The organism is Streptomyces hokutonensis (assembly GCF_000376565.1).
GTDB lineage: Bacteria > Actinomycetota > Actinomycetes > Streptomycetales > Streptomycetaceae > Streptomyces > Streptomyces hokutonensis.
This window is the reverse complement of the sequence record NZ_BARG01000087.1, coordinates 1-99,579: the sequence shown is the minus strand read 5'-3', so window position 1 is coordinate 99,579 and position 99,579 is coordinate 1. Positions and strand designations below refer to the sequence as shown.

Sequence of the window (99,579 nt, the reverse complement as noted above, 5' to 3'; positions counted from 1 at the left end):
GCACCTGGAGCAGTCGGCTCGGTCTCCGGCGGCGTATTCGGAGCTGGCGGGAGAAGCATCCCGTCGCCTCTCGCGCCATCTCCTGGACCGTCACCGTGCTCGCCGCCGTCATCGTCTATGTCTGCCTGCAGATGCCGACGACCCTGAACAGCCTCAAGCCCGCCGAGTTCATGCGGTTGCCGGCGGAGGCGATCATGGGGGCCGTCGTCCTGATGAGCCTGCCGCGGCGGCCGCGGATCGTGCTGGCGGCGTTCTGCGGTGCGCTGACCGCGGTCGTGGCGATCCTGAACATGCTGGACATGGGCTTCAACGAATACCTGGGCCGGGGCTTCAACGTCGTTCTGGACTGGAGCCTGTTCGGCGACGCCCGCGGCTATCTCTCGGACACGCTCGGCGGGACGGTCACGTCCCTCCTCACGGTCGGTGTCGTCCTCTTCGTGCTGCTGCTGATCGTCCTGGTCGCGCTGGCCACGGTCCGGCTGAGCAACCTGCTGGCCGGCCACAAGGCGGAGGCGTCCCGGGGCGCGCTGATCGCAGGCACGGTCTGGATCACCTGCACGGCCTTCGGCCTCCAGTTCGCCGGTGTGCCGCTCGCCGCGGACCACACCGCCGCGATCGTCAAGCTCCGCGCGCAGGCGATCCGCAACACCCTGCGCGACGAGGCGGAGTTCGAGAAGGTCGCCAAGGTCGACGCCTTCGGCAACACCCCGGGCAGCCAGCTCGTCCCGGACCTGCGCGGCAAGGACATGATCTTCACCTTCATCGAGAGCTACGGCCGCAGCGCGATCGAGGACCCGATCATGGCGCCCGGTGTCGACGAGACCCTGGCCGCCGACACCAAGGCCCTGTCGAAGGCGGGCTTCGCGGCGAAGAGCGGCTGGCTGACGTCTGCGACCTACGGCGGCAGCAGCTGGCTCGGCCACTCGACGACCATGTCGGGGCTGTGGGTCAACAACCAGCAGCGCTACCGCACGGTGATGGCGAGCGATCACCTGAGCCTGACCGACGCCTTCAAGAAGACCGGCGACTTCGACACCATCGGCGTGATGCCGGGCGTGCAGAAGGGCTGGCCGGAGCAGAGCTTCTACGGCCTCGACAAGGTCTACAACGCCTTCCAACTGGGCTACAAGGGACCGAAGTTCAGCTGGTCGACGATGCCCGACCAGTACACCCTGGAGCAGTTCCAGAAGCGGGTGCACAGCAAGCCGCGTGCCGACGGCAAGTCGCTGATGTCGATGATCATCCTGACCTCGAGCCACCAGCCGTGGGCGCCGATCCCGAAGCTCGTCCCGTGGGACCAGCTGGGCAACGGTTCGATCTTCGACGCGATCGAGAAGGCCGGCAACAAGGCCTCCGACGTCATCGCCGACACCACCAAGTCTCGCCAGGAGTACGGCAAGTCGATCCAGTACTCGGTGAACTCCCTCACCCAGTGGCTGGAGCGCTACGGCAACGACAACACCGTGCTGGTCTTCCTCGGCGACCACCAGCCGATCGCCCGGGTCAGCGGCAACCACGCCAGCCGTGACGTCCCGATCTCGATCGTCGCCAAGGACGCCAAGGTCCTCGCGAAGATAGACAGTTGGAACTGGACGGACGGCCTGCGCCCCGCGCACGACGCCCCGGTCTGGAAGATGAGCGCCTTCCGCGACAAGTTCCTCACGGCGTACGGCTCTACGCCGCACCCGAAGACGAACTGAGCCGCAGCGGCCTCAGGACTCCCCCATCGCGACCCGCGCCGCTTCGACGAACCGCCCCAGGCAGGGAAGATAGGCCTCCTGCGCCTCGTCGAAGCGGGCGCGGGCATCGGCCTCTCCCAGCGAGAGCCGCCACAGCGCCCGGTTCACACGCTTCGCCGCCTCCAGGACGGCCTGCGCCGCGTCGGCGGTGTCGGGCGGCCCTTCGAGGACGACGACCCGGACGCTGTGCATGAACGGGTCGTAGGCCTCGCGCAGTTCTGTGCGCAGTTCGTCGATCCGGTTCAACAGCCGCTCCGGGTCGGCGAGTTGGACGAACGCGTCGATGACCCGCCGGTACAACTCGCCGGTGACATGCGCGTGCGCCATGAGATCCAGATAGGCGGCGCGCCGCAACTCCCGTACCCGGCCGCGCCATTGAGCCTCCGCGGACGCCTCCGCCTGTACCCTCGCCGCGCGCACGTTGCCCAGATTGGTCACCCAGCCGGCCAGCACCGCCGTACCGCCGGTGAAGGCCGCGACCCACACCGCGCTGTCCTCCATGGCGGCAAGTGTCGAGGAGCCCTCCGCCCCTGTCGAGATCGCCTCAGCCGCCTGACGTGTCCAGCTCCGCGTCCTCGCCGATCCCCGCGCAGTCGTACGGGTCCTTCAGCCAACCGTCGGGCAGCACCACCCTGTTGTTGCCCGACGTACGGCCGCGGGGCCCGTCGGCGCCGGCCGGCCAGGGCTGGTCTAGGTCCAACTCGTCGAGCCCGGACCGGAGCTCCTCCAGCGACGACGTGATCGCGAGGCGCTTGCGCATCTCGCTGCCGACCGCGAAGCCCTTGAGGTACCAGGCGACGTGCTTGCGGAAGTCGATGACTCCGCGGGCCTCGTCGCCGATCCACTCGCCGAGCAGCGTCGCGTGCCGCACCATGATGTCGGCGACCTCGCGCAACGAGGGCTTCAAGACGTCCTGTTCACGTCCTTCGAAGGCGGCCACGAGGTCGGCGAACAGCCACGGCCGCCCCAGGCAGCCGCGCCCGACCACGACCCCGTCGCACCCGGTCTCGCGCACCATCCGCACCGCGTCCTGCGCCGACCAGATGTCGCCGTTGCCGAGCACGGGGATCTCCGGCACATGCTCCTTCAGGCGCGCGATCGCATCCCAGTCCGCCGTACCGCCGTAGTGTTGCGCGGCCGTGCGGCCGTGGAGCGCGATGGACGTGACGCCCTCCTCGACGGCGATACGGCCGGCGTCGAGGAACGTGATGTGGTCGTCGTCGATGCCCTTGCGCATCTTCATGGTGACGGGCAGGTCGCCGGCCCCGCTGACGGCCTCGCGCAGGATCGCCCGCAGCAGGTTCCGCTTGTACGGCAGCGCGGAGCCGCCGCCCTTGCGGGTGACCTTCGGGACCGGGCAGCCGAAGTTGAGGTCGATGTGGTCGGCGAGGTCCTCCTCCGCGATCATGCGGACGGCCTTGCCGACGGTCGCCGGGTCCACGCCGTACAGCTGGATCGAGCGCGGCTTCTCGGTCGCGTCGAAGTGGACCAGCTGCATGGTCTTCTCGTTGCGCTCGACCAGGGCCCGCGTCGTGATCATCTCGCTGACGAACAGGCCCTTGCCCCCGCTGAACTCCCTGCACAGGGTGCGGAAGGGCGCGTTGGTGATCCCGGCCATGGGGGCCAGGACGACGGGCGGCGAGACGGTGTGCGGGCCGATCTGCAAGGGCGACACGGACAGGGGCGCGGGCGTGGACATTGCTCCATTGTGGCGTACGGCTGCCGGTGCCCGTATCCGGAGATCATGTAGCGGTCATTAGTTAGACGCACTATCGAGTTTGGCGTACGATGGTTCGCATGCCCGAGCTCAGCCACCGTCGCCGCATGCTGGTGCTCGCGATCTGCTGCATGAGTCTGCTGATCGTGAGCCTGGACGTCACCATCCTGAACGTCGCGCTGCCCGCGATGCAGACGGACCTGCACGCGTCGACCTCCGGCCTCCAGTGGACGATCGACGCCTACACCCTGGTCCTCGCCTCCCTGCTGATGCTGGCGGGCTCCACGGCCGACCGGATCGGCCGCAAACGGGTCTTCGTCGTCGGCCTGGTGGTCTTCAGCCTGGGCTCGCTGCTCTGCTCGCTCGCGCCCGACCTGAACGCGCTGATCTGGTTCCGCATGATCCAGGCGGTCGGCGGCTCGATGCTCAACCCGGTCGCCATGTCGATCATCACCAACACCTTCACCGAGCCCCGCGAGCGTGCCCGCGCGATCGGGGTGTGGGGTGCGGTCGTCGGCATATCGATGGCCGCCGGACCGCTGATCGGCGGGCTGCTCGTGGACTCGGTCGGCTGGCGCTCGATCTTCTGGATCAACCTGCCGGTGGGCGTGGCCGCGCTGCTGCTCACGCTGAGGTTCATCCCCGAGTCACGCGCACCGAAGGCCCGCCGTGCCGACCCGGTCGGCCAGCTCCTGGTGATCGCGCTGTTCGGCTCGCTGACGTACGCGATCATCGAGGCGCCGGACTCCGGGTTCACCGCGATCCTGCCGTTCGCGGCGCTCGCGCTGGTCGCCCTCGTCGCCCTCGTCTGGTACGAGCCGCGGCGCGACGAACCCCTCATCGACCTGCGCTTCTTCCGCTCCGCGCCGTTCAGCGGGGCCACGGTGATCGCGATCAGCGCGTTCTCGGCGCTGGGCGGCTTCCTGTTCCTGTCCACGCTGTATCTGCAGAACGTGGTCGGTCTGGACGCGCTGCACGCCGGCCTGTGGATGCTGCCGATGGCGGTGCCGACGTTCCTGTGCGCGCCGATCTCCGGGCGGCTGGTCGGCAGTCGCGGACCCCGAATACCCCTCCTGATCGCGGGCTCCGCGATGACCGTGAGCGCGCTGCTGTTCGCCGGGTTCGAGGCGGAGACGTCCAACGTGTCGCGCTTCATCGGCTACTTGCTCTTCGGCATCGGCTTCGGCTTCGTGAACGCGCCGATCACCAACACGGCGGTCTCCGGAATGCCGCGCGCCCAGGCGGGAGTCGCGGCGGCCGTCGCCTCCACGAGCCGCCAGCTGGGCCAGACCCTCGGCGTCGCGGTGGTCGGCGCGGTACTGGCCTCCGGGGTCGGATCGTCGTCGTACAAGGACACGTTCGTCTCGGCGGCGCGCCCCGGCTGGTGGATTCTTGTGGCCTGCGGCCTGGCCGTCCTGATACTGGGCGCGCTGACCAGCGGCGCCTGGGCCCGCCGAACCGCCGAACGCACGGCCGAGAAGCTGTCGTCCGTCGAGGTGCGCGAGGCGGCCGGAATCACCGCGTAGCCCTCGGGGACGGCCGAACACCCCTCAGGCATCGCCTAGTTGATCCGCCAGATCCGTCAAGTCCTCGGCGTAGAGGTCAAAGGCGTCAGTGGCGGTCGGCGGGTCACCGACAGGGCGGGCGACGTACGCGGTGCGTAGGCCGAGGCGTTGCGCTCCTCGTAGGTCCCAGGCGTGGGCCGCGACCATCAGGAGTCGCTCCGGGGGGTGTCCGGAGACAGTGACGGCCAGTTGGTAGACCGCGGGGTGCGGCTTGTAGGTGCGGGCGTCCTCGGCGGACAGTGCCTGGTGCCAGCGCAGTCCGGCGTGGGCGTTGAGTCCCAGCAGCACTGTCCGGCTCGCGTTGGAGAGCCCGATCAGGGGGAACCGCTCGGCGATGCGGGCGAGCCCGGCGACGGTGTCGGGCCACGGCGGGAGTTTGCGCGCCGACAGCGCCAGTGCCGTCACGGCTGCCGGGTCGACGACTCCGGTGTCGGCGGCGACGAGTCGGGCGGCCTCCAGATCGAGGACGTCGCTGGTGACGTAGGGCCGGGTGCCGTCGAGCACGCGCCGTTGCTCACGCTCGATGTGCCGCTGCCACAGCGACAGGAGCCGCTCGGCCTCGGGAGGGTCGAGTGGCGGGGCCAGTGCGCGGAGGCCGGCGCGGAGGCCGGCGGGTTCGTCGACGAGCGTGCCGAGCACGTCGAACACGACGGCGTCGATCTCGGCCCCCTTCGTCACGTCGCCCTCACTTCTCCAGCGCGATCGCGTGCAGCCGCTCCAGCCGGTGCCGCGACTCCTCGTCCGCCGGGGCGTACGTCACCATGCGCGGGCCTCTCGAAGGACCCAGCCACAGGTCGGTGTGGTCGACGGTGAGGCGGCCGACGCGGGCGTTGCGGAACTCCTTGCGGCGGGGGCTGGCGCCCATCACCTCGTGGCGGTCCCAGACCTCGCGGAACTCGGGGGACGTGTGCAGCCGCTTGAGCAGGGTCTTCCAGGTGGGGTCGGCGAGATGGTCGGCCATCGAGCCCCGGAAGCGGGCGGCCATGAGCCGCTGGGTCTTCTCCAGGTGCACGATCGAGGACCGCCACTCCTGGTGCGTGTAGGAGAGGATCATGCAGTTGCGGTCCTCGGGCGGCACCGCGTCCATGTCGCAGAGCAGCATCCCGTAGGTGCGGTTGTAGGCGAGGATGTCGTAGCGGGCGTTCTGGAGGCAGGCCGGGATGGGGTCGAGCTGGTCCAGCATCGCCTGGAGGGCGGGCGTGACGACCGGGCAGACCGTGGCCGGCTGCGGATCGGTCGCGTCGGCCAGCTGGAAGAGGTGGCTGCGCTCGCTGCGGTCGAGCAGCAGGGTGCGGGCGAGTGCGTCGAGGACCTGTACGGAGACCTGGATGTCCCGGGCCTGTTCGAGCCACGTGTACCAGGTGACCCCGACCGCGGCGAGCTGCGCGACCTCCTCGCGGCGCAGCCCGGGCGTACGGCGCCGGGTGCCGCGCGGCAGGCCGACCTGCTCGGGGGCGATGTGCTCGCGGCGGTGGCGCAGGAACGCGGCGAGTTCATGGCGCCGGACCGTCGAAGCGGTCTGTTGTGCCGCCGGTCGCGCCGCCCCTGTCGCTGTCGCCGTTTCCTGTGCCATGGTCGTCATCACCCCAGTCTGCCGCCGCGCGGACCCTGTTTCCAGGTAGTCCTGCTACCAGGATAAGGACACTCTGGTACCAGTCTGGCGGGAGGCGCAGGCTCGTCGGCGTGACCGAAACCATCACTTCCCGCACCGTCCGATCTCCGGCGGCGCCACCCGTGCTCGGCAGCCTCGGACTGTTCACGGTGCTGCTGGCCGCGGCGCTGCCCCTCATCGACTTCTTCATCGTCAACGTGGCCCTGCCGACCATCGGCAAGGACCTCTCGGCGAGCGAGGCCGTCCTCGAACTCGTCGTCGCCGGCTACGGAGTCTCGTACGCCGTGCTGCTCGTCCTCGGCGGCCGGCTCGGCGACCTGTTCGGGCGCCGCCGGCTCTTCCTGGGCGGGATGGCCGCCTTCGGCGTGACCTCGCTGGCCTGCGGCCTCGCGCCCACCGCCTGGACGCTGGTCGCCGCGCGGATCGCGCAGGGCGCGGCCTCCGCGGCGATGCTCCCGCAGGTCCTCGCCACCATCCAGTCCGCGACCCAGGGCGCGCGCCGCGCCAAGGCGATGGGCCTGTACGGCGCGACGGCCGGCCTCGCCATGGTGGCCGGGCAGATCCTCGGCGGGGTCCTGGTCGCCGCCGACATCTGGGGCACCGGCTGGCGCGCGGTGTTCCTGGTGAACGTGCCGGTGGTCGTCGTCGGCCTGGTCCTGGCCGCCAGGGTCGTACCGGAGACGCACTCGCCGCACCCCGAGCCGGTGGACGTGCCCGGCACCTTCCTGCTGGCCGCGTCGCTGCTGGCGCTGCTGGTGCCGCTGACGGAGGGCCGGGCGGCGGGCTGGCCGCTGTGGACGTGGCTGTCGCTGGCCGCGTTCCCGGGGATCGTGTCGGCGTTCTACGCGGTGGAGCGCCGGGCGGACCGGCAGGGCCGTACGCCGCTGGTGCCGCCGAGTCTGCTGGCGCTGACCTCGCTGCGGCGCGGGCTGATGATCGTCCTGCCGCTGTCGATCGGCTTCAGCGGTTTCATGTTCGTGATCGCGGTGGCGCTGCAGCGCGGCGCGGACCTGGGCCCGGTCGCGGCGGGTCTGGCGCTCGCCCCGATGGCGGTGGCGTTCTTCCTGGTCTCGCTCGCCGGGCCGCGCCTGGTGACCCGGTACGGCACGCGGGTGGTGGCGGCGGGTTCGGTCGTGCAGGGGCTGGGCGTCGCGCTGATCGTGCTGGCCGCGTGGCGCTCCTGGCCGGACCTCGGCTTCGTCGAACTGCTGCCGGGGATGGCGGTCGCGGGCGTCGGTCAGGCGCTCCAACTGCCCATCATCTTCCGGATCATCCTGTCGGAGGTGCCGCCGGCCCGGGCCGGTGTGGGCGCGGGCGTGATGGTGACCACCCAGCAGTCGGCGCTGGCGCTGGGCGTGGCCACGCTCGGCACGCTGTTCCTGTCGCTGATCCCGGGCATGGGCATGCGGGACGCGCTGGTGACCACGCTGCTGGTGCAGCTGGCGGGTGTGGTGCTGACCGGGCTGCTCAGCCTGCGGCTGCCGCGCGCGATCGGCTGAAAGCCGGACGAACCGCCGGATGACATGTTCACAGCTTGGACAACTCGCCGTGAATTGCGCCCCGTTGATGTTGGTCTTGCTGCACACTCCTTGCCGGAGACTCCTGAGCGGAGGCGAGGCGCATGTTGCAGATCAACACGAGCAAGGTGAGCCGCTGGGACCAGCACGGGCGCGAACATGTCGTCCGCGTGCAGCGCAAGGGCGCGCAGCGCACGATCGTGTGCGACACCTGCGGCTGGAAGAAGAGCGCGCAGTTCCTGCCCTGGCTGAAGGCGGAGGAACATCTGGCCGAGGAGCACCAGGCGACGGTGGACCCGTCCGACGGCTGACCGGGGAGCGATGAGTTCGTGAGGCGGGGAGAGTCGTATCCGGCGAATCCGATACGACTCTCCGAACCGGAAGGCCGACCGATGAGCTCTCTCCACGACCTCCTGCGGCAACGCGTCGACGACGGCACCGTGCCGGGGGCGGTGGGCCTGGTGGCCCGCGGCGACGACGTCGAGGTGGTGGCCGCGGGCTCCGCCGACGTCGAGGGCACCGCGCCGATGGCCCGCGACTCGATCTTCCGGATCGCGTCGATCACCAAGCCGATCACGGCGGCGGCGCTGCTGACGCTGGTGGACGAGGGCCGGATCGGGCTCGACGACCCGGTGGCCGAGTGGCTCCCGGAGCTGGCGAAGCCGATGGTGGTCCGCACGCCCACGAGTCCCGTGGACGACGTCGTACCGGCCGAACGCCCCATCACCGTCGAGGACCTGCTCAGCTTCCGCACCGGCTGGGGCCTCCCCTCCGACTTCGAACTGCCCGCCGCGCAGGCCTTGTTCGCGATCCAGGACCACAGCCGCCCCTTCGGCGACTGGCCGGACCCCGACACCTGGCTGGGCCAGCTCGCCCAGGTGCCGATGCTCCATCAGCCGGGCGAGGCCTGGCTCTACGGCACCTCGTCCGCCCTCCAGGGCATCCTGGCCGCCCGGGTGTCGGGCCGCGCCTTTCCCGACCTCCTGGCGGAGCGGATCTTCGAACCGCTGGGCATGCGGGACACCGGCTTCGAGGTACCGGAGTCGAAGCGGCACCGCTTCACCTCGTCCTACGCCCCGGCCGGGGACGGCACCCTGCGCCTGACGGACACCCCGGACGGCGACTACAGCCGCCTGCCGCGCTTCCCCTCGGGCGGCGGGGCCCTGGTCTCCACGGCCGACGACTGGCTGGCGTTCGCCCGCATGCTGCTGGCCGGCGGCCAGGGAGTCCTCACCCCCACCTCGGTGAGCCGCATGACGACGAACCACCTCACCGCCGCCCAGCGCGAGGCCGCGACCCTGTTCCTGGAGGGCCAGGGCTGGGGCTACGGCGGTCAGGTCGACGTGGACCCGATCGACCCGTGGAACGTCCCCGGCCGCTACGGCTGGATCGGCGGCACCGGCACCACGGCCCACATCGTCCCGCCGACGGACACGGTCACGATCCTGCTGACCCAGGTGGCGATGACGGGCCCGACACCGATGCGGCTGATGCGGGAGTTCTGGGAGTCCACGGCCTGAAGGCCGTCAGCCGCGCAGCCCGCGCAGCAGCAGGTCCACCATCGCCTCGAACTCCGCTTCCACGCCCGGTTTCTGCCACTCCCGCGCGTAGGACGGGTCGTGGAAGCGGCCGGTGGCCTGGAAGAGGGCGCGGGCGGCGACGGCCGGGTCGGAGACCGTGAAGACACCGGCGTCGACGCCCGCCCGGACGATCTCGGTGAGCTGGCCGGTCAGTTCGTCGATGTGCGCGCCGACGACGTCGCCCGCGTCCTCCGCGAGCACCGAGTACGTGGCGAACAGCTCGGGATCGCCGCCCGCCTTCTTCCGCTTGGCCTCGAACAGGCCCGCCAGCCAGTCCCGCACCCGGTCCTCCGGGCCGCGGTCCTCCGTCACGAAACGCGCCAGCGTCGACGCCGTACGGTCCAGCCAGCGCTTGGTGACCGCCTCGCGCAGCACCGCCTTCGTCCCGAAGTGCCGGTAGACGGTGCCATGGCTGACGCCGAGCGCGCGGGCCACGTCGACCACGGTCGCCTTCGCGGGGCCGTGGCGGCGCAGCACCTCCTCGGTCGCTTCGAGGATGCGCTCGGCGGTCAGGGCTTCGCTGGTCGGAGGCATGCCTAGACGGTACCCGGCACCGCGATCAGCGCTCGCTGTCGAGCATGGTCATCTGGGCGGGGGCGTACCGCTCGCCGGCCGCCGCGTCCGCCGGTACGGCCGCCTCGACGGCGGCGAGGTCGGCCGCGTCCAGGGTCACGTCCAGCGCGCCCAGCGCCTCGCCGAGCCGCTCACGGGTGCGGGCGCCGACCAGCGGCACGATGTCCGTGTTGTGCCGCGGGCCCTGGGCGAGCACCCAGGCGATGACGATCTGTGCGACGGAGACGCCCTTCTGCTCGGCGACCTTGCGCAGGGACTCGACCAGGGTGAGGTTGTGCTGGAGGTTGTCGCCCTGGAAGCGGGGCGTGTGGGCGCGGAAGTCGTTCGCGGCGAAGCCCTGGCCGGGCGTGACATGGCCGGAGATCAGCCCGCGGGAGAGCACGCCGTACGCGGTGACGGCGATGCCCAACTCGCTCAGGGTGGGCAGGATTTCCCGCTCGGGGCCGCGTGAGATGAGCGAGTACTCGATCTGGAGGTCGGCGATGGGTGCGGTGGCGGCGGCCCGGCGGATGGTCTCCGCGCCGACCTCGCTCAGGCCGATGTGGCGGACGTACCCCTTCTCGACGAGTTCCGCGATCGCGCCGACGGTCTCCTCGATCGGCACGTCCGGGTCGAGCCGGGCGGGGCGGTAGACGTCGATGTGGTCGACGCCGAGGCGCTGGAGGGAGTACGCGGCCCAGGTCTTCACGGCGTTCGGGCGCGCGTCGTAGCCGAGCCAGGCGCCGTCCGGGCCGCGGTGGGCGCCGAACTTCACGCTGGTCAGCGCGTTCTCACGCAGGGCGGCCGGGGCGGTGCGCAGGGCCTCGCTGATCAGCAGCTCGTTGTGACCCATGCCGTAGAAGTCGCCGGTGTCGAGCAGGGTCACGCCGGCTTCAAGGGCGGCGTGGATGGTGGCGATGGACTCGGCGCGGTCCGCGTCGCCGTACATGCCGGACATGCCCATGCAGCCGAGGCCGAGGGCGGAGACCTGGGGGCCGGTGGTTCCGAGGGAGCGTGTGGAGATCTCGGGAAGTGTCATGCGAACCACCTTGGCATGACAGCTGACAGATTTCAATATCTGTCATTCCAACTCCCATCGGAGTGGTCCATACCTCTTGACGAAAGGTCTGGACCACGCGCACTCTCATGCCAGCACTGTCATGCCTACGACACCTCACCGCACCCCCACCGGGAGGCCCCGTATGCTCCGCCGCCTGCTCGCCGCCGCCCTCACCGCGGCCGCCCTCGTCGTCCCCCTCGGGATCGCCACCGCCCCCACCGCCTCGGCGGCCGACACCTGCGCGGTCAAGTCCCGCCCGGCCGGCAAGGTCCTCCAGGGCTACTGGGAGAACTGGGACGGCTCCGCCAACGGCGTCCACCCGCCCTTCGGCTGGACCCCGATCACCAACTCCGCGATCGCCACGCACGGTTACAACGTGATCAACGCGGCCTTCCCGGTCATCCGCTCCGACGGAACGGCCCTCTGGGAGGACGGCATGGACGCGGGCGTGAAGGTGGCCACGCCCGCCGAGATGTGCGCGGCGAAGGCGTCGGGCCAGACGATCCTGATGTCGATCGGCGGCGCGGCCGCGGGCATCGACCTCAGCTCGTCCACCGTGGCCGACAAGTTCGTCTCGACGATCGTCCCGATCCTGAAGAAGTACAACTTCGACGGCATCGACATAGACATCGAGACGGGCCTGGTCGGCAGCGGAAACATCGCCCAACTCTCCACGTCCCAGGCCAACTTGATCCGCATCATCGACGGCATCCTCGCCCAGATGCCGTCCAACTTCGGCCTGACGATGGCCCCGGAGACCGCCTACGTCACCGGCGGCAGCATCACGTACGGCTCGATCTGGGGCGCGTACCTCCCGATCGTCAAGAAGTACGCGGACAACGGCCGCCTGTGGTGGCTCAACATGCAGTACTACAACGGCAGCATGTACGGCTGCTCCGGCGACTCCTACTCGGCCGGCACGGTCGCGGGCTTCACCGCCCAGACCGACTGCCTCAACAAGGGCCTGGTCGTCCAGGGCACGACGATCAAGGTCCCCTACGACAAGCAGGTCCCGGGCCTGCCCGCCCAATCGGGCGCGGGCGGCGGTTACATGACCCCGTCCCTGGTCTCCCAGGCCTGGCGGCACTACGGCACGTCCCTCAAGGGCCTGATGACCTGGTCGATCAACTGGGACGGCTCGAAGAACTGGACGTTCGGCGACAACGTGAAGGCCCTGCAAGGGCGTTGAGACCCCATGCGAAAGGCCGGACGAGCCACTGGGCCCGTCCGGCCTTTCGTTTGTGCGGAGTTGAGGCTAGGCGCCGACGAGACGCCCGGCGAGGTAGCTCTCGATCTGGTCGAGCGACACCCGCTCCTGCTTCATGGAGTCGCGCTCGCGGACCGTCACCGCGTTGTCCTCGAGGGTGTCGAAGTCGACCGTCACGCAGTACGGCGTGCCGATCTCGTCCTGGCGGCGGTAGCGGCGGCCGATGGCGCCGGCGTCGTCGAACTCGATGTTCCAGTTCTGCCGGAGGGCGGCCGCGAGGCCCTTGGCCTTCGGGGACAGCTCGGGGTTGCGGGACAGCGGGAGCACCGCGACCTTCACCGGGGCCAGGCGGTGGTCGAGGCGCAGTACCGTGCGCTTCTCCAACTTGCCCTTGGCGTTGGGCGCTTCGTCCTCGACGTACGCGTCGAGCAGGAACGCCAGCATCGCGCGGCCGACACCGGCGGCCGGCTCGATGACGTACGGCGTCCAGCGCTCCTGGGCCTCCTGGTCGAAGAAGTGGAGGTCCTGGCCGGAGGCCTTGGAGTGCGCGGTGAGGTCGTAGTCGGTGCGGTTGGCGACGCCCTCCAGCTCACCCCACTCGTTGCCGCCGAACTGGAAGCGGTACTCGATGTCTGCGGTGCGCTTGGAGTAGTGGGAGAGCTTCTCCTTGGGGTGGTCGTACCACCGCATGTTCTCCTCGCGCAGGCCCAGGCCGGTGTACCAGTTCCAGCGCTCCTGCATCCAGTACTCCTGCCACTTCTCGTCCTCGCCCGGCTTGACGAAGAACTCCATCTCCATCTGCTCGAACTCGCGGGTGCGGAAGATGAAGTTGCCGGGCGTGATCTCGTTGCGGAAGGACTTGCCCATCTGCGCGATGCCGAACGGCGGCTTCTTGCGCGAAGTGGTCTGCACCTGGCCGAAGTTGGTGAAGATGCCCTGGGCGGTCTCGGGGCGCAGATAGGCGACGGAGCCGGTGTCCTGCGTCGGGCCCAGGTGGGTGGAGAGCAGACCCGAGAACTCCTTGGGCTCCGTGAACTGGCCCTTGTTGCCGCAGTTGGGGCAGTTGATGTCGGCCAGGCCGTTCTGGGGGGCGCGGCCGTGCTTGGCCTCGTACGCCTCCTCCAGGTGGTCCGCGCGGAACCGCTTGTGGCAGGAGGTGCACTCGGTCAGCGGGTCCGAGAAGGTGGCGACATGGCCGGAGGCGACCCACACCTCGGGGGCCAGGATCACGGACGAGTCGATACCGACCACGTCCTCGCGCGACGTCACCATGTAGCGCCACCACTGGCGCTTCAGGTTCTCCTTGAGCTCGACACCCAGCGGCCCGTAGTCCCAAGCGGCGCGCTGGCCGCCGTAGATCTCACTGCTGGGGAATACGAAGCCACGGCGCTTGCTCAGGCTGACGATGGTGTCGATCTTGTCGGCGGCCACGATGCTCTCTTCATGACGAATGGACGGCGGCGAATGACTTAGGTTACCGGCGTCTCCTGCCCTCGTATCAAATCGGTTCCCTGACCACGGCTTGTTGACAACGGTTTCCATCTCAGTTGAAAATGACTGTCATGAACGTACGACGACGCCACATATCCGGGATCGCCATAGCCGCGGCCACCGCCCTCGGGCTCGGGACCCTCTCCGCGTGCTCCGACAGCGCGGCGGCAGCCCAGACCGACAAGTTCGACGTCGTCGCGTCGTTCTATCCGCTCCAGTACCTCGCCGAGCAGATCGGCGGGAGTCACGTCCACGTCACCAGCCTCACCAAGCCCGGCCAGGAGCCGCACGACCTGGAGATCAGCGCGCAGCAGATCGTCGCGCTCCAGGAGTCCGACGCGGTGCTCTACCTCAAGAACCTCCAGCCCGCCGTCGACAAGGCGGTCGACCAGTCCGAGATCAAGACGAAGATCGACGCCGCGGACCTGACCACGCTGGAGAAGCACGGCAACGAGGTCGGCGGCCACGCGGCCTCCCACGACAGCTCCGAGAACGAGGAACTGGCCGGCCTCGACCCGCACATCTGGCTCGACCCGGTGCGCTACGCCCAGGTCGCCCAGGGTGTCGGCAAGACCTTCGAGAAGGCCGACCCGAAGAACGCGGCCGACTACCGGACGCGCACCGCGGCCCTGGTCAAGAAGCTCGACGCGCTCAACACGGAGTTCAAGACCGGGCTGGCGAACACGAAGACCAAGGTGTTCATCACCACCCACGCCGCCTTCGGCTACCTCGCCGAGCGCTACGGCCTCACCGAGGAGGCCATCAACGGCCTCGACCCCGAGTCGGAGCCCAGTGCCGAGCGCGTGAAGGACCTTGAGAAGATGGCCGAGGCCGACGGCGTCACCACCGTGTTCTACGAGACGCTCGTCAGCGACAAGACCGCGAAGACCATCGCCGCCGACGCGAGCCTCAGGACCGACGTCCTCGACCCCATCGAGGGCATCACGAAGAAGTCCCGCGGCACGGACTACTTCTCGGTCCAGCGGGCCAACCTCAAGGCGCTGCAGACCGCGCTGGGAACCAAGTGACCGTTACGGAGGACGTCATGGGCGAGCCCGTCATATCGCTGCGCGGAGTCCGCGCCGAGCTGGGCTCGCGCCCCGTCCTGCGCGGCATCGACCTCACCGTGCACCGCGGTGAGGTCGTCGCGCTGCTCGGCGCCAACGGCTCCGGCAAGTCGACCGCGATCCGCACGATCATCGGCCAAGTCCCGGTCAGCGAGGGCGAGATCGAGCTCTTCGGCACCGACCGGGCCCGCTTCCGGGACTGGCGGCGCGTGGGATACGTACCGCAGCGCACCACGGCCGCCGGCGGAGTGCCCGCCACGGTGACCGAGATCGTCACCTCCGGCCGCCTCTCCCGCACCCGCTTCGGCCTGCTGCGCAAGGCGGACCACGCGGCCGTACGGCACGCCCTGGAGCTGGTCGGCATGGCGGACCGCGCCAAGGACTCGGTCAACGCGCTGTCCGGCGGCCAGCACCAGCGGGTGCTGATCGCCCGCGCGCTCGCCGCCGAACCCGAACTGCTGATCATGGACGAGCCGATGGCCGGCGTCGACCTGGCCAGCCAGCAGGTCCTCGCGGACACCCTGTCCCGCCAAGTCGCCGAGGGCACAACGGTGTTGCTCGTCCTGCACGAACTCGGCCCGCTGGAGCCCCTGATCGACCGCGCGGTCGTCCTGCGCGACGGCTGCGTCCAGCACGACGGCCCGCCGCCGCGCGCCCTGGGCCAGCACGCGCTGCCCGGCCACGACCACGTACACCCGCACGAGCCGCTTCACACAGGACTGCTGAGCTGATGGACTTCCTGAACTACGCCTTCATGCAGCGGGCCCTGCTCGCCGCCGTCCTGGTCGGCATCACCGCCCCCGCCGTCGGCATCTACCTCGTCATGCGCCGCCAGGCCCTCATGGGCGACGGCATCGGCCACGTCGCCATGACGGGCGTGGGCCTCGGCTTCCTCCTGAACACCTCCCCCGTCTGGATGGCCACCGGAGTCTCCGTCCTCGGCGCGATCCTCATGGAACTGATCCGCTGGTACGGCAAGACCCGCGGCGACATCGCCCTCGCGATGCTCTTCTACGGCGGTATGGCCGGCGGCGTGATGTTCATCAACCTCGCGCCCACGGGCTCCAACGCGAACCTCACGTCGTACCTCTTCGGATCCCTGTCGACGGTCTCGCAGTCCGACGTGACGGCGATCTGTCTGCTCGCGGCCTTCGTGGTGGTGGTCACGCTGGGGCTGCGCAGGCAGTTGTTCGCGGTCAGCCAGGACGAGGAGTTCGCGCGGGTCACCGGGCTGCCGGTGCGCGCGCTGAACCTGCTGACGGCGGTCACGGCGGCCGTCACGGTGACCGTCGCGATGCGGGTCGTCGGGCTGCTGCTGGTGTCGGCGCTGATGGTGGTCCCGGTGGCCGCCGCCCAGCAGCTGAGCCGGAGCTTCACCGCGACCTTCGTGATCGCGGTGGCGATCGGTGTGAGCGTGACCATCGGCGGCACGGTCACCTCGTACTACCAGAACGTCCCGCCCGGCGCGACGATCGTGCTCCTGACCATCGGCGCGTTCATCGCGCTCACCGCCCTCGCGACTCCGCTCGCCCGTCGCCGGGCCCGGGCGGCGGCCGCCGCGCGGCCCGCCGGGGACCCGGTGGAATGCGTGATTCCAGCCACCCGGGGGGCCGCCGACGAGGTCGGCGTCTGACCAAGCACAGCCTGGGCTGGCACAATGGCCCGGCAAAGTGCAGATGTGAGGAGGCAACGGTGACGACGGCCGGCCCGCCCGTAAAGGGACGATCCACCCGCCAGCGTGCCGCCGTGTCGGCGGCGCTCAACGAGGTCGACGAGTTCCGCAGCGCCCAGGAACTGCACGACATGCTCAAGCACAAAGGCGACTCGGTCGGCCTGACCACGGTCTACCGCACCCTCCAGTCCCTCGCCGACGCCGGCGAGGTGGACGTCCTGCGCACCGACGACGGCGAGTCCGTCTACCGCCGCTGCTCCAGCGGCGACCACCACCACCACCTCGTCTGCCGCGTCTGCGGCAAGGCGGTCGAGGTCGAGGGCCCGGCCGTCGAGAAGTGGGCGGAGGCGATCGCTGCGGAACACGGCTATGTGAACGTGGCACACACGGTGGAGATCTTCGGGACCTGCGCGGAGTGCGCGGCGGCCGGTTAGGTTCTAGACCCGGCTGAGGTGGGCGTCGAGGATCGCCCGCAGCCGGTCGGCGTCGGCGGGGTCCCGCAGGCCGCGCTTGGGCAGCACCGTGAAGTTGGCGGCGTTCTTCTCGGGGCTGAACATGTAGAAGCCTTCCGCCGTTTCCCGGTAGCGGGGCTGCACGGACCACTGGAGCGAGGTGGACGAGTCGTCGGTGGCCACCGTCACCCCGGCGTCCGTCACGGTCACCCGGATCACGCCCCGCCGCTCCGCGAGGCGCTGGAACTGGTGGCCCACGAGCCAGGGCTGGAGCACCAGCAGAAACGCGAAGACGCACATACCGATGAGCATGGGAAACGGCGGCATCTCACCGTCTGCCAGATCGCTCGCGACCACGAAGACGCAGCAACAGGCCGCGAGGCCGAGCAGCCACACCTGTCTTCGCATCGCCCGGCTGACCCGTCTGCGCGCTCTCAGCGCCGACACGAAGTCCTTGGCGACCGGCCGGTACTCCAGCTCGACCACTCGCCCCGTCACGTCATCCCGCCCCATGTCCATGAGGCGGGATGTTAGCCGCCGGGGTCAGCCCTCCTCGGGCCGCCCCCGCATGTCCGCCTCCATCGCGAGGAGCTTCTCGTTCGGTACCGCGCCGCCGAACCGCCGGTCCCGCTGGGCGAATTCGACGCAGGCGCGCCACAGGTCGCGGCGGTCGAAGTCCGGCCAGAGCACGTCCTGGAAGACCAGCTCGGCGTAAGCGCTCTGCCAGAGAAGGAAGTTGGAGGTGCGCTGCTCACCGCTGGGGCGCAGGAACAGGTCCACGTCCGGCATGTCCGGGTAGTACAGGTACTTCGCGAGGGTCTTCTCGTTGACCTTCGACGGGTCGAGCCTGCCGGCCTTCACGTCCTCCGCCAACGCCCGTGCCGCGTCGCCGATTTCGGCCTGGCCGCCGTAGTTCATGCAGAAGTACAGCGTGAGCGCGTCGTTGTTCTTGGTCTGCTCCTGGGCGATCTGGAGCTCCTTGGCGACCGACCGCCACAGCTTGGGCATCCGGCCCACCCACCGCACCCGGATGCCGAGTTCGTCGAGGGTGTCGCGGGTCTTGCGGATGAAGTCGCGGTTGAAGTTCATCAGGAAGCGCACCTCGTCGGGCGAGCGCTTCCAGTTCTCGGTGGAGAAGGCGTACAGCGAGATCGCGCCGACGCCCATCTCGACGCCGCCCTGCAGCACGTCCAACACCCGCTCGGCGCCGACCTTGTGGCCCTCCGTGCGCGGCAGCCCGCGCTGCTTCGCCCACCGCCCGTTCCCGTCCATGACGATCGCCACGTGCTTCGGGATCAGCTCGCCGGGCAGCTTCGGCGCACGGGCCCCGGACGGGTGCGGCTCCGGCGCCTTGTACTCGCGCCGCTGGCGCCCCAGGATCCCGCGTACGGCCATGTGCTTCTCGTCTCCTCTTTCTGTGACCTGCTACGACTTTTCCACGTACCGCAGTGAGCGCAGCCCGCGTTCCAGATGCCAGTGCAGATAGGCGGACACCAGCCCGCTCCCCTCCCGCACATGGCGCGCCTCGCACGCGTCCGCAGTCTCCCAGTCTCCCGTGAGCAGCGCACCGAGCAGTTCGAGGGCCTGCGGTGAGGGTACGACGCTCCCGGCCACCCGGCAGTCCGCGCAGACGACTCCGCCGGACGCCACGGAGAAGAACCGGTTGGGTCCGGCCATCCCGCACTTGGCACAGTCCCCGAAGCTCGGGGCGTACCCGTTGACGGCGAGCGACCGCAGCAGGAACGCGTCGAGAATCAGATGCGGCGCGTGCTCCCCGCCGGCCAGCGTCCGCAACCCGCCCACCAGCAGCAGATACTGCTGTACGGCGGGCTCGCCCTCGTGGTCGGTGAACCGCTCGGCGGTCTCCAGCATGGCCGTACCGGCAGTGTACCGGGCGTAGTCGCTCACGATCCCGCCACCGTACGGAGCGATGGTCTCACTCTGGGTGCACAACGGCAGTCCGCGGCCGACGAGTTCGCTCCCCCGCGCGAAGAACTGCACGTCCACATGCGAGAAGGGCTCCAGCCTGGCCCCGAACTTCGACTTGGTCCGCCGCACCCCGCGCGCCACCGCACGCACCCGCCCGTGCCCCCGCGTGAGCAGCGTGATGATCCGGTCCGCCTCACCGAGTTTCTGGGTGCGCAGGACAACGCCGTCGTCCCGGAAGAGACTCATCGGGCACCCTCGCGGGTTTTCTGCTGGGGGTACGGGGGTCGTCCCCCGGGAGACCGCGGCATGATCCGGTCCGCCTCACCCAGCTTCTGGGTGCGCAGCACGATGCCGTCGTCGCGGAACAGACTCATGGGGCCCATTGTCCCCTACGGCCCGGTGGCCCTACGACGTTCCCGGGCACCGGCGCCTCAAGGCACCTCGCCCCGGCTGCGGGCGTTCGCGTAGGCGGTCGCCGCGCTCAGCCGCTCGGCCGGGGTCGCGTCGCGCACGGCGGCCGGTTCGGCGTCCCACTCCCGTCCGCCGCCGTACGGCCGCAGCTGGACGTAGGGTCCCTCGTGCCCCATGACGATGCCCACTCTCCCGGTCCGGGTGTCCACGGCGACCGATCCGACAGTCGGCTTCATCGCACTCCTCGCACCCGAACAACTCCGGCGACCAACGGCACCGACCACGATTCCCTCAAGGTGTCCTCCGCCTCCGAGCAGTGTGCCCACACCTGGCTCCCCTCCCCTTCCGGGTTTCACGCTTCTCCTCTCCGGGGCACCCCGCTCCGCCTACACTCAGCAGGAGTCTGTCGACCGCACGACGGCCACAAGTCCGGTGCGCACAAAGGGCGTTGGCCAAGGCCAACTGTTCGAGCGGAAGGGCGCCGGCTAACCGACGGACACAAGTCCCGCCTCATGGGCGAGGATCACCACCTGGACCCGGTCATGGGTGTTCCCGGTCCGCGATGCCCTCAACTCGCGGCGGGCGCGGGCCCGTTCGGGGCGGGACGCGGCGAAGTGCCCGAGGCGGCGCCGGGCCACGCCCGGGGCGATCAGGGCGTCCCCGGCGGCCACCACCCGTACCGCGCCGATGATGTCGTCCAGGGCCATGCCCTTGACCAGGAACCCGGACGCGCCGGCGCGCAGCGCGCCGTAGACGTGATCGTCGTCGTCGAAGGTGGTGATGACGAGGACCCGGGCCGACGCCGAACTCCCCGACGGATCCGTGGTGATGCCGCGCGTGGCCTCGATGCCGTCCACCCCGGGTATGCAGATGTCCATCACCACGACGTCCGGGGCGAGTTCCGCCGTCAGCCGCACCGCCGTACGGATGAGCTGCCGGTCGTCGGCGAGGAGCACGCGGACGGGGCCGCTCACCGGGCCACCGTCGCCGGTGCCGGAAGGCGGCACCGCGACCCGGAAGCCGCCCGGGACGCGGTGCCGCCGTGGAACAGGCCCAGGGTCAGCCCGTTCAGCCCCGGCGTCACGGCGTACGTGCCCGCTAGGAGCAGACCGAACCCGGACAGCGGGCGCGGGCGCAGCAGCAGGCAGCCGGACAGCGCGAGGACGCTGCCCGACACGATGAGCGCCCAGCCGTAGGGCGTGGGCGGGCGTGGTCATGCGCCCGGAGGCGTACGACCACGGTCGACTGCGCCCGTCGGGCCCGAGGCCGACGGGCTCATCACGTCACGGTTGTTGTTGTCGTTGGCCGGCGGGATGGGTGACCGCTCTCGCCTCGTCCGGCTCCGGGTTTCGTTGTGGTTCCGTCGCCTCCCACAGGACGTTGAAGCGGTTGACGCGTTCCGCCACGTGTTCGTGGGTCAGCTTCAGGGTCGTCTTGGCCGGCATGACGCGGATGTCGGGCTCGGTCTCGTAGCAGAGTTCGCCGTCGAAGACGATGAAGTCGTTCAGCGAGTTCATCTGGGCGGTCGGCTCCAGCTGGGACCGGACCGCGATACGCGCGTCGATCCCGAACTTGCGGTGCCTCTCGCAGAGTTGGCTGAGGCTGCCGGTGACCTCCGCCTCGTCGTCGACGAGGAACACCCGCCGGATCTCCACCCGCCGTGTCTTGATCGCCGTCTCCTGGGCGACGAGATAGCGCCGCGCGGGCTCGCTCGACCAGAAGTCGCGGTCCACGGACGTACTGGTGGCGTAGAGCGTCCGCTTGACGCACTTGGTGAGGTCGATCAGCCACTCGTGGTTCTCGCCGGGGCAGTCCGCCGTGCCGTTGCCGAGGTTCTCCATGAGGAGGGCGAGCCGGCCCAACTCCTCCTCGGCGAAGGCCTTCACGATGTCCGCCCCCTGCTCGCCCACTTTTGTGTAGCCCAGCACCAGCCGGGTCACCTCGTCGGAGCGCAGCACCGAGCCGTCGACCTTGCTGTACAGCTCCGTCGCGGCGTTGATCTTGGCGAAGCTCTCGTCGACCGCCGCCCGCATCTCCGCGTGATGGCTGGTCAGGCTGTCCTTCATGTCCCGGATGCGCCGCTTCTGGCTCTCCTGGACGGCCTCCAGCCGTTCACCGAAGTCCACCAGCAGTTGCACGATCAGCGTCGCGCAGCCGAGGACGATGGACATCGTCCACTGCCACAGGGCGCCGTTGTCCTCGTTCAGGACGTTGGTCACGAAGAAGGCGACGCCTCCCGCTAAGATCGCGAACAGCGTCTTGAGGAACAGCTTTGATCTGGGCTGGGCCTGGTCCTGTCGCGGTGCGGACCGCAGACCGTCTGCCCCTGTTGTCGTCGCTCCGTTCATGTCGAGCCTCCCCCGTCGGGTGATGCGGTTCGTGCCGCCCCGTCAGCGCGTGCTCAGTGCCTGGTGCAGCAACGGAATGGCCTGTATGGCCAGTTGGTCGCGAATACGCTGGCGGAGGTTCTCCCATTGACGGCTGAAGCCCGGATCCCGCTCCAGTACGTCCCACAGGTGCCCCAGCGTGCGGTCCACGTGTGCGCGCGGCATCCACAGATGCAGCAGGTGGTCCACGGCCGGGCGCAGTGCCAGGACCGCCGTGGGCCCGTCCGCCGCGCCGAGCCGGCTGTTCTCCAGCATGTGCACCACCGTCGTCAAAAGCCAGTCGTGCAGCGCCAGGTCCTCGCAGAGCCCCGCGACCGCCGTGGCCGGGACGCTCTCCGGCACGCTCAACTCGACGGTCCGCAGCCCGTCCGGTGCCAGCGTGAAGCGGTCGAGCGTCGGCTCCTCTCCCCCGGGTGTCCGCCGCGCGGCCCAACGCAGGTGTGTACGGCGGGACTTGAACGGCGCCTTGTGATCGAGGAGCGGATGGCGCACCAGCTGCGCCAGCAGCCCCTCGGCGATCATCCCCAGGTCCAGCTCGCCGCGTCCGCCGCCGCGCAACACCCCTTCGGCGGTGGCCCGTTGGGGCAGTTTCCCGAACGGCTCGACCACCCCGGGCCGGACGAGGTAGTGCCCCCAGGGACGGCGCGTGTCCGGGCCGTCGGCCGGGGCGCTGAAGTAGGCGGTGGACTGGAGGACCCGGCCCTCGGTGAGCGCCGCGCGGGTGGCGACCGTACCCACGGCCCGGACCTTGGCACCGTTCGACGTGGGCAGCCGGCAGTCCACGCCGGTGAGGACCTCGGGCGAGAGGGCGTACAGGTTGGGCCGCTCGGAGACCTTGACGTGTTCGTCGGCGCGCAGCCTGAGCAGTTGGGCGGCGGCCCGGCCGTCCAGTGCCTGGAAGGACGGCAGCAGACAGGTGCGCACCTCGCCGCAGGCGAGGACCGAACGCGCGGACCGTCCGGGGGTCGCCATCTCACGTCCCGCCCTGCGCGACGGAGTTGGGCGGCTCCTCGTAGAAGACGTAGGTGGCGCGCTGCGCCACCGCCTCCGGCACCGCGACGCCTTCGCCCGCGGACCGCTTGGCGACCTGTTCGAGCGCGTCGGAGTCGACGTCCACCTGGTCGAGGATGAGCCGTACGGCGTCCTCGACGGCCAGGAAGCGGTTCGCCATCAGCGTGCAGGTGCGGTACGCGCTGAAGGCGACCCGGGACTCGTTGAGTTTGAGCAGCGGCGGCAGCCGGTCCCAGTCGCGCGGGAACTCCCCGCCGGTCCAGGGCTTCGGGACCAGCACGGGCTCGCCCAGGTGCCGCAGCAGACCGAGGCGGGCCAACTGCCATACGGCGGCCAGGAACGGGCAGGACCACAGGCGGCCCTTGTCCGTCTCGGACCACAGCTCGACGTCCATGAAGACCGAGTGGTTGCGGGCCGCGGTCTCCTGGGGCGGCTGCCAGGCGATGATCTCGGCGAGGGCGCTGCGGGTGGGGGCGGTGCGCTGCCCGTTGGCGAGCCAGCCGGTCTGGCTGACCGGCGGCCGGGAGCCGTGGCTGCCCGGCGGCGGCGACTCCACCAGGCGGTGCATGACGGACTCGGCCAGCTCGATCCGGTCGGCGACTGCACAACCCGACTCGCGGGCGAGGTAGTCGATGACGACACCGGCCTTCTCGGCCTCTTCGAGGACCAGCGGGACGAGTTCGGCGGGGGTGGAGAAGCGGGTGAAGTAGTCGTCGATCAGGAAACAGGTGCTGATCCGGGGGCGTTTGCCGCCGATCCGGCGGGCGGCGGAGGCGCGTACCGCGTCCACCCAGATCCGCACCTCCTCGAAGTGCGCGCGCAGCCGCTCGGGACCCGCCTCGAAGTCCTCCATGTACAAGTGGCCCAGCTCCAGCGAGAGATGGGCCAGCGGAACGGACTGGGTGCCCGGGTCGGCGGTGGTCTCCCGGAAGACGGCCTCCGTCATGCCTCCTCCCAGTACTTGTCGTCGGTGACCCGCGCGGCCAGGTCGTTCAGCGCCTGCCAGGTCTCCATGGTGGCGATCTGGCTGTCCAACACGTCCTCGTCGGTGATGAGTTGCTCACGCCACTGGAGGACCGGCTCGAGGGGCACCTGGCCGAGCACCTGGCTGTACCCGATGCCGTGGTGCGAGGCGAGCTGCTTCAACTCGCTGTCGCAGCGCTCCATCCACGCCGACTGGGTGGGCGTGGCCTGCGACCACAGCGCCGAGTCCGGATCGGGTACGGCGGCCCGTACGAAGCGGATGGCGCGGCGCAGCGCGTCCTCGTCGTGCCCGCGGGCGACGCCGTGCGCGAGGATGCCGCGCTTGCCGTGGACGAGGCTCGCGGCGGCCTCCACGTGCTGGCGGGTCCAGCGGTGGAAGACCAGCCAGCGGGCCTGGACGCCGCTCATCGACGGCTCCGCGGTGGCGGCCAGTGCCATGTCGACGGCGTAGCTGCGGCCGGCGCTGAGGTCGACGACGATCAGGTCGAACTCGCTGTTGAGGCGCAGCAGCAGGTCCACGCAGCGGCGCAGATTGTCGCCGGTGGTGGCGAACTCGCCGCCGCTGAGGTCACCGGGCATCAGGATCAGCCGGCCGGCGCCGGGCGGCTGGTTGCGCAGGACCCGGTGTTCGGTGTCGGCCCAGACGTCGATCCTGACCGGTTCGCCGACCTCGCCTATCAGGTAGGAGTGCAGTCCCCGGTCCTCGGCGGCCTGGCGGGCGTCGGGCACGTCGAAGACGGCCGAGGCGGTGGGCGAGCCGAAGTCGAAGTCCAGGTAGCAGACGTCGTCCCCGGTCAGCGCCCGCTGGTAGGCGAGGTTGGCGCTGGTCACGGAGCGGCCCGTGCCTCCCTTGTCGGAGGCGGCGAAGATCAGCACGGCTCACACTCCCTGGACCGCGGCGGCTTCGCGGGCCCGGGCGAGTGCGTCCAGCTGGCCTAACACGTCGAGTGTCAACGAGTAGGCGGTGCCCGGCTGTTCGTCCACCAGGGCGCGGGCGCGGCGCAACTTGACCTCGATTCCCCTCAGTTGCATGCCGCGTTGTCCGTCGGAGTTCGGCGCGGGCGCCATCTGCTCGTTGCCCAGGAGGTGGGTGGACTCGCTGAGCAACGCCCTTGCCAGTTCGGTGAGTTCGAGGCTGCGGATCGGTGGCTGCGCGTACATGTTGTGGACCTGGACCATCACCTCGGTGACGCGCTCGGTGATGCTCCAGGACACCGGTCCCTCGGTGAGGGCGGTCTCCGGGTAGATGGCGTGCACGTTGTCCCACAGGCCGACGCCCTCGCCCTCGCCCATGCGGCGCCGCCACACATGCCCGAAGATGTCCTCGGCCAGCCTGAGCAGCCGGTCGTGCGCGTTGAGGTTGCGGGAGAGCGTGCACAACTGCACGGTCCGCTTGAGGAGTTGGGCCGAGAAGTCGCTCATCGTCCAGTCCATCGGCGGCCCGATGGTGCCGCCGCCCTGGAGCGGCAGGGTGACGCCCGGGTTGTGCAGCTGGATCATGGGGTCGTCGCGGGTCATCCGGCTGGTGATACGGCCGCGTTCGGCGAGGCGCTCCATGACGCGCACGGTGCGGGTCAGGTCGTCGTCGGTGGCCCGGCGGCGCATCAGGTCGTGCACGAGGATGGCGGCCACGGAGAGGGAGAAGTACTCGGACTCCAGCCGCTGTCCCGTCGTACGCCAGGGGATGTCCTCCAGCGGCCAGCGGTCGCGGTCGAAGCGGGCGATGCGCGACCAGTACTGCTGGGTGATCTCCCACCGCAGCCGCAGTGCCTCGGCGAGCTTCTGCTGCTCGGTGTTGAGCAGGCCGAGGGTCAGGGTGCGGTCCGAGAACAGGTCCTGGATACCGTCGAGCGCGACCACGGTGAAATAGAGATACGGCACCGGGTTGGCGACGCCGGAGGGCTGCGGCCCGATGGGGTCCTCGGTCTGCACCTCGGGCGCGTCCCGCACCAGGCTCCAGGCCCAGCCGCACTCGAAGAGCTGGCTCTCGTCCTTGAGCGCCTCCTGGACGTCGAGGCCGAGGATGAAGCTCTCGATGATCGCGGCGCGCAGCGGCCGGAACCGGCGCTGGAACTTCTCAAGGACCTGACGGGTCGACAACTGCCCCTGGCCGAGCAGCTCGCAGAGCGCCTGGCCCTGGGAGGAGTCGGTGTCGTAGACGCTGACCGTGAACGAGCGCAGCAGGCTCACCATGGCGGCGGTGAGACGGTTGCTGGTCGCGGTCCTCAGTTCCCTGATCGTCTCCTGCATGTCGCCGCGGCGGGTCTTCGACTCGTAGACCTTGAGGAAGCCGAGCAGGGCCAGGCAGAGGGTGATGGACATGGAGAACGAGTCCGTGACGCCGAGTTGACGCTGCTCCTCGGTGAGGTCCTGCTCCTTGTCCCGGGACTGGAAGTAGTAACCGCCCGCGAACGTGGGCCTCTTGTCGTCGGTGTGGGTGCGCATGAACTCGACGGCGGCCGTGACGAGGTTGGCCGGAATCTCCAGCCGTCCGCCCGCCCGCTTCAGCGTCTGCTGGACATCGGTGAGGGTGGTGTCGGGGTCGTCCAGCCGGAACGCGGGCAGCTCGGTCGCCGGGTACAGCAGGCAGAGGAGGCGCTCGGCGTCGGCGACACTGCTCTGCCCGCCCCATTTGCCCCAGGCCCACTCACCGCCTTCGAACGAGTGACGGGCGACCGCCTGCCAGATGTCCAGCAGATGCTGCCGCGGCTTGATCTCCATTCCATGCCCCTCACACAGACCGCACTGCCCTCAGCCGAGGAATATCCCTCTTCTGTTGTGAAGACTCACCGATCGACCCCGATCAGCGGATCGGAACGGGTGCGTCCGAATTACCGCGCCAGCCATAGGAGAGGATGATTCCGGAATAACCTTCCCGCAGCCCGGCCTCGCTTTTGAGCCGGTGGACCTTGAACTCGTCGGCGAATGGCTCAAGACTCTCCCGCACCTCGTTCTCCCCCACGTCGCAGGCGGGGAAGAACTGCTCACCCGTGTGATAACCCTGAGAGTGTTCCATGAAAGCGGCGGCAAAGGGAGCACCTGGGGCCAGGGTACGCATGAAGCGCTCCACACCGAGGGTGAACTCCTGGTGGGAGGAGGTCATCGACTCGGCGACGAAGAACATCGTCCCCACGGACCACCGGCCGCCGAGCCGTTCGAGATCGAAAATGTCGCCCTGCCTGACCTTGACGACCTTGCCGAATCTCTCGCGGGGGTCGGCACAGGAGATCGCGTAGTCCTCGTTCCCGCACAGGGCGGCCCAGAACTGGTCCCAGTTCTCCGCGTACGAGTCGACCTGGCTCTCCAGGTACGCGACATTCGCGGGCGAGCGCTCGAAGAGAGTGATCTCGTCGCACCACGGCAGCATGGACAGCGCGGGATACAGATTGGCACCGGCGCCCACGTCAATGCCGTAAACCGGGCCGACGCCCCGCTTCCGGAAATGATCGGCGAAATGATCCCGGACAATGTGCAGGATCTCCGCGTCCTCCGCCTGCAGATCACGGTAGTTATGATCTACATAAGCGATCGAATCGAACGCGCTCCAGGCGGCTTCCGCATTTTTCACCCGCCCAACGCTACCGCAACACCAGGGCGCGACCTATACCTACCGTCAATTCGTAGGGCAATCTACGCCATGTCACAGCCGCCGGCGGGGCGCACAGGGGGCGCATCGCGGCGAAAGCATTCATGCGACCTAATTCGGCCTTGAACTGCCGGATTGCCCCACTCAAGATGGGTGGAACCCTGCCGAACACACCAGAAAGGCAGGACACTCGCGTCTCGCCCGTACCACCCGTACGAGTGGCATCGCGCCATTGACTTCCTCTCCTCAGGGGGCAGCATGACAGCTTTTCCGGAGGAACGTTTCCCTTATCTGGGGCGCCGCGCTGACCAGGCGTTCTTCGCCGACCGCAACGAACGGCCATTGACCTTGAGGGGCGTCACCGTGGCCGATCTGCCGGAGCTGCTCCGGGTGGACAGGGAGGCTTTCCCCGAAGAGCCGTACACACAGGTCGTTCTCAGACAACTGGTCGATATTCATGGCGATCGCATACTCGTCCTGGACGACGGCGAGGGACTGCTCGGTTACGTACTGTTCGTCAACACCTCGGACGGCTATGTAAGTTGGATCATGAGCCTCGCCGTCATCCCGCACCAGCAGGGCCGCGGTCTGGGCCGGCGTCTGATGGTCGAGGCGCTGCGCCGGCTGCGCACGGAGCATGTCCACCAGGTCCGGCTGACGGTGGAACCGACGAACGCCGCCGCGATCATGCTCTACCGCTCGCTGGGCTTCTCCTCGGAAGAAGGGGTGGAGAAGGACTACTTCGGCCCCGGGGAGGACCGGCTGATCATGACGCTGGCGATGTGAGACGGCTGACCAGCCGCTACGGACGGCCGGTTCGGGCGTACCGTCGCGCCACCGCGCGAAACGCCTCCTTCGGTTCCCAGTGCCACGGTGAAGTCGGGTCGAACGGGCGGTCCTCGACCGTTTTGGTGAGGGCGTAGCTCGCCATGTCGAGGTCGTGGCGCGGGTCGTGGGCGCGGTGCGGGGCGTCCGGGGTGACGAACTCGAAGGCCATCGCGCCGTACAGGCCCATCGACTCGAAGACCTCCAACAGGTCGGCCACATAGGCGGCTTGGGTGTGTTCGCTGCGGACCAGGTGGCCCTTGATCTCCTCCGGGTTCTTGCTGCGGTCCACGACGTTCCAGCCCATGCCGGCCGTCTTCTCGGCGCCCTTGTACGCGCAGGTGCCGAACTCGGTGATGGCGACGGGTTTGCCCCAGCGCTGGTAGCGGCGCAACTCCCGTATGTAGGAGGCCGGTTGGGGGAAGTACGAGTAGTAGTCGATGCCCACTATGTCGAAGAGGTTCCAGTCGACCACGTCGTCCTGCGCGGCGGCGTAGCCGAGCCTGCCGTGGAAGACCGAACGGCCCAGCGCCGCCGCCTTCTTGGTGAAGGCGTCCAGCCTGCGCTGCATCCTGACCGGGTCGAAGGTGCCGTTCAGCAGGTTCTGTACACGGTCCAGGACGGTCGCGCCCGGCACCATCCCGGGGACGAACAGCCAGAACTCGCAGCCGACGCTGAAGTCGACGCTCGCGCCCTGCCGGCGCAGACGTTCCGCGAAGCGGCCGGTCTCCGCGAGGTGTTCGAGGATGTCCCGCTCGGGGACGTCGGCGAGAGTGGGCTGGAGCCAGATGTGCAGGCCGAGTTCGGCGGCCCGGGCGGCGGTTGCGGTGAGGCGGTCGACGCCGTCGCCGGTGACCTCGACCGTGTCGGCGTGCAACTCGTCGCGGATGGCGCGGAGGTCGGCACGCATCCGGCGCGGGCTCCAGGCGGTGGCGGGGGTGCCGCCCTCGCCGACGGTGTAGACGACGCCGTGGCGGCGCATGCCGTGGCGGCCGCTCGCCCTTGTCCGCTCCTTCGCCGCCGTCTGCTCCTTCGCCGTTGTCCGCGTCTTGGCTGTCGCCTGTCCCGACGGCAGTAGCGCGCCCGCTGTGCCCAGTGCCAGCGCCCCTGTCAGGAACTGCTTCCTGTCGATCCCCGTGGTGTTCGCCATGCATCCACTGTGCCGAGCCCGGCCCCGGCCCGGCATCGACCGATGGTCTACGGCGAGGCAACCAAGGTATGAGCTCTCGCGTCGGTCACTGGAGAGATCGTCGACGGAAACCGACCGATCGTCGACGCCGACCGAACAAAGGAGAGCGTGATCCCAGGCTCCGAACAGTCCTCCAGGCCCGCTACGACCAGCCGCCGTACGCTCCTCGTCGCCGGTGCCGTCACCACCGCGGCCCTCCTCACCGGCGCCACCCCCGCGCAGGCGGCCACCGACACCGGCGTATCCGCGCGTCTGGCCGCCCTCGAAGAGCAGCACACCGCCCGCGTGGGTGTGTTCGCGCACCATCTCGGCACGCGGAAGACCGTCGTGCACCGGGCCGACGAGCTCTTCCCGATGTGCTCGGTGTTCAAGACCCTCGCCGCCGCGGCCGTCCTGCGCGACCTGGACCGGCACGGCGAGGTCCTCTACCGGGTCGTGCACTACACGGAGGCCGATCTCGTCGACGGTTCGGACCGGACGCGGGCGCACCTCGCCGACGGTATGACGGTCGAGCAGCTCGCCGACGTGGCGATCCGCTACAGCGACAACACCGCGGGCAATCTGCTCCTGCGCGCACTCGGCGGCCCCACCGCGATCACCCGCTTCGCCCGCTCCCTCGGCGACCCGGTCACCCGCCTCGACCGCTGGGAGACCGAACTCAACTCGGCCGAGCCGGACCGGATCACCGACACCACCAGCCCGCGCGCGATCGCCGGACTGTACGGCAGGCTGGTCCTCGGCGACGCCCTGCGCCGCCCCGACCGCGACCGGCTCACCGCCTGGCTGCTCAACAACACGACGAGCACAGCCCGTTTCCGCGCCGGACTCCCCGCGACCTGGACGATCGCCGACAAGACGGGCAGCGGCGACTACGGCACCGCCAACGACGTCGGCATCGCCTGGACGGAGGCCGGTGACCCGGTCGTCCTCGCGGTCCTGACCACGAAGCCGACGCAGCCCGACGCGCCGTACGACAACCAACTGGTGGCCGAAACAGCCGAGTTGGTGGCCGGGGCGCTCGGCTAGCGCGGGAAGTACTGCCTCGGCGTCACCCCCACCACCCGGTGGAACGCCGCCGTGAAGGAGCTCGCCGACGCGTACCCCACCCGCCGTGCCACGGCCTCCACCGGCAGCCCCTCGACCAGGTACGGCAACGCGGCCTGCATCCGCAGCCGTTCGCGCCACTGGCCGAAGGCGAGGCCCGTCTCCGCGACGAAGAGCCGCGCCAACGTCCGTGCGCTGGCGCCGACTTGACCGCCGTACGCGGCGAGGGCCCGTCCGTCCGCCGGGCGGGCCCGCAGCGCCTCGGCCACCGCGCGCGCCCGGGGATCGCGCGGTTCGGGCACGGCCACGCTGGTCACCGGCACCGGACGCAGTTCGTCCAGCAGCACCGGTTCGGCACGTGAACGGGCCTGCGGTGTCAGGTCGGTTCGGTCCAGGTGCACGACGAGCGCGTGGAGAAGAGGGGTGACCGCGACGACCGTGGGGTCCCGCCAGCCGATGTGCGGGCAGCTCCCCGGGTCGACGAACACGCCGCGCATGACGGCGTCCCCCTCGGACTCCGTGGCGTGCGGAACGTGCGCGGGGATCCACAGGGCCAGCGACGGCGGCAGCAGCCACGTCCCGTGCTCGCTGCGGATGCGCAGCAACCCCCGTTCGGAAAGGAGGAGTTGGTGGTCGGGATGCCAGTGCTCGGCGAAGGCGGTACCGCGCGGCATGACGAACTGGCCGACAAGGATGGCCGTACCGAACCGAAGACCCCGCTCCTGTCCGTTCCGCGACATGACACGGCAGCCTAGCCCGTGGCGGACAACCACCGGCCGCGCCTAGCGTCGACGTATGCCGATGAACCGAGCCCATCGCAAAATATGCAGCTCAGAGGAGTGGGCGCAGACCACGAAGGACCGCATCCTGCCCTGGGCCCTCGAACACGTCGAACTCGGCGCGGACGTACTGGAGATCGGGCCCGGCTACGGCGCGAACCTCCGCGTTCTCGTCGAGCGGGTCGACCACCTCACCGCCGCCGAGATCGACGCCGACAGCGCCCGGATGCTCCAGTCCAAGTGGGGTGACCGGGCAGATGTGCTGCACGCCGACGGCGCCGAACTTCCCCTGCCCGACGGGTCGTTCGACTCCGTCGTCTGCTTCACGATGCTGCACCACGTGCCCACGGCCGCACACCAGGACCGTATCTTCGCCGAGGCGTTCCGCGTGCTGCGACCCGGCGGCACCTTCGCGGGCAGCGACAGTCAACCGAGCTTCCGATTCCGGCTGTTGCACTTCCGGGACACCATGAACACCCTCGATCCGGCGACGCTCCCGGCCCGGCTGGAGCGGACCGGCTTCACGGACGTGGCGGTGGACCTGGAACCGGAGAGCCGCCGCCTACGCTTCCGGGCGCGACGGGCCTGACGAGGCCCCGAACCGCAGCACGTACCGCCGCTGCCACGGCGTCTCCACCGCGTGCCGGTCGTAGTGGGCGCGGACGTAGGAGACCGCCTCCCCGGGCGGTACCCCGTCGAGGACCGCGAGGCAGGCGAGGGCCGTTCCGGTGCGGCCCCGGCCGCCGCCGCAGGCGAGTTCGACGCGCTCGGTGAGCGACCGGTGCCAGGCCTCGGTGAGGACCGTGTGCGCCTCGGCGCGATCGGCGGGCAGCCGGAAGTCCGGCCAGCGCAACCACCGCGTCTGCCAAGGGACTTGGGGCGGTGGCTTGCCGAGCAGATAGACGCCGTACGTCGGGACCGGGTCGTCGGCCGGGAGGGGTCGGCGCAGGCCGCGGCCCCGGACCAGACGGCCGGAGGGCAGCCGTAGGACACCCGTGTCCCGCTCGTCCCACGCCACTGTCATCTCACTCGCCTCTCACGCGTCCGGCGCCTCGCGCACCGCCTTCTCCAGGAGTGCGCTCGCCGCCCATCGCATCACGTCCCGCGCCTCCTCGGGGTCGAGTCCGCAGGCGTCACGGGCCGCGATCAGGGCCTCGACGCCGTAGACGAGGGTGACGGCCATGGTCAGGCGGCGGTGGAGTTCGGGCGGGAGGGTGTCGGCGAGGGGTTCGAGGGCGGTGCGGGTGTAGCCGAGGCGGGTCTGGTTGCGGGTGGGAATCTCCGGCTCGCCGCCCTCGTGCCCGTGCTCGTGCTGGGCGAACCAGCGTTCGAGGCTGGCCCGCACCAGCGTCCGCCACATGGCCTCGTCGCCGAGCTGGAACTCGGCGACGCGGGAGATCAGCGTGTCGAGGCGCTCGGCCGGGTCGGCGGGGAGATCGGCGGTGAAGTCGGGGGTGCGGACCAGGAGTCGGGTCTCCTGGAGCAGCTCCTGCGGGCTGGAGAAGTATCGATACGCCGTGGCCAGGGACACGTCGGCCGCCTCCGCCGCCTCCGCGATCGTGACCGTCCGGCCCTCGCGGATCAGGGCGACCGCGGCCTCGGTCAGGGCGCGGCGGGTGCGCAACTTCTGTCTGCTGCGGCCTTCCGACATGCGAATACCTTCTTGTCGTGAGAAAATTTTCTTATTACAGTATATCCGTCTCACCAAACGGGGGTCGCGGCCCGACCGGCACGCGGCACGACGAGAGGAGGAGCCCATGGGCTCCATCACACCGGCGGAAATGGAAGTACTGATCGGCACGCACATGCTCGCCGAGGAGCACGGCGACCCGGCGGCGGCGGTGTCCGTCTACACCGAGGACATCGAGCACGACGCCGTCGGCTGGCCGGGCGGCCCCGCGGTCGGCATCGCCGCCGCGCAGGAGCGCTACGAGCAGTTGGTGCAGGACCTGCGCACCGAGAAGTCCGAGCGCACCCACACCTACTACTCGGAGAACGCGGCGACCGTCGAGGACCTGATCACCTGCACGGTCCCCGGCTCACTGCTGGGCGTCCCGGGCAACAACCGCCGGATCACCTTCCGGATGCTGCACGTCTTCGAGTTCACGGACGGCAAGATCTCCCGTGAGAACGTGTGGCTGGACGGCGCGTCGATCGTGGCCCAACTCACCGCTCCCTGACCGCAGTTCACCCCACTCCGCGGGACTCCTGCGCCGCGCGCGCCTCGATACCGCGGAAGTGGTCCGCCATCGCGCGCTGCGCGCCCTCGACATCGCGGGCGCGCAGCGCTGTGACGATGTCGCGGTGGCGTCGGACCGTGACGCCGGGGGTCGGGTCGGCGGTCCAGCCGCGGGCTCCGGCGACCCGGTGGAACACCGTCCAGAAGGCGCCGAGGAGTTGCGGGACGAGTTCGTTGCCGAGCGAGGCGTAGAGCAACTCGTGGAATTCGCGGTCGAGTTCGGGGAAGGGCCGGCCGGCCCGGCCCGCCTCCTCCATCCGGTTCACCACCGCCTCCAGGCGGTCCAGCTCCGGTTCGGTGAGGATGGCGGAGACCCGATGAATCAGGCCTTCCTCCAGTACCTCGCGCACCTGGAGGATCTCGGCCAGGGCATCCGCGTCGTCCTCGTGCCGGGTGAGGGTGCGGAAGGTCAGGCCGTCGGCGAGGGGGGTCAGCGAGGCCCGGCCGACGTAGGTGCCGTAGCCGTGCCGGATCTCCACGATGTCGAGGGCCTGGAGCGCCTTGAGGGCCTCGCGGACGGAGTTTCTGCTGATCCCGAGGTCTTCCATCAGCTCGGCCTCGGTGGGCAGGGGCGCACCGGGCTGGAGCTTGCGGTCGAGGATCAGCTGGACGACCTCGCGCTGTATCCGACTGTTCCTTGGCTCCCCGGACATGCGCCGCATCGTACGCGCACCGGAGGTCCCACGTCCCATGTCCCGGCTCGGGCGCTCCTGAAAAGGCATCAACTTCCGCCATTTCAAACCGCCATTGGTCCGACCTCTGACGGCTACGCCATTCGTGTGTGATGCCTTGACCGCCCCCACGGGCGCTCTTATGGTCGCGCTGACCGCAGGACGTAGGACGTCGTACCTCCTGGAGGAACCGTGCGCGAAGACGTGACCTGGAACGTGCCCGCGCTGCACCGCCGGGCGTTCCTGAAGTACTCCGGCGCGCTGGGCGCGGCGGCGGCGATCTCCTCGTCCCTGACGGCCTGTTCGTCGGGGCCGCAGTCGACGAACGACACCGGCGGCGGGGGCACCGGCAAGAACCGCACCCTGACCGCGGTGATCGGCTACGGCAACGACGGCAGCTGGGACCCGACGCAGACCGCGTCGGCGTTCTGCATGGCCGGCAACAACCACATCTACGAGGGTCTGATCGACACCGACCCGATCACCCGCGCGCCCTACCCGGCGCTGGCGACCGCGGTGCCGAAGGACACGAGCGGCACCTCGTGGAAGTTCACGCTGCGGGCGGGCGCGAAGTTCCACGACGGGCAGCCGGTCACCGCCGACGACGTCGTGTTCGTCTTCGACCGCATCCTCGACCCGAAGACGACGACTCTCGCGCAGGGCTTCTTCGTGAGCTGGCTGAAGGAGGCCCGGAAGATCGACGCGCAGAACGTCGAACTGGTCCTCAAGTTCCCCTTCCCCGAAGGGATTTCACGCCTCACCCTCGCGAAGATCATGCCGAAGCACATCTTCTCGCAGCCGGGTGCCTGGGACGACGCGATCAAGGGCAAGGCGATCGGCTCGGGTCCGTACCGGCAGACCGCGCACCACCCGAAGTCCAACACCACCTTCGCCGCGTTCACCGGCTACAACGGCCCGCGCCCGCCCGCCTTCAAGACGATGAACTGGCTGACGATCGTGGACGCGGCACCCCGCGTCGCCAAGATCTCCGGCTCCAGCGCGGGCGCGCAGATCGCCGACAACATCCCCTACGCCAACATCCAGCAGCTGCGCGGCGGCGGGCTGACGGTCGCGGGCGGGGCCGGGATGAACAACCTGTTCCTGATGTTCAACACCCAGCACAAACCCTTCGACGACGTACGGGTCCGCCAGGCGCTGCACTACGCCATCGACACCGGCAAGATGGTCCAACTCGCCCTGCGCGGCCACGGAAAGCCGTCCTCGTCCTTCCTCAACGAGGGCAACCCGGCCTACCGGCGCGCGAAGACGGTCTACGACTACGACCCCGACAAGGCGAAGGCGCTGCTGAAGGCGGCCGGGGTCAGCGGACTGAGCGTCAACCTCATGTCGGTGAACGTGAGTTGGATCGTCGACTGCCTGCCCACCATCAAGGCGTCCTGGGACGCGATCGGCGTGAAGACCACCCTCTCCCCGCAGGAGACCACGGCCGTCTTCACCAAGATGGACCAGAAGCAGGACTACCAGATCGTCGCCGCCGCCTTGAACCCCAACCAGTTCGGCCTCGACGCCGACCTGATCATGCACTACAACTACGGCCCCCAGAACCTCTGGATGGGCTACGCCCGTTGGGCCGGAAACTCCGTCGCCAAGCAGCTCTTCAAGGACATGGACCGGGCGACGCGGGAGCCGGACGCGGCGAAGAAGAAGACGATGATCCAGGACTACATCGACATCGTCGCCGAACAGGCCGTGCTCTACCCGGTCGTCCACAACGAGCTGATGACCGCCTGGGACCCGAGGAAGCTGACGGGGATAAGGGCACAGCCCTACCCCGGCATAAACGTCCTCCAGGCCAAGTGGGTCTAGCCGCACAGGAGTTGGCCCATGGTCACCGTCATCAGGATTCTGGCCCGTCGTATCGTCCTGCTCGTGCCGCTGATGCTCGGCATCGTGCTGTTCGTGTTCGTGGTGATGCGCTTCTCGGACGTCGACCCGGCGTCCGCGTTCTTCCAGGGCGCCAACCCGACCCCGCAGCAACTGCACGACTTCCGCGAGCGGAACGGGCTGCTGGATCCGCTCCCCCTCCGCTACGTCCATTTCGTGGGCGCGCTCCTCCACGGCGACCTGGGCACCAGCGCGCTGACCCGGGCACCGGTCGTCCAGCAGGTCACCACCGCGCTGCCGCTCACCCTCCAACTCACCTTCCTGGGACTGGCGATCGCGGTCGTGCTGTCTCTGCTCGGCGGGGTGACGGCGGCCATCTACCGGGACCGGCTGCCCGACCAGATCATCCGGGTCGTGTCGCTCACCGGAGTCGCGGCACCCGGCTTCTGGCTGGCGCTGCTGATGATCCAGTACCTGGCGGTGGACCGGGGCTGGTTCCCGACCGGCGGCTACATCAACCCGGCGGACTCCCTCACCGGCTGGCTCAGGACGATGGCCCTGCCGGCACTCGCGCTGTCGCTGCCGGTGGCGGCCCAACTCACGCGCATCGTACGGACGTCGGTGGTCGAGGAACTGGACAAGGACTACGTCCGGACGGCGATCGGCAGCGGACTGCCGCCGCGGGTCGTGGTCGGCCGCAACGTGCTCCGCAACGCCCTCATGAACCCACTGACCGTGCTGGGCCTGCGCGTTGGATACCTGCTCGGCGGTGCGGTCGTCATCGAGACCATCTTCTCCCTGCCCGGGATGGGCAAGTTGATGATCGACGCCGTGCAGAACGGCGACCCGGCCGTCGTCCAGGGCGTGGTGCTCACGACGGCGACCGGGTTCGTCGTGGTGAACCTGGTCATCGACATCCTCTATCTGCTGGTCAACCCGCGCCTGAGGGATGCCTCCTGATGTTCACTCAGTTCCCCCGGTTCTCCCGCAAGGGCCTCGCCGGGACCCTGTCCCGGCCCGGTATCCGGCTGCGCGGCTGGCGCCGGCTGCCGCTCGCGTCGAAGGTCGCGGTGTGCTTCCTGGCGGTCGTGGTGCTGGTGGCGCTGTTCGCGCCGCTCCTCGCCCCGCACGATCCGCTCGACCAGCAACTCCCCGTCGACGGCACCGGGCACCCCTCCGCGGACCACTGGATGGGCCAGGACAGCCTGGGCCGGGACATCCTCAGCCGCCTTATGTACGGCGCCCGTTGGTCCCTCGCGATCGGGCTCGGGGCGACCGCGCTGGCCCTCGTCGTCGGCGCGCTGATCGGCGCGATCGCCGCGACGGCCCGCAAGGGTGTCGACGAGACGCTGATGCGCTGCCTGGACGTGGTGATGGCGTTCCCCGGCATCGCGCTCGCGGCCGTCCTGGTCGCCGTGTTCGGCGGCGGGATCACCGTGCTGATCTGCGCGATCGCGTTCCTGTTCACCCCGCCGGTGGCAAGGGTCGTACGGGCCAACGTACTTGACCAGTACGGCGAGGACTACGTCACCGCCGAGCGGGTGATCGGCGCCCGCACCCCGCACATCGTGACCAAGCACGTGGCCGTCAACTGTGCCGCCCCGATCCTGGTGTTCTGCACCGTGCAGGTCGCCGAGGCGATCGTCTTCGAGGCGTCGCTGTCGTTCATCGGCGCGGGCGTACGGCCCCCGGACCCGTCGTGGGGCAGTGTCATCGCGGACGGCAAGAACATGGTGCTGACCGGGGGTTGGTGGGCGACGGTCTTCCCCGGCCTGCTGATGCTGATCACCGTACTGTCCCTGAACATACTGTCCGAGGGAGTCTCGGACGCGTGGGCGGCACCGGCCCCGCGCGAGGTGGACGTACGCCCCGACGAGGACCCGCTCGACGCGCCGGAGCCAGGCACCGGCGAGGTCCTCCCGCTCCCCGGCCTCACGGAGGCTGCGCTGCGACTCCGGTCCCGCGCGCGGCCGTTGCCCGACCCCGACGGTCAACCGGTCCTGGCGGTCGAGAACTTGGCCATCGGCTTCGAGGGCCGCCACCACGGCGTGGACATCGTCGACGGCATCAGCTTCGAGGTGCGGGCGGGTGAAGTCCTGGGCCTGGTGGGCGAGTCGGGCTGCGGGAAGTCGCTGACGGCGCTCGCGGTGATGGGCCTGGAACCGAAGGGCGCGCGGGTGCGCGGCCATGTCCGTTTCAACCAGCGCCAGTTGGTGGGCGAACCGATGCGGGTCCGCCGCAAGCTGCTGGGCCACGAGATGGCGATGGTGTACCAGGACGCCCTGTCGTCGTTGAATCCCGCGATGACGATCCGCGCCCAGCTCAAGCAGGTGATACGGCGCGGAGGCCGCCGGGGGGCGGGCGAGTTGCTGACGATGGTCGGCCTCGACCCGGAGCGCACCCTGCGCAGCTATCCGCACGAACTCTCCGGCGGCCAGCGCCAACGCGTCCTGATCGCCATGGCGTTGTCCCGCGACCCCCGACTGATCGTCGCCGACGAACCCACGACCGCCCTCGACGTCACCGTGCAGGCGCAGGTCATAGAGCTACTGCTGCGCCTGCGCGAGGAGTTGGGCTTCGCGCTCGTCCTCGTCTCGCACGACCTCGCGCTGATCGCCGACGTCACCGACCGGGTGGTGGTGATGTACGGCGGGCAGATCGTGGAGACGGGCGTGACCGCCGACCTGGTGGAGTCACCGGCCCACCACTACACGCGCGGCCTGCTCGGCAGCGTGCTGTCACTGGAGTCGGCGGCCGAACGCATGACCCAGATCAAGGGGGTCGTCCCCTCCCCCGCCGACTTCCCGGCCGGCTGCCGCTTCGCCGACCGCTGCCCGATGGCCAGCGACATCTGCCGTACGACCGCACCGGACCTGGTCGGACCGCGCACGCACACGGCGGCCTGCCACCACCCGGCGATCGACCTGGTGACGACGGAGAGCGAGACGGTGTCATGAGTGGCGCGGAGGTCGAACCGGAGACGGCCCGCGGTCAACTGGGCGGCCCTCTGGTCGAGTTGACCGGCGCCCATGTCGTGCACAAGGCGCGCAGCGGCGGTCTGTTCAGCCGCGACCGGGTCTACGCCCTGACCGGCGCCGATCTCACCATCGCGCCCGGCGAGACGGTCGGCGTGGTCGGCGAGTCCGGCTGCGGCAAGTCCACGCTGGCGAAGGTGTTGGTGGGCGTACAGCGGCCGACGTCCGGCACGGTGTCCTTCCGGGACCGGGACCTGTGGTCGATGCCGGACGGCGAACGCCGGGCCGCCGTGGGCACGGGCATCGGCATGATCTTCCAGGACCCGTCGACCGCGCTGAACCGCCGGCTGACGATCCGCCAGATACTGCGGGACCCGCTGGATGTGCACGGCCGGGGCGACCGGAGCCAACGGGACGAACGGGTACGGGAGTTGATGTCGCTGGTGGGCCTTCCGCGCGCGCTCGCGGACGGCCTCCCGGGCCAGCTCTCCGGCGGCCAGCGCCAACGCGTCGCGATCGCGCGGGCGTTGGCGCTGGACCCCGACCTGGTGGTGGCCGACGAACCGACCAGCGCCCTGGACGTCTCGGTCCGCGCCCAGATCCTGAATCTCCTGCTGGACCTGAAGGAACGGCTGGGCCTGGCCCTGGTGTTCGTGTCCCACGACATCCAGACGGTGCGGCGGATGAGCGACCGCGTGATCACCATGTACCTGGGCCGGATCGTCGAGGAGACCCCGGCCGACCAGGTCACCGACCGGGCGAGGCACCCGTACACCCGGGCCCTGTTCTCGGCGACGCCGGGCCTGCTCCACCCCATCGACCCGATTCCGCTGATCGGGCCGGTGCCGTCGGCGACGCGTCCGCCGAGCGGGTGCCCGTTCCGTACCCGCTGCTGGAAGGCGGACGAGGTGTGCGCGTCCGTCATGCCGGACTTTTCACCCGCGTCGACACCGGGACATCGCTACCGCTGCCACCATCCTGTGGAGGAGGACCTTTCCACCCGCGACCTGGTTCGCCAGAGCCTCCCAAGGGAGCCTTCATGACCTTCCCCGCCCCGCTGACCGGTGTCGTACCGCCCGTCTGCACGCCCCTGACACCGGACAGCGAGGTGGACATCCGTTCACTGCTCAGGCTCGTCGATCATCTGGTCGGGGCCGGGGTGCACGGGCTGTTCCTGCTCGGCTCGACCTCGGAGGCGGCGTATCTGACGGACCGGCAGCGCAGGTATGTCGTCGAGTCGGTCGTGGCTCATGTGGGGAGCCAACTCCCCGTACTGGCAGGGGCGATCGACATGACGACGCCCCGGGTTCTGGACCATGTGGCGGCGGTGGCGGACGCCGGTGCGGAGGCGGTCGTGGTGACCGCGCCCTTCTACACGCGCACCCACCCGGCGGAGATCGCCCGCCACTACCGTCTGATCGCCGCCGCGTCGCCGGTCCCGGTGGTGGCCTACGACCTTCCCGCCTCCGTCCACACCAAGCTGCCCGCCGACCTCGTCCTCGAACTCGCCGCCGAGGGTGTTCTGGCCGGCCTCAAGGACTCCAGCGGTGACCTCGGCGGCTTCCGTACGGTCGTCACCGGCGCGCGGGTCCATCCCGACATCGTGGGGTTCAGCGTGCTGACCGGTTCCGAGCTGTTCGTCGACTCGGCGCTGGCGCTGGGCGCGGACGGGGCGGTGCCTGGCCTCGCCAACGTCGACCCGCACGGGTATGTCCGGCTCGACGCGCTGTGCCGGGCCGGGGACTGGTCGCGGGCGCGGGCCGAACAGGAGCGGTTGTGCTCGTTGTTCGGGTTGGTGGGGGTCGGTGACCCGGCGCGGATGGGGGGCAGTTCGTCGGCCCTCGGGGCGTTCAAGGCGGCACTGCAGCTGCGGGGCGTGATCGAGTGCGCGGCGACTGCGGAGCCGCAGGTCGCATTGTCGGCGGATGAGGTGGGGCAGGTCGGGAAGTTCCTGGCGGCGGCGGGGCTGCTGTGACCGCCTGGGGGCTCCGCCCCCAGGGACGGTCACCCACCACTCAGCTCAGCCACGCCCACTCGCCGGAACTCGATCGTGTCGTACGTCCCCGTCACCCCCGTCTCGTACAACACCCCCACCGTGTCCGCCCCCACCCGCACCAGATCCGAGTACCCCGCCCGCTGTCCCGACAGCACGACCGCCTTCACGAAGGTCCCCCCACCGTCCCCGCTCCGCCAAATCGCCATCCCCTGGCGGACGTTGGGCACGGAAGGCGCCGAGAACAGCAACGCCCCGCCGGCTCCGGGGAGTTGGAGCACGCTGCCCTCCACCACCGGGACGTCGTCCAGCGTGTGCTGCACGGCGTAGGGCCGGTCAAGCGTCTCGCCCCCGTCGCTGGAGTACGTGTCGAGCCGGTTGCCCGGGCTCGTGCCCAGCTGGTCGCGGGAGCTGAAGTACAGCCGCCCGTCGGGGAGTTCGGCCGCCGAGGACTCGTTCGCGTTGTCGACGCCGTTGTACGTGGAGTCCACGAAGCCCAGCCGCCATGTCTCGCCCCCGTCGTCGCTGTACAGGTCGTGGCCGCCGTAGTACCTGGCCTCCTGCCCGGTGTCGGCCGAGCCGGCGGGCGGCGCGGCCGAGTGGTTCGCAGGGATCACCAACCGCCCCGCATGCGCACCCCGCGTCAGCGCGACCGCGTGCCCGGGACCTGTCGCGTACCAGCGCCAGGTCGGGAGTTTCACCTCCCCCGTGATGTCCCGCGGAGGCGTAAAAGTGCGCCCGTCGTCCCAGCTGCGCTGCACGAACACCCGGCGGCTCTGCTCGGCCGTGACCTCGCCGCGCATGATCTGGCCCTCGGTCACGGCACCGCTGTTGTAGGAGGTGACCAGCACGATCGCGCCGGTACGGGGGTCGACCACGGGGGCCGGGTTGCCCCGGGTGTCGCCGTCGCCGGCGGCCACGACGGACAGGGGGCCCCAGGTGCAGCCGCCGTCGCTGGAGCGCCGTAGGACGACGTCGATGTTGCCGGTGTCGCCCGCGTCGTTGTGGCGCCCTTCGGCGAAGGCGAGGACCGTGCCCTGGTCGGTGGTGACGGTCGCGGGGATGCGGTAGGTGTCGTAGCCGCCGTCTCCGGAGACGTAGGGGACGGAGGACGTGCAGCCGGAGCGCGCGGACGCGTGGGCGGCGAAGGTGATGGGGGCGGCCAGTACTGCGGCTACGAGAAGCGTGCGGCTCAGGATGGTCATCGCGCTCCCTTGCGGAGGTCGCCCCGCGCGGGGCGACGCCGACCTGTCCGTCACAGCCTCCCCGGTGTCACCATCCCGGACTCGTACGCCACGATCACCAGCTGGGCCCGGTCCCGCGCCCCGAGTTTGCCCATGATGCGGCTGACGTGCGTCTTCGCGGTGAGCGGACTCAGGCCCAACGCTTCGGCCACCTCGGTGTTGTTGAGGCCGCGCGCGACCAGGGCGAGCACTCCGCGTTCCCGCGCGGAGAGGCATTCGGGGCCGCCGGTGGCGGGCGCGACGGGGCTGCGCAGGAAACGGGCGATGAGCCGGGCCGTCGGACCGGGCGACAGAAGCGCCTCTCCGGCGGCCACCGTGCGGATCGCGTCGAGGAGTTCGGCCGGACGGGTGTCCTTGACCAGGAATCCGGAGGCGCCGGCGCGCAGCGCGTCGACCACGTTCTCGTCGGTGTCGTAGGTGGTCAGGACGAGGACCTTGACCCCGGCGAGGTCCTCGTCGGCGGCGATGAGGCGGGTGGCCTCGATGCCGTCGAGGTCGGGCATGCGGATGTCCATGAGGACGAGGTCGGCGCGTGACGTGCGGGCAAGCGCTACGGCCTCGCGACCGGTGGCGGCCTGTCCGACGACCTCCATGTCCTTGGCCGATTCGACGAGCATGGCGAACGCGGCCCGTACGAGGGTCTGGTCGTCGGCGAGGAGAACGCGGATGGCGGTCACCGTGCTCCCTCGCTGTGTGCCCGCAGGGGCAGTACGGCGTTCACGGCGAAGCCCGCCGCGTCCAGCGGCCCGGCGCTCAGCGTGCCGCCGACGCTGCGGACCCGTTCGCGCATGCCGACAAGACCGAAGCCGGGCGGAGCGGAGCCGCTGCCGAGTCCGTCGTCGGTGACGTCCACGTGCAGGGCGCCGTCCCAGTCGTGCGTGACGTCGCCAGCTCCGACGCGAACGGCGCGGCCAGCGCGAGCACCCCGATCCAGAACGCGAGCACCCCCCAGGGGATGGCTCGTCGCCGTGTGCTGCTCTTCTCTCTTCCTCTGTTCGGCCCCCGTGACTCCTCCCCGGCGTAAAAGCCGGGGCTTCTCGCTATGCCGGTTGGGCGTCGCGACGGACCAGCCCGGCCCGTAGAACGTTCAGGGCGCCCACCGCGTCAGCGTGCGCGCTGTGGCCGCACGAGACGCAGTGGAACTTCTCCTGGGTGGGCCGGTTCTCCGCTGAGACGTGCCCGCAGGTGGGGCAGGTCCGGGAGGTGTTGCGGGGGTCCACGGCGATCACTTCTCGTCCGGCGCTTTCAGCCTTGGCGTGCAGGATCGTCAGGAACACCCCCCATCCGGCATCCGAGATCGAGTGGTTCAACCCGGCTTTGGCGGCAGCCCCGTTGGACAGGAAGCCGCCTGGCTGGTCAGGGTCCGACTTCGGGGTGGGGGCCTTGACCATATTGCGGATCTTGAGGTCTTCGTGCGCGATGAAGTCGTGTTTGCGGACCAGATCGAGGGCTGTCTTGTGCGCGTGGTCGAGCCGCTGGAGACGTACCTTGCGGTGGAGTTGGACGACCTGGTCCGCGGCACGCTGGTGGTTGGCTGTGCGCTTGTCCCGCCGAACCCGGGGAAAGCGGGACAGCGCCTGCTGTGCGGCTTCGAGCTTCGCGGCGGCGCGCCGTCCGTGGCGGGGATTCGGCACGAACTCACCGCCCGAGTCAGCGAGGAAGTTGGCTATGCCCATGTCGATACCGACCGCGCTGCCGGTCTGCGGCAGCGGCTTGGGCTGTTCCTGTTCGGCGGTCAGCACGACGTACCAGCGCCCGCCCTCGCGCTTGACGCTGACGGTCTTGACCGTGCCGGCCACCGGACGGTGCTGGTTGACCTTGACGTGCCCGACACCCTGGAAACGGACGCGGGTCACGGGGTCGTGTGGCGTGGAGTCCCAACGGCAGCCGTCGCCGTCCCTGGGGAAGTCCACCGTGTCGAACCAGTTCACCCCACGAAAACGCGGATACCCGGGCATCACCGGACTTGACCCGGCGGAAGAACGCCGCGAACCCTTTGTCCAGACGGCGCAAGGTGGCCTGCTGCGAAGAGAACGACCACCGACCCTGACGCTCCGGGTCAAACGCCCGGATCTCCTTGAGCTGCGCGGACTGCGTCCTGTACTTGATGCTCGTCTTCGAGCCGTGGCCGTAGGCGTCGCGCCGTTCCTGCAAGGCTCCGTTGTAGAGGGAGCAGTGATCCCGCAGCATCTCGACGAGCGCGGCCTGCTGGCCCACTTGGTGTTCATCACCAAGTATCGGCGTGAGGTCTTCAACGACGAGATGCTGACGCGCTGCGAGGCGATCATGCGGGACGTGTGCGAGAGCTTCGGCGCGGAGTTGGCCGAGTTCAACGGCGAAGGCGATCACACTCACCTGCTGGTGCACTACCCACCGAAGATCGCCCTGTCGAAGCTGGTCAACAGCCTCAAAGGAGTCAGCTCCCGCTACCTGCGCGCCGAGTACACCGGGCGGATCAACCGCGTCGGCACGGGGTCGGTGTTCTGGGCACACTCGCCCTTCGTGGGGTCGTGCGGCGGCGCACCACTGAGCATCGTCAAGGACTACATCGAGAATCAGAAGCGCCCCGCCTGATCACCACCGCCGAAACACAGAGAACTCCGGCGCTGCGCACCTCCGGGCCGAGGATCGCATTCCCGCCCTGCCTGAAGATCGGGATTCCCTGCGAAGACCAAGGGGTGGAACGGCCCCATCCGACGCGGATGTCTGGCTGCGATCTCCAGACTTCCGGAGCGGGAGGGCCGCGTCGTCGCACGGGAGGGCGACTTCCGGCGTACTGCCGGGGGTGGCCGGGGCAGCCGTATTACTCCCCCGGGAGTAGCGGGCGGATCGGGGTTACGAGGGTGTCCGCGCCGCCGCCAGCAGCCGTGTCACGTCGTCCGAGCAGATGGTGAGGGCCGCGCCCACGGTGGCGAGGGCGTCGCGTTCGGCGGGGGTGTAGGGGCCGTCGGCCAGGGCGATGCGGGCGCCCTGGAGCAGGATCGATTCGCGGCCTGCGGGGGCGAGGTGCGGGGCGAGCGGGTCGAGGGCCTCGTGGAGCTCTATGGCGAGGCCGGCGCCGCTGGGTTCGCCGAAGACGCGGCCGGTGTCGGCGGCCAGGGCCTCGACGAGGGCGCCGAGCTGGTCCTCGGTGCAGTCCTGGAAGCCGGCGGCGCGTACGGTGCCCGCGGCGGCCTCCAGGGACGTACGGGCGCAGGTGCCGCCGGCCGCGAGGACCGCGAGGGCGACCGTGTGGACGGCGTCGCGGAGCATCGCGGAGAAGCGGCTCGTGGTGGGGTGGTCGAGGACGTCGGTGCCGTAGTGGCCCTGGCAGGCGGCGCACTCGACGACCGGTCCGGTGTCGCCGCGCGGCAGCACCGGCAGGCCGAGCAGGGTGAAGCGGCGGCGTCCGGTGAGCCGCTGGTAGTTGCGGTCGCCCCCGCAGCCCGGGCAGAAGAACTCGCCGTCTCCGACGCTGGTCCACGCGGTACGGATGCCCAGCACGCGCGCTGCACGGCCCTCATGGACAACTCGGCCGTTTCGTCCCCGTTCTGGCAGCACGTCGCACCTCCGTAACGCCGCGGCAACATCGCCGCGCTGGCGTGATGTTAGCCACATTGTTGAGCTGGAGTCAGTACCCAGGACGAGACCTGCTCGTGACCTGCACATCGAATGGCCGGGAAACGACGGGGCCCCGCCCGCCGGAGAGCGGCGTGCGGGGCCCTTGAGCGACGGGTAAACCGCCGGTCAGGATGGTTCAGCGGGTAGCGCGGTTGACGGCCGAGACGACCGCCTTCAGTGAGGCACGTGTCGTATTCGCGTCGATCCCGATTCCCCACAGAACCTTGTCGTCGATCGCGCATTCGATGTACGAGGCGGCCTGCGCGGAGGCGCCCTCGCTCATCGTGTGCTCCTGGTAGTCCAGCAGGCGTACGTCGATGCCGACGGACTGCAGGGCGTCGAAGAAGGCGGAGATCGGGCCGTTGCCGGAGCCGGTCAGGACGGTGTCGACGCCGTCGACGCTCGCCTCCACCTTGAGCGTGTCCACGCCGTCGGTGTCGGTGGTCGACTGGCCGGTCTTGACCTGGATACGGCCCCAGGCGTTGTCCGGGTTCGGCAGGTACTCGTCCTCGAAGGTCGCCCAGATCTCCTTCGGGGTGACCTCGCCGCCCTCGGCGTCCGTCTTGGCCTGGATCAGCTTGGAGAACTCGATCTGCATCCGGCGCGGCAGGTCCAGCTTGTGGTCGTTCTTCAGGACGTACGCGATTCCGCCCTTGCCGGACTGCGAGTTGACCCGGATGACGGCCTCGTAGGAGCGGCCGACGTCCTTCGGGTCGATCGGCAGGTACGGGACCGCCCACTCGATGTCGTCGACCGTGACGCCCTTGGCCTTGGCGTCGGCCTCCATGGCGTCGAAGCCCTTCTTGATGGCGTCCTGGTGGGAGCCGGAGAAGGACGTGTAGACCAGGTCGCCCACGTACGGGTGGCGCGGGTGGACCTCCATCTGGTTGCAGTACTCCCACGTACGACGGATCTCGTCGATGTCGGAGAAGTCGATCTGCGGGTCGACGCCCTGGGAGAACAGGTTCATGCCCAGGGTGACCAGGTCGACGTTGCCGGTGCGCTCGCCCTGCCCGAACAGGCAGCCCTCGACGCGGTCGGCGCCGGCCATCAGCGCCAGCTCGGCGGCGGCGACGGCCGTACCGCGGTCGTTGTGCGGGTGGATCGACAGCACCACGTGCTCGCGGCGGGACAGGTTGCGGTGCATCCACTCGAAGCGGTCCGCGTGCGTGGACGGGGTCGAACGCTCAACGGTGGCGGGCAGGTTGAGGATGATCTCGCGGCCCGGGCCGGGCTGCCAGACGTCCATGACCGCCTCGCAGACCTCCAGCGCGAAGTCCAGCTCGGTGTCCGTGAAGATCTCGGGGCTGTACTGGTAGCCGAACTCGGTCTCGGGGCCCAGCAGTACGTCGGCGTACTTCATCACCAGGCGGGTGCCGTCGACGGCGATCTGCTTGATGTCGTCCTTGGAGCCGCGGAAGACCACGCGGCGGAAGACGGGCGCGGTCGCGTTGTACAGGTGCAGGGTGGCGCGCTTGGCGCCCTGCAGGGACTCCACGGTCCGCTCGATCAGGTCCTCGCGGGCCTGGGTCAGTACGGAGATCGTGACGTCGTCCGGGATCGCGCCCTCTTCCTCGATGATGGAGCGCACGAAGTCGAAGTCGGTCTGGCCGGAGGCCGGGAAGCCGACCTCGATCTCCTTGTAGCCCATCTTGACCAGCAGGTCGAACATCGCGCGCTTGCGCACGGGCGACATGGGGTCGATCAGGGCCTGGTTGCCGTCACGCAGGTCGGTGGAGAGCCAGCGGGGGGCGACGGTGATCCGCCGGTCGGGCCAGGTGCGGTCGGGGATGTCGACCTGCTCGTACTGGCCGTACTTGTGGATCGGCATGGAACTGGGCTGCTGGCGATTGGCGCTCTGGGCCATGATGCGTGGGCTCCTCGTGGTGTCCTGAAGGACGGCCGACGCGCAACGCGAAGCTCCGCGGGGAGGGAGTCGACCTGGACTACAGGCCCTCGCCGCGGCAGCTAAGGAGAAGCAGCCCGTAACGCATGATGTCCAGCAGACTAGCCGAGACGTGCGCCGTGCGGGGGGCCGTATCACTATGCGGGACATCCCCGGCCGTATACCACTCTCTGCTACGAGACTGTGATGATTGTCCCCGTATTTCACCAATCATGGTTGCCGGTAGTGACAGGCGCATGACTCAGTGCCAAGGTGCCGGGCATGACGACTCACGGGGGCTTCGAGCCCGTCTTCTGCACGATCGTCCCACCGCATGTCCTCGACAAGCTCGCCCAGCACGAGGACCCCGCGCTCGCCGGTCCCGCCCGCGAGACCCTGCAGCGCGACGCCTACGAGCGCACCCACCGTCGGCTGACCACCGTGCTCGGCGCACCGACGCTCGCCGCGCCCACCGAGACGGACAAGCCGCGGCGCACGATCTACGACGCCAAGCACAAGCAGGACCTGCCCGGAAAGAAGGTCCGCGCCGAGGGCTCCGACCCCGGCAAGGACGCGACCGTCAACCGCGCCTACGCGGGCCTCGGCGCCACCTTCGAGCTCTACCTCAACGCCTTCAACCGGCACTCCATCGACGGTGAGGGCCTGCCGCTCAACGCCTCCGTCCACTACGACGTGAACTACGACAACGCGTTCTGGAACGGCGAACAGATGGTGTTCGGCGACGGCGACGGCGAGCTGTTCCTCGACTTCACCATCCCGGTCGACGTCATCGGTCACGAACTCACCCACGGCGTCACGCAGTACACCGCGAACCTGACCTACTTCGGCCAGTCCGGCGCCCTGAACGAGTCGATCTCCGACGTCTTCGGCTCGCTCATCAAGCAGTACTCGCTCGGCCAGACCGCCGCCGAGGCCGACTGGCTGATCGGCGCCGGCCTGCTCGCCCCGCGCGTCACCGGCGTCGCCCTGCGCTCCATGAAGGCCCCGGGCACGGCCTACGACGACGACGCCCTCGGCAAGGACCCGCAGCCCGCGACGATGGACGGCTTCATCAAGACCGGGCGCGACAACGGCGGTGTGCACCTCAACTCCGGCATCCCCAACCACGCCTTCTACCTGGTCGCCGACGCGCTCGGCGGCCACGCCTGGGAGAAGGCGGGACAGATCTGGTACGACGTGCTGACCGGCGGCGAACTCAAGAAGGACGCCCTGTTCACCGACTTCGCCACGCTCACCGTGGCCGCCGCGAAGACCCGGTTCGGGGACGGCGGCGAGGAACTGCAGGCCGTGCAGAAGGCGTGGGAACAGGTCGGCGTGCCGACCTCGTAGTCGCGCGGCACCCGTATCCGTACTAGACAGGACCCATGCGTATTCAGGTACGGCGCACGGGTGGGTTCGGTGGCATCGAGCGCCGCGGCGAGGTCGACACCTCGGCGCGGCCCGACGCCCATGAGTGGCACGCGCTGGCCGAGCGGGTGGTCGCCGACGGCCGGCGCACGCCGAAGTCCGGTGTCCCGGACGGCTTCCACTACGAGATCACGGTGGACGGGAAGACCGTGTACACGGCCGACCCCAGTCTTACGGAGGAGCAACGGACGCTGATCCAGAGGGTGTTGAAGGAAGGTGCGTAACTGCTTGTTCACGCCCGCCCGTTGACACCCGTTACCACCGGTACGGATGATCCGGCGCATGGCGACTGATGCAGGCAACCCGATACCTCGGTTCCCGGCCGATTTCCTCTGGGGCGTCTCGACCTCGGCCCACCAGATCGAGGGCGCGGCCGACGAGCGCGAGCCCTCCGTCTGGGACGTGTTCGAGGCCGAGCCGGGCCGGATCAAGGACGGTTCGACGGCGGCGGTGGCCTGCGACCACTTCCACCGCCACCGCGAGGACGTGGCCCTCCTGGCCGGCCTCGGCGTGGACGCGTACCGCTTCTCGATCTCCTGGCCGCGGGTGAACTCCCCCGGCGGCCTCGACTTCTACGACCGTCTCGTCGACGACCTGATCGCGGCGGGCGTCCGACCCGTCCCGACCCTGTTCCACTGGGACCTCCCGGCCGGGCTTGACTGGCTGGAGCGGGACACGGCCTCGCGGTTCGCGGAGTACGTGTCGGTGGTCGCCGACCGCCTGGGCGACCGGGTGAAGAAGTGGATCACCCTCAACGAGCCCGCGGAACACACCCTGTTGGGGCACGCGCTGGGCGCCCACGCCCCGGGGAAGACCCTGCTCTTCGACGCGCTCCCGGTCGCCCACCACCAGCTCCTCGCCCACGGCCTGGCGGTAAGGGCCCTGCGCGCGGCCGGTGCCGGCGACATCGGGATCGCCAACTCCCACGGCCCGACCTGGCCGGCCTCGCAGGAGCCGGAGGACATCGAGGCGGCGAACTTCTACGACCTGCTCCTGAACCGCCTGTTCGCCGACCCCCTGATCCTCGGCGAATACCCCTCCGGTCTGGGCGAGTTGATGCCGGGCGACGTGGAGTCCGACCTGAAGGTGATCGCCGAGCCGATCGACTGGTACGGCGTCAACTACTACGCACCGAGCCGGGTCGGCGCACCCCAGGGCGCGGAGATCGAGTTCGGCGGACTCACCCTCCCCGCCGAACTCCCCTTCTCCGTAAGGGACATCGAGGGGGTCCCGGTCACCGACTTCGGCTGGCCGGTGGTCCCCGAGGGCCTCACCGAACTCCTCACCACCTTCCGCGACCGCTACGGCGACCGCCTCCCGCCCGTCGTCATCACCGAGAACGGCTGCTCCTACGACGGCCTCGACGACCAGGACCGGATCGCCTACCTCGACGGCCATGTCCGGGCGCTGCACGGGGCGTTGGAGGCGGGCGTGGACGTCCGCGGCTACTTCGTGTGGTCGCTCCTCGACAACTTCGAGTGGGCGGAGGGCTACGAGCGCCGCTTCGGCCTCGTCCACGTCGACTACGAGACGCTGGCGCGCACCCCGAAGACGTCGTACGGCTGGTTCCAGGGCCTGCTGCGGGCCCAGAGAGAACGGGTACAGGGATGACCACGGCCGACGCGGCGGACGCGCTCTCCGCGCCCAGCGCCCTCGCCGAGCCCGTCGAACGCGTCGGCCGGGGCTGGACGTCCGCGCTCTCGCTCGCCAACGGCGCGATCTGGGTGGGCTGGTACGGCCCGCTGCAGATCCTGCTGGCCTCCCAGGCGAAGGACTTCGCGCCGGGCACCGGCATGTCTAAGGAGACGATGCTGGCGTGGGTGACCGGCGCGGGCGCGCTGGTGTCCCTGGTCGCCAATCCGCTCTTCGGCGCGCTGTCCGACCGTACGACGTCCAGGTGGGGCCGCCGTACGCCGTGGATAGTGGCCGGGGCGGCGGGCGGGGCGCTGTCGTTGCTGCTGCTCGCGGGCGCGGGCGGGGTGTGGACGATGGCGGCCGGCTGGTGCCTGGTCCAACTCACCCTGAACGCGGCCTTCGCGGCGGTCACGGCGGCCGTCCCCGACCGCGTGCCGCGCCTCCAACGGGGCTCTGTGGGCGGCTGGTTGGGCGCCGCGCAGATCCTGGGCGTGGTCGGCGGAACGGGGCTTGCGACGGCGGCCGGGGGCATCGGGGCGGGCTATGTGGCGTGCGCGGTGTTCACGGCGGTGGGCGTACTGCCGTACGTGCTGCGCTACAAGGACCTGCAACTCCGCCCGGCGGACCGGCCGTTGTGGTCCTGGCGGGGTTTTGTGAAGGGCTTCTGGCTGAGCCCGCGCCGCTATCCCGACCTCGGCTGGGCATGGCTGACCCGCTTCCTGATCAACCTGAGCAACGCGCTGGTGCTGCTGTATCTGCTGTATTACCTGCGCGACCGCCTGCACTACCACGACCCCGACCAGGGCGTCCTGATCCTGACGGCGGTGAACGGCCTGACACTCCTGGCCACGGTCGTGGTCGGTGGGGTCTGGTCCGACCGGGTCGGCCGCCGCAAGCCGTTCGTGATCTGGTCGGGTGTGCTCATGGCGGTGGCGACGGCGGTTCTCGCGGGCTGGCAGACCTGGCCCGGCGCGGTGGCCTCGGCGGCCCTCCTGGGCATCGGCTTCGGCGTCTTCACGTCGGTGGACTTCGCCCTGATGACGGACGTTCTCCCGAAGGCCCTGGACCGCGGCAAGGACCTCGGCGTCATCAACGTCGCCAACGCCCTTCCCCAGGTCGCGGCCCCCGCCCTCGCCGCACCGATCGTCACCTATCTGGGCGGGTACCGGGTGCTGTATCTGGTGTCGGCGGTGATCGGGATGGCGGGGGCGTTGCTGGTGCGGCGGATTCGGGGGGTGGACTGAGGCGGGTCAGAGGGCGCCGGCGTCCCGGGCCGCCCAGACGGACGGGTACAGCGGGCGGTAGCCCAGCTCTCGTTTGATCCGCTCGGTGGACATGATCCCGAACCACGGGTCGGGATCCGTGTGCTCGTGGAGTGCGGCGGGCACCTCGACGCCGTTGAGGTGGTGCAGCTCGACCGCCGTCACCGGGGCGTCGTCGGCGATGTTGTAGATCCGGCCGGCGACTCCCGGCGCGTACAGCAGCCGCAGCAGGCCCTGGGCGACGTCCGCGTGGTGGCCCATGTGGAGGCGCTGGGCCGCTGCCCAATTGCTCGCCCACATGAGGGAGTTGGCGAGGTGGGGGTCGCCCTCGCCGTAGACGAAGGGGAGGCGGGCGACGCGGACGTCCATGGTGTCGAGAGCGAGGAGCTCGCGTTCGGCGGCCACCTTCGACTCGTTGTAGGCGCCCCATATCTTGCCGCCGGGCCGGCTCTCGTCCTCCTCGGTCAGCGGGCGCCCGCGTCCCACGCCGTACACCATTCCGGTGCTCACCTGCACGAAGCGCCGTACGCCCGAGGCCAGCGCGGCCTTCCCCAGGGCGACCGCCGCCTCGTGGTTGACGGCCCAGGCCTCCTCGTCCGGTACGCCGCGGAAGGACGCGGCGACGTTCACGACCGCGTCGACGCCGGAGACCGCCTTGCCGAGGGCGTCGGTGTCGCGCAGATCACCTACGACGACCTCGGCGCCCAGTTCCGCAAAGCGCTCGGCGCGGGCCGCGTCCCGCACGGTCACCCGCACCTGCTCCCCTGCCCTCGCCTGCGCCAGCAGCCTCGGTACGAAGCGGCGGCCGACCTGTCCCGTCGCGCCTGTCACCAGTGTCAGCATCATGTGCTCCTCTCGTCCCGACCAGCCTTGGGCAGCCGGGCCGCGGCCGGGAGAGACCTTCCGATCAGGGGATCGGCAGTCCCTGGATAAGCCGGGCGGGCTGCCGCACGCTGGAAGCGTGAACCGAGCCGAACTCGCCGACTTCCTGCGCCGGGGCCGGGCCCGCCTCGACCCCTCCGACGTGGGCCTCACGGCAGGCGCCCGCCGCCGTACGCCCGGTCTGCGCCGCGAGGAGGTGGCGCAGCTCGCCGGGATGTCCGTGGACTACTACACGCGCCTCGAACAGTCCCGTGGCCCGCGCCCGTCCCGCCAGATGCTCACGGCACTGGCCCGCGCGCTGCGGCTCACGGACGACGAACGCGACCACCTCTTCCACCTCACGGGCGAGGAACCGCCGCGCCGGGGCGGCGGGACCGCGCACCTGCGGCCGGCCCTCCTGCTGGTCCTGGACCGGCTGCACGACACCCCGGCGCACGTGTCCAGCGACTGCGGCGAGGTGATCGCGCAGAACGCGATGGCACGGGCCCTGTCGGGCGATGCGTTCGCCCGCCCGCCCCGGGAGCGCAACATGCTCCGCCGCTTCTTCCTGGACCCCGCCTCACGGGAACTGTTCCCACCGGAGGACATCCCGGAGCACGCCCGCGCCCACGTGGCGAACCTCCGGGCCGTGGCCGCGGCCCGCCCCGACGACCCGGAACCGGCCGCGCTCGTCGCCGAACTACGGGCGGGCAGCGAGGAGTTCGCCCACCTGTGGGACCAGCACGAGGTGGCCGTACGACGACAGTCCACGAAGCGCTTCCGCCACCCCCTGGTCGGCCTCCTGGAACTGGACTGCGAGGTCCTCCTCAACCAGGACGCCCACCACCTCCTGATCATCCACACGGCCCGCCCGGGAACGGAGTCCTACGAACGGCTCCAACTGCTGCGGGTGATAGGCGTGCAGGACATGTCGGAAATCAGCCCCTCCGGCGTCTGAGGAGCGGGGGCTGGGGCGGAGCCCCAGAGGGACGGGCCGGGTAGGGGCGGCGGGGGCGAGAGACTCTCAGAACCCCAGCTTCCGCAGCTGCCGAGGATCCCGCTGCCAGTCCTTCGCCACCTTCACGTGCAGGTCCAGGAACACCGGCGTCCCCAGCAACGCCTCGATCTGCTTGCGCGACTTGATCCCGACCTGCTTCAGCCGCGCCCCCTTCGGCCCGATGATGATGCCCTTCTGGCTGGGCCGCTCGATGTAGACGAAGGCGTGGATGTCGAGGAGGGGCTTGTCGGCGGGCCGGTCCTCGCGGGGCAGCATCTCCTCGACGACGACGGCGATGGAGTGCGGGAGTTCGTCCCGCACACCCTCCAGTGCCGCCTCCCGGATCAGTTCCGCGATCATGACCTGCTCGGGCTCGTCGGTGAGGTCACCCTCGGGGTAGAGCGCCGGCCCCTCCGGCAGCAGCGGGACAAGCAGGTCCGCCAGCAGATCCACCTGCTGGTCCGCGACCGCCGACACCGGCACGATCTCCGCCCACTCGAACCCCAGCTCCTTGCCGAGCTGGTCGATGGCGATGAGCTGCTCGGCGAGGGTCTTGGAGTCGACGAGGTCGGTCTTCGTGACGATCGCGATCTTCGGCGTCTTCTTGATGGACGCCAGTTCCTTCGCGATGAAACGGTCGCCCGGGCCGAGCTTCTCGTTCGCCGGCAGGCAGAAGCCGATGACGTCGACCTCGGCCCACGTCGTGCGGACGATGTCGTTGAGCCGCTGCCCGAGCAGTGTGCGCGGCTTGTGCAGGCCAGGGGTGTCGACCAGGATCAGCTGCGCGTCCGGCCGGTGGACGATGCCGCGGACCGTGTGCCGCGTGGTCTGCGGCTGGTTGGCGGTGATCGCCACCTTCTGGCCGACCAGAGCATTCGTAAGGGTGGACTTGCCCGCGTTGGGGCGGCCCACGAAGCAGGCGAAGCCGGCGCGGTGAGGAGCCTCGGACGGCTTGGATGACGGGGTACGAACGCTCATGGCGCCCATTGTCCCTGATCCACAGGCCCGCGCCGCACAACAGTCCACCGGAGCCTCACACGGTGAGCTTTCGGTAACCCCGACGCAATGAAACGTCACGGAAACACGGACGTGCACAACCGGAAACCCGGGCCGGTGACCCTCTGACGAGCCCCCACACCGTTGGAGACGACCGTGACGACCGTGACCCCCGCCGCCGCACTCGCCGCCGGGCGCATCGACACCGGCGACACCGCCTGGCTGCTCGCCGCCACCGCCCTGGTCCTGCTGATGACCCCGGGCCTGGCCCTCTTCTACGGCGGCATGGTCCGCACGAAGAGCGTCCTCAACATGCTGATGATGAGTTTCGTGTCGATCGCCCTGGTCACGGTGGTGTGGCTGGCGGCCGGTTACTCGCTCGCCTTCGGCGACGACCTCGGCGGCGGGCTCATCGGCGGCCTCAAGCACGCCGGCATGGCGGGCCTCGGCCCGGACTCCGTCCACGGCACCGTCCCCACCCTCCTCTTCGCCACCTTCCAGCTCACCTTCGCGATCATCACGGCCGCGCTGATCAGCGGCGCGGTCGCGGACCGCGTGCGGTTCGGGGCGTGGCTGGTGTTCGTGCCCGTGTGGGCGCTGCTCGTATACGTTCCCGTCGCGCACTGGGTGTGGGGCCCGGGCGGCTGGATCGCGGCGCACCTCGGCGCCCTGGACTTCGCGGGCGGCCTCCCGGTCGAGATCACCTCGGGCGCCTCGGGCCTGGCCCTGTGCCTGGTGGTCGGCCCCCGCCTCGGCTTCAAGAAAGATGCCATGCGGCCGCACAACCTCCCCATGGTCATGCTGGGCGCGGGCCTGCTCTGGTTCGGCTGGTTCGGCTTCAACGCGGGCTCCGCGCTCGGCGCCAACGGCCTCGCCGCCGCGGCCTTCCTCAACACCCTCGCCGCCGGCTGCACCGGCCTGCTCGGCTGGCTCTTCGTCGAGCAGAAGCGCGACGGCCACCCCACCACCCTGGGCGCGGCCTCCGGCGCGGTCGCGGGCCTGGTCGCGATCACCCCGTCCTGCGGCTCGGTCTCACTGCTGGGCGCGCTGGTCGTCGGCCTCGCCGCCGGTGCCGTCTGCTCGTACGCGGTCGGCTGGAAGTTCAGGCTCAACTACGACGACTCGCTCGACGTCGTCGGCGTCCACCTGGTCGGCGGCGTCATCGGCACCCTCCTGATCGGCGTCTTCGCGGTCACCTCGATGACCGGCGGCCCGGAAGGTCTTCTCTACGGCGGCGGGCTCGCCCAGCTCGGCAAGCAGCTGGTGGCCGTGGTCGCCGTAGGGGCGTACGCGTTCCTCGTGACGTACGGGATCGGGAAGCTGCTCGACCGGGTGATGGGGCTGCGGGCGAGTGAAGAGGAGGAGCGGACGGGTCTGGACCTTACGGTGCACGCCGAGACCGCATACGATCACGGCGTCCTGGGGCACGGAGCCCCGGTCAGCCCGTCCGTCCCCTCCCTCCAGAAGGTCACGTCCCAGGCATGAAGCTCATCACCGCGATCGTCAAGCCGTACCGCCTCGACGAGGTCAAGACGGCGCTCCAGGAGCTCGGCGTGCACGGCCTGACCGTCACCGAGGCCAGCGGCTACGGCCGGCAGCGCGGCCACACCGAGGTGTACCGGGGCGCCGAGTACCGCGTCGACCTCGTGCCGAAGGTGCGGATCGAGGTCGTCGTCGACGACGCGGACTCGGAGGCCGTGATCGACGCGGTCGTCAAGGCCGCGCAGACGGGGAAGATCGGGGACGGGAAGGTGTGGTCGATTCCGGTGGAGACGGTCGTACGGGTACGGACGGGCGAGCGCGGCCCCGACGCGCTCTGACCGCCAGCACTCCCCCGACGAACCCGACCGCGAGCAGCAGCGCCGCCGCGAGCCAGGGAAGCGCGAAGAACGACGCGCTCGCCGACTGCTTCGTACCCGTCGCGCTCGCGGTCAACGTGATGTCGCCCCAGTCGAGTTGGGGCGCGCCCTTCCACGGCTCGGTCAGCTTCACGCTCTGCCCGGGCAGCAACTCGGCCGGGATACGGGTGAGTCCGCGCGAGAGCAGCGTCCGGCCGAACAGGCCCTGCGCCTTCAGCGTCACCTTCGGGTCGAGGGTGACGTTGCCGGTGTTGTGCAGCGTGTAGGAGATCGTCGCGTCGCTGCTCCCCAACCCCGGTACCAGCGGCTGGTGATGGGAGATGTGGACGTGCTCGACGGCGAGCGCGGGGAGCGTCGGACCGCTGACCCGGAGGTAGACACGGGCGCCGACGGCCCGCTGCACGCCGAGCGCGAGTGATCCGTCGCCCTTGTCGACGCGTTCGTCAAGAGCCACCAATGCGCCCGGGTGGTCGCCGGGTTCGGCCCCTTCGGGCACGTGCAGGGTGAACGGCACGGTAACTGTCTTGTGGGCGGGCACAGTTACCCGGGACTTCGCGGGCTTCGCCCATGCGCCGACGCCCCGCATCCTCTCCTTCACCGTCCGCACGGCGAACCCGCCGTCGCGCGCGGTGTTGTAGGCGTCGGCCGCGTACAGCCGGAAGGTGAGGGGCTGCGCGGTCTTGTTGGCGACGACCACCTTGTCCTGGATGGTCTGGCCGGGATCGGCGGAGAGATAGAAGTACGGCCGCGCGGCGATCTGCGAGGCGGCCGGGTACACGGACCAACTGCCGTTGTCCGCCGCGTAGGTGGAGGGCGCGGCGAGCATACCGAGGCAGAGGCTCAGGAGGAGGACGTACAGCTTGCGCATGGGTGCGGACCCCCACGGACGTGGTGTGTGGCGGTCGGGCGGGTGCGGGCGCCCGGCCACCGGAGGTGAGTTCGGACGGTCAGGTGAGCGTGAGCGTCAGAACGCCGGAGTACGAGCCCGGAGGCGTGAACGCCGGTACGTTCAGGGAGAGTCCGGCGTCGACGGTGAACTGGCCGCCGGTGACCGTACCGTCGGGCGTGGACGCGAGCGTCGCTCCCGAACCGCCCACCGTGCCCGCCGAACCGGCGACGCAGGTGCTCGGGCTGCCCGCCTTGGTGGCGCAGGCGGGTGTCCAACTCAGCGCCCCGGCATCGATCTTGGCGCCGGGACCGGTGAAGTCGGTGACCTTGCCGGTCAGGGACCAGCCCGCGGGTCCGCCGCGGAAGTCCTGGACCGTCACCGTGTTCAGGGCGCCCGTGGAGGCACCGCCCTTGCCGAAGTCGACGGCGGAGAGGCCCACGGCGTCCCCGGCCTGCGACATCGACAGAGTGCCCGCCTTGACGGTGGTCGTCAGCTTCTGACTCCCCGGCGGCACGGGCGTGGTGTCGTTGACGACATAGGCGGCCGGACCGGCACCCAGATCGGCACTCCACGCACTGCCCTCGTACGCCACGATCCCGGTCGTCGTCTTGTCGTTGACGGTGAGCGAACCGCTGATGGTGCCGGCGCTGGTGGCCGTGACGGTCGCCGTGTCCGCGGTCTGCGCGCTGCCGGAGCGCCCGGCCAGGGTCACGGTGGCACCCGGGGTGAAGTTGCTGCCGGTGACGGTGACGCTGTCACCGGCGTTGCCGGAGGCCGAACTCAGGCTGATCGCACGGGTGTTGACCGGGACGGTGGCGGTCGCGGTGACCGTCTCCGAGACCGGCGCCGGCGGGTTCGTCACCGTGCAGGGGGTGTCCAGCTCCAGGATGTAGCTGGTGTGGATGTTGTAGTCGCCGGGCGAGAGGGTGATCGCGCCCGGAGTGGTGACCGTGAAGGTGCCGGTCATGGAGAACGACGGGAAGGCGCCGTTGCCCGGCACCGGGTCGTTCTTCTTGGGCCCGGCGACCGTGACACTGCCGGTCTGGGCACCGCCGAGGGTGACCTTCCCGGTCGGCGTCATGATGTCGGCCGGCAGGGCGATCGCGGTCGGGTTGCTGGCGGCCGGCTTGACCACCGTGTACGTCACGGTGACCGTGTCGCCGACCTTGGGCGCGGCGTTGTCCACCGTGATCGCGGCGGTCGTGGTGCCGTCGATCGGCGGGATGCCCGCGACCGCCGGCGGGATGCAGTGCGTGGCGAAGTCCACGTTCGTCGACGCGCCGGCCGGACAGGCCAGCGCGCCGCCCGTGGCGACCGCGAGCGCGGTCACCCCGAGCAACGACGCCCAACGGCGTCTTCGGGATGTCGTAGCCATGGCTGTGCCCCCTCCTGAGGACGGTGGGCACAGCGGCTCGTCCGCGCCCACAGGGGGCATTGATGTGGGGATCGCGTGAGAAGTCAATGGAGACGGACAAATAAACTGATGGGCCGTCAGCTCCCGCCCCAACGGCAGGAGTTGACGGCCCAGTTGAGCCCGTGGGGGGAATTGTCGGGCGACTTCTCAGTCGAACACGAACGGACCCGGCGACTGCGCCGCGGTGGCCGTACAGGTCACCGCGATACCGAAGATGGTCATCTTCAGCGAGCCGCCGTACGCCTCCAGGCTGTCACCGGAGGCGACGGTGCCACTGAGCGGACCGACGGTGACGGCGTCGCCGGTCGCCATGGCCGGGTTCACCGTCCCGCTGAAGACGGTCGTGCCGCCGCTCGCGTTCACGAAGGTGAAGGTGGAGGCGATCGAGTCCTGCGCCAGGGCCAGCGGGGCGGTGATGGACGAGTTGACGGTGATGGTGGCCGCCGTCCCGTCCTGCGTGGCCGTGAGCGTGGCCGCGCCGCCGCCGAAGATGCCGCAGTCCGCGGTGATCGTCGCCGTCTGGGGAGTGACGGCGAGCGCGCTGGGCGCGAACGCCAGCGAGGTGGCCGCGAGGACCCCCGTCACCAGTGCCGCACCCGTTCCGATTCGCTTGCTTCTCAGCTTGCCTTTCATGGATCCGGTTCCCTTCCCGAGTCTGGGAATGCCATGTGGGGATGGACGGGAGAAACACCTCAGCTCCCCTCACGGACGCGGTGCGGTGCGCCACGCGAGCAGAATCTGACGGTCCGTCGGAACTTACGGTTCCATTGATGCGCGGGAGACGGGGGGAGAGCAAGGGCGAAATCTGGACGGCAACTTTTTGGACATGGGTGTGGATCAGCCCGTTGGGGGTGCCCCCTCTGGGGGAGTTTGAGGACGAGGCCCCTTCAGGGCCGATCGGGGGTCCGGGGGCGGAGCCCCCGGCACCACCTCAGCCCGCGGCGACCGTCAGCCGAACATTCCCGTCCGGCGAAGCCACGTGCACGGGCGTCTCCGGCCCGCCCAGATCCCGTACCGCCGCCCGGTCCTCCGCCGAAACGCCGTCGGCACCCGTCACGACCGCCGCCGCCTCCAGCGACTTCGCCCCGGACGCCACCGCCATCGCCACCGCCGTCTGCAGCGCGCTCAGCTTCAGCGACTCGAGAGCGACCGTCCCGGCGACATACGTACGCCCGGTCTCGTCCCGTACGGCCGCCCCCTCGGGCACACCATTGCGGGCCCGGGCCGAACGGGCCAGGGTGACGATCTTGCGGTCCTCGGGGTCAAGCGCGCTGCTGTCGGTCATGAACAGAGCATACGAAGGACCGGTCCCGCGCGTCCCTCAGGGCCGGTCGAGGCGGAGCCGTTCCGCACGCGGCAGCCCGGCCACGACCAGGTCGTACGAGTCCTCGATCAGCTCCTTGAGGACCCGGTCCGGAAGGTCCCCGTCCACCGTCACCGTGTTCCAGTGCCGCTTGTTCATGTGGTACCCGGGGACGATCAGCCCCTCGTACTCCTCCCGGAGCCGGATCGCGTCCTCCGGGTCGCACTTGAGGTTGACCGTGAGGGGCCGCCCGTCCAGCCGGGTCAGGGCGAAGAGCTTGCCCAGGACCTTGAAGACGGACATCTCGGGAGAGAAGGGGAAGTCCTCCACCGCCGCGTTGAAGGAGAGGCAGAAGTCGCGCAGTTCGCCGGGGGTCATACGGTCGTCTCCTCACCGGTCGCCGGGCGGCCGTGGGCGCAGTCGATCTCGCCGCCGTGGAGCTCGGTCACATGTCCGTGGTCGCTGCCGTACGGCTCCACGATCAACTCCAGCATGGCCGTACCGCTGTTGACCACCCGCATCCGGGCCACCGGTCCCCCGTCGGCTTCCTTCACCCGCGTCACTCCTCCGCTTTCTCCTCGGTGTCGCCCGATCCCACCGGCTCCACCAGCACCGTCACGATCTTGTTCCGACGGCCGGCCGAGGCCTCCGCCGTGAGGCGTAGTCCGCGGCCGTCGGGCAGCTCCACGACGGAGGAGGCACCGGCGATCGGGACGCGGCCCAGGGCCTTGGCGAGCAGTCCGCCGACCGTCTCCACGTCCTCGTCGTCGTAGGCCTCGAAGCCGTACAGCTCGCCCAGGTCGCCGATGTCGAGGCGGGCGGTGACCCGGTAGCGGTCGTCGCCCAGCTTCTCCACCGGAGGGAGCTCGCGGTCGTACTCGTCGGTGATCTCGCCGACGATCTCCTCGAGGATGTCCTCGATGGTGACGATGCCGGCCGTACCGCCGTACTCGTCGATGACGACCGCGACGTGATTGCGCTCCTGCTGCATCTCGCGCAGCAGATCACCGGCGTTCTTCGTGTCCGGCACGAAACTCGCGGGCCGCATGGCCGTCGAGACCAGCTCGGACTCGGCGTCCCGGCTGATGTGCGTCTTGCGGACCAGGTCCTTCAGATACACGATCCCGACGATGTCGTCCTCGCTCTCCCCGGTCACCGGGATCCGCGAGAAGCCGGAGCGGAGCGCGAGGGTCAGGGCCTGACGGATCGTCTTGTAGCGCTCGATGACCACCAAGTCCGTGCGGGGGACCATGACTTCACGCACGAGGGTGTCGCCGAGCTCGAAGACCGAGTGCACCATCCGGCGCTCCTCGTCCTCGATCAGCGACTCCTTCTCGGCGAGATCCACCAGCGCGCGCAGTTCCGCCTCGGACGCGAACGGACCGCGCCGGAAACCCTTGCCGGGCGTGAGCGCGTTGCCGATGAGGATCAGGAGATACGGGATCGGGCCCATGATCCGCGCGAGCGGCAGCAGCACGTACGCCGCCGCCGTGGCCGTGTTCAGCGGATGCTGCCGCCCGATCGTGCGCGGGGACACCCCCACCGCGACGTACGACACGAGGACCATGACGCCGATCGCGGCGAGCAGCGCGGGCGCGGTGCCGTGGATCACCTGGAGACACTCGTAGGTGACCAGCGCGGCGGCGGCCATCTCGCAGGCCACCCTGACCAGCAGGGCGACATTGAGATAGCGGGTCGGGTCGGCGGCGACCTGCGCGAGCTTCGCGCTGCCGCGCCGGCCGGACCGTACGGCCTCCTCGGCGCGGAAGCTGGAGACGCGCGCGAGGCCCGCCTCCGCGCAGGCGGCGAGCCAGGCGACCACGACCAGGGCGATGGCGCCGACGACGATCTGAGGACTCATGAGAGACGGTGCCCCGGTGCCCTAGGAGACCGTCGGCGCCGGGGAGGGGCCGTCGTGGCCCCTCTCCGCGCGCCAGCCGTCCACGATGGCGGCCTGCAGACCGAACATCTCGGCCTTCTCGTCGGGCTCCTCGTGGTCGTACCCGAGGAGGTGCAACACACCGTGGACGGTGAGGAGTTGGAGCTCCTCGTCCATGGTGTGCTGCGTCTCCGCCTCGGCCCCCTGCTTCGCGGCGACCTCCGGGCACAGCACGATGTCACCGAGGAGCCCCTGCGGAGGCTCCTCGTCGTCCTTGCTCGGCGGACGCAGCTCGTCCATCGGGAAGGACATGACATCGGTCGGCCCGGGCAGGTCCATCCACTGGATGTGGAGCTGCTCCATGGCGTTCTCGTCCACGACGATCACCGACAGTTCGGAGAGCGGGTGGATGCGCATCCGCGCGAGCGCGTAGCGGGCGATGTCGAGGATCGCCTGCTCGTCGACCTCGGTTCCGGACTCGTTGTTGACGTCGATCGACATGGTCGTGCTGGTCTACTTCCGCTTGTCACGGGCACCCTTGTGGGTGCCGTTCTCCGTACCGTTCTCGCTGTCGTACTTCTCGTACGCGTCGACGATACGGCCGACCAGCTTGTGCCGTACGACGTCCGCCGACGACAGGCGGGAGAAGTGCACGTCGTCGACCCCCTCCAGGATGTCCTGCACCTGCCGCAGCCCCGACTTCGTCCCGCTCGGCAGGTCCACCTGCGTCACGTCACCGGTGATCACGATCTTCGACTCGAAGCCGAGCCGGGTGAGGAACATCTTCATCTGCTCGGGGCTCGTGTTCTGGGCCTCGTCCAGGATGATGAAGGCGTCATTCAAAGTGCGACCACGCATGTATGCCAGCGGCGCCACCTCGATCGTCCCCGCCGCCATCAGCTTCGGGATCGAGTCCGGGTCCAGCATGTCGTGCAGCGCGTCGTAGAGGGGGCGCAGGTACGGGTCGATCTTCTCGTAGAGCGTGCCCGGGAGGAATCCCAGCCGCTCGCCCGCCTCGACCGCCGGGCGGGTCAGGATGATGCGGTCGACCTGCTTCGCCTGGAGGGCCTGGACGGCCTTGGCCATGGCGAGGTAGGTCTTGCCGGTGCCGGCGGGGCCGATGCCGAAGACGATCGTGTTCTTGTCGATCGCGTCGACGTAGCGCTTCTGGTTGAGGGTCTTGGGGCGGATCGTGCGGCCTCGCGAGGACAGGATGTTCTGGGTGAGCACCTCGGCCGGTGTCTCCTCAGGGCCATCCCCGTTCTCGCTCGCCCTGAGCATGGCGATCGAGCGTTCCACTGCGTCCTCCGTCATCGGCTGCCCGGTGCGGAGCACCAGCATCATCTCGTCGAACAGGCGCTGGATGAGGGCGACTTCACGGGCATCGCCGACCGCGCTGATCTCATTGCCCCGGACGTGGATGTCGGCCGCCGGGAAGGCCTTCTCGATCACCCGCAGGAGAGCGTCGCCGGATCCCAGGAGGGTCACCATGGCGTGCTGGGCGGGGACGGTGAACTCTGCTCTCGCCTGTCCCTGCGCGGGGGTGTGAGCTGTGGGTGTCTGAGTCATGGGCCGGCTCTGTAGGCCTTGCTCGTCCTCCTCGAAACGACTCGCCCGCCACAAGGGCGGCCTGGTGATTTCCAGGGTACGCCGGGCCACTGACAACGCCGTAGGGCTTTTCGGTGACCGTCGGGCCACGAAATACGGGGGCGCCGCGCGTGTTCCGGCTGGCGTGCCCGGCGCAGGGAGCGTGCAGAGGGTGACGCCGTGAGCCCTGTTCGCGCCCCCTCGTATGTACGGACAATGCGCTATGTCCGTCAGGTGAGCCATGCAGGGAAAGCAGGTCGGCCGCTGTGTTCGTGCGTCTGCCCACGTCCGTGTCCGAAGCGCAGGAGTGTCTGGCCGAGGGGGCGGTGCCCGTCGGTGGGGCGACCCTTGTGTGGGCGTCCTGGCAACGGGACGGGTTCCCGGAGCAGGCGGTGTCGCTGCGGGAGGTGCCGGAGGCGAGGGTTGTCGGCGACGGGGCGCTGGGCGCGGCCGTACTGCTGCACGAGATCGACGCGCGCGTGCCGGAGGTGCTGCGGCGGGCGGCGGCCGGGGTGGGGACCGGTGCGGTGCGCCGGACCGCGACGGTCGGCGGGAACATAGTGGGCAGCACGCTGCGCTGTCTGCTGCCGCCCGCGCTGGTGCTGGACGCCTGCGCGGTCGTCCTGGAACCGGACGGTCCCGTCGAGACCGACCTCGCCGAGCTGCTGGCCAAGCGCCCGCTGCTGCTGAGTCTGCGCTGGCGGGAGCCGGTGGCCACCGGTTATCGCAAGCTGACCGGTGTGCTGCGGGGTGAGGTTCCGTTCGTGGTCGCGGTCGCCGTGACGGGGGCGGAGCGGCCCGTTCTGCGGGTCGCCGTGCGTGACGGCTACGACGTGCTGAGCGAGGCCGTCCCCTACGACACCGATGTCCGCCGGATTCTCGGCGCCCTGGCCCTCACACCGCTCGGCACGCTGCCGGAGGCGGTCTTCGAGGCCGTACGGGAAGAGGTCGTCGGGGTGGTGGAGCGGGCGGGGGCCTGCTGATCCGAACAGCGCAGGAACGTTACCCTCCCGACGCGGTCGACGGGTCGGGAGTGTGGCTGTGTACGTCCGCCTACGACCCGGGCTCGTGCAGTTTCCCGGCCACCTGGAGCAGTGCCGTCGCCGGTGCGCTCAGCGGGTGTCCCTCGGGCACGGCCGGCGCGAAGGCCGCGTCGGTAGCGAGGCGGTTGCCCCGGCTCACCGGTGTCTCGACGAACGGCTCGGCCACGAGTTCGGCCGGCTCGACGCGAGCGCGCCGCGGACCTGGCCGCCGAGTACGCCAGCACGACGCGCTCACCGCGATCCACGAGACGGTGACCGAGCTGGGCCGACGGGTGCTCTGAACTCCCTCGGTCCGCCCTAGGCCGACCGCCCGAACCCGATCGTCGGCACCGCCCGCCGCAGCGGCCAGGGACTGGCCCCGCCCTGTTCCTCCGGGACGAGTCCGGCCAGGAACGCGTACCGGTTCAGGGCCGTCGGGTCCTGGCCCTCGACCGACTGGACCTTGCGCCACCAGGCGCCGATCTCGGACCAGCCGGGGGCGGAGAGGGAGCCGCCGAACTCCTGGACGGAGAGGGCGGCGGTGAGGCCGGCGAAGGCGAGGCGGTCGGCGAGGGGCCAGCCGGCCAGGGTGCCGGTGACGAAGCCGGCCACGAAGACGTCGCCCGCGCCGGTGGGGTCGAGGGCCTCGACGGCGATGGCCGGGACCGAGGCGGATTCTCCGGTGCGGCGGTCCACGGCGTAGGCGCCGTCCGCGCCGAGGGTGACGACGGCGAGGGGTACGTGTTCGGTGAGGGCGTGGGCGGCGGCGCGGGGGCAGTCGGCGCCGGTGTAGCGCATGGCTTCCTCGGCGTTCGGCAGGAAGGCCTCGCAGTGCGCGAGGTCGGCGAGTCCGGCGAGGTCCCAGGCTCCGGTCTCGTCCCAGCCGACGTCGGCGAAGATCCGGGTGCCCTCGCTCGCGGCCTGGGCGACCCAGGGGGCCTGCTTGCCGGGGGTGAGGGAGGCGATCGCGGCACGCGCGCGGGGCGGGCAGTCGGGGGCGCCGCCCTCGCTGAACTCGGTCTCCGGGGGCGGCTCGTGGCCGTGGGAGACCATCGTGCGTTCGCCCTCGTAGGCCATCGACACGGTGACCGGGGAGTGCCAGCCGCGTACCGAGCGGGAGGCGGAGAGGTCGATGCCCTCGCCCTGTTCCAGCGCGTCCCAGCAGTACTCGCCGTAGTGGTCGTCGCCGAAGGCCGCGGCGAGGGAGGTGCGCAGGCCGAGGCGGGCCAGGGCCGTGGCCATGTTCGCCACGCCACCCGGGCTCGACCCCATCCCGCGGGCCCAGGACTCGGTGCCGCGCACGGGGGCGGATTCGAGGCCGGTGAAGATGATGTCGAGGAAGACGGTGCCGGTGAGGTACACGTCCCAGGGCGGGTCGTCCGGCGCGCGCAGTGCGGACAGGGGGTCGACCTGGGCCGGACAGGATCTCCTCTCCCGGTCGGCCGACGATCCCTTTCCGTTGGACGCGGTGGACGCGGTCACGGTGCGCTCCCTGACGTGATGCGGATCAGGCCAGTGTGCACCACCACGCACGTGTGGGCGCGACTCCCGCTCCGGACCCGCCCGTCGCGCCGGTGTCGGGCAACCGCAGGTCCGGGCCGTACGGTGCGGACCGGGTGCCCCCCTCGGCTGCGCATGACGGGGGCGTCCGGATCCGGTCACCCGGTTCCTACCAGCGTGGCATCGCGGGGGTGACCCACTCCGGGTCGGTGATCCGCATCGCCGCCGCGTCGTCGCGCTCGCGCAGCGCGCCGTCGTCGTCGAGCCACCGCCGGTGCAGCAACTCCAGCTTGGCGCGGTCGAGTTCGACGCCGAGACCGGGCGCGTCGGAGACGGCGACCTTGGCGTCGGTGAAGGTGAGGCGTTCGGTGAGGACGTCCTCGGACTGCCAGGGGTAGTGGGAGTCGCAGGCGTGGTGGAGGTTGGGCACGGTCGAGGCGACGTGGGTCATCGCGGCGAGGCTGATGCCGAGGTGGGTGTTGGAGTGCATGGAGATGCCGACGCCGAACGTGCGGCAGATGGCGGCGAGTTGCTGGGTGTTGCGCAGTCCGCCCCAGTAGTGGTGGTCGGAGAGCACGACCTGTACGGCATCGCGCGTGAACGCCTCCTTGATCTCGGCGAAGGTCGTCACGCACATGTTGGTGGCGAGCGGCACGTCGGTCCCGGCGGACACCTCGGCCATGGCAGGGGTGCCGAGCGCGGGGTCCTCGAGGTATTCGAGGACGTCCCCGAGTTCCTTCGCGACCTTCAGCGAAGTCTCCACGGACCAGGCGCCGTTGGGGTCGAGGCGCAGGGGGTGGTCGGGGAAGGCCGCGGCCAACGCCCTTACGGCGGCGATCTCTTCGTCGGGCGGGAAGACTCCGCCCTTGAGCTTGAAGGAGGTGAAGCCGTAGCGCTCCTTGAACTTCCGTGCCTGCTCGACGACTCCGGCCGGGTCGATCGCCGCACCCCAGTCGTCCTTCTCGCTCGCCACGCCCTCGGGGTGGTCGGCCCACTTGTAGAACAGGTAGGCGCTGTACTCCACCGCGTCCCGTACCTTGCCGCCGAGCAGCGCGTGCACGGGAAGGCCAAGTGCCTTGCCCAGGGCGTCGAGACAGGCGACCTCGAAGGCGGAGACGACGGACAGCCGCAGCTTGTCGGCCGTCTGGACGCCGCGCAGTCCGCCGACGTCGACCTGCGCGGAGGTCCGGGAACTGTCGACCGCGACCTCGTCGGCGACGGTGAACAGGCCGTTCAGGTCGGAGACTTGACGACCGATCAGCTTCTCGGCGTACGGCCGGGCCAGTTCCAGGTACTTGGTGTCGCCGTAGGTCTCGCCGAGGCCGGTGATCCCGTCGGCGGTCTCGATCTCGACGATCAGGCGCGGGGTGTACGGCTGGTGGACGCCCTGGGTGTTGAGCAGCGGCGGGTCGGCGACCAGGATCGGGGTGAGCCGGACGTCGGCGATGGTGAGGTTCACAGCGCGGCTCCTACGAGGTCGAGTCCGGTGGTGAGCAGGGCGGTGAGGTCGGCCAGGTCGGCGGCCGTGGGGTCGGTGAGCGGGGCGCGCACGGGGCCCACCGGACGGCCGCGCAGCCGGGCCGCCGCCTTGACGAGGGAGACCGCGTATCCCGGGACCCGGTCGCGGAGTTCGACGAACGGGACGTAGAACTCGCGCAGCAGTTTCTCGACCGTCTTGTCGTCGCCGTCCCGCAGCGCGGCGAAGAACGCGTTGGCGATCTCGGGGGCGAAGGCGTGGACGGCGGAGGAGTAGGCGGGGACGCCGACGGTGGCGTAGGCGCGGGCCTGGATCTCGGCGGTGGAGGCGCCGTTGAAGAAGAGGAAGCCCTCGGGGGCGGCGAGCGTGAGGCGTTGCAGCCGGTCGAGGTCGCTGTGGCCGTCCTTGAGGCCGATGACGCCGGGGATGCGTGCGATGCGCTTCAACGAGCTTGCGGTGAAGGCGACTTGGCCGCGCTGGTAGGCGATGAGCGGGAGCCGGGTGCGGGCGGCGAGTTGCTCGAGCTGGGCCACCAGGCCGTCCTGCGGGGCGGCGACGAGGTAGTGCGGGAGGACCAGGAGCGCGTCGGCGCCGGCCTCCTCGGCGATGCGGGCGAAGCGTGCGGCCTGCGCCCAGCCGTAGCCGACACCGGCGACGACGGGGACGCGGCCGGCCGCCTCCTCCACCGCGATGGTGACGACCGTGCGGTACTCGTCCTCGTCCAGCGAGAAGAACTCGCCGGTGCCGCAGGCCGGGAAGATCGCGCCGGGGCCGGTGGCGGTCTGGGCGGCGACATGCGCGCGGAAGCCGTCGGGGTCGAGGGAGCCGTCGTCGTGGAAGGAGGTGAGCGGGAAGGAGAGCACTCCGCCCGCCATCCCGTCCCGCAGCCTGCGCACCACGGTCGCCGTTTCGCCGTTCACCTGGGCCATCTCCGGGCCATCTCCCTATGTAGACGCTATCTACGTATGAAGACAGAGGTTAGATACACGAACAGCAGCCGTCAATGGGGCGCACCCGCTCGCTACCATCACCCCATGTCAGAGCCCGGTGGCGTCCGCGAGGTGAAGTCCGCCGCCCGCACGGTCGAGCTGCTCGAACTGCTCGCCGCGCGCGGCGACCGTCCCGCGCGCCTCCAGGAACTCGCCGACGAGCTGGGCGTACCGCGCAGCTCGATGTACGCCCTCCTCCAGACCCTGATCGCGCACGGCTGGGTCCGCACCGACAGCACCGGCTCGCTCTACGGCATCGGCATCCACGCCCTGCTCACCGGCACCAGCTATCTGGACTCCGACCCGCGGGTGCGGACCGTGCGGCCGTATCTCGACGAGGCGTCCCAGGCGCTCGGCGAGACGATCCACCTGGGCCGGCTGGACGGGCGGGACGTCGCCTATCTCGCGACGCGGGAGTCCCACGAGTACCTGCGCACCATCAGCCGGGTGGGGCGGCGGCTGCCCGCGCATGTCGGCGCCCTCGGCAAGGCACTGCTCGCGGAACGGGCCGACGCGGAGCTGCCCGACGGGCCGTATGAAGCGGCTACGCCCAACACCCACACCACGCGTGAGGCGTTGGCCGCCGACCTCGCGGCGATCCGCGCGCGCGGCTACTCGGTCGACCGCGAGGAGGGCGTCCTCGGGATCGTCGGCTTCGGCTTCGCGCTGCGCTACGACAACCCGCCGCTGGACGCGATCAGTTGCTCGGTCCCGGTGGTCCGGCTGACGCCGGAGCACGAGGGGGAGATCGTCTCCGTGATGCGCGAGGTCAGGGCCAAGATCGAGACGGCGGCGCGGGCGGCCGGCGGGGCGGTCCACTGGCGCTAGCGCCGGAAATTCGCCGGGCAACCCCGCGATGCGGGCGCTCGTCTACCCGGCACTCCCCACCCCAAACGAAACGTGCCCCACATCACACCCCCCGCCCTTCTTTCCCGAACCGCGTGCTTGATACAAATTGCCCGCGCGTTCCTGTCCGTCGACGGTCGTCGCCCAATCCCCTTTTTGAGCCGCTTCTTTCGCATGCCCTGGGAACGCCCGTGTCCGCCCGCAGCACCACCACGCCCTGGCCCCTCGTCGCCCTTTTCACGGCCGGGTATCTCGCCCCCTACCTCCTGCCCACCACCGTCGGCCGCCTCGACGCCGGGCTCCCGCTGTCCGCCACGCAGGCCGGTGCCGTAGGCAGTACGCTGCTGCTGAGTTCGGCGGCGGCGGGCTTCATGCTCGCCTCACGCGTCGACCGGGTCGGCCCGCGCACCCTCGCCCGGATCGGCCTCGCGCTGGCCGTCCTCGGCTACGGCTCGGCCGCCCTCACGCACGCCGTACCGGCGGTCGTCGCGGGCGCGATCGTCGGGGGCTTCGGATCGGGTACGGCCACCACGGTCGCCGCGTCCGGAATCGCCGCCGAGCGGGACCCCCACCGCGCCTCCACGCTCGGCCTGCTGTGCGTGTCCGCGCTCGCTGGCGCCGTCTACCTCACGGTCCCGCACCTCGGCGCGGGCCACGGCCAGCCGCTCGCCGCGATCGCGCTGACCGCACTGGCCGTATGGCCGCTGACCGCACGCCTCCCGGTCCGTACGGCGACGGGGCACGCGCGCGTGGAGACCGCGGGCCTCCCCCACCGCCGCGCCGGACTCGTCCTCGCCGGCACCCTGCTGTGCTGGTCCCTCGCGCAGAACTCCCTCTGGGGCGTCAGCGGACGCATCGGCCTCACCCAGGCCCACCTGTCCGAGGTCACCGTCGGCGCGGTCTTCGCGATCGCGCTCGGCACCGGCCTCGTCGGGGTGATCGGCGCGGGCGCGCTCGGCTCCCGGCTGGGCCGCGCGGTGCCGATCGGCGCGGGCACGGCGCTCATCGCGGGCTGCATCGTGCTCAGCGCGTCCGCGCACGACCTGAGGACGTTCGCGACCGGCGAGATCGCCTGGAACACCGTCTACCCGATCGTCCTGTCGTACATCCTCGGCCTCGCCGCCTCCCTCGACCCGCGCGGCCGTTGGGCGGTCCTGGTCGGCTCGGCCTCGTCACTGGGGACGGCTGCGGGGCCGCTGGCGGGGAGTGTGCTGTCGGCGGGGGCGGGGTTCCCGGCGATGGGGGCGATTCTGGCGGCGGGGCTGATCGTGGTGGCGGTACCGATGACGGCGGTAGCGGTGCACTCCGGCCGGCAACGCGTGCTGCCATCGATCGTCGAGATCTCTGTCGAGGCCCGACCCCTTAGGGGCGCGGGGAACTGCGCGACCAGCCCCCACCGGCCCGCAGTGTCAACACCCACCTATGAGAACTCGTACGCCTCCACCTCGGCCAAATAACGAGCCCGCAGCTCCTCGTCGTCCTCCAGGAACGACGCGACGAAGGAGTTCCGCGCCAACTCCCGCAACCGGTCCTCGCTCAGGCCCAGCGCCGAGCGCACCGCGTCGAAGTTGTCGCCCACGTACCCGCCGAAGTAGGCCGGGTCGTCGGAGTTGACCGTGCACAGCAGACCCGCGTCCAGCATGGCGGGCAGCGGGTGCTCGGCGAGAACGTCCACCGCGCGCAGCCGGACGTTGGAGAGCGGGCAGAGGGTGAGCGGGATGCGGTCGCGGACCAGGCGGGCGACCAGCTCCGCGTCCTCCACGCAGCGCAGCCCGTGGTCGACGCGCTCGACGCCGAGGACGTCCAGCGCCTCGGTGATGTAGGCGGGCGGGCCCTCCTCACCGGCGTGCGCGACCCGTCGCAGCCCCAGCGCGGCGGCGGCCTCGTAGACCTCGCGGAACTTCACCGGCGGGTGGCCGACCTCGGCCGAGTCGAGGCCGATGCCGGTGATCCGGTGGAGGTACGGCTTGGCCGCCTCCAGGGTCTCCATGGCCGAGTCGGCGGACTCGTCGCGCAGGAAGCACATGATGAGCCGGGTCGAGATGCCGTGGTTGGTCCCGCTGTCGCCGAGCGCCCGCCACAGGCCCTCCACCACCGTGCCCATGTCCACGCCCCGCGCGATGTGGGCCTGCGGGTCGAAGAAGATCTCCGCGTGCCGTACGCCCTGCGCGGCGGCGCGGGCGAGATAGGCGTTGGCGAGGTCCTCGAAGTCACGCTCGGTGCGCAGGACGGCCATCAGCTCGTAGTAGAGGTTCAGGAAGGACTGCAGGTCCTCGAAGAGGTACGCCTTGCGGAGCGCCTCGGTGTCCGCGTACGGCAGCGTCACGCCGTTGCGGGCGGCGAGGGCGAACGCCAGCTCGGGTTCGAGGGTGCCTTCGATGTGGAGGTGCAGTTCGGCTTTGGGAATGGGCATCGAAGTATCGTACGGGTGTTTTACAACCGTTTCGGAACCGGCACCCTGAGTAGATCGTGCGCCACGGTCAGCTCCCCCTCGAACCCGGCCGCCCGCGCCTGCCGCTCGAACTCCTCCGGCTCGGAGTAGCGCTGGCTGAAGTGGGTGAGGACGAGGTGGCGGACGCCGGCGTCCCGGGCCACGCGGGCCGCCTGTCCGGCGGTCAAGTGGCCGTGGTCCACGGCCAGTTGCTCGTCCTCGTCCAGGAACGTCGACTCGATCGCCAGCAGGTCGCAGCCCTCCGCGAGGGCGTGCACTCCGTCGCAGAGGCGGGTGTCCATGACGAACGCGAACCGCTGCCCGCGCCGCACCTCGCTGACGTCGTCCAGCAAGACGCCGTCCACGACTCCCTCGCGCTGGATGCGGCCCACGTCCGGGCCCTTGATGCCGTGCGCGGCGAGGCGGTCGGGGAGCATGCGGCGGCCGTCGGGTTCGGTGAGGCGGTAGCCGTAGGACTCGACGGGGTGGGAGAGCTTGCGGGTCTCCAGGGTGTAGTTCCCCGTGGTGGCGATCACTCCGTCCGCCGACACCGGGGACTCGGTGATGCCGACCGTCTCGCGGTACGCCGTGGCGTAGCGCAGGCGGTCGAAGAAGTGCTGACCCGAGCGCGGGTAGTGCGCGGTGATCTCGTGCGGGACGCGGTCCAGGTTGATGCGCTGGATGACGCCCGCGAGGCCGAGGGAGTGGTCGCCGTGGAAGTGGGTGACGCAGATCCGGTTGAGGTCGTGCGCGGCGACCCCGGCGCGCAGCATCTGGCGCTGGGTGCCCTCGCCCGGGTCGAAGAGGATGCCCTCGCCGTCCCAGCGCAGGAGGTAGCCGTTGTGGTTGCGGTGGCGGGTGGGGACCTGGCTGGCGGTGCCGAGGATCACCAATTCACGTACGGACACGGTGAGTTATCCGGGCGGCCACTGCATGCCGCGGCCGCCCATCACGTGGGCGTGGGCGTGGAAGACGGTCTGGCCCACGCCGGTACCCGTGTTGAACACCACGCGGTAGCTTTCGAGCTTCTCGTCCGCCGCGACCTCGCCCGCCTCGCGCAGGACGTCGGCGGCGATCGTCGGTTCGGCGGCGGCGAGGGAGGCGGCGTCGGGGTAGTGGACGCGGGGGATCACCAGGACGTGGGTCGGGGCCTGGGGGTTGATGTCACGGAACGCGACGGTGGTGTCTGTTTCGCGGACGATCGTCGCCGGGATGTGGCCCTCGACGATCTTGCAGAACAGGCAGTCGTTCTGCGGTTCCCCTGACATTTGGGATCCCTCCGAGGCGTGGGCTGTGCTTTACGCGGGGCATCGTATCGTCGTTGAGTGCGGGTGCGTGGGGGCTGGTCGCGCCCACGCGGCGGAGCCGCAAATCGATACAGCCCCGCGCCCCTTTAGGTGGGCAGAGTGGGCGGAGTTTTGGCCGGACTGGTCTCCAGTGCTTCCAACGCCAGGCGGATTGCTTCGTCCAGCTGGGTGTCCCTGCCCGCCGCGTAGTCCTGTGGCCGCTGCACCACCTCCACGTCGGGATCCACCCCGTGGTTCTCCACCCCCCAGCCGTAACCCTCAAGCCAGAACGCGTACTTGGGCTGAGTGACCAGCGTGCCGTCGACCAGGCGGTAGCGGCTGTCGATGCCGATCACCCCGCCCCACGTGCGCGTGCCGACCACCGGGCCGATGCCCAGTGCCTTGATCGCCGCGTTGACGATGTCGCCGTCGGAGCCGGAGAACTCGTTGGCCACGGCTACGACCGGGCCGCGAGGGGCGTCCTCGGGGTAGCTGTACGGGCGCATGCCTCGGGGGAGGTCCCAGCCGACGATGCGGCGGGCCAGCTTCTCCACGACCAACTGCGAGGTGTGGCCGCCCCGGTTGTAGCGGACGTCCACGACCAGGCCCTCGCGGGCCACCTCCACGCGGAGGTCGCGGTGGATCTGGGCCCAGCCGGGGGCCTGCATGTCGGGGACGTGGAGGTAGCCGAGGCGGCCGCCGGACTTCTCGTGGACGTAGGCGCGGCGGTCGGCGACCCAGGCGTGGTAGTAGAGGGGTTCCTCGTCGGCGAGGGGGACGACGACCGCGTGGCGGGGGTCTCCGCCGCCTGCCGGGGAGATGGTCAGCTCGATGGGTTTGCCGGCCGTGCCGACGAGGAGGGGGGCGGGTCCGGTGATCGGGTCGACCGGCTGGCCGGCTACGGCGAGGATCGCGTCGCCCGGGCGGACGGCGACACCGGGTGCGGCGAGAGGGGCGCGGGCTGCCGGGTCGGAGGTCTCGGAGGGCAGGATGCGGTCGATGCGCCAACTGCCGTCCTCGTGACGGGAGATGTCGGCGCCGAGCAGGCCCTGTCGTTCGCCGGTGCCGTAGCCGCCGCGCGGGGTGACGTAGGCGTGCGAGGTGCCGAGTTCGCCGTGCACCTCCCAGAGGAGGTCGACGAGGTCGTCGTGGGTGGCTACGCGGTCGAGGATCGGGCGGTAGCGGTCGAGGACGCCGCTCCAGTCGACGCCGCTCATGTCGGGGCGCCAGAAGTTGTCGCGCATGATGCGGCCGGTCTCGTCGAACATCTGGCGCCATTCGGCGGCCGGGTCGACGGTCTGGCGGATGCGGGAGAGGTCGACGTTGATGTTCGAGTCGCTGTCGTCGTCCTCTGAGGCGGCGCGGCGGTCGCTCGGGACGACCCGCAGTTTGTGGTCGGTGCGCAGCAGGACGCGTTTGCCGTCGCCGCTGACCTCGAAGTGCTCGGCGTCCCCGGCGAGGTGCTCGATGCGCTGCTGGGCGAGGTCGTAGCGCTCCAACTCGGTTTTGGGGTCCGGGTCTTCGGGGGTCGCGCGGGTGGCGCCGAGGACGCCCTGCACGGGGTGGCGCAGCCACAGGACGCCGTCCTTGGCGGCGCGCAGGTTGGAGTAGCGGCCGGCCTCGACGGGGAACGGGACGATGCGGTCGGCGAGGCCCTCGAGGTCGATACGGGTGGTGGGGCGGCCCTCGCTGTCGGGGGTCTCGTCCTTGTCGGGGGCCTCGAAGGGGCGGCCGTGGCGCTGCGGTCCGAAGGGGGACGGGGTGGTCGCGGCGAGGGTGATCAGGTGCGGGCGGTCGCCGACCACGAAGGCGAGGTCGAAGACGTGTTCGTCGTAGACCGGGTCGAAGGAGCGGGTCGAGAGGAAGACCAGGTGCTTGCCGTCGAGGGTGAAGGCGGGGGCGTAGTCCTGGAAGCGGAGCGGGGTCGCCTCGGTGACCGACAGGTCGGTGGTGTTGGCGAGCTTGAGCTGGCGCAGCGGGCGCGGGCCGGGGTGCGACCAGGCGAGCCAGGCGGAGTCGGGCGAGAAGGAGAGGCCGGAGGCGTCGCCGTCCTCGCTGCGGTCGACCTCGCGGACCTCGCCGGTCTCGCGCTCGATGAGGAGGACGCGGCCGTCGTGCGAGGCGACGGCGACGCGGCCGCCGTCGGGGGCGACGGTGAGCGCGAGGACGCGGCCGAGCTGTCCGGCGGCGATGCGGCGCGGGGTGGCGCCGGGGGCGAGGCCGGTGGCGGGGGCGAACTCCAGGGCGTCGTCGCCCTCGGCGTCCGTCACCCACACCACCCATTCCTCGCCGTCGACACGGAAGGTGTGGGGCAGCCGGGCCCGTACGCCGGGGGTGGCCGCGAGGGCGCGGGCGGGGCCGGCGCGGTGGGTGATCCAGTGGACGGTGCCGCGGACGGCGACGGCGCTGCCGCGCGCGGTGTGGTCGGGCGACGCGGAGGCGAACCAGCGGGCCGCGGACACCGGGAAGGGCTGCTGGTCGGTGCGCTGTCCGCCGAGCCGGATGTCGAGGCGGCGCGGTTCGGCGCCGTCCAGGTCGTCGAGGAGCCAGAGTTCACCGGCGGAGGAGTAGATGATCCGGGTGCCGTCGCCGGCCGCGTGCCGGGCGTAGAAACCGTCGAGCGGGGTGTGGCGGCGCAGGTCGGTGCCGTCGGCGAGGGAGGAGTAGACGGCGCCGGTGCCCTCGTGGTCGGAGAGGAACGCGATCCTCTCCCCCGCCCACACCGGGTACTCGAGGTTGCCGTCCAACTCCTCGTGCAGGCGCGTGAATTCGCCGACACCCTCCCCGTCGCGGACGTCCCGGTCGATCCACAACTTGCCCGCCGTGCCGCCCCGGTAGCGCTTCCACCAGGCGGCCTCGCGGCCCATGGGCGCGGAGAGCAGGACGGTGGCGGCGGGGCCGATGGCGACATCGCCGACGGGCCCGTACGGCAGGGTGGTTGCGGGTCCGCCGTCCAGCGGGATGGTGCGGGCCCAGCTGCGGCGGAGGTTCGCCTGGCCGTGGGTGCTGATGGCGAGGACCTGGCCGTCCGCCGTCCAGCCGCGCACCTGGGTGCGTGAACTCCCCCAGTGGGTGAGGCGTTTGGCGGGTCCGCCGTCGACGGGGGCGATGTGCACCTCGGGGGCGCCGTCCCGGGTGGAGGTCCAGGCGACGGTGGTGCCGTCGGGCGAGATGCGCGGGTGGGTCACCGGCACGTTCTCGGCGCTGACCCGCCAGGCCCGGCCGCCGTCGAGGGGGGCCAGCCACACGTCGTCCTCGGCGGTGAAGGCGATCAACTCGCCGTGCAGGTGCGGGAAGCGGAGATAGGCCTGGAGACCGGCCTGGGCTGCGGACGCTGAGGGCTGAGTCACCTGATCAGCGTATGCAGCGGCGGCCTGTGAAGACAGCGGTTTGGATCACTTGCCCGCTATGGACGGGTGATCACTTGCCCTCCACGGGCCAGCAGGTCGGGTCGCCCTTGCACCAGATGGTCTTGGTGACCGTGACGGTGACGGTCGGTCCGGGGCCGTAGGTGAGGCTCGGGTTCGGGTTGCCCACGGACGAGGGTGTCGCCGCGTTGCAGTCGCCGAGCCCGGTCACGTGGAACACCTGCTTGCCGCCCACCTTGCCGACCAGGTCGCCGCGCACACAGGCGCCGTCGACGGCCCGGGTGACCTTGCCGGTGACGGTGATGTCCCGGTTGTCGTTCGTCTGCCCCTGGCAGTCCACGGAGACGACCGTGGACTCGGTCGGCGAGGGCGTCTTCCCTGGCGTGTAGGCCTTGTTGCCGCTGCCGTAGTTGCCCGTGCAGGTCAGATAGCGGACGCTCACATGGTCCCGCTTGAGCTCGGCGGTCGCCGTCTTGTCGGTGGTGTACGCGACGGTCGCCGCGCTGAGATCACCGGGCTGGCACGCGACGACCCCGCCCACGGACACCATCGCGAGCCCCGCCACAGCGGCCACCCGCCGTCCGCGGGGCCGACGCCAGTTCTGCCTCAACGCCCCCATGGACGGCAGCCTGCCACCGTCGGGGCGCACACGGAAGAGCGCATACGGCCACCCGTGCGCCGGGGGCGCGGTCACCGGCGCACGATCGTCAGCCCCGGAGCAGCAGCCACTCCTGAAGCTCCACCACATTGCCCTCGGGGTCCTTGAGATGCGCGACCCTCATCCGGTCCGTCATCGGCGCGGGGCCGTGCAGCAACACGGCCCCCCGGTCGGTGATCTGCTCGCAGTAGGCGTCCAGGTCATCGACCCGCAGCACCACCAGCGAGCGGTGCCCGGTCACCAACTCCCCCAGTTCACCGAGGACTTGGGCCATCATCGCCCGGTCCTGCAGCGCGATCCCGGCCGACCCGACGGCCGGGCTGAACTTCTCGTACGGCCCGTCGGTCGCCCCCGACTGCGGCTTCAGACCGAGGACTTCGGCGTAGAAGCGGTAGCAGGCGGCGAAGTCGGTGACGAGCAGCCTCACTTGGGCCAGTTCCACGACGGTCTCCCCTGTGGTTCCTGTGGTTCAGGACCAGCGTCCGGTACGGCCCAGGAGCAGGGCGGTGGCCGCTGTCCCGGCGGTCGATGTGCGCAGCACGCTACGCCCGAGCCGGTAGGCCTTCGCCCCGGCCTCCTCGAAGAGCGCCAACTCCTCGGGGGAGACGCCGCCTTCGGGGCCCACGACCAGCACGATCTCGCCCTCGGTGGGGAGTTCGGCGGTGGCGAGGGGCTCGCTGGCGTAGTCGCGGTCCTCGTGGAGCACGGCGGCGAAGTCGGCTTTGGCGAGAAGTGCGGCAACCTGTTTGCTCGTTGCGGCGTCCGCGACCTCCGGGAAGCGCAGCCGGCGGGACTGCTTGCCGGCCTCCCGGGCGGTGGCCCGCCACTTCGCGAGGGCCTTCAGACCGCGCTCGCCCTTCCACTGCGTGATGCAACGGGCGGCCGCCCAGGGGACGACGGCGTCGACGCCGGTCTCGGTCATCGTCTCCACGGCGAGTTCGCCGCGGTCGCCCTTGGGAAGGGCCTGGACGACGGTGATACGGGGCTGCGGCTCGGGCTCTTGGCTGACGGACTCCAGGTCCATGACGACGAGCCGGTCCTTGCCCTCGGCCGCCTTGACGACACCCGCCACCCACCGGCCGCGTCCGTCGGTGAGGACGACGTCCTCACCGGCCCGCATGCGCCGTACGGAGACCGCGTGCCGCCCCTCAGGACCGTCGAGGACTACCTCACCGCCACTGAAGTCCGGGATCACCAGGGGGTCGAGGATGAACACCGGCGCCGTCATCGGAGCTCACCCCCGGCCGACAACGCTGTCCGGGCGGCGGTCAGTTCGGCGACCAGTACCTCGACCAGTTGCCCGGCCGGCAGCTCGCGGGCCATGCGGTGGCCCTGTCCGGCCCACAGCGCCATGCCCTGCGCGTCGCCGGCCGCGGCGGCCTGCTTGCGGAGCGGTGAGGTGAGGTGGTGGACCTCGGGGTACGCGGCGGGGGCGTACGGGCCGTGCTCGCGCATGAAGCGGTTGACGAGGCCGCGGGCCGGGCGGCCGGAGAACGCGCGGGTCAACTCGGTACGCGTGAAAAGGGGGTTGGTGAGTGCCTGCTTGTGCAGGACGTTCGCCGCGGACTCGGGGGTCGCGAGGAACGCCGTGCCGAGCTGGGCCGCGCTCGCGCCCGCCGCGAGGGCGGCGGCGATCTGGCTGCCACGCATCAGACCGCCGGCGGCGACGATCGGGAGGGACACGGTCTCGCGGATCTGGGCGACCAGGGAGAGCAGTCCTATGCCGGAGCCGTCGTTCTCCGGGAGGTCGCGGTGGGTGCCCTGGTGGCCGCCGGCCTCGACGCCCTGCGCGATCACCGCGTCTGCACCGGCCCGCTCCACGGCGAGGGCCTCCTCGGCGGTGGTGGCGGTGACGAGGGTGAAGGTGCCGGCCCTGCGCAGCGAGTCCAGCACCTCACGGGTGGGGACGCCGAAGTGGAAGGAGGCGAAGGACACCGGGTTGTCGAGCAGCACGGACAGCTTCGCGTCGTAGCCGTCCTCGCGGCCGCTGTCCGGGTCGCCGAGTTCCGTGTCGTACCAGGCGGCCTCGCCGGCCAGCTGGTGGGCGTAGACGTCGACCGCCGCCTTGTCCGCGTACTCGGGCTGCGGCATGAAGAGGTTCACGCCGAAGGGGCGGGCCGTCAGGCTCCGCAGCTGCTTGATCTCCTGGTACATGCCGTCGGCTGTTTTGTACCCGGCGGCGAGGAATCCCAGCCCGCCGGCCTCGGACACGGCGGCCGCGAGCTGCGGGACGGAGACACCGCCCGCCATCGGGGCCTGCACGATCGGATGAGGGAAGAGATCGGTCAGTGCGGAGGACATGACGGCATGTTGTCACGTCCTCCGAACAAGTCCGAATCCGGCCTTCCGCCGGGCATAGGACAGATGCATGCCCGCGCGGAGACCGGTTCGACGGCCGATTCGACGACCGTTCGACAAGCGGTTCGGCTGCCGATTCGGCGACCGGTCAGCGGCCGTTGAACGCGTCCTTCAACCGCGAGAACAACCCTTGCTGCCCGGGCTGACTGTGTCTGCCCGGGGGGCAACCCCCGGACCCCCGGCAGCCTTCACAGCTCCCTGTCAGCGGCCGTTGAAGGCGTCCTTCAACCGGGAGAACAATCCCTGCTGCCCGGGCTGGAACTGCCCGAGAGGCCGTTCCTCGCCGCGTAGTTTCGCCAGTTCCCTGAGGAGGCGTTCCTGCTCGACGTCGAGCTTGGTCGGGGTGGTGACCTCGACGTGCACGATGAGGTCGCCCCGGCCGCCGCCGCGCAGATGCGTGATGCCCCTGCTGTGCAGCGGGATCGACTGGCCGGACTGGGTGCCCGGGCGGATGTCGACCTCCTCCATGCCGTCCAGCGTCTCCAACGGCACCTTCGTGCCGAGGGACGCCGCCGTCATCGGGATCGTCACCGTGCAGTGCAGATCGTCGCCGCGCCGCTGGAACGTGGAGTGCGGCAGCTCGTGGATCTCGACGTACAGGTCACCGGCGGGGCCACCGCCGGGGCCGACCTCGCCCTCGCCCGCGAGCTGGATCCGCGTGCCGTTGTCCACACCGGCCGGGATCTTCACCGTGAGCGTGCGCCGCGAGCGGACGCGGCCGTCACCGGCGCACTCCGGGCACGGCGTCGGCACGACGGTGCCGAAGCCCTGGCACTGCGGGCACGGACGGGACGTCATGACCTGGCCCAGGAAGGACCGGGTCACCTGCGACACCTCACCGCGACCGCGGCACATGTCGCAGGTCTGCGCGGAGGTGCCGGGGGCGGCGCCCTCGCCGTTGCAGGTGCCGCAGACGACGGCCGTGTCGACCTGGATGTCCTTCGTGGTGCCGAAGGCCGCCTCGTCCAGCTCGATCTCGAGGCGGATCATGGCGTCCTGGCCGCGGCGGGTGCGCGAGCGCGGTCCGCGCTGCGACGCCGTGCCGAAGAACGCGTCCATGATGTCCGAGAAGTTCCCGAAGCCGCCCGCGCCGAAGCCGCCGGCTCCGCCGCCGCCCGCCTGCGAGAGGGGGTCGCCGCCGAGGTCGTAGACCTGCTTCTTCTGCGGGTCCGAGAGCACCTCGTAGGCGGCGTTGATCTCCTTGAACCGCTCCTGGGTCTTCGGATCCGGATTCACGTCCGGGTGCAGCTCGCGCGCGAGCCGGCGGAAGGCCTTCTTGATCTCATCCTGCGACGCGTCGCGACGCACGCCGAGAACGGCGTAGTAGTCCGTGGCCACTTAGGACTCCGCCAGGATCTGTCCGACGTACCGTGCCACTGCGCGTACCGCTCCCATCGTTCCCGGGTAATCCATGCGGGTCGGTCCGACCACGCCGAGCTTGGCGACTGCCTCGCCGCCCGAACCGTAGCCGACCGACACCACCGACGTGGAGTTGAGTCCCTCGTAGGCGTTCTCGTGACCGATCCGTACGGTCATGCCCGAATCCCCCGCCTCACCAAGCAACTTGAGGAGGACGACCTGCTCCTCCAGGGCTTCCAGGATGGGGCGGATGGTGAGGGGAAAGTCATGTCCGAAGCGGGTGAGATTGGCGGTGCCGCCGATCATCAGCCGCTCCTCGGTCTCCTCGACGAGGGTCTCCAGGAGGGTGGAGAGCACCGTCGCGACCGTGCCGCGGTCCTCGTTCTCGAAGGCCTCCGGCAGGTCCTGCACGAGCTGCGGCACGTCCGCGAAGCGGCGGCCGGCGATCCTGCTGTTGAGCCGCGCGCGTAGATCCGCGAGCGAGGACTCCCCGAAGGGGGCCGGGCAGTCCACCATGCGCTGCTCGACCCGCCCGGTGTCGGTGATCAGCACGAGCATCACGCGCGCGGGGGCCAGCGACAGCAGCTCCACGTGGCGGACGGTCGAGCGGGTCAGCGAGGGGTACTGCACGACGGCGACCTGCCGGGTGAGCTGCGCGAGCAGCCGGACCGTACGGCCCACCACGTCGTCGAGGTCGACCGCGCCGTCGAGGAAGTTCTGGATGGCCTTGCGCTCGGGGCCGGTCATCGGCTTGACGCCGGCGAGCTTGTCGACGAACAGGCGGTAGCCCTTGTCCGTCGGGATGCGGCCGGCGCTGGTGTGCGGCTGGGCGATGTACCCCTCGTCCTCCAGGGCCGCCATGTCGTTGCGCACGGTCGCCGGGGAGACGCCGAGGCTGTGCCGCTCGGTGAGCGCCTTGGACCCGACCGGCTCCTCGGTGCCGACATAGTCCTGGACGATGGCGCGCAGTACCTGAAGCCTGCGTTCGCTGAGCATCGCGCACACCTCCAGTTCTGGTCGCCGTTTTGTTACCGGGCTGCCCTTTCCTGGCACTCTGTGCGCGCGAGTGCCAGCGTTCCCCGGCCCAGTGTACGGCCGTGGGGTACACCCCGGGCAAGGCCGGTCCTGCGATGTCACGCCGTGGGGTGCCCTCACCGTTAGCGTCGCCGTATGACGGTGACTTGGGAAGAGGCGGGGTGGGAGCGGCTGGCCGCCGGGGTGGGCCGGTGCCGGCTGCCTGGCTGGGACTGCACGGTCGGTCTGGTCGTCGGGGAGGGTTCGGCGCTGATGATCGACGCCGGGTCGAGTCTCGCGGAGGGCGCGAGGTTGCGTACGGAGGCGCGGGCGCTCGCCGGGCGCCCTGTGACTCGTCTCGCGCTCACCCACCCCCACTTCGACCATGTCTTCGGGGCGGCGGAGTTCGCGGACGCGGAGGTGTTCGGGGCGGCGGGCATGGAGCGGGTATTGGCGGACGAGCGGGACGCACTCCGTGGGGACGCGGTCGAAAACGGCCTCCACGCGCGCGTGGCCGACGAGGCGGTGGCCACCCTGGTGCATCCCCGTCACCTGGTGTCGGACGAGCGGACCCTGCTCCTGGGCGGCGACCGGCAGGCCCTGCTGGTGAACGTGGGCCCGGGCCACACGTCCCACGATCTCGCGGTCGTCGTCCAAGGCGTGCCGGGCTCCCCGCCTGTCGTCTTCTGCGGCGACCTGGTCGAGGAGTCCGGCGAACCCCAGGCGGGCCCCGACGCCGTACCGTCGCACTGGCCGGCCGCCCTGGACCGCCTCCTCGACCTGGGTGGCGAGGACGCGGTGTACGTGCCCGGTCACGGAGCGGTGGTGGACGCGGGGTTCGTGCGGGCCCAACGGGACGCGTTGGCAACGCGTTTCGGCGTGTCGTGAGGAGGGTCGGCCCGGTTCTCCTATCGTCATCCGAATGCGCCAGTACTCCGCCGACCTGACCCCGCCGTGGAAGAAGCCCAAGCCGGTACCCGAGGTCCCGGCGGATCCCGGCCTGGTGGTCGAGGAGCCGGGCACCGGTTTCTGCGGCGCGGTGGTCCGCTGCGAGGCCGGCACGGTCACCCTGGAGGACCGCTTCGGCAAGCACCGGGTGTTCCCCCTGGAGCCGCGCGGTTTCCTTCTGGAGGGCCGCGTGGTCACCCTGGTCAGGCCTGTGTCGAGTCCGCTACGGCCCACCCGTACGGCATCCGGTTCGGTCGCCGTCCCCGGTGCACGCGCGCGCGTGGCCCGCGCCGGGCGGATCTACGTCGAGGGCCGGCACGACGCCGAGCTCGTCGAGCGGGTGTGGGGCGACGACCTGCGCATCGAGGGTGTGGTGGTCGAGTACCTGGAGGGCGTCGACGACCTGCCGGCCATCGTGGACGAGTTCGCCCCCGGCCCGGACGCGCGGCTGGGCATCCTGGTGGACCACTTGGTGCCGGGCACCAAGGAGTGGCGCATCGCCCAGTCGGTCACCAGCGAGCACGCCCTCGTCGTCGGCCACCCCTACATCGACATCTGGGAGGCCGTGAAACCGTCCTCCGTGGGCATCACCGCCTGGCCCCGGGTCCCGCACGGGCAGGACTGGAAGACGGGGGTGTGCCGGGCCCTGGGTTGGCCGGAAAACACCGGTGCGGTGTGGCAGGCGATTCTGGCCAAGGTCCAGTCCTACAAGGATCTTGAGCCGGAACTGCTGGGGCGGGTGGAGGAGTTGATCGACTTCGTCACGGCGCCCGGCGAGGCCTGACGGGTCCGGTCAGTCCACCAGGTCCCGCACCACGGCGTCGGCCAGCAGCCGGCCGCGCAGGGTGAGCACGGCGCGTCCCTCGTCGTAGGGCCGCTGCTGCAGCAGTCCGTCGGTGAGGGCCCGGCGGGAGGCTTTGAGGCCGTCCTCGTGGAGCAGGTCCAGTGGGGCGCCCTCGCGGAGCCGTAGCTCCAGGAGGATGCGTTCCACGCGGCGGTCCTCCTCGGAAAGGATCTCGCGCCCCGCGCCGGGCGACCGTCCGGCCGCCAGGGCGCCCGCGTACGCGCCCGGGTGCTTCACGTTCCACCACCGCACTCCGCCGACGTGCGAGTGCGCTCCGGGCCCCGCGCCCCACCAGTCGGCGCCGCGCCAGTAGAGCTCGTTGTGGAGACAACGGCCGGATTTCGATGTCGCCCAGTTGGAGACCTCGTACCAGTCGAAGCCCGCGGCGGACATCACTTCGTCCGCGATCAGATAGCGGTCCGCGTGGACGTCGTCGTCCGTCATCGGGACCTCGCCGCGGCGGATCCGGCGGGCGAGCTGGGTGCCCTCCTCGACGATCAGGGCGTAGGCGCTGATGTGGTCGGGGCCCGCGCCGAGGGCGGCGTCGAGGGAGGCCCGCCAGTCGTCGTCGGTCTCGCCGGGGGTGCCGTAGATGAGGTCGAGGTTGACGTGTTCGAAGCCGGCCGCGCGGGCTTCGGCGACGCAGGCCTCGGGCCGGCCCGGGGTGTGGGTGCGGTCGAGGACCTTCAGTACGTGCTGTTTCGCGCTCTGCATGCCGAAGGAGACGCGGTTGAAGCCGCCGTCGCGGAGGGCCGCGAGGTAGGCGGGGTCGACCGACTCCGGGTTGGCCTCGGTGGTGATCTCCGCGTCGTCGGCCAGGCCGAACTCGTCCCGGATCGCGCCCAGCATCCGGACGAGGTCGCCCGCCGCGAGCAGCGTGGGTGTGCCGCCGCCGACGAAGACCGTGCGCACCGGGCGCGGGTCGTCGCCGAGGACCTTGCGGGCCAGGCGGACCTCGTCGATCAGGGTGTCCGCGTAGTTGTCGCGGGAGGCCAGCACTCCGCCCGTGCCGCGCAGCTCGGTCGCCGTGTAGGTGTTGAAGTCGCAGTAGCCGCAGCGGGTCGCGCAGTACGGGACGTGCAGATAGAACCCGAGGGGGCGGCCGGCGGCCCCGGCGAGCGCCTGCGCGGGCAGGGCGCCGTCGTCGGGGACGGGATCACCGTCGGGGAGTGCGGAAGGCATGTCCTCCATTGTCCAGCACCGGTACGACTGTCCGCTCCGCCCGGAGCACCGGCAGCGCCGGGTCGTCCTCCGGCGGCCGGCCGCCGGACTCGTGCACCAGGCGTTCGATGCGCTCGTCGCTCACCCCCGCGCACCCCACGAGCGCCGTCGCCGCCGTCGATCCGAACCAGCGCCCGGCCACCCGTCCACCACCCGCACAACCGGCTACGGCTACCCCACCTGCCCCGCCTGAAGCACCAGCAACGCCAGATCATCCTCCGGCGGACGCCCCCCCGAACTCGTGCACCAACCACTTGATCAGCCCGGCGCGCAGCCCCGCGCACCCGGCAAGCGCGATCGCGAGGCCATCGCCGTCGTCGAACCGGCACCCGGCACCCATCCACCACCCGCACAACCGGCTACCCCACCCCGCCCACCGACTCCGCCTGAAGCACCAGCAACGCCAAGTCGTCCTCCGGCGGACGCCCCCGAACTCATGCACCAACCACTTGATCAGCCCGGCGCGCAGCCCCGCTGACCAGGCAAGCGCGATCGCGAGGCCATCGCCGTCGTCGAACCGGCACCCGGCACCCATCCACCACCCGCACAACCGGCTACTCCACCCGCCCCGCCGACTCCGCCTGAAGCACCAGCAACGCCAGGTCGTCCTCCGGCGGACGCCCCCCGAACTCGTGCACCAGCCGTTTGATCCGCTCCGCGATCAGCTCGGCGCTCAGGCCCGCGCAGCCGGTGAGTGCGGTCGCGAGGCCGTCGCCGTCGTCGAACTGGATGGAGCCGGAGCGGCGCTCGGTCACGCCGTCGGTGACGCACAACAGGCTGTCGCCGGGGCGTAGTTCGAAGGTCTCGCTGGTGTAGGTGACGTCTTCGATGACGCCGAGGAGGGTCTGGGGGCGGGCGGCCGTGGCGACGGTGCCGTCCGGGCCGAGGAGCAGGGGCAGCGGGTGGCCGGCGGAGGCGAGGGTGCAGCGGACGCCGCCGTCGAAGGGGACCAGTTCGCCGTAGAGGAGGGAGAGGAAGCGGGGGCCGTCGCCGACCGGGCCGGGCATGCCGCCCGCGGCGACCAGGGCGTGGGCCGCCGCGTCGGCCGCTTCCGTGGCGTCGTCGAGGAGGAGCTGGTTGAGGCGGTCGAGGACGTCGGCGACGCCGTAGCCCTCGCGGGCGAGCAGGCGCAGCCAGGGGCGGGCGAGGCCGATCACCACGGCGGCCTCGGGGCCCTTGCCCTGGACGTCGCCGAGGGCGAAGCACCAGCGGCCGTCGCCGGCCGGGAAGAGGTCGTAGAAGTCGCCGCTGGGGCCGCCCTTGTCGCACGGCTCGTAGACGAGGGCGCTGTGGACGCCGGGGATCTCGGCGACGGCGCCGGGCAGCAGGCCGCGCTGGAGGACGCGGCTGATGGTGGCCTGGCGGGCGTACTGGCGGGCCGCGCCGATCGCCAGCGCTACCCGGCGGCTGAGGTCCTCGACCAGGCCGGTGACCTCGTCGGGGAAGCACGGCAGCCCGGACCGTCCGATGACGAGCGTGCCGAGCGGACGGCCGCCCGCGATCAGCCGGTACGCGAGCGCCGCGCCGTGGGTGCCGTGCGGGCCGAGGGAGTCGCCGGGCCAGGGGTAGGGCGCGGGCCGCAGTGAGTCCTGCGGGCGGGGCGGGTGCTTCTCCAGGGCGCCGCGCAGTTCCTCGATGCGGTTCTCGCTGCCGTGCCAGACCCGGGCGAGACGCGGTCCGGCGCCGGCCCCGGCATCCTCGCCCCAGCCGCCGCGGCCCATCGACTCGTCCTCCAGCCATACGGCGCACCAGTCGGCCAGTCTCGGCACGATCAGCTGTCCGGCGAGCGCGGCGACCAGGTCCTCGTCGAGCTGTCCGGCGAGGAGGTCGGAGGCCTCGGCGAGGAAGGAGAGGGCGCCGCGGCCGAGCCAGTCGCGGTCGCGTTCGGCGCGCCGGGGTTCGGGGGCGAGGATCTCGGCGACGCGCAGGCCTCGTTCACCGCCGTACGCCTCCAACTCCTCGTCGGCCGGGCTGCCTTCGGCGGGCAGCCGGGCCCACACGGTCTTGGTTCCGGTGCGGTAGGTGACGCCCCAGGCCTCGGCGAGCGTGGAGACAAGCCGCAGTCCGCGCCCGAACTCCGGTGTCTCGTAAGCGGGTTCACCACTGTTGTCGCGCGGGGCGCGGGAGGGGTGGTGGTCGGCGACCTCCACGACGACGGACCGGGTGTCCTCAAGACGGCAGACCAACTCGACGTCCGTGCCCGCGTGCACGACGGCGTTGGTGACGAGTTCGCTGACGACGACCATCGCGTCGTCGGCGAGCCGGTCGGTGAGGTGTTCGGTGCCGGGCAGGGCGAGTTCGGTCCATTCGCGGAGCGCGGCGCGGACCAGGCCGCGGGCGGAGCCGGGCGCGAGGGGGCTTCCGGAGAGCGTGGCGCGCATGGTCGTGCGCGGGTCCGCGCCGTGGTGCGCGGGCGCGTCGGGAGCACGCGAAGTGGTCTCCCGTTGCGTCGGAATTGCCCCCATGCACAGCTCCCCGAGCAGATCGGACGAATTCGCCTCGGTCGATGCGGACAGAGTGACAGACTGACCGCGGCCATAAGCGCCGAGTTACCGAAGTGGGCCGCCATGAGTGAGAACAGTGCTACGCGTGTGCTCGAAGACGGACACAAAGAGGACTGGATCCGAGCATCGGACCTCCGCCCTCTGCTCGCCGTGATGACGGCGGCCCGGGACGGCGACTTCACGAAGGCGCCGGAGACGGGTCACGGCCTGGTGGCCGAACTGACCGCCGCCTTCAACCAGATCATGGACCGCAGCACCCATTTCAACTCCGAGACGCAGCGCGTCAAACGGGAGCTGATCCGCCACGGCCGCCTCGACGAGCGCCTCTCGGCCAGCCCCGGCCAGGGCGGCTGGACCTCCCGCGTCAACGACGTCAACCAGCTCCTCGACGCCCTGGTCGCCCCGGCCGCCAACGCGACCCGGGTCCTGGACGCGGTGGCGGGCGGCGATCTGACCCAGCGGGTCGATCTGCACGACGGCAGCAGGCAGTTGCGCGGTGATCTACGGCGGCTGGGCCGCACGGTGAACAAGATGGTGGACCAACTCTCCCTGTTCACCGGCGAGGTGACCCGGGTCGCCCGCGAGGTGGGCACCGAGGGCAGGCTCGGCGGACGCGCCAAGGTGCAGGGCCTGTCGGGCAGTTGGCGGGACGTGACCGAGGCGGTCAACACGATGGCGTCCCGGCTGACCGCGCAGGTGCGGGACATCGCCCTCGTCACCACGGCGGTGGCGCGCGGCGACCTGACCCGTACCGTCACCGTCGAGGCGACCGGCGAACTGCTCGAACTGAAGCTCACCGTGAACACGATGGTCGACCAGCTCTCCGCGTTCGCCGACGAGGTGACACGCGTGGCCCGCGAGGTCGGCACCGAGGGCCAGTTGGGCGGCCGGGCACAGGTGCGGGGCGTGTCCGGGGTGTGGAAGGACCTCACCGACAACGTCAACTTCATGGCGTCGAACCTGACTTCGCAGGTCCGCAACATCGCCCAGGTGACGACCGCTGTGGCGAACGGCGACCTTTCGCAGAAGATCACGGTCGACGCCCAGGGCGAGATCCTCGAACTGAAGTCGACCATCAACACGATGGTCGACCAGCTCTCCGCCTTCGCGGACGAGGTCACACGCGTGGCGCGCGAGGTCGGCACGGAGGGCAACCTCGGCGGACGCGCGCAGGTGCGAGGGGTCTCCGGGGTCTGGAAGGACCTCACGGACAACGTCAACTTCATGGCGGACAACCTGACTTCGCAGGTCCGCAACATCGCGCTGGTGTCGACGGCTGTGGCGCAGGGCGACCTCGGCAAGAAGATCACGGTGGAGGCGAAGGGCGAGATCCTGGAGCTGAAGTCGACCATCAACACGATGGTGGACCAGCTCTCCGCCTTCGCGGACGAAGTGACGCGCGTGGCGCGCGAGGTCGGTACGGAGGGCAACCTCGGCGGGCAGGCGCAGGTGCGGGGCGTCAGCGGGGTCTGGAAGGACCTGACGGACAACGTCAACTTCATGGCCCTGAACCTGACTTCGCAGGTGCGGAACATCGCCCAAGTGACGACCGCCGTGGCCAACGGCGACCTGTCGAAGAAGATCACCGTCGACGCGCGCGGCGAGATCCTCGAACTGAAGGACACCGTCAACACGATGGTGGAGCAGCTGCGCGCCTTCGCCGACGAGGTCACGCGTGTCGCCCGCGAGGTCGGCACCGACGGCCGACTCGGCGGCCGGGCCCAGGTGTTGGGCGTCTCCGGCGTCTGGCGCGACCTGACCGACAACGTCAACTACATGGCCGACAACCTGACTTCACAGGTCCGGAACATCGCGCAGGTCGCGACGGCGGTGGCGCAGGGCGACCTGTCGAAGAAGATCGACGTGGACGCGCGCGGCGAGATCCTTGAGCTGAAGACCACCATCAACACGATGGTCGACACCCTCTCCTCCTTCTCCTCCGAGGTCACCCGGGTCGCCCGCGAGGTCGGCTCCGAGGGCCAACTCGGCGGCCAGGCACGGGTGGAGGGCGTCTACGGCACCTGGAAGCGCCTGACGACCAATGTGAACGAACTCGCGCTCAACCTGACCACGCAGGTCCGCGCGATCGCCGAGGTGGCCTCCGCGGTGGCGCAGGGCGACATGTCCCGCTCGATCACGGTGGAGACCCAGGGCGAGGTCACCGAGCTCAAGGACAACATCAACCTGATGGTGGCCAACCTCCGCGAGACGACCCGCGCGAAGGACTGGCTGGAGTCCAACCTGGCCCGGCTCGCCGCGCTGATGCAGGGGCACCGGGACCTGATGGAGGTCGCCGACCTGATCCTGCGCGAGCTGACACCGCTGGTGAACGCGCAGTACGGGGCGTTCTTCCTGGCCGATCCCGACGAGGACAGTCTGCGAACGGCCATCCCCGCCAAGGGACTTGCCTTTATCGCCGGGTACGGATCGGCGCAGGGCGCGACCGTGGACACGGGCGGGATGCCGGTGCACGGTCTGGTGCGGCAGGCGGCGCGGGAGAAGAAGCGGATCCTGGTCGAGGAGGCCCCGCCGGACTACATCAAGATCAACAGCGGGCTCGGGGAAGCCGCCCCGGCGAGCGTGGTGATCATCCCGATCATCTTCGAGGACAAGCTCCTCGGCGTGATCGAACTGGCCTCGTTCTCCCGCTTCTCCGACGTCCACCTCGCGTTCTTCGACCAGTTCGTGAACACCATCGGCGTGGCGATCAACACCATCATCGCGAACTCCCGCACGGAGTCCCTGCTCGGCGAGTCCCAGCGGCTCGCGATGCAGTTGCAGGAACGTTCGGACGAACTCCAGAAGCAGCAGGCCGAGTTGCAGCGCTCCAACGCCGAACTGGAGGAGAAGGCGGCCCTGTTGGCCACCAGCTCCCAGTACAAGTCGGAGTTCCTGGCCAACATGAGCCACGAGCTGCGCACCCCGCTCAACTCGCTGCTGATCCTGGCCCGGCTGCTCTCCGACAACCCGGACGGCCATCTCTCCGACCAGGAAGTGCAGTTCGCGACCACGATCCACCGCTCCGGCTCGGACCTCCTCCAGCTCATCAACGACATCCTCGACCTCTCGAAGATCGAGGCCGGCCGGATGGACGTACGCCCCAAGCGCCTCCCCCTCATCAAGCTCCTCGACTACGTCCACGCCACGTTCCGCCCGCTCACCCTGGACCGGGGGCTCGCCTTCGAGGTCTCGGTCGGCGAGGACGTACCGCGCGAGATGTGGTCGGACGAGCAGCGGCTCCAGCAGATCCTGCGCAACCTGCTGTCCAACGCCATCAAGTTCACCGCCACCGGCCGGGTCGAACTCCGCGTCAACCGGGTCAAGGACCCCGACCACCGCTACTCCCACGACAGCGACGAGGTCATCGCGTTCGCCGTCTCCGACACCGGCATCGGGATCGCCGCCGAGAAACTCCCGGTGATCTTCGAGGCGTTCCAGCAGGCCGACGGCACCACCAACCGCAAGTACGGCGGTACGGGCCTCGGCCTGTCGATCAGCCGGGAGATCGCCGGGCTGCTCGGCGGCCGTATCGTCGCGGAGAGCGAGCCGGGCAGCGGCTCGACCTTCACGCTGTACGTCCCCGTCGTCAGCCCCGGCCACGCGGCGACCGGGCGAACCACCGAGGACCAGGAACTGCCCACGGCGGCCGAGCAGTTGTCGTCCGAGGCGTTCACCGGGCACGAGGTGGACGACTCCTGGCCGACGCCCACCAAACTGGAGGCGTGGAAGGCCGGCCGGGCCGGTCAAGTGCTGCCGGGGCGGCGGGTGTTGATCGTCGACGACGACATCCGCAACGTCTTCGCCCTCACCCATGTCCTGGGCCGTGTCGGCATGCCGGTGCTCTACGCGGAGAACGGCCGCGAGGGCATCGAGACCCTGGAGCGCAATCCCGACGTCGAACTCGTGCTGATGGACATCATGATGCCGGAGATGGACGGCTACGAGACCATAGCCGCCATCCGCCGCGCCCCGCGCTGGACCGGCCTGCCCATCGTCGCGCTCACCGCCAAGGCGATGCCCGGCGACCGGGAGAAGTCCATCGCGCGGGGCGCCAACGACTACGTACCCAAGCCGGTGGACGTGGACCAGCTGCTGACCGTCGTCTGCGCCCTCCTGGACCCCGAGGCCGAGACGGACATCGCGGGGACGGACGCGGGTACAGGGGAGACGGCGATACCGCCGACGACTGAGTGAGGGCAGTCATCATGAGCGCTGAGGCAACGACCGACGAGCGCGCGAGCATCCTCCTGGTCGACGACATGGAGGACAACCTGCTCGCGCTGGAGGCCGTCCTGGGGTCCCTCAACGAGCCACTGGTACGCGCTCGTTCGGGCGAGGAGGCGATGAAGGCGCTGCTGCGGCAGCGCTTCGCCGTCGTCCTGCTGGACATCCGCATGCCGGGCATGGACGGGTTCGAGACCGCGGCCAACATCAAACGGCTCGACCAGACCAAGGACGTACCGATCATCTTCCTGACCGGCAGCGACTCGGACGCGGGGTACGCGTTCCGCGGCTACGCCACGGGGGCCGCCGACTACCTGACCAAGCCGTTCGATCCGTGGGTGCTGCGGGCGAAGGTGACCGTCTTCCTCGAACTGCACCGCAAGAACCAGCTGTTGGAGCGGATGCTGGCCCGGGAGCAGGGGCAGTTCGAGGAACTGGCCTCGCGGCTCAAGGAGATCGAGACGCAGATGGCCGCCAGCACGGTGGACGAAGTGCGCGAACTGGGCAACCAGGTAAGACAGATGGAGCAGCTGGTACAGAACATGCGCCGGGGGCACAGCCGTTAGGACCGTGCCCCCGGGTGACAACAACCGCTACGCCTCGCGTGACCCCGCGTACATCTCGTCGATCAGGTGCTTGTACTCGCGTTCCACCACCGGGCGCTTGAGCTTGAGGCTCGGGGTGATCTCGCCGTGTTCCACGTCGAGGTCGCGCGGGAGGAGGCGGAACTTCTTGATGGTCTGCCAGCGCTGGAGGCCCTCGTTGAGCTCCTTGACGTAGGCCTCGACCATGGCGACCGTCGCGGGGGCGGCGACGACCTCGGCGTAGGACCTGCCTTCGAGGCCGTTCTCCTTCGCCCAGTCCAGGATGGACGGTTCGTCGAGGGCGATGAGCGCGGTGCAGAAGTTCCGGTCGGCGCCGTGCACCAGGATGTTGGAGACGTACGGGCAGACGGCCTTGAACTGGCCCTCGACCTCGCTGGGCGCGATGTACTTGCCGCCGGACGTCTTGATGAGGTCCTTCTTGCGGTCGGTGATGCGCAGATAGCCGTCCGGGGACAGCTCGCCGATGTCGCCGGTGTGGAACCAGCCGTCCGCCTCCAGGACCTCGGCGGTCTTCTCGGGCAGCCCGTGGTAGCCCTCCATGATGCCGGGGCCGCGCAGCAGGATCTCGCCGTCGTCCGCGATGCGCACCTCCGTGCCGGGCAGCGGCTTGCCGACCGTGCCGGTGCGGTAGGCCTCGCCCGGATTCACGAAGGAGGCCGCGGAGGACTCGGTCAGGCCGTAGCCCTCGAGGATGTGGATGCCGGCGCCGGCGAAGAAGTAGCCGATGTCGGGCGAGAGCGCGGCGCTTCCCGACACACAGGCGCGCAGCTTGCCGCCGAAGGCCTCGCGGATCTTCGCGTAGACCAGCGCGTCGGCCACCTTGTGCTTCGCGGCGAGACCGAAGGGCGCGGTGGCCGTACCGGTGCGGCGGAAGTTGTCCTGGGTGACCTTGGCGTACTCGCGGGCGACCTCCGCCGCCCACTGGAAGATCTTGTACTTGGCCGCGCCACCGGCCCGCGCCTTGGCCGCGACCCCGTTGTAGACCTTCTCGAAGATGCGCGGAACGGCCGCCATGTACGTCGGCTGCACGATCGGCAGCTGCTCGATGATCTTCTCGGGCCTGCCGTCCACGGCGGTGACATGCCCGATCTCGATGTGGCCGGACGTGAGCACCTTGCCGAAGACGTGCGCCAGCGGCAGCCACAGGTACTGGACGTCCTCGGGGCCGAGCAGCCCGGTCGCGGCGATGGCCTTCGCGAGGTAGGACCAGTTGTCGTGCGGGAGCCGGACGCCCTTGGGGCGGCCGGTGGTGCCGGAGGTGTAGATGATCGTCGCGAGCTGGTCCTTGGTGATGCCCGCGATCCGCTCCTTGATCAGATCCGGGTTCTTCTCCAGGTACGCGGCACCGCGCTGCTCCAGCTCGGCCAGGCTCAGCACCCAGTCGCCGGTCTCCGCGGTGTCGACGCCGGCCGGGTCGATGACCACGACATGCGTCAGCTCGGGCAGCTCGGCGCGCTTCTCCACGGCCTTGGCGAGCTGCGTCGCGTCCTCCGCGATCAGGACCTTGCTCCCGGAGTCGGCGAGGATGAACGTCGACTCGTCCGCGTTGGTCTGCGGATAGACCGTGGTCGTGGCGGCGCCGGCGCACATGATGCCCAGGTCGGCGAGGATCCACTCGATCCGGGTGGCGGACGCGAGCGCGACGCGCTGCTCGGGCTGTACGCCCAGTTCGATCAGACCGGCCGCGATCGCGAAGACCCGCTCGGCGGCCTGCGCCCAGCTCAGCGACTTCCAGTCGTCGGGGCCCTCGCCGGAGGCCGCGGGCACCGGGTGACGGTAGGCCTCGGTATCCGGCGTGGCCGCCACTCGCTCCAGGAAGAGGCCCGCGACGGACGGCGGACGGTTCTCGATCAGGGTCTGTGTGTCGCTCACGACATCCTCCGGGGGCCCGCGACGGTGCGGCTGGCTCAGTGCTACGGCTGTTGTTTAACTCGCGAGTAACCATCGAGCAGTGATCAGAGTAAGGCGCGACCGGCCGGTGCGTAAGGGGCGGCGGACTGTCGCTTCCTACAGAGCCAGGACGCGGGGCCCGCCGCGCCACAGCACGACGGGCCCCGGGGTCGCCTCGGTTTGCTCCGGAATTCCGATGTATGGGACCGCTACTTCTTGCCCTTGGCGCCGCCACCGCTGTCGTCACTGGACAGCACCGCGATGAACGCCTCCTGCGGAACCTCCACGGAACCCACCATCTTCATCCGCTTCTTGCCCTCCTTCTGCTTCTCCAGCAGCTTCCGCTTCCGCGAGATGTCACCGCCGTAGCACTTGGCGAGGACGTCCTTGCGGATGGCGCGGATCGTCTCGCGGGCGATGACCCGGGAGCCGACGGCCGCCTGGATGGGCACCTCGAAGGCCTGCCGCGGGATCAGCTCCCGCAGCTTGGCGACCAGCCGCACGCCGTACGAGTACGCCGCGTCCTTGTGCGTGATCGCCGAGAAGGCGTCCACCTTGTCGCCGTGCAGCAGGATGTCGACCTTGACCAGACTGGAGGCCACCTCACCGGTGGGCTCGTAGTCCAGCGAGGCATAACCGCGGGTCTTCGACTTCAGCTGGTCGAAGAAGTCGAAGACGATCTCCGCGAGGGGCAGGGTGTAGCGGATCTCCACCCGGTCCTCGGAGAGGTAGTCCATGCCGAGCAGGGTGCCGCGCCGGGTCTGGCACAGCTCCATGATCGAACCGATGAACTCCGACGGCGCCAGGATCGTCGCGCGCACGACGGGCTCGTAGACCTTGTCGATCTTCCCCTCGGGGAACTCGCTCGGGTTGGTGACGACATGCTCGCTGCCGTCCTCCATCTCGACGCGGTACACCACGTTCGGCGCGGTCGCGATGAGGTCGAGGCCGAACTCGCGCTCCAGCCGCTCCCGGATCACGTCCAGGTGCAGCAGCCCGAGGAAGCCGACGCGGAAACCGAAGCCCAGCGCCGCCGAGGTCTCCGGCTCGTACACCAAAGCGGCGTCGTTGAGCTGGAGCTTGTCGAGCGCGTCGCGCAGCTCCGGGTAGTCGGACCCGTCCAGCGGATACAGCCCCGAGAAGACCATCGGCTTGGGGTCCTTGTAACCACCGAGCGCCTCGGTCGCCCCCTTGTTCAGGGTGGTGATGGTGTCACCGACCTTGGACTGCCGGACGTCCTTCACACCCGTGATCAGATAGCCGACCTCGCCGACCCCGAGCCCGTCGGCCCCGAGCATCTCCGGCGAGTTCGTACCGATCTCCAGCAGCTCGTGCGTGGCGTTCGTCGACATCATCCGGATCCGCTCACGCTTGTTGAGCTGTCCGTCGATGACCCGGATGTACGTCACGACACCGCGGTAGGAGTCGTAGACCGAGTCGAAGATCATGGCGCGGGCGGGCGCGTCCGCGTTGCCGACCGGCGCCGGGACCTCCTTGACGACCTTGTTCAGCAGCGCGTCGACACCGAGCCCGGTCTTGGCGGAGACCCTGAGAACGTCCTCGGGGTCGCAGCCGACCAGGTTCGCCAGCTCCTCCGCGAACTTCTCGGGCTGCGCGGCCGGCAGGTCGATCTTGTTCAGTACGGGGATGATCGTGAGGTCGTTCTCCATCGCCAGGTAGAGGTTGGCGAGGGTCTGGGCCTCGATGCCCTGGGCGGCGTCCACCAGCAGCACGGTGCCCTCGCAGGCGGCGAGCGACCGCGAGACCTCGTACGTGAAGTCGACGTGCCCCGGGGTGTCGATCATGTTGAGGATGTGGGTGGTGCCCTCGTCGCCCCCGTCGGTGGGGGCCCACGGCAGACGCACCGCCTGGGACTTGATCGTGATGCCGCGCTCGCGCTCGATGTCCATGCGGTCGAGGTACTGAGCACGCATCTGCCGCTGGTCGACCACTCCGGTCAGCTGGAGCATCCGGTCGGCTAGCGTGGACTTGCCGTGGTCGATGTGCGCGATGATGCAGAAATTGCGGATCAGCGCCGGGTCGGTACGGCTCGGCTCGGGCACATGGCTGGGGATCGCGGGCACGCAGGGTCCTGATTCTTGAGGCGTCCGCAGTGTCTGCGGTCTCGGGTCGGATCGATACGTAGGCTCCATGGTCCCACGCGTGGGAGGTGCGGTCCGGTTTGGGCCGGTGCGAGACGGTAACCGGTGGCGCCGCGGGAGCCCGTTTGGGTGGGTCGGCTGGCTGCTGGTAGCCTGGGTGGCTGTGTCTCCTGCCCTCTCAGCACGAGACACACCCCAAGAAAAATCATCGGCCCGGGACCCGTGCGGCCCCGTGCCAGAACCTGCAAAGGCTCATTCGTGGCGAACATCAAGTCCCAGATCAAGCGGATCAAGACCAACGAGAAGGCTCGGCTGCGCAACAAGGCCGTCAAGTCCTCCCTGAAGACCGCGATCCGCAAGGCCCGCGAGGCCGCTGCCGCGGGTGACGTCGAGAAGGCCACCGAGTACCAGCGCGCTGCCGCGCGTCAGCTCGACAAGGCCGTCTCGAAGGGCGTCATCCACAAGAACCAGGCCGCCAACAAGAAGTCGGCGCTTGCTTCCAAGGTCACCGCGCTCAAGGGCTGATCCTTCCGCACTTGCCTCGGCCCGCGCTCGCGCGGACCGGACCAGTAGCAATCCGCCGTGAGGACAACGTCGAGCCCTCTACCTCGATTCACGGACAGACATCGTGGTCGCCACGCCACGTACAGTGCCCCCGGACCCACTTCGGGGGCATTGCTGTATCCGCCCACAAGTGCCGGCCTGCGGGTGCCGGCCGGGGGTCCGCCGTCCGCCAATTCCTGCCGCTCTCCGAAGGGCAGGGGGTCAGGACTGTCCCCGGGACCGAGCGGCCCGGGCGATCGTGACGACCGCCTTCTCCAACGCGTACTCCGGATCGTCCCCACCACCCTTCACTCCCGCGTCCGCCTCGGCCACCGCCCGCAGCGCGACGGAGACCGCGTCCGGTGTCCAGCCCCGCATCTGCTGCCGCACCCGGTCGATCTTCCAGGGCGGCATCCCCAGCTCACGCGCCAGATCCGCCGGCCGCCCGCCACGCGCCGACGACAGCTTCCCGATCGCCCGCACGCCCTGCGCCAGCGCACTGGTGATCAGCACCGGCGCCACCCCGGTGGACAGCGACCACCGCAGCGCCTCCAGCGCCTCCGCCGCCCGGCCCTCCACGGCCCGGTCCGCGACCGTGAAGCTCGACGCCTCGGCCCGCCCCGTGTAGTACCGCCCGACGACCGCCTCGTCGATGGTCCCCTCGACATCGGCGACCAACTGGGAGACGGCGGACGCCAGCTCCCGCAGATCGCTGCCGATGGAGTCGACGAGCGCCTGGCAGGCCTCCGGCGTGGCCGATCTCCCGGTCGCCCGGAACTCGCTCCGCACGAAGGCCAGCCGGTCCGCCGGCTTCGTCATCTTGGGACAGGCCACCTCCCGCGCACCCGCCTTGCGCGCGGCATCGAGCAGCCCTTTGCCCTTGACCCCGCCCGCGTGCAGCAGCACCAGGGTGATCTCCTCGGCGGGCGCCCCGAGATACCCCTTCACGTCCTTGATCGTGTCGGCCGACAGATCCTGCGCGTTGCGTACGACCACGACCTTGCGCTCCGCGAAGAGCGACGGGCTGGTCAACTCGGCGAGGGTGCCGGGCTGCAGCTGGTCCGAGGTCAGGTCACGTACGTCCGTGTCGGCGTCGGCGGCCCTGGCGGCGGCCACCACCTCCTGCACGGCACGGTCGAGCAGGAGGTCCTCCTGGCCCACGGCAAGCGTCACAGGGGCGAGAGGGTCGTCATTCGCAGTCTTCTTGGCCATCTCGTAAAGCATCGCACGCGGCACTGACAACGGGGGGTGGGTGCGGGTGAGGGCGGTGGGGGCGGGTGCTGTCGGCCGCGCGTGGGTTCGTGACCGTTACGGCTCCTCTACGGCTCCTCGCGCCAGCCGTCCCACTCCCCCGCGAACGCGTCCAGCTCACCGGGGTCGAGCCGTCCGCGCTCGTCCCGCAGCACCAGCAGCCACTGCGCGTCCTCGGCATCGTCCTCGCCGGCCAGCGCGTCCCGCACCAACTGCGGTTCCTCGTCGAGGGCGAACCGCTCCCCCAGCACCTCCGCCGCCTCCTCGGCCGCGTCACGGTCGGGCAGCACCAGCACATGTCTCACATCGCTCACGAGGACATGTTCCGGTACGACAACCCCCTCACGCGAACTCACGCACCGCCGGCACCGACCCCAGCTCGATCCCGAACCGCTCCCGGTACACCGCCAACACCTCCTCGTCCGTTGCCAGTTCACGCACGTCCCGGGTCCCGTCCGGCGCCGTCACCGTCAGGCCGCGACCGCTGAGCGTGATCCTCCCTCCGTCCTCCGTGATCCGCGAGCAGACCAGTGACCGGGTGAAGTGCGACCCGGGCGAAGTGCTGTGCCACCACGCCCCGGCCACGAAGTCACCGAGCACCCGGGGCCGCACCTCCAGCCGGTACTCGGGCTTTCCGTTCCGGACCACGTCCAGATCCGTCTCCGCCACGTCCCCGTCACCGGCTGACACGGCGACCCTGAACGTGCCGCCGGGATCCTCCTGTTCACCCCGTTCCTCATAGGCCAGCGGATAGTGGCTGTGCGTCCCGAACCCCACGTCGGCCAGCCACACGCTCCCCTCCACCGTCCGCACCCGCAGCGCGAGGTGGTCGTACGGGATTCCCAGGCGCCCGCCGTCCCCGTACACCCGCGCCGACAGCAGCGCGACCTCGAACCCCAGCGCGGCGAGCAACGCGCCGAACAGTCCGTTCAGTTCGTAGCAGAACCCGCCCCTGCCCCCGCCCACGACCTTGTCCAGCAGCCGCTTCTCCTCCAGCACGATCTCCTCTCCCAGATGAATCGACAGATTCTCGAACGGCACGGTCTGCAGATGGCGCAGATGCAACTCGCGAAGAACGTCGGCGGTGGGCAGCGCGGGGCGCGGGACTCCCAGCCGGCGGAGGTAGGCATCGACCTGTGCGGGATTCATTTCTCCAGTCTCACGCGGACTGCGGCTCGGCGCCTGTGCCGCTGGGCTCGAC

97 protein-coding genes and 2 pseudogenes are annotated in these 99,579 nt (G+C 70.2%); 36 read left to right on the top strand and 63 right to left on the bottom strand.

All coding sequences use genetic code 11. From position 1 onward, the window contains the following. Positions 1–1,700 (top strand): sulfatase-like hydrolase/transferase (locus SSP08S_RS44690; protein WP_439654602.1); only part of this gene is annotated, 1,700 nt, incomplete at its 5' end. Between the two features lie 12 nt (positions 1,701–1,712). Here the strand turns inward: SSP08S_RS44690 and SSP08S_RS44685 are convergent. Both SSP08S_RS44685 and dusB read right to left on the bottom strand, forming a co-directional pair. Beyond that, positions 1,713–2,240, bottom strand: coding sequence for a hypothetical protein (locus SSP08S_RS44685; RefSeq protein ID WP_019074165.1), 528 nt, complete (start codon positions 2,238–2,240; stop codon positions 1,713–1,715). Positions 2,241–2,283: 43 nt separating this feature from the next. Then, positions 2,284–3,438 (bottom strand): tRNA dihydrouridine synthase DusB, encoded by a 1,155-nt coding sequence (gene dusB, locus SSP08S_RS44680; protein ID WP_019074164.1) that lies wholly within the window; start codon positions 3,436–3,438, stop codon positions 2,284–2,286. A gap of 98 nt (positions 3,439–3,536) precedes the next feature. On the opposite strand from dusB, the gene SSP08S_RS44675 reads away from it, so the two are divergent. Further along, entirely contained in the window at positions 3,537–4,982 is a 1,446-nt protein-coding gene (locus SSP08S_RS44675) for an MFS transporter (protein ID WP_019074163.1), read from the top strand. A gap of 24 nt (positions 4,983–5,006) precedes the next feature. On the opposite strand, the gene SSP08S_RS44670 is transcribed toward SSP08S_RS44675, so the two are convergent. Together SSP08S_RS44670 and SSP08S_RS44665 are read right to left on the bottom strand one after the other, a co-directional pair. Next, the gene (locus SSP08S_RS44670; RefSeq protein ID WP_019074162.1) at positions 5,007–5,699 is read right to left on the bottom strand and encodes a haloacid dehalogenase type II; all 693 of its coding nucleotides are present in this window, start codon (positions 5,697–5,699) and stop codon (positions 5,007–5,009) included. A gap of 7 nt (positions 5,700–5,706) precedes the next feature. Continuing rightward, complete coding sequence (locus SSP08S_RS44665) at positions 5,707–6,603, bottom strand: helix-turn-helix transcriptional regulator (protein WP_019074161.1); 897 nt, start codon at positions 6,601–6,603, stop codon at positions 5,707–5,709. A 101-nt stretch (positions 6,604–6,704) separates the two neighbouring features. Here SSP08S_RS44665 and SSP08S_RS44660 point away from each other — a divergent pair, with 101 nt between their 5' ends. From SSP08S_RS44660 to SSP08S_RS44650, 3 genes are all read left to right on the top strand, one after another. Further along, on the top strand, positions 6,705–8,132 hold the full coding sequence (locus SSP08S_RS44660) for an MFS transporter (protein WP_019074160.1): 1,428 nt from the start codon (positions 6,705–6,707) through the stop codon (positions 8,130–8,132). 122 nt (positions 8,133–8,254) lie between these two features. Beyond that, positions 8,255–8,461: a hypothetical protein gene (locus SSP08S_RS44655; RefSeq protein WP_019074159.1), complete on the top strand. Its 207-nt coding sequence runs from the start codon at positions 8,255–8,257 to the stop codon at positions 8,459–8,461. An 81-nt stretch (positions 8,462–8,542) separates the two neighbouring features. Further along, positions 8,543–9,670, top strand: coding sequence for a serine hydrolase domain-containing protein (locus SSP08S_RS44650; RefSeq protein WP_019074158.1), 1,128 nt, complete (start codon positions 8,543–8,545; stop codon positions 9,668–9,670). A gap of 6 nt (positions 9,671–9,676) precedes the next feature. Here SSP08S_RS44650 and SSP08S_RS44645 read toward each other — a convergent pair whose 3' ends face one another. After that, positions 9,677–10,264, bottom strand: coding sequence for a TetR/AcrR family transcriptional regulator (locus SSP08S_RS44645; protein ID WP_019074157.1), 588 nt, complete (start codon positions 10,262–10,264; stop codon positions 9,677–9,679). Positions 10,265–10,289: 25 nt separating this feature from the next. Next, on the bottom strand, positions 10,290–11,321 hold the full coding sequence (locus SSP08S_RS44640; RefSeq protein ID WP_019074156.1) for an aldo/keto reductase: 1,032 nt from the start codon (positions 11,319–11,321) through the stop codon (positions 10,290–10,292). 163 nt (positions 11,322–11,484) lie between these two features. On the opposite strand from SSP08S_RS44640, the gene SSP08S_RS44635 reads away from it, so the two are divergent. Next, on the top strand, positions 11,485–12,531 hold the full coding sequence (locus tag SSP08S_RS44635; protein ID WP_019074155.1) for a chitinase: 1,047 nt from the start codon (positions 11,485–11,487) through the stop codon (positions 12,529–12,531). Positions 12,532–12,597: 66 nt separating this feature from the next. Here SSP08S_RS44635 and SSP08S_RS44630 read toward each other — a convergent pair whose 3' ends face one another. Further along, entirely contained in the window at positions 12,598–13,980 is a 1,383-nt protein-coding gene (locus tag SSP08S_RS44630) for a glycine--tRNA ligase (RefSeq protein ID WP_019074154.1), read from the bottom strand. A gap of 131 nt (positions 13,981–14,111) precedes the next feature. Here SSP08S_RS44630 and SSP08S_RS44625 point away from each other — a divergent pair, with 131 nt between their 5' ends. Genes SSP08S_RS44625 through SSP08S_RS44610 form a run of 4 tightly spaced genes read left to right on the top strand, consistent with a single transcriptional unit; the run spans position 14,112 to position 17,213 of the window. After that, positions 14,112–15,068, top strand: coding sequence for a metal ABC transporter substrate-binding protein (locus SSP08S_RS44625; RefSeq protein WP_019074153.1), 957 nt, complete (start codon positions 14,112–14,114; stop codon positions 15,066–15,068). 17 nt (positions 15,069–15,085) lie between these two features. Continuing rightward, on the top strand, positions 15,086–15,838 hold the full coding sequence (locus tag SSP08S_RS44620) for a metal ABC transporter ATP-binding protein (protein WP_019074152.1): 753 nt from the start codon (positions 15,086–15,088) through the stop codon (positions 15,836–15,838). Continuing rightward, on the top strand, positions 15,838–16,740 hold the full coding sequence (locus SSP08S_RS44615) for a metal ABC transporter permease (protein ID WP_019074151.1): 903 nt from the start codon (positions 15,838–15,840) through the stop codon (positions 16,738–16,740). Before SSP08S_RS44620 ends, SSP08S_RS44615 begins: the two co-directional genes overlap by 1 nt. 59 nt (positions 16,741–16,799) lie before the next feature. After that, a complete protein-coding gene (locus tag SSP08S_RS44610; protein WP_019074150.1) occupies positions 16,800–17,213 on the top strand; it encodes a Fur family transcriptional regulator in 414 nt (137 codons plus the stop codon). A 3-nt stretch (positions 17,214–17,216) separates the two neighbouring features. Here the strand turns inward: SSP08S_RS44610 and SSP08S_RS44605 are convergent, their stop codons facing one another. The 13 genes from SSP08S_RS44605 to SSP08S_RS44550 form a co-directional block, all read right to left on the bottom strand. Further along, complete coding sequence (locus SSP08S_RS44605) at positions 17,217–17,729, bottom strand: YcxB family protein (protein ID WP_158697298.1); 513 nt, start codon at positions 17,727–17,729, stop codon at positions 17,217–17,219. 45 nt (positions 17,730–17,774) lie between these two features. Next, complete coding sequence (locus tag SSP08S_RS44600; protein WP_019074148.1) at positions 17,775–18,626, bottom strand: isoprenyl transferase; 852 nt, start codon at positions 18,624–18,626, stop codon at positions 17,775–17,777. 30 nt (positions 18,627–18,656) lie between these two features. Next, a complete protein-coding gene (recO, locus tag SSP08S_RS44595; RefSeq protein ID WP_019074147.1) occupies positions 18,657–19,406 on the bottom strand; it encodes a DNA repair protein RecO in 750 nt (249 codons plus the stop codon). Beyond that, complete coding sequence (locus SSP08S_RS63875) at positions 19,403–19,534, bottom strand: recombination protein O N-terminal domain-containing protein (RefSeq protein WP_245608076.1); 132 nt, start codon at positions 19,532–19,534, stop codon at positions 19,403–19,405. The genes recO and SSP08S_RS63875 overlap by 4 nt, the downstream gene beginning before the upstream one ends. A gap of 57 nt (positions 19,535–19,591) precedes the next feature. Beyond that, complete coding sequence (locus SSP08S_RS44590; RefSeq protein WP_019074146.1) at positions 19,592–19,807, bottom strand: hypothetical protein; 216 nt, start codon at positions 19,805–19,807, stop codon at positions 19,592–19,594. A gap of 249 nt (positions 19,808–20,056) precedes the next feature. Then, entirely contained in the window at positions 20,057–20,545 is a 489-nt protein-coding gene (locus SSP08S_RS60140) for a response regulator (RefSeq protein WP_019074145.1), read from the bottom strand. Beyond that, positions 20,542–20,748: a hypothetical protein gene (locus SSP08S_RS44580; protein ID WP_019074144.1), complete on the bottom strand. Its 207-nt coding sequence runs from the start codon at positions 20,746–20,748 to the stop codon at positions 20,542–20,544. Before SSP08S_RS44580 ends, SSP08S_RS60140 begins: the two co-directional genes overlap by 4 nt. A 106-nt stretch (positions 20,749–20,854) precedes the next feature. After that, complete coding sequence (locus tag SSP08S_RS44575) at positions 20,855–21,919, bottom strand: hypothetical protein (protein ID WP_019074143.1); 1,065 nt, start codon at positions 21,917–21,919, stop codon at positions 20,855–20,857. A 42-nt stretch (positions 21,920–21,961) separates the two neighbouring features. Beyond that, positions 21,962–22,930, bottom strand: coding sequence for an SCO2521 family protein (locus SSP08S_RS44570; protein WP_019074142.1), 969 nt, complete (start codon positions 22,928–22,930; stop codon positions 21,962–21,964). Position 22,931: 1 nt separating this feature from the next. Then, positions 22,932–23,915: an SCO2522 family protein gene (locus tag SSP08S_RS44565; RefSeq protein WP_019074141.1), complete on the bottom strand. Its 984-nt coding sequence runs from the start codon at positions 23,913–23,915 to the stop codon at positions 22,932–22,934. Further along, the gene (locus tag SSP08S_RS44560; RefSeq protein ID WP_019074140.1) at positions 23,912–24,829 is read right to left on the bottom strand and encodes an SCO2523 family variant P-loop protein; all 918 of its coding nucleotides are present in this window, start codon (positions 24,827–24,829) and stop codon (positions 23,912–23,914) included. Before SSP08S_RS44560 ends, SSP08S_RS44565 begins: the two co-directional genes overlap by 4 nt. A gap of 3 nt (positions 24,830–24,832) precedes the next feature. Continuing rightward, positions 24,833–26,674: an SCO2524 family protein gene (locus tag SSP08S_RS44555; protein ID WP_019074139.1), complete on the bottom strand. Its 1,842-nt coding sequence runs from the start codon at positions 26,672–26,674 to the stop codon at positions 24,833–24,835. Positions 26,675–26,756: 82 nt separating this feature from the next. Continuing rightward, positions 26,757–27,521, bottom strand: coding sequence for an SCO2525 family SAM-dependent methyltransferase (locus SSP08S_RS44550; RefSeq protein ID WP_019074138.1), 765 nt, complete (start codon positions 27,519–27,521; stop codon positions 26,757–26,759). 276 nt (positions 27,522–27,797) lie between these two features. On the opposite strand from SSP08S_RS44550, the gene SSP08S_RS44545 reads away from it, so the two are divergent. Beyond that, a complete protein-coding gene (locus SSP08S_RS44545; RefSeq protein WP_026179373.1) occupies positions 27,798–28,325 on the top strand; it encodes a GNAT family N-acetyltransferase in 528 nt (175 codons plus the stop codon). A 16-nt stretch (positions 28,326–28,341) separates the two neighbouring features. On the opposite strand, the gene SSP08S_RS44540 is transcribed toward SSP08S_RS44545, so the two are convergent. Further along, on the bottom strand, positions 28,342–29,514 hold the full coding sequence (locus SSP08S_RS44540) for a glycoside hydrolase family 113 protein (RefSeq protein ID WP_026179372.1): 1,173 nt from the start codon (positions 29,512–29,514) through the stop codon (positions 28,342–28,344). A 147-nt stretch (positions 29,515–29,661) separates the two neighbouring features. Between SSP08S_RS44540 and bla the strand changes: the two genes are divergently transcribed. Beyond that, positions 29,662–30,579, top strand: a complete 918-nt coding sequence (gene bla, locus SSP08S_RS44535) for a class A beta-lactamase (RefSeq protein ID WP_019074135.1) — start codon at positions 29,662–29,664, stop codon at positions 30,577–30,579. On the opposite strand, the gene SSP08S_RS44530 is transcribed toward bla, so the two are convergent. Then, positions 30,576–31,337, bottom strand: a complete 762-nt coding sequence (locus tag SSP08S_RS44530) for an AraC family transcriptional regulator (protein ID WP_019074134.1) — start codon at positions 31,335–31,337, stop codon at positions 30,576–30,578. The genes bla and SSP08S_RS44530 overlap by 4 nt on opposite strands. Before the next feature lie 55 nt (positions 31,338–31,392). On the opposite strand from SSP08S_RS44530, the gene SSP08S_RS44525 reads away from it, so the two are divergent. Beyond that, complete coding sequence (locus SSP08S_RS44525; RefSeq protein ID WP_019074133.1) at positions 31,393–31,965, top strand: class I SAM-dependent methyltransferase; 573 nt, start codon at positions 31,393–31,395, stop codon at positions 31,963–31,965. On the opposite strand, the gene SSP08S_RS44520 is transcribed toward SSP08S_RS44525, so the two are convergent. Beyond that, positions 31,939–32,400: a phosphatase domain-containing protein gene (locus tag SSP08S_RS44520; protein WP_026179371.1), complete on the bottom strand. Its 462-nt coding sequence runs from the start codon at positions 32,398–32,400 to the stop codon at positions 31,939–31,941. The two genes, SSP08S_RS44525 and SSP08S_RS44520, sit on opposite strands and share 27 nt — an antisense overlap. 12 nt (positions 32,401–32,412) lie before the next feature. Beyond that, positions 32,413–33,027: a TetR/AcrR family transcriptional regulator gene (locus tag SSP08S_RS44515; protein WP_019074131.1), complete on the bottom strand. Its 615-nt coding sequence runs from the start codon at positions 33,025–33,027 to the stop codon at positions 32,413–32,415. A 106-nt stretch (positions 33,028–33,133) separates the two neighbouring features. Between SSP08S_RS44515 and SSP08S_RS44510 the strand changes: the two genes are divergently transcribed. Then, on the top strand, positions 33,134–33,556 hold the full coding sequence (locus tag SSP08S_RS44510; protein ID WP_019074130.1) for an ester cyclase: 423 nt from the start codon (positions 33,134–33,136) through the stop codon (positions 33,554–33,556). Between the two features lie 7 nt (positions 33,557–33,563). Here SSP08S_RS44510 and SSP08S_RS44505 read toward each other — a convergent pair whose 3' ends face one another. Further along, entirely contained in the window at positions 33,564–34,277 is a 714-nt protein-coding gene (locus SSP08S_RS44505; protein ID WP_026179370.1) for a FadR/GntR family transcriptional regulator, read from the bottom strand. A 201-nt stretch (positions 34,278–34,478) separates the two neighbouring features. On the opposite strand from SSP08S_RS44505, the gene SSP08S_RS44500 reads away from it, so the two are divergent. From SSP08S_RS44500 to SSP08S_RS44480, 5 genes are read left to right on the top strand one after another with little or no spacing between them, the layout of a single operon-like run. Further along, entirely contained in the window at positions 34,479–36,113 is a 1,635-nt protein-coding gene (locus tag SSP08S_RS44500) for an ABC transporter substrate-binding protein (protein WP_019074128.1), read from the top strand. 18 nt (positions 36,114–36,131) lie between these two features. Then, positions 36,132–37,091, top strand: a complete 960-nt coding sequence (locus SSP08S_RS44495; protein WP_019074127.1) for an ABC transporter permease — start codon at positions 36,132–36,134, stop codon at positions 37,089–37,091. Beyond that, the gene (locus tag SSP08S_RS44490) at positions 37,091–39,088 is read left to right on the top strand and encodes a dipeptide/oligopeptide/nickel ABC transporter permease/ATP-binding protein (protein WP_019074126.1); all 1,998 of its coding nucleotides are present in this window, start codon (positions 37,091–37,093) and stop codon (positions 39,086–39,088) included. Before SSP08S_RS44495 ends, SSP08S_RS44490 begins: the two co-directional genes overlap by 1 nt. Next, the gene (locus SSP08S_RS44485) at positions 39,085–40,149 is read left to right on the top strand and encodes an oligopeptide/dipeptide ABC transporter ATP-binding protein (protein ID WP_019074125.1); all 1,065 of its coding nucleotides are present in this window, start codon (positions 39,085–39,087) and stop codon (positions 40,147–40,149) included. The genes SSP08S_RS44490 and SSP08S_RS44485 overlap by 4 nt, the downstream gene beginning before the upstream one ends. Then, entirely contained in the window at positions 40,146–41,081 is a 936-nt protein-coding gene (locus SSP08S_RS44480; protein ID WP_019074124.1) for a dihydrodipicolinate synthase family protein, read from the top strand. Before SSP08S_RS44485 ends, SSP08S_RS44480 begins: the two co-directional genes overlap by 4 nt. A gap of 29 nt (positions 41,082–41,110) precedes the next feature. Here SSP08S_RS44480 and SSP08S_RS44475 read toward each other — a convergent pair whose 3' ends face one another. From SSP08S_RS44475 to SSP08S_RS57175, 4 genes and pseudogenes are all read right to left on the bottom strand, one after another. Then, positions 41,111–42,304 carry a sialidase family protein gene (locus SSP08S_RS44475; protein ID WP_019074123.1) on the bottom strand — a complete coding sequence of 398 codons (1,194 nt, stop codon included), beginning with the start codon at positions 42,302–42,304 and terminating at the stop codon, positions 41,111–41,113. 50 nt (positions 42,305–42,354) lie between these two features. Beyond that, on the bottom strand, positions 42,355–43,020 hold the full coding sequence (locus SSP08S_RS44470; RefSeq protein ID WP_019074122.1) for a response regulator: 666 nt from the start codon (positions 43,018–43,020) through the stop codon (positions 42,355–42,357). Beyond that, positions 43,017–43,220 (bottom strand): annotated as a pseudogene (locus tag SSP08S_RS44465) (ATP-binding protein); the annotation flags it as partial. The pseudogene SSP08S_RS44465 and the gene SSP08S_RS44470, both read right to left, overlap by 4 nt. Positions 43,221–43,383: 163 nt before the next feature. After that, positions 43,384–44,581: pseudogene (locus SSP08S_RS57175) on the bottom strand (RNA-guided endonuclease InsQ/TnpB family protein). Here SSP08S_RS57175 and tnpA point away from each other — a divergent pair. Then, entirely contained in the window at positions 44,519–44,917 is a 399-nt protein-coding gene (tnpA, locus tag SSP08S_RS44450) for an IS200/IS605 family transposase (RefSeq protein ID WP_019074118.1), read from the top strand. The pseudogene SSP08S_RS57175 and the gene tnpA sit on opposite strands and share 63 nt — an antisense overlap. Positions 44,918–45,178: 261 nt before the next feature. Here the strand turns inward: tnpA and SSP08S_RS44445 are convergent, their stop codons facing one another. Together SSP08S_RS44445 and leuA are read right to left on the bottom strand one after the other, a co-directional pair. Beyond that, complete coding sequence (locus SSP08S_RS44445) at positions 45,179–45,883, bottom strand: TerB family tellurite resistance protein (protein WP_026179368.1); 705 nt, start codon at positions 45,881–45,883, stop codon at positions 45,179–45,181. Positions 45,884–46,079: 196 nt separating this feature from the next. Continuing rightward, positions 46,080–47,810 (bottom strand): 2-isopropylmalate synthase, encoded by a 1,731-nt coding sequence (gene leuA / locus SSP08S_RS44440; protein ID WP_019074116.1) that lies wholly within the window; start codon positions 47,808–47,810, stop codon positions 46,080–46,082. 300 nt (positions 47,811–48,110) lie between these two features. Between leuA and SSP08S_RS44435 the strand changes: the two genes are divergently transcribed. Genes SSP08S_RS44435 through SSP08S_RS44420 form a run of 4 tightly spaced genes read left to right on the top strand, consistent with a single transcriptional unit; the run spans position 48,111 to position 52,135 of the window. Next, positions 48,111–49,178: a M4 family metallopeptidase gene (locus SSP08S_RS44435; protein WP_019074115.1), complete on the top strand. Its 1,068-nt coding sequence runs from the start codon at positions 48,111–48,113 to the stop codon at positions 49,176–49,178. Between the two features lie 35 nt (positions 49,179–49,213). Further along, positions 49,214–49,480 carry a protealysin inhibitor emfourin gene (locus tag SSP08S_RS44430; protein ID WP_019074114.1) on the top strand — a complete coding sequence of 89 codons (267 nt, stop codon included), beginning with the start codon at positions 49,214–49,216 and terminating at the stop codon, positions 49,478–49,480. Between the two features lie 46 nt (positions 49,481–49,526). Continuing rightward, on the top strand, positions 49,527–50,867 hold the full coding sequence (locus SSP08S_RS44425) for a GH1 family beta-glucosidase (RefSeq protein WP_078532744.1): 1,341 nt from the start codon (positions 49,527–49,529) through the stop codon (positions 50,865–50,867). Continuing rightward, positions 50,864–52,135, top strand: coding sequence for an MFS transporter (locus tag SSP08S_RS44420; protein ID WP_019074112.1), 1,272 nt, complete (start codon positions 50,864–50,866; stop codon positions 52,133–52,135). Before SSP08S_RS44425 ends, SSP08S_RS44420 begins: the two co-directional genes overlap by 4 nt. Positions 52,136–52,141: 6 nt before the next feature. Here the strand turns inward: SSP08S_RS44420 and SSP08S_RS44415 are convergent, their stop codons facing one another. Then, on the bottom strand, positions 52,142–52,996 hold the full coding sequence (locus SSP08S_RS44415) for an NAD-dependent epimerase/dehydratase family protein (RefSeq protein WP_026179367.1): 855 nt from the start codon (positions 52,994–52,996) through the stop codon (positions 52,142–52,144). A gap of 118 nt (positions 52,997–53,114) precedes the next feature. Between SSP08S_RS44415 and SSP08S_RS44410 the strand changes: the two genes are divergently transcribed. Beyond that, a complete protein-coding gene (locus tag SSP08S_RS44410) occupies positions 53,115–53,972 on the top strand; it encodes a helix-turn-helix transcriptional regulator (protein ID WP_019074110.1) in 858 nt (285 codons plus the stop codon). Between the two features lie 66 nt (positions 53,973–54,038). Here the strand turns inward: SSP08S_RS44410 and era are convergent, their stop codons facing one another. Beyond that, the gene (era, locus tag SSP08S_RS44405; protein WP_019074109.1) at positions 54,039–54,998 is read right to left on the bottom strand and encodes a GTPase Era; all 960 of its coding nucleotides are present in this window, start codon (positions 54,996–54,998) and stop codon (positions 54,039–54,041) included. Between the two features lie 153 nt (positions 54,999–55,151). Between era and SSP08S_RS44400 the strand changes: the two genes are divergently transcribed. Then, positions 55,152–56,492, top strand: a complete 1,341-nt coding sequence (locus SSP08S_RS44400) for an ammonium transporter (RefSeq protein WP_019074108.1) — start codon at positions 55,152–55,154, stop codon at positions 56,490–56,492. Further along, positions 56,489–56,827: a P-II family nitrogen regulator gene (locus SSP08S_RS44395; RefSeq protein ID WP_019074107.1), complete on the top strand. Its 339-nt coding sequence runs from the start codon at positions 56,489–56,491 to the stop codon at positions 56,825–56,827. Before SSP08S_RS44400 ends, SSP08S_RS44395 begins: the two co-directional genes overlap by 4 nt. Here SSP08S_RS44395 and SSP08S_RS57170 read toward each other — a convergent pair. The 9 genes from SSP08S_RS57170 to SSP08S_RS44350 all read right to left on the bottom strand — a co-directional run bounded on the left by SSP08S_RS57170 (position 56,721) and on the right by SSP08S_RS44350 (position 63,920). Then, the gene (locus SSP08S_RS57170) at positions 56,721–57,734 is read right to left on the bottom strand and encodes a WxL protein peptidoglycan domain-containing protein (RefSeq protein ID WP_019074106.1); all 1,014 of its coding nucleotides are present in this window, start codon (positions 57,732–57,734) and stop codon (positions 56,721–56,723) included. The genes SSP08S_RS44395 and SSP08S_RS57170 overlap by 107 nt on opposite strands. Positions 57,735–57,813: 79 nt before the next feature. Then, complete coding sequence (locus tag SSP08S_RS44385; protein ID WP_026179365.1) at positions 57,814–59,130, bottom strand: beta-xylosidase; 1,317 nt, start codon at positions 59,128–59,130, stop codon at positions 57,814–57,816. 186 nt (positions 59,131–59,316) lie between these two features. Continuing rightward, positions 59,317–59,802 (bottom strand): hypothetical protein, encoded by a 486-nt coding sequence (locus SSP08S_RS44380; RefSeq protein ID WP_019074104.1) that lies wholly within the window; start codon positions 59,800–59,802, stop codon positions 59,317–59,319. 298 nt (positions 59,803–60,100) lie between these two features. Continuing rightward, positions 60,101–60,454, bottom strand: a complete 354-nt coding sequence (locus tag SSP08S_RS44375) for a cytidine deaminase-like protein (RefSeq protein ID WP_019074103.1) — start codon at positions 60,452–60,454, stop codon at positions 60,101–60,103. Between the two features lie 36 nt (positions 60,455–60,490). Continuing rightward, a complete protein-coding gene (locus SSP08S_RS44370) occupies positions 60,491–60,850 on the bottom strand; it encodes an MmcQ/YjbR family DNA-binding protein (protein WP_019074102.1) in 360 nt (119 codons plus the stop codon). Beyond that, on the bottom strand, positions 60,847–61,026 hold the full coding sequence (locus SSP08S_RS44365) for a hypothetical protein (RefSeq protein ID WP_158697297.1): 180 nt from the start codon (positions 61,024–61,026) through the stop codon (positions 60,847–60,849). The genes SSP08S_RS44370 and SSP08S_RS44365 overlap by 4 nt, the downstream gene beginning before the upstream one ends. 5 nt (positions 61,027–61,031) lie before the next feature. After that, the gene (locus SSP08S_RS44360) at positions 61,032–62,333 is read right to left on the bottom strand and encodes a hemolysin family protein (RefSeq protein ID WP_019074100.1); all 1,302 of its coding nucleotides are present in this window, start codon (positions 62,331–62,333) and stop codon (positions 61,032–61,034) included. 21 nt (positions 62,334–62,354) lie between these two features. Beyond that, complete coding sequence (ybeY, locus tag SSP08S_RS44355) at positions 62,355–62,852, bottom strand: rRNA maturation RNase YbeY (protein WP_019074099.1); 498 nt, start codon at positions 62,850–62,852, stop codon at positions 62,355–62,357. A 12-nt stretch (positions 62,853–62,864) separates the two neighbouring features. Further along, the gene (locus SSP08S_RS44350) at positions 62,865–63,920 is read right to left on the bottom strand and encodes a PhoH family protein (protein ID WP_078532742.1); all 1,056 of its coding nucleotides are present in this window, start codon (positions 63,918–63,920) and stop codon (positions 62,865–62,867) included. A 284-nt stretch (positions 63,921–64,204) separates the two neighbouring features. On the opposite strand from SSP08S_RS44350, the gene SSP08S_RS44345 reads away from it, so the two are divergent. Then, positions 64,205–64,921 carry an FAD binding domain-containing protein gene (locus SSP08S_RS44345; RefSeq protein ID WP_019074097.1) on the top strand — a complete coding sequence of 239 codons (717 nt, stop codon included), beginning with the start codon at positions 64,205–64,207 and terminating at the stop codon, positions 64,919–64,921. A gap of 70 nt (positions 64,922–64,991) precedes the next feature. On the opposite strand, the gene SSP08S_RS62165 is transcribed toward SSP08S_RS44345, so the two are convergent. From SSP08S_RS62165 to SSP08S_RS44325, 4 genes are all read right to left on the bottom strand, one after another. Next, on the bottom strand, positions 64,992–65,147 hold the full coding sequence (locus SSP08S_RS62165) for a hypothetical protein (RefSeq protein WP_019074096.1): 156 nt from the start codon (positions 65,145–65,147) through the stop codon (positions 64,992–64,994). Between the two features lie 131 nt (positions 65,148–65,278). After that, the gene (locus SSP08S_RS44335) at positions 65,279–66,442 is read right to left on the bottom strand and encodes a carbohydrate kinase family protein (RefSeq protein ID WP_019074095.1); all 1,164 of its coding nucleotides are present in this window, start codon (positions 66,440–66,442) and stop codon (positions 65,279–65,281) included. A 187-nt stretch (positions 66,443–66,629) separates the two neighbouring features. Next, complete coding sequence (locus SSP08S_RS44330; RefSeq protein WP_019074094.1) at positions 66,630–67,919, bottom strand: glucarate dehydratase family protein; 1,290 nt, start codon at positions 67,917–67,919, stop codon at positions 66,630–66,632. After that, on the bottom strand, positions 67,916–68,866 hold the full coding sequence (locus SSP08S_RS44325; protein ID WP_019074093.1) for a 5-dehydro-4-deoxyglucarate dehydratase: 951 nt from the start codon (positions 68,864–68,866) through the stop codon (positions 67,916–67,918). The genes SSP08S_RS44330 and SSP08S_RS44325 overlap by 4 nt, the downstream gene beginning before the upstream one ends. Before the next feature lie 105 nt (positions 68,867–68,971). On the opposite strand from SSP08S_RS44325, the gene SSP08S_RS57165 reads away from it, so the two are divergent. Beyond that, a complete protein-coding gene (locus tag SSP08S_RS57165; protein ID WP_043260244.1) occupies positions 68,972–69,754 on the top strand; it encodes an IclR family transcriptional regulator in 783 nt (260 codons plus the stop codon). Between the two features lie 209 nt (positions 69,755–69,963). Next, positions 69,964–71,229 carry an MFS transporter gene (locus SSP08S_RS44310; RefSeq protein ID WP_019074091.1) on the top strand — a complete coding sequence of 422 codons (1,266 nt, stop codon included), beginning with the start codon at positions 69,964–69,966 and terminating at the stop codon, positions 71,227–71,229. Here the strand turns inward: SSP08S_RS44310 and SSP08S_RS44305 are convergent. From SSP08S_RS44305 to hrcA, 10 genes are all read right to left on the bottom strand, one after another. After that, entirely contained in the window at positions 71,193–72,185 is a 993-nt protein-coding gene (locus tag SSP08S_RS44305) for an adenosine deaminase (protein ID WP_019074090.1), read from the bottom strand. The genes SSP08S_RS44310 and SSP08S_RS44305 overlap by 37 nt on opposite strands. A gap of 20 nt (positions 72,186–72,205) precedes the next feature. Beyond that, complete coding sequence (locus SSP08S_RS44300) at positions 72,206–73,111, bottom strand: ribonuclease Z (RefSeq protein WP_026179363.1); 906 nt, start codon at positions 73,109–73,111, stop codon at positions 72,206–72,208. 6 nt (positions 73,112–73,117) lie between these two features. Then, a complete protein-coding gene (locus tag SSP08S_RS44295) occupies positions 73,118–73,471 on the bottom strand; it encodes a histidine triad nucleotide-binding protein (RefSeq protein ID WP_019074088.1) in 354 nt (117 codons plus the stop codon). A gap of 125 nt (positions 73,472–73,596) precedes the next feature. Next, complete coding sequence (locus SSP08S_RS44290; RefSeq protein ID WP_019074087.1) at positions 73,597–76,839, bottom strand: S41 family peptidase; 3,243 nt, start codon at positions 76,837–76,839, stop codon at positions 73,597–73,599. Positions 76,840–76,909: 70 nt separating this feature from the next. Further along, on the bottom strand, positions 76,910–77,422 hold the full coding sequence (locus tag SSP08S_RS44285) for a hypothetical protein (protein WP_019074086.1): 513 nt from the start codon (positions 77,420–77,422) through the stop codon (positions 76,910–76,912). Between the two features lie 142 nt (positions 77,423–77,564). After that, the gene (locus tag SSP08S_RS44280) at positions 77,565–77,957 is read right to left on the bottom strand and encodes a VOC family protein (protein ID WP_019074085.1); all 393 of its coding nucleotides are present in this window, start codon (positions 77,955–77,957) and stop codon (positions 77,565–77,567) included. A gap of 27 nt (positions 77,958–77,984) precedes the next feature. Then, the gene (locus SSP08S_RS44275) at positions 77,985–78,743 is read right to left on the bottom strand and encodes a 16S rRNA (uracil(1498)-N(3))-methyltransferase (RefSeq protein WP_019074084.1); all 759 of its coding nucleotides are present in this window, start codon (positions 78,741–78,743) and stop codon (positions 77,985–77,987) included. Continuing rightward, the gene (locus SSP08S_RS44270; RefSeq protein ID WP_019074083.1) at positions 78,740–79,816 is read right to left on the bottom strand and encodes a nitronate monooxygenase; all 1,077 of its coding nucleotides are present in this window, start codon (positions 79,814–79,816) and stop codon (positions 78,740–78,742) included. Before SSP08S_RS44270 ends, SSP08S_RS44275 begins: the two co-directional genes overlap by 4 nt. Positions 79,817–80,074: 258 nt before the next feature. Next, positions 80,075–81,211, bottom strand: a complete 1,137-nt coding sequence (gene dnaJ / locus SSP08S_RS44265) for a molecular chaperone DnaJ (RefSeq protein ID WP_019074082.1) — start codon at positions 81,209–81,211, stop codon at positions 80,075–80,077. Then, positions 81,212–82,228: a heat-inducible transcriptional repressor HrcA gene (gene hrcA / locus SSP08S_RS44260; RefSeq protein WP_019074081.1), complete on the bottom strand. Its 1,017-nt coding sequence runs from the start codon at positions 82,226–82,228 to the stop codon at positions 81,212–81,214. A 174-nt stretch (positions 82,229–82,402) separates the two neighbouring features. Between hrcA and SSP08S_RS44255 the strand changes: the two genes are divergently transcribed. Next, positions 82,403–83,134 carry an MBL fold metallo-hydrolase gene (locus SSP08S_RS44255; protein ID WP_019074080.1) on the top strand — a complete coding sequence of 244 codons (732 nt, stop codon included), beginning with the start codon at positions 82,403–82,405 and terminating at the stop codon, positions 83,132–83,134. Between the two features lie 34 nt (positions 83,135–83,168). Beyond that, entirely contained in the window at positions 83,169–83,978 is an 810-nt protein-coding gene (locus SSP08S_RS44250) for a DUF3097 domain-containing protein (protein WP_019074079.1), read from the top strand. Between the two features lie 9 nt (positions 83,979–83,987). Here SSP08S_RS44250 and hemW read toward each other — a convergent pair whose 3' ends face one another. Then, entirely contained in the window at positions 83,988–85,220 is a 1,233-nt protein-coding gene (gene hemW / locus SSP08S_RS44245; RefSeq protein WP_019074078.1) for a radical SAM family heme chaperone HemW, read from the bottom strand. On the opposite strand from hemW, the gene SSP08S_RS62160 reads away from it, so the two are divergent. Beyond that, positions 85,219–85,452: a hypothetical protein gene (locus SSP08S_RS62160; RefSeq protein ID WP_158697296.1), complete on the top strand. Its 234-nt coding sequence runs from the start codon at positions 85,219–85,221 to the stop codon at positions 85,450–85,452. The two genes, hemW and SSP08S_RS62160, sit on opposite strands and share 2 nt — an antisense overlap. A gap of 361 nt (positions 85,453–85,813) precedes the next feature. Here the strand turns inward: SSP08S_RS62160 and SSP08S_RS44230 are convergent, their stop codons facing one another. Then, a complete protein-coding gene (locus SSP08S_RS44230; protein WP_026179362.1) occupies positions 85,814–87,724 on the bottom strand; it encodes a SpoIIE family protein phosphatase in 1,911 nt (636 codons plus the stop codon). A 102-nt stretch (positions 87,725–87,826) separates the two neighbouring features. On the opposite strand from SSP08S_RS44230, the gene SSP08S_RS44225 reads away from it, so the two are divergent. Beyond that, the gene (locus tag SSP08S_RS44225) at positions 87,827–91,957 is read left to right on the top strand and encodes a HAMP domain-containing protein (protein WP_026179361.1); all 4,131 of its coding nucleotides are present in this window, start codon (positions 87,827–87,829) and stop codon (positions 91,955–91,957) included. A gap of 11 nt (positions 91,958–91,968) precedes the next feature. After that, entirely contained in the window at positions 91,969–92,553 is a 585-nt protein-coding gene (locus SSP08S_RS44220; RefSeq protein ID WP_019074073.1) for a response regulator, read from the top strand. 27 nt (positions 92,554–92,580) lie between these two features. Here SSP08S_RS44220 and SSP08S_RS44215 read toward each other — a convergent pair whose 3' ends face one another. Together SSP08S_RS44215 and lepA are read right to left on the bottom strand one after the other, a co-directional pair. Further along, a complete protein-coding gene (locus tag SSP08S_RS44215; protein ID WP_019074072.1) occupies positions 92,581–94,464 on the bottom strand; it encodes an AMP-dependent synthetase/ligase in 1,884 nt (627 codons plus the stop codon). A gap of 227 nt (positions 94,465–94,691) precedes the next feature. Beyond that, on the bottom strand, positions 94,692–96,566 hold the full coding sequence (gene lepA, locus SSP08S_RS44210; RefSeq protein ID WP_019074071.1) for a translation elongation factor 4: 1,875 nt from the start codon (positions 96,564–96,566) through the stop codon (positions 94,692–94,694). Between the two features lie 276 nt (positions 96,567–96,842). On the opposite strand from lepA, the gene rpsT reads away from it, so the two are divergent. Beyond that, a complete protein-coding gene (gene rpsT / locus SSP08S_RS44205) occupies positions 96,843–97,109 on the top strand; it encodes a 30S ribosomal protein S20 (protein ID WP_019074070.1) in 267 nt (88 codons plus the stop codon). 240 nt (positions 97,110–97,349) lie between these two features. Here the strand turns inward: rpsT and holA are convergent, their stop codons facing one another. The 3 genes from holA to SSP08S_RS44190 all read right to left on the bottom strand — a co-directional run bounded on the left by holA (position 97,350) and on the right by SSP08S_RS44190 (position 99,527). After that, positions 97,350–98,339 carry a DNA polymerase III subunit delta gene (gene holA, locus SSP08S_RS44200; RefSeq protein WP_200812020.1) on the bottom strand — a complete coding sequence of 330 codons (990 nt, stop codon included), beginning with the start codon at positions 98,337–98,339 and terminating at the stop codon, positions 97,350–97,352. A 107-nt stretch (positions 98,340–98,446) separates the two neighbouring features. Further along, positions 98,447–98,692, bottom strand: coding sequence for a hypothetical protein (locus SSP08S_RS44195; RefSeq protein WP_043260243.1), 246 nt, complete (start codon positions 98,690–98,692; stop codon positions 98,447–98,449). Positions 98,693–98,720: 28 nt separating this feature from the next. After that, positions 98,721–99,527 (bottom strand): arylamine N-acetyltransferase family protein, encoded by an 807-nt coding sequence (locus SSP08S_RS44190; RefSeq protein WP_019074067.1) that lies wholly within the window; start codon positions 99,525–99,527, stop codon positions 98,721–98,723. Positions 99,528–99,579: the final 52 nt, after the last annotated feature.

What these genes read in the sequence shown, in the direction of transcription:
- SSP08S_RS44685 (WP_019074165.1), bottom strand. Translation starts at nt 2,240, where the DNA reads ATGGAGGACAGCGCGGTGTGGGTCGCGGCCTTCACCGGCGGTACGGCG.
- dusB (WP_019074164.1), bottom strand. Translation starts at nt 3,438, where the DNA reads ATGTCCACGCCCGCGCCCCTGTCCGTGTCGCCCTTGCAGATCGGCCCG.
- SSP08S_RS44675 (WP_019074163.1), top strand. Translation starts at nt 3,537, where the DNA reads ATGCCCGAGCTCAGCCACCGTCGCCGCATGCTGGTGCTCGCGATCTGC.
- SSP08S_RS44665 (WP_019074161.1), bottom strand. Translation starts at nt 6,603, where the DNA reads ATGACGACCATGGCACAGGAAACGGCGACAGCGACAGGGGCGGCGCGA.
- SSP08S_RS44655 (WP_019074159.1), top strand. Translation starts at nt 8,255, where the DNA reads ATGTTGCAGATCAACACGAGCAAGGTGAGCCGCTGGGACCAGCACGGG.
- SSP08S_RS44650 (WP_019074158.1), top strand. Translation starts at nt 8,543, where the DNA reads ATGAGCTCTCTCCACGACCTCCTGCGGCAACGCGTCGACGACGGCACC.
- SSP08S_RS44645 (WP_019074157.1), bottom strand. Translation starts at nt 10,264, where the DNA reads ATGCCTCCGACCAGCGAAGCCCTGACCGCCGAGCGCATCCTCGAAGCG.
- SSP08S_RS44640 (WP_019074156.1), bottom strand. Translation starts at nt 11,321, where the DNA reads ATGACACTTCCCGAGATCTCCACACGCTCCCTCGGAACCACCGGCCCC.
- SSP08S_RS44635 (WP_019074155.1), top strand. Translation starts at nt 11,485, where the DNA reads ATGCTCCGCCGCCTGCTCGCCGCCGCCCTCACCGCGGCCGCCCTCGTC.
- SSP08S_RS44625 (WP_019074153.1), top strand. Translation starts at nt 14,112, where the DNA reads ATGAACGTACGACGACGCCACATATCCGGGATCGCCATAGCCGCGGCC.
- SSP08S_RS44620 (WP_019074152.1), top strand. Translation starts at nt 15,086, where the DNA reads ATGGGCGAGCCCGTCATATCGCTGCGCGGAGTCCGCGCCGAGCTGGGC.
- SSP08S_RS44615 (WP_019074151.1), top strand. Translation starts at nt 15,838, where the DNA reads ATGGACTTCCTGAACTACGCCTTCATGCAGCGGGCCCTGCTCGCCGCC.
- SSP08S_RS44600 (WP_019074148.1), bottom strand. Translation starts at nt 18,626, where the DNA reads ATGGCCGTACGCGGGATCCTGGGGCGCCAGCGGCGCGAGTACAAGGCG.
- recO (WP_019074147.1), bottom strand. Translation starts at nt 19,406, where the DNA reads ATGAGTCTCTTCCGGGACGACGGCGTTGTCCTGCGCACCCAGAAACTC.
- SSP08S_RS63875 (WP_245608076.1), bottom strand. Translation starts at nt 19,534, where the DNA reads ATGAGTCTGTTCCGCGACGACGGCATCGTGCTGCGCACCCAGAAGCTG.
- SSP08S_RS44590 (WP_019074146.1), bottom strand. Translation starts at nt 19,807, where the DNA reads ATGAAGCCGACTGTCGGATCGGTCGCCGTGGACACCCGGACCGGGAGA.
- SSP08S_RS44575 (WP_019074143.1), bottom strand. Translation starts at nt 21,919, where the DNA reads ATGAACGGAGCGACGACAACAGGGGCAGACGGTCTGCGGTCCGCACCG.
- SSP08S_RS44570 (WP_019074142.1), bottom strand. Translation starts at nt 22,930, where the DNA reads ATGGCGACCCCCGGACGGTCCGCGCGTTCGGTCCTCGCCTGCGGCGAG.
- SSP08S_RS44565 (WP_019074141.1), bottom strand. Translation starts at nt 23,915, where the DNA reads ATGACGGAGGCCGTCTTCCGGGAGACCACCGCCGACCCGGGCACCCAG.
- SSP08S_RS44555 (WP_019074139.1), bottom strand. Translation starts at nt 26,674, where the DNA reads ATGGAGATCAAGCCGCGGCAGCATCTGCTGGACATCTGGCAGGCGGTC.
- SSP08S_RS44545 (WP_026179373.1), top strand. Translation starts at nt 27,798, where the DNA reads ATGACAGCTTTTCCGGAGGAACGTTTCCCTTATCTGGGGCGCCGCGCT.
- SSP08S_RS44540 (WP_026179372.1), bottom strand. Translation starts at nt 29,514, where the DNA reads ATGGCGAACACCACGGGGATCGACAGGAAGCAGTTCCTGACAGGGGCG.
- SSP08S_RS44530 (WP_019074134.1), bottom strand. Translation starts at nt 31,337, where the DNA reads ATGTCGCGGAACGGACAGGAGCGGGGTCTTCGGTTCGGTACGGCCATC.
- SSP08S_RS44525 (WP_019074133.1), top strand. Translation starts at nt 31,393, where the DNA reads ATGCCGATGAACCGAGCCCATCGCAAAATATGCAGCTCAGAGGAGTGG.
- SSP08S_RS44520 (WP_026179371.1), bottom strand. Translation starts at nt 32,400, where the DNA reads ATGACAGTGGCGTGGGACGAGCGGGACACGGGTGTCCTACGGCTGCCC.
- SSP08S_RS44515 (WP_019074131.1), bottom strand. Translation starts at nt 33,027, where the DNA reads ATGTCGGAAGGCCGCAGCAGACAGAAGTTGCGCACCCGCCGCGCCCTG.
- SSP08S_RS44510 (WP_019074130.1), top strand. Translation starts at nt 33,134, where the DNA reads ATGGGCTCCATCACACCGGCGGAAATGGAAGTACTGATCGGCACGCAC.
- SSP08S_RS44505 (WP_026179370.1), bottom strand. Translation starts at nt 34,277, where the DNA reads ATGCGGCGCATGTCCGGGGAGCCAAGGAACAGTCGGATACAGCGCGAG.
- SSP08S_RS44495 (WP_019074127.1), top strand. Translation starts at nt 36,132, where the DNA reads ATGGTCACCGTCATCAGGATTCTGGCCCGTCGTATCGTCCTGCTCGTG.
- SSP08S_RS44490 (WP_019074126.1), top strand. Translation starts at nt 37,091, where the DNA reads ATGTTCACTCAGTTCCCCCGGTTCTCCCGCAAGGGCCTCGCCGGGACC.
- SSP08S_RS44485 (WP_019074125.1), top strand. Translation starts at nt 39,085, where the DNA reads ATGAGTGGCGCGGAGGTCGAACCGGAGACGGCCCGCGGTCAACTGGGC.
- SSP08S_RS44480 (WP_019074124.1), top strand. Translation starts at nt 40,146, where the DNA reads ATGACCTTCCCCGCCCCGCTGACCGGTGTCGTACCGCCCGTCTGCACG.
- SSP08S_RS44475 (WP_019074123.1), bottom strand. Translation starts at nt 42,304, where the DNA reads ATGACCATCCTGAGCCGCACGCTTCTCGTAGCCGCAGTACTGGCCGCC.
- leuA (WP_019074116.1), bottom strand. Translation starts at nt 47,810, where the DNA reads ATGGCCCAGAGCGCCAATCGCCAGCAGCCCAGTTCCATGCCGATCCAC.
- SSP08S_RS44435 (WP_019074115.1), top strand. Translation starts at nt 48,111, where the DNA reads ATGACGACTCACGGGGGCTTCGAGCCCGTCTTCTGCACGATCGTCCCA.
- SSP08S_RS44430 (WP_019074114.1), top strand. Translation starts at nt 49,214, where the DNA reads ATGCGTATTCAGGTACGGCGCACGGGTGGGTTCGGTGGCATCGAGCGC.
- SSP08S_RS44425 (WP_078532744.1), top strand. Translation starts at nt 49,527, where the DNA reads ATGATCCGGCGCATGGCGACTGATGCAGGCAACCCGATACCTCGGTTC.
- SSP08S_RS44420 (WP_019074112.1), top strand. Translation starts at nt 50,864, where the DNA reads ATGACCACGGCCGACGCGGCGGACGCGCTCTCCGCGCCCAGCGCCCTC.
- SSP08S_RS44415 (WP_026179367.1), bottom strand. Translation starts at nt 52,996, where the DNA reads ATGCTGACACTGGTGACAGGCGCGACGGGACAGGTCGGCCGCCGCTTC.
- era (WP_019074109.1), bottom strand. Translation starts at nt 54,998, where the DNA reads ATGGGCGCCATGAGCGTTCGTACCCCGTCATCCAAGCCGTCCGAGGCT.
- SSP08S_RS44395 (WP_019074107.1), top strand. Translation starts at nt 56,489, where the DNA reads ATGAAGCTCATCACCGCGATCGTCAAGCCGTACCGCCTCGACGAGGTC.
- SSP08S_RS57170 (WP_019074106.1), bottom strand. Translation starts at nt 57,734, where the DNA reads ATGCGCAAGCTGTACGTCCTCCTCCTGAGCCTCTGCCTCGGTATGCTC.
- SSP08S_RS44385 (WP_026179365.1), bottom strand. Translation starts at nt 59,130, where the DNA reads ATGGCTACGACATCCCGAAGACGCCGTTGGGCGTCGTTGCTCGGGGTG.
- SSP08S_RS44380 (WP_019074104.1), bottom strand. Translation starts at nt 59,802, where the DNA reads ATGAAAGGCAAGCTGAGAAGCAAGCGAATCGGAACGGGTGCGGCACTG.
- SSP08S_RS44375 (WP_019074103.1), bottom strand. Translation starts at nt 60,454, where the DNA reads ATGACCGACAGCAGCGCGCTTGACCCCGAGGACCGCAAGATCGTCACC.
- SSP08S_RS44370 (WP_019074102.1), bottom strand. Translation starts at nt 60,850, where the DNA reads ATGACCCCCGGCGAACTGCGCGACTTCTGCCTCTCCTTCAACGCGGCG.
- SSP08S_RS44360 (WP_019074100.1), bottom strand. Translation starts at nt 62,333, where the DNA reads ATGAGTCCTCAGATCGTCGTCGGCGCCATCGCCCTGGTCGTGGTCGCC.
- ybeY (WP_019074099.1), bottom strand. Translation starts at nt 62,852, where the DNA reads ATGTCGATCGACGTCAACAACGAGTCCGGAACCGAGGTCGACGAGCAG.
- SSP08S_RS44350 (WP_078532742.1), bottom strand. Translation starts at nt 63,920, where the DNA reads ATGACTCAGACACCCACAGCTCACACCCCCGCGCAGGGACAGGCGAGA.
- SSP08S_RS44325 (WP_019074093.1), bottom strand. Translation starts at nt 68,866, where the DNA reads ATGGCCCAGGTGAACGGCGAAACGGCGACCGTGGTGCGCAGGCTGCGG.
- SSP08S_RS57165 (WP_043260244.1), top strand. Translation starts at nt 68,972, where the DNA reads ATGTCAGAGCCCGGTGGCGTCCGCGAGGTGAAGTCCGCCGCCCGCACG.
- SSP08S_RS44305 (WP_019074090.1), bottom strand. Translation starts at nt 72,185, where the DNA reads ATGCCCATTCCCAAAGCCGAACTGCACCTCCACATCGAAGGCACCCTC.
- SSP08S_RS44295 (WP_019074088.1), bottom strand. Translation starts at nt 73,471, where the DNA reads ATGTCAGGGGAACCGCAGAACGACTGCCTGTTCTGCAAGATCGTCGAG.
- SSP08S_RS44275 (WP_019074084.1), bottom strand. Translation starts at nt 78,743, where the DNA reads ATGACGGCGCCGGTGTTCATCCTCGACCCCCTGGTGATCCCGGACTTC.
- SSP08S_RS44270 (WP_019074083.1), bottom strand. Translation starts at nt 79,816, where the DNA reads ATGTCCTCCGCACTGACCGATCTCTTCCCTCATCCGATCGTGCAGGCC.
- hrcA (WP_019074081.1), bottom strand. Translation starts at nt 82,228, where the DNA reads ATGCTCAGCGAACGCAGGCTTCAGGTACTGCGCGCCATCGTCCAGGAC.
- SSP08S_RS44255 (WP_019074080.1), top strand. Translation starts at nt 82,403, where the DNA reads ATGACGGTGACTTGGGAAGAGGCGGGGTGGGAGCGGCTGGCCGCCGGG.
- SSP08S_RS44250 (WP_019074079.1), top strand. Translation starts at nt 83,169, where the DNA reads ATGCGCCAGTACTCCGCCGACCTGACCCCGCCGTGGAAGAAGCCCAAG.
- SSP08S_RS62160 (WP_158697296.1), top strand. Translation starts at nt 85,219, where the DNA reads ATGTCCTCCATTGTCCAGCACCGGTACGACTGTCCGCTCCGCCCGGAG.
- hemW (WP_019074078.1), bottom strand. Translation starts at nt 85,220, where the DNA reads ATGCCTTCCGCACTCCCCGACGGTGATCCCGTCCCCGACGACGGCGCC.
- SSP08S_RS44230 (WP_026179362.1), bottom strand. Translation starts at nt 87,724, where the DNA reads ATGGGGGCAATTCCGACGCAACGGGAGACCACTTCGCGTGCTCCCGAC.
- SSP08S_RS44225 (WP_026179361.1), top strand. Translation starts at nt 87,827, where the DNA reads ATGAGTGAGAACAGTGCTACGCGTGTGCTCGAAGACGGACACAAAGAG.
- SSP08S_RS44220 (WP_019074073.1), top strand. Translation starts at nt 91,969, where the DNA reads ATGAGCGCTGAGGCAACGACCGACGAGCGCGCGAGCATCCTCCTGGTC.
- holA (WP_200812020.1), bottom strand. Translation starts at nt 98,339, where the DNA reads ATGGCCAAGAAGACTGCGAATGACGACCCTCTCGCCCCTGTGACGCTT.
- SSP08S_RS44190 (WP_019074067.1), bottom strand. Translation starts at nt 99,527, where the DNA reads ATGAATCCCGCACAGGTCGATGCCTACCTCCGCCGGCTGGGAGTCCCG.